The organism is Shinella sp. BE166, from assembly GCF_051201095.1.
In the GTDB taxonomy this organism is placed as follows: Bacteria; Pseudomonadota; Alphaproteobacteria; order Rhizobiales; family Rhizobiaceae; genus Shinella; species Shinella lacus.
In genome coordinates this window covers 1-113,672 of the sequence record NZ_JBPEHL010000010.1, presented here as the reverse complement: position 1 = coordinate 113,672, position 113,672 = coordinate 1, and the positions used below count along the sequence as shown (strand labels likewise).

The window sequence follows — 113,672 nt, the reverse complement described above, 5'->3', positions numbered from 1 at the left end:
CCTCATGGTGCTCTCGGTGCTCATCTCGCCGATCATCGATATTTTCGCAAAGCTCGCTGTCACCTCCGTGCCGGCGACCGAGATCACCTTCGTGCGTCTGCTCTTCCAGATGACGGTGCTGGGGCCGATCTGTCTGATGCGCGGCACGCTGTTCGACGTGACCTGGAGGAAGACCGGGCTGCACGCCGCGCGCGGCCTCCTGATGGCCATCACCATGATCACCTTCGTCACGCCGCTCGCCGTGATGGAAGTGGCGGATGCAATCGCCATCTTCTTTGTCGAGCCGATCATCCTGACCATCCTCGGCTCGATCGTGCTGAAGGAGACCATCGGCTGGCGGCGCTACACGGCCTGCGGCGTCGGCTTTTTCGGCTCGCTGCTGGTCATCCAGCCGAGCCTGCAGGAGGTCGGCCCGATCGCGCTGCTGCCGGTCGTCTCGGCCTTTTCGCTGGCGCTGTTCTTCCTGCTGACGCGGCTCGTCTCGCAGAAGGAAGATCCCTGGTCGATGCAGTTCTATGCGGGGCTCTGGGGCGGGCTGTTCTCGGGCCTGCTGCTCGTCTTCGGCAGCGCCACCGGCATCGCCTTCCTGAGGCCCGTCCTGCCGGACATGGCGAACACGCTCTATATTGCCGCGGCCGCCGTCGCGGCGACCATTGCCGGCGTGCTCGGTGTCTATGCCTATCGTTCGGCCCCCGCCTCCACGCTGGCGCCGCTACAATATCTGGAGATCGTGTCGGCCACGATTCTCGGCTGGTGGGTGTTCGGCGACCTGCCGGATGCCGTCAAATGGCTCGGCATCGCCATCATCATAGCGTCCGGGCTCTATGTCATCTGGCGCGAACGCAAGCTCAACAAGACGGCGACGATCCCGACGGTTTCCACGCCCATCTGACCGAGCCGCGCGCGAAAAACATCATGTCAGTCTCAGCCGTCATGATGTCCCGCCGGCCCGCGGCTATCGTGCCTGCCGGCTTTTTGTTATCCAGAGCAAAACGGGCGAAAAGCCCGGCGGTCGGCCGTATCGCGGCCGTCGAAGAGGGAGTGCACGATGGAGAAGTCGAACCTGCCGCTTTCCGGCATCCGGGTCATCGAGCTGGCGCGGGTTCTCGCCGGTCCCTGGGCCGGGCAGATGCTGGCCGATCTCGGCGCGGACGTCATCAAGATCGAAAATCCGGACGGCGGCGACGACACGCGCGCCTGGGGGCCGCCCTTCGTGACGGGCAAGGACGGCGAAAACCTGTCGGCCGCCTATTACCACTCCACCAACAGGGGAAAACGCTCCATCTCCGTCGATCTGAGGACCGAAAAAGGCCGGGAGACCGTGCACCGGCTGATCGCGACCGCGGACGTGGTGATCGAGAATTTCAAGGTCGGCGGCCTCGTGAAGTATGGGCTCGACTACCGGAGCCTCGCCGAAAAACATCCGAAACTCGTCTATTGCTCGATCACCGGCTTCGGCCAGGATGGTCCCTATGCCGCGCGTGCCGGCTACGATTATATCGTGCAGGGCATGTCCGGCTTCATGTCGGTGACGGGTGCGCCGGATGGCGAGCCGATGAAGGCGGGCGTGGCGATCGCGGATATCTTCACCGGCATCTATGCCGTGACCGCCATCCAGGCGGCGCTCATCCATGTCATGAAGACCGGCCATGGCCAGCATGTCGACATGGCGCTGCTCGACGTGCAGTCCGCCGTCATGGCGAACCAGAACATGAACTTTCTGGCCTCCGGGACGGCGCCCAAGCGGCTCGGCAATGCGCATCCCAACATCTCGCCCTACGAGGTCGTGCCGACGTCCGACGGATACATCATTCTCGCCGTCGGCAATGACGGGCAGTTCCGCAAGCTCTGCGGGCTCCTGAAGCTCGATGGCGTGGCCGATGACGAGCGCTTCGCCACCAACCGCGCCCGCGTCGCCAACCGCGACGAGGTTCGCCGCCTCGTTACGGGCGCGACCGCCAATGTCACCAAGGCCGAACTGCTCGATGCCTGCGAGCGCGAGGGCGTGCCGGCCGGGCCGATCAATTCCATTGCCGAGACCTTCGACGACCCGCAGGTCAAGGCGCGCGGCCTGCGCGTCGACCTGCCGGATGCCGACGGCAACCTCATTCCGGGCGTGCGCACCCCTATCGTCTTTTCCGGGACGCCGCTTGTCTACGACCGGCCAAGCCCGCGGCTTGGCGAACATACCGATGCCGTGATGGCGGAACTGCAATCCCTCGAAGCAGGAAAGAAAAGCGCATGAAGACCGGTGGCCAGTTGATCGTCGACGCTCTCGTTGCCAACGGCGTCAAGCGCGTCGCCTGCGTGCCGGGCGAAAGCTATCTCGCGGTGCTCGATGCGCTGCACGATACGGATATCGACGTGCTCGTCTGCCGCCAGGAAGGCGGCGCGGCGATGATGGCGGATTGCTGGGGCCGGCTCACCGGCCAACCCGGCATCTGCATGGTCACCCGCGGCCCCGGCGCCACCAATGCTTCGGCCGGCCTGCACATCGCGCGGCAGGATTCGATCCCGATGATCCTGTTCATCGGCCAGGTGCAGCGCGATGCGCGCGAGCGCGAGGCCTTCCAGGAAGTGGAATACCGCCGTGCCTTCACCGAAGTCGCCAAGTGGGTGGCTGATATCGACGATGCGCGGCGCATCCCGGAATTCATCACCCGCGCCTTCGCTGTCGCCACGTCGGGACGGCCCGGCCCGGTCGTGCTGGCGCTGCCGGAGGATATGCTGACGGACATGGTCGAAGCTGTAGAGCCAAAGCCCTACATGCCCGTTGAGGCCCATCCGGGCCGCAAACAGGTCGAAGAATTGGCCAGGCTTCTGGAAGCGGCCGAACGCCCGCTCGTCATCCTTGGCGGCACGCGCTGGTCCGAGGCCAGCGTTTCGGCCTTCACGGCCTTTGCCGAGCGCTGGTCGCTGCCGGTCGCCTGTTCGTTCCGCCGGCAGATGCTGTTCGATCACCTGCACCCGAATTATGCCGGCGATTCCGGCATCGGCATCAACCCGGCGCTGGGCAAGGAAATCCGCAAGGCGGATCTCGTCGTGCTGCTCGGCGGGCGCTATTCCGAAATGCCGTCCTCCACCTACAGCCTGATCCAGAGCCCCTACCCGCAGCAGAAGCTGGTGCACGTCTATCCCGATCCCTCCGAGCTCGGCCGCGTCTACCGCCCGGACCTCGCGATCTCCGCCGCGCCCGAGGATTTCGTCGCAGCGCTCGAAGATCTCGCGCCAAAAACCGCACCCCGCTGGGCGGCGCGCACGGCCGCCATGCACCAGGCCTATCTCGCCTGGTCAACACCGCCGCAAAGCGGCCCCGGCGATGTGCAGATGGGACCGATCGTCGCCTGGTTGGAAGAGAACACGCCGGAAGACACGATCTTCACCAATGGCGCCGGCAACTATGCCACCTGGGTGCACCGCTTCCACCGGTTCCGCCGGTTTGCGACGCAGGCCGCCCCCACCTCCGGCTCGATGGGCTATGGCCTGCCGGCCGCCGTCGCGGCGAAACGCCTGTTTCCCGAGCGCGAGGTCATCTGCTTTGCCGGCGACGGCTGCTTCCTCATGCACGGCCAGGAATTCGCGACCGCCGTGCGCTACAACCTCCCGATCATCACGGTGGTCGTCAACAACGGCATCTACGGCACGATCCGCATGCACCAGGAGCGGGATTATCCCGGCCGCGTCAGCGCCACGGACCTCACCAATCCGGATTTTGCAGCGCTGGCCGTCGCCTATGGCGGGCATGGCGAGACGGTTGAGAAGACGGAAGAGTTCGCAACCGCCTTCCTGCGGGCACGCGCCAGCGGCAAGCCGGCGATCATCGAGGTGAAGCTCGATCCGGAGGCGATCACGCCGACGCGCACGCTGTCGGATATTCGTGGCGGGAAATAACGCTGTATGAGGGGCGTGGACCGCCCCTCACCATCTCAGCCGCGAATGTGCTGCGTCTGCTCGTAAATCTTCGTGGAACGCGCGCCGGAGCGGCAATAGCCGAGCATCGGGCGCGGCAATTCGTCGAGCGCGTCGACCATGCCGTGCACGGCTTCGGCCGTCACACCCATCGAGCCGACCGGCACATGCGCCACCTCGATGCCGAGTTCCTTCGCGCGCGCGGCGATGGCGGAGAACTCCGGCTGGTCCGGCTGCTCGTGGTCGGGGCGGTGGCAGACGATGGATTTGAACCCCAGGTTGGCGATCGCGTCGAGGTCTTCGACTTCGATCTGGCCGGAGACGGAATATTCGTCGTTGATCGCGCGGATATCCATGGGTGGTTCCTTTTCGAAAATGGGGCGCTCACCGTTTACGCCCGCGGCGCGGGAGCGTCAATCATGCGAAACCTAGCGTGCCGGCGACAGGGGCGCGAAGCGCTTTTGTGTCCGCAATCGCATGGAAACAAAAAGCGTTTTCGCTTTTCGGGCAAATGAAGAAACGCTCTACCGGACCTCGAAGGCCAGCCCGTAACCGACGCTTTCACCGGGCGCGAAATCCGGCGCATCGCCGGCGGCTATCAGTTCTTCGCGCGCGGCAAGGCGATGCGATACCGGCTCGATGCCGAGCACGGCACAGCCCGGCGACTGGTTCCGCCAGACCTGGAGATAGGGCAAGGTATCGGTGCGGAAGCGGATATGCACGCTGCGTCCGCCAAGCGCTTTAATCGGGCCGACCACGATCTCCGCCCAGCCGTGTTTCGCCGTCTCCGCCGCCGGCACGCAGAAGATCTTCATGTCGCCTTCGTCGAACCGCCACGGCAGGCTGCCGCCGGGCAGCATCGTGCCGGTCAGCCGCGTGTTCTCGTCGAAGAGGCCGGTGCCGAAATTGATATGGTACATGCCGAAGGGCGGCCAGGAGGTCTCGCCGCTGTTGGTGACGACGTCCTCCAGCGTGATATGGCCGGTGCCCCGGTCGACGCGCCAGCGGCGGGCGAGATCGGCCGCACCGCCATGCGCAAGCGCGACGGCGACCCGCCCCTCGCACACCAGTTCGCCCTCGTCCTCCTCGATCAGGATGTCGCGCGCCGGGCTGGACGACAGCGAGCCGTGCAGCGGATAACGCCGACCGTCGGCAGCGCCCTCGATCGGCACCGGATGGCGGATATGATCCGGCCCGCAGGTGAACATGAAACCCGGCAGCGCCTTGTCGATGCGCGGATCGCCATCCGAGGGAACCGTGGAGCCCGGCGCGAGTTCAACCCCATGAAAGACCGCGCTGCCGACATCGAGCGCCGATTGCGGCGTCAGCGCGAGGCGGAACGACTGTTCTGGCGTGTCGGCGGTCAGGGCAAAGGTCATCCGGGGCTCCGGTGAAAGGGACAATGAAAGCGGGCATGCTAGGATCAAAGGCGTCGCGAGGCTATGGGGCGCACGATCTTTCCGCGGGAACCATCGCGGCGGATCACAAGTTTTTGCCATGCGCGTTGACCTTACGTTCACCATCGATTCAGATTTTCCATATTAAGGTCTGAATTGAAGTGTTCCGTCCGCGCGTTATGTGCAAGCTGGCAGGTCTAGAGTCGTGAATTCTATTTTTAAAACAAGCGTTTCGCTTCTTACTGCGGCATCCGTGCTCGGATTCGCGCTGGCCCCTGCCTATGCGCAGACCTATCTCTCGAACGATACGGTGCTGGTTTCGCCGGAAGGCGACCTGCTCGACTACATTCCCGACGATGCGCGCGTGATGCGCGACAATCGCGGACGCACCGTCTATGTCGACGGCTGGGGCAACATCATCGCCACGGCCCAGTCCGCCGACCGCTATTTCGCCCGCGGCGATTCCCGCCCGCGGCGCGATCGCTACCGCGCGGTGCAGGGCTATCCGGAAACCAACCCCGACTATTTTCCGCCGGCACCCGAATCCGAGTTCGGCGACGAGCTGACAACCAGTTCCGTGCCGGAGATGCGCGAAGCGTTGCCGGGCGATATCGAGCGCCAGGAACTGCCGGATGCCGATTTCGGCGGCTCGCAGCCCCTGCCTGATTTCGACGGCAACGGCGACAATGCGGCCCTGCCGGAAAACGGCGTCGATCCCAATGCGGAATTCGTGCCCGGCCCGAAATTCGAGCCGGCCATCGCCATCGGCAAGATGTCCTCGGCCGAGATCACAGCCCTTCAGGTCTTTCTCGACCGCGAGGGTTTCTCGCCGGGCGTGATCGACGGCAAGAAAGGCTCCAACGTTACCAAGGCGATCGAGGCCTGGCAGAGCGTGTCGGGCGAGACGCTCGACCCGAACAATGCCGACGACATCCTGGAGCGCTTGCGCCTGTCCGGCGGCATGGCGTTCACGACCTACGAGATCACCGCCGCCGATGCCGCCGGCCCCTATGTCGCCGCCATCCCGGAAGACTACGCCCAGAAGGCTGCCCTGCCGCACCTCTCCTTCACCTCGACGACGGAGATGCTGGCGGAAAAGTTCCACATGGACGAGGCCTATCTCAAGGAGATCAATCCGGGCGTCGACTTCACCATCCCCGGCACGATCGTCAAGGTCATCGACACCGGCGTGGCGAAGACCGGCAAGGTGGCGAAGATCCTCGCCGACAAGGGCCGCAAGCAGATACTCGCCTATGCTGCGGACGGCACGCTGATCGCGGCCTATCCGGCCAGCATCGGTTCCGCCGACACGCCCTCGCCTTCCGGCCTGGTCACGGTCGAGCGCATCGCGCTCAATCCGGGCTACACCTACAATCCGAAGATCAACTTCCAGCAGGGCGAAAACAACAAGGTTCTGACCCTGCAACCCGGCCCGAACGGCCCGGTCGGCACTGTGTGGATTGCGCTTTCTAAGCCGACCTACGGCATCCATGGCACGCCGGAACCCTCGAAGATCGGCAAGACGCAGAGCCACGGCTGCATCCGCATGACCAACTGGGATGCGACCGAGCTCGCCAAGATGACGAGCGCCGGCGTCACGGTCGAATTCGTCGACTGACACGCTCCGCGGCATGATCCAAAGCCGGCCTCCTGGGCCGGCTTTTGTTTGCGTATTGGAAAGGCGCGGTTCCGCCACGAAGCGAACCGGAAAATGCCCATTTTTACGGCGAAGCATCCGGCCGTCCTCCGGCTCCCTGACGGGCCGCATTCACGCATTCGGTGTCCCATGCTCGCAAAATTCCGCCCCGCCCTCCTCTGCCTCGCGCTGGCCTGCACGCCGGCTTCCGCCGCCGATCTCATGACCTTCTGGGGCAGCCCGCAAAAGGGCGGCAACAGTTTTAATGCCGGCGAGCCGGATGCCGCCTATTTCGAGGCGCTGGCGGCGACGGGCGCCTCCTGGGTGCGCCTCACCTTCAGCAAATGGAAGGGCGAAGGCCGCGATTTCCTTATCGGCGATGCCGATCACTATGAGAGTCTTCCACCGAAGGATCTGGAAAAGCTGCGGGCGGCGCTCGACGCCGCGCATGCCGCCGGCCTCAAGGTCGTGGTGACGCCGCTCAGCCTGCCCGGCGCCCGCTGGAAGCAGCAGAACGGCGGCAAATTCGACGACCGGCTGTGGTCCGATCCGGCCTTTGCCGACCAGGCCGTCAAATTCTGGGGCGATCTCGCCGGCGCGCTGAAAGACCACCCTGCCGTCGCCGCCTATAACCTGCTCAACGAGCCTGCTCCGGAAAAGACCACCGGGCTTGCGGAAAACGGCGCCATGGCGGACATCCAGGCCTGGCAGCAGAAAAATGCCGGCGGCACCCGCGACCTGCCGCAGCTCTATGCGCGCATGATCGAGGCGATCCGCGCCGTCGATCCGGTGACGCCGGTCATGGTGGATGGCGGCTACTATGCCAATCCGCGCGCGCTTGCCGCCTGGCCGAAGCGGCTTGCCGACGACAAGGTGCTCTACGGCTTCCACATGTACGAACCCTATGAGGCGACCAGCGCGCCGAACATGAAGCGCGAAACACCGCTCTCCTATCCCGGCATCATGACGGACTATGCCGGCGGCAAGACGACGTGGGACCGCAAGGCCGTCGCGCAGCATATCGGCACGGCCTTCGACTGGGCGAAAGCGCAGGGCCTGCCGCCGACGCGCGTGGTCGCCGCCGAATTCGGCTGCATGCGGCTCTGGGCCGATTGTGGCACCTATCTCACCGACGTGATGGATGCGGTGGAGGAAAAAGGCGGCCACTGGGCCTTTTATTCCTTCCGTGAGGACGAATGGGAAGGCATGGACTACGAGCTGTCGGCAAAGGTGAAGCCCGGCCAGTTCTACTGGCTGAAGGACCAGGGCAAGGCGGGCAAGCTGCCGCGCGACGGCAAGCTGATGGACCTGCTGAAGGCGCGCATGCAGAAGTAGAGCGGCGCATCACGCCGCTCTGATGCCGATGGTTCAAGCAGCGCGCGTGTAGCCGGAGCCGTGGGCCGGCTGGACGGTGCCGCCGGTGCGGAAGGCGCTGAGCTGGGCGGCGATGGACGCCGCCTCCTGCGTCAACGCCTGGCTGGCGGCGTTCGCTTCCTCGACCATGGCGGCATTCTGCTGGGTGATCTGGTCCATGGCGTTGACCGCCTGGTTCACCGCCTGAAGGCCCGTCGCCTGCTCTGCCGTGCTGGAGCGGATGGTGTTGAAGACGGCGCTGACATCCACCACCTGCGACACGATCTGGCGCAGCGACTGGGCGACCTCGTTGACCGAGCGCACGCCATCCTCGACCTGGCCATGCGACTTGACGATGAGGTTCTGGATGTCCTTGGCGGCATCCGCACAGCGCTGGGCAAGGGCACGCACTTCCGAGGCGACGACCGCAAAGCCGCGCCCCGCCTCGCCCGCCCGCGCGGCCTCGATGCCGGCATTGAGCGCCAGCAGGTTGGTCTGGAAGGCGATCTCGTCGATCACCTCGACGATGTTGGCGATGGCCGAGGAGGAGGCCTGGATCTCGCCCATGGCGACAATCGCATGTTCCACCACCTCGCCGCCACGCTGCGCATTGTCACGCGCCGCCATGACGAGCGCATTCGCCTCGTTGGCGCTCTGTGCGGTCTGGCGCACCGTGGTCGTCACCTGTTCGACGGCGGCCGCCGTCTCCTCAAGGTTCGCCGCCTGTCGCTCCGTGCGCTTGGCGAGATCGTCGGACGCGGCCGCGATCTCCTGGGCGCTGAGATGGATCGAGCCGGCACCGACGCCGATATTGCCGATCGCCTGCGCCAGCGTGGACATGGCGTGGTTGAAGTCGTCGCGCAGCGCCTCATAGGCCTGCGGCAGCGGGCCGGTGATGCGCGCCGTCAGGTCGCCGTCGGAGATGCGCTTCAGCGCCGCGCCAAAACTGTCGCCGACGATCTTGCGCTCCTCGGCGACGACCTGCGCCTGCACCGCCTGCTGCTTGGTGACGTCGGACGTGTCCATATAGACCGAGATCGAAAGGTCCATGTCGAGGAACATCGCCTTGAGCAGGCTGGAGAACTTTGCGGCAAATTCCTCCGGCGTGATCTCCTGGCGGCTGAAGAGGCCCGGCTTCGGCCAGAGCGACTTCACGGCCTCGGCGAGGAGATGTTCGACGATCAGCGCATAACCGCCGATATACCAGCGCGGCTCCAGCCCGATGCGTGCATGGACATGGCCGATCGTCTGCACCTTGGCGGCATAATCGCCGGTGAAATCGCCGGCCGCGATGTTCGCCCAATGGCCGATCTGCGCTTTCTTGGCGCGGTCGATATGGGCGTCGGAGGAAAACAGGTGGTTGACCTCCGGGCTCTTGCGCACGATCGCGTAGAACTTGTCGAGCGCCGGGCCGAGCTCCTTCTCGATGAAGGGTTTGAGGCGGCGCAGCCGCTTCAGGGCCGGCTCGTCGAGGCCGAGATAATCCAGACGGCGCGCGATGTCGTGGTTCTGGCTGGCGGTCGCATGGGTCGGCTTCATTCTTGCGGGTATCCTGACGGCTATGGAAATGGAAAAACAATATCCATCGGGACGGCAATGCCGGTCCCGCGACCCGTCATGGGTCCTGCCGGAGGCGCCGGGCCTCCGCGGATCAAGCTTTCTGTTGCGATATCACTAGGTTAGCCGTGGTAAATTGTTCATTACCAGCGGGCGTGCAATCTTGGGAAACGGCTGCGCAATTGGTCGCAGCCGTTCTTGTCTTTCGTCAAATCCGGGGATCAGGCCGCGCGCGGGATCGTGCGGAAGAAGCCGCGCTCCGTCGATGTGCGCTTGCGCACCGGCATGAGGCGCAGCACTTCTTCGGCGAAAAGCCGCGCGTTTTCGCGGGCCTTGTCGAGGTTGCTCACCTTGGCCGGGTCCATCGAATAGAGCGTGCCGCCACAGTCGAAAATGTCGCGGAAGGCGGTGCGCTCGCCGATCGGCGTATCGAGCACGGTGACGCCGCGGGCCGACAGCAGCGCCTTGATGGTGGTCATGGCGCGGGTCGTCACCATGGCGTTCATGCGGGTGAGCACGACCGAATGGTTGATGCGGATGCCCGCCTTCTCGTCGAGCTGCTTCAGCAGTTCAAGGATCTGCGCGGCGCCGCGCGCATCCATCGCACAGCCCTGCACCGGGATCATCACATGGTCCGACAGGCCGATGGCGGTGGCGACGAGCGCATCACGCGCACCGGCAAGGTCGATGATGAAATAGTCGGTCGCATCACGGTTCTCGCGGATATGGCACTGGATGGAGGCCATCGAGACTTCGGAGATCACGGCAATATTGCGCTGGCGGCCGGAAATCTCGTGCCAGTGGCTGATCCAGCGCTGCGGGTCGGCGTCGAGAATGGTGACGCGATGGCCCTGGCTTGCAAGCTCCGTTGCAAGGATGAGGGCAGCGGTGGTCTTGCCCGCGCCGCCCTTGGCATTGGCAAATGTGATGACTGGCATGTCGTACCTCAAAAAATGCTGCGAGCTTGGTCATCGCTCTCGTCAGGCGACCCCGTGCAAATGGCGCCCGCTTCCTCAAATCTTTCAAAACATGGTTAACGAAGTGGAAATTTCCGCATCGCGAAGATTAATGAGATGACGGCGCGAATTTGCGGCCTGACAGGAAAAAGCCCGGAAAACCTGTGGTTTCCGGGCTTTTGTCAATAATTAACGGTAAGAATTGAGGGGTGCCTACCAAGCAGCCGCCGGCTGTCCATCCTGCGGGGCGGTGCGAATCTCTGCCCTCGCCCGCGGCTTCCAGCTTTCTTCCGCGCCGACGAGCCGCAGCACGTCGCCGGCGAAGGCCTGCATGTTGGCGACGGCCTTGTCGAGATTGCTGATCCGGCCGCCCTGCATCGAATGAAGCGTACCGCCGGTCTCGAACATGTCGCGAAACGCGCTGCGCTCGATGATCGGCGTCGAGACCACCGGGATCTTCGCCGCATCGAGCACGGATTTCACATTGCGCAGCGCGCGCGTGGTGACCAGCGGATTGACGCGCGACAGCACGACGGCCCGGTTGATCGGCTTGTGTGCATTGGCGCTGACGAGATCGATGAGTTCGAGCACATGGGCAGCACCCCGGCTATCCATGGCACAGCCCTGCACGGGCACCAGAACCAGATCGGAAAGCCCGACGGCCAGCGCCACCAGCGCATCGCGCGCGCCGGATAGATCGATGATGACGTGATGGTGGCTGCTGCGCATGGCCCTGAGCGGGCTTGCGAGATTAGAGGCGGCGACGCTTTCGACGAGCGTCAGGCCTTCGCCGAGCCTTGCGGCCCGCGCCCAGGTCGCAGCCAGTTTCAGATCATCACAATCGAGAAGGCAGATGCGTGCGCCACGCTCAACGAGTTCACTCGCCAGCAGCACCGCCGCTGTAGTCTTGCCCGAACCGCCCTTGGCGTTCGCTATGGATATGACCGCCATCACTTTACCGCCGCGTCAGACCGTCACGCCGCGCCGGAAAAAGCGGCTCGCAAATCATGACAGTAGAATGACATTTTGATGACAACCGATGCGCGATGCAATCCGTAATATTGAGGGAGTAGAAATCGGGGCGGCGATCCTGCGACCGCCGCCCTTCTTGATTGTCAGATGCACTCGACGAAGAGGCGCTTCGCGGCGTCCAGCGTCAGTTCCACCGGATTGCCGCCGGCCGTCGGGTCGACGATCGCCATGGCCGACATCTCGTCGATGCGGTCCGTGCCGACGCCGAGCGCCGACAGCTTGTCCGGCACGCCGAGTTCTTCGCGCAGGCGCAGCACATAGTCGAAGAAGCCGTCGAAGCCGCCGGCAATGCCGAGATAGGCGGCAGCGCTGGCGATCTTCGCTTCGATCGCCGGACGGTTGAAGGTCAGCACCGGCGGCATCACGACGGCGTTCGTCATGCCGTGATGCGTGTTGTAGATCGCGCCGACCGGGTGCGACAGCGAGTGGATCGCGCCGAGGCCCTTCTGGAAGGCGACGGCGCCCATGGCGGCGGCCGACATCATGTTGGCGCGGGCCTCGATGTCCGTGCCGTCCTTGTAGGCGCGCGGCAGGTATTCCTTGACGAGGCGCAGGCCTTCAAGCGCGATGCCCTGGCTCATCGGGTGGTAGAAGGGCGAGCAATAGGCTTCGAGGCAATGGGCAAACGCGTCCATGCCGGTGCCGGCCGTGATCACCTTCGGCATGCCGACCGTCAGTTCCGGGTCGCAGATCGTCACCGAAGGCAGGAACTTCGGGTGGAAGATCACCTTCTTGGTGTGCGTTTCGGAATTGGTGACGACGGAAGCGCGGCCGACTTCCGAGCCGGTGCCGGCCGTCGTCGGCACGGCTACGATCGGCGCGATGCCGTCGGAATTGGCGCGCGTCCACCAGTCGCCGATATCCTCGAAATCCCAGACCGGGCGCGTCTGGCCCGACATGAAGGCGACCGCCTTGCCGAGGTCGAGGCCCGAGCCGCCGCCGAAGGCGACGACGCCGTCATGGCCGCCGTCCTTGAAGGCCTTGACGCCGGCATCGAGATTCTTGTCGTTCGGGTTCGGATCGACATCGGCGAACATCGCGCGGCCGAGGCCGGCGGCGTCAAGAATGTCGAGTGCGTTCTGCGTGATCGGCATCGTGGACAGGCCGCGATCGGTGACGAGCAGCGGCTTCTTCATGCCGACCGCCTTGCAATGATCGGCCAGTTCCTTGATGCGCCCTGCCCCGAACTTGATGGCGGTCGGGTAGCTCCAGTTGGCGGTGATGGTCATGCTCTTCAAGCTTTCCTGAAGTGATAGGATTTCGGTCGGGTGAGGTTGTGGAAGCCGATGACGGAGAGCGAGCCGCCGCGGCCCGTTTCCTTGACGCCGGTCCAGCAGAGCGCCGGGTCGAGATAGTCGGCGCGGTTCTGGAAAACGGTGCCGGTCTCCAGATCGCGGGCGATGCGGGCCGCGCGGTCGGAGTCCTTCGTCCACAGCGAGACGGTAAGGCCGTACTTGCAATCGTTCATCAGCGCGAGCGCCTCTTCGTCGCTCTTTACCTTCATGATGCCGACCGCCGGGCCGAAGGTCTCTTCCGTCATGAACTCCATCGAATGGTCGACATCGACGAGCACCTGCGGGGCGACATAGGCGCCGCCGTCATCGGCCGGGAACAGCTTGGGATCGACCAGCGCCTTCGCGCCATTCGAAACCGCGTCGGCGATCTGCGACCGCACGGTCGCGGCAAAACGCTTGTGCGCCATCGGGCCGAGCGTCGTTTCCGGATCGAGCGGGTTGCCGAGCTTGTAGTTGGAGACCCAGGCGACCGACTTCTCGACGAAGGCGTCGTAGAGCTTCTCGTTGACGTAGGCGCGCTCGATGCCGCAGCAGCACTGGCCGGAATTGTAGGTCGCGCCGTCCATCAGCGTGTCGACGGCGGCGTCCAGGTCCGCGTCTTCCATGACGTAGCCCGGGTCCTTGCCGCCGAGTTCGAGGCCGACCGGCGTGAAGGTGCCGGCAGCAGCGCGCTCGATGGAGCGGCCGCCTTCGACCGAGCCGGTGAAGTTGATGAAATCGAACGCATTACCGGCGATCAGCGCCGAGGTCGTGTCATGGTCGAGGAAGACGTTCTGGAAGACGTCTTCCGGCACGCCGGCCTCGTTGAAGGCGCGCACCAGCCGCTCGCCGACGAGCAGCGTCTGTGCGGCATGCTTGATGATGACCGTGTTGCCGGCCATCAGCGCCGGGGCGATCGTGTTGATCGCGGTCATGTAGGGATAGTTCCACGGCGCGATGACGAAGACGACGCCATGCGGCTCACGCTCGATGCGGCGCTCGAAGCGCTCGCTGTTCTCGATGACGATCGGCGCCAGCGACGAGCCGGCGATCTCGGCGACATAGTTGGAACGCTCGTTGAAGCCCTTGAACTCGCCGCCGTAGCGGACCGGGCGGCCCATCTGCCAGGCGATTTCCGGCACGATCTCGTCGGCCATCTCGTTGACGCGGGCGACACCCTTCAGGACGAGCTGGATACGGTCTTCCAGCGGGCGCTTCGCCCAGGATTTCTGCGCCTTCTTCGCGCGGGCGACGACGTCCTGCGCCGCCGCCAGCGGCAGCGACTCACGCTCGGCGTAAACCGAGCCATCCACGGGGGATATGCATTTGATCACAGTCATGATCGACTTCCTGTTGGTTCTTTCGGAATTCTGGTTTTGACGGCGGCCGCCGCGCCTGAACGCCTGCGGAATGATCTCCCGCAGGCGTCGAGGGGCAGACCCGCGCCGTTCTTACGCTCTCTCGAAGCCCCGCGCCACCTCCCAGTCGGTGATGCGGCGATCGTACTCTTCCTGCTCCCATTCGGCCGCGCGGACATAGTGCTCGATGACATCGTCGCCGAAAGCATCGCGCAGCATCTTGGAGTCCTTCAGCGCCGCGGTGGCGCCGCGCAGGGTCTTCGGGATTTCGCGGGCATCCTTGCCGCCATAGGCATCGCCGACGAAGGGTGCTTCCAGCTCCAGCTTCTCCTCGATGCCCGCAATGCCGGCGGCAAGCAGCGCGGCCATGGCGAGATAGGGATTGAGGTCCGAGCCGCCGACGCGGCATTCGATGCGGATGCCCTTGGTGCCCTCGCCGCACAGGCGGTAGCCGGCGGTGCGGTTGTCCTTGCTCCAGATCGCCTTGGTCGGCGCAAAAGTGCCGGCGACGAAGCGCTTGTAGGAATTGATGTAGGGCGCGAGGAAATAGGTGATTTCGCTGGCATGCGCCAAGAGGCCGGCCACGTAGTTCCGCATCAGCTCCGACATGCCGTACTTGGCTTCCTTGTCGAAGAACTTCGCTTCCTTGCCGTCCACGCTCCAAAGCGACTGGTGGATATGCGACGAGGAGCCTGCGGAATTGTAATTCCACTTGGCAAGGAAGGTGACGGACTTGCCGCGCTGCCAGGCGATCTCCTTGGTGGCGTTCTTGATGATCGAATGCCGGTCGGCCATCGTGACGGCTTCCGCATACCGCACGTTGATCTCTTCCTGGCCGGGCGAGGCCTCGCCCTTGGAATTCTCCACCGGAATGCCGGCGCCCTGCAGGCCATTGCGCAGCGCCCGCATCACGTCCTCTTCCTTGGTGGTCTGGAAGATGTGGTAGTCCTCGTTATAGCCTGAGGCGGGGCGCAGGTCGCGGTAGCCGCTCTCGCGCGCGTCGTCGAAGGTCTGGTCGAAGAGGAAGAATTCCAGCTCGCTCGCCATGAAGGGCTTCAGGCCCATGGCCTCCAGCCGCTTCACCTGCTTCTTGAGGATGGCGCGCGGTGAATGCGGCACTTCCTCATGGGTGTGGTGGTCGAGCACGTCGCAGAGAACGAGCGCCGTGCCTTCGAGCCAGGGCAGCTTGCGCAGCGTCGAGAGGTCCGGCTTCATCGTATAGTCGCCATAGCCCGCTTCCCAGCTCGTCGACTTGTAGCCGGCAACGGTCTCCATCTCGATGTCGGTGGCGAGCAGGTAGTTGCAGCTATGCGTCTCCTCGAAGGCGCTTTCCACGAAATAGACCGCGTGAAAACGCTTGCCCATGAGACGGCCCTGCATGTCGACGAGGCAGGCGAGAACGGTGTCGATGCGGCCGTCGGCAACATCCTTCTTCAGATCATTAAAGCTATAGGTCATGGTCATGCGGCGGTCCTGGGGGTTATGGCGTCGTGCCGGACCGGGCCGTCAAGGCCCGGTCCGAGGAGTTTGGCGGGATCAGCCGTTGACGTAGGGCGGTCCGGCCTTGTTGATGACGGCGTTGTAATCCTCGAAGATCTTGACGACCTTGGCGGCCACTTCGCCTTGCTCCGCGATCTCTTTCCAGAATACCTTTGCGGCATCCTCGACCGGCTTCCATTCGGCAGCCGGAATGCTGGTGAGTTTCAGCTTCGTACCCTCGGCGCGCAGCTTCGCCTCGCCGCCCCAGTACCACTGGTCGCGGTAGTTGTTGCCGGCCTCGATCGCCGTCATGACAAGCTTCTTCAGATGGTCCGGCAGTTCCGCCCACTTCTTCTCGTTGACGAAGAACGAGCCGATCCAGGCGCCCGAAATGTTGTTGGTCAGGAAGTGCTCGGTGACGTCGGCCCAGCCGACCGTGTAGTCTTCGGTGATGCCCGACCAGGCCATGCCGTCGAGTTCGCCCGTCTGGACAGCCACCTGCGCATCCTCGTAGGGGATCGTCACCGGCACGACGCCGAACTGGCTCAGGAACCGGCCGGCCGTTGGGAAGGTGTAGAGACGCAGGCCCTGGAGGTCGGCAAGGGTGTTGATGGGCTTCTTGGTGTTAAAGTGGCACGGATCCTGGCCCGAGGACGACAGCCAGACAACGCCGCCGACTTTCTCGTAGGCCGTCCTCCAGATATCGGCGAGGCCGTATTGCTTGAACAGCACCGGCACGTCGAGGATCTGCTTGGTGGCGAGCGGGAAATAGCCGCCGAAGGTCGCGACTTCCGCAGGTGAGGCCATTGAATCGTCGTCCGAATGAACGGCGTCGATCGTGCCGGCCTGGAGCGCGCGGAACAGTTCGCCGGTCGGCACGATCTGGTCGGCGTAGAAGAGTTCGATTTCGAGCTCGCCCTTGGCGGTAGCATTGATCGCATCGATGATCGGCTTGGTGACATGCTCGCCAAGTGCAGCACCAGCATAGGTCTGGAAGCGCCACTTGATGGCCGTTTGCGCCTTGACGACTGCAGGCGTTGCAAGCGTTACGGCACCGGCAGCACCGATCGTCGCGGCACCGGCCCTGGTAAGAAACTGCCTTCTGTTGGTCATATCTATATCCCTCTGGTTATCGTTTGGTTTTCTGCCGGGAACGGCCGTTTGCCCCGGTCTGTCAATGGTCTTTTCTTCTGTCCGGCCTCATTGCTCCGTGGAAACCGGCGGCCGTGGCCGCCGGGCATAATTGGTCATTTTGCGTAGAAATTCTCCGGCAGCCACGTCGCGATCTCGGGGAAGCAGCCGATGATGATCAGGCTTGCGACCATGATCCCGACGAAAGGCCAGATCGATTTGTAGATGTCGGACATGCCGATGCCGGGCGGCGCCATGGCACGCATCATGAACAGGTTGTAGCCGAAGGGTGGCGTGATGTAGGCGATCTGGCAGGTAATCGTGTAGAGCACGCCGTACCAGACGAGATCGAAGCCGAGTTTCTGGACGAGCGGAATGTAGAGCGGCGCCACGATGACGAGCATCGCCGTGTCGTCGAGGAACATCCCCATGATCAGGAACGACAGTTGCATCAGCACCAGCACCTGCCACGGCTCAAGGCCGAGGTCGCCGAGGAAGAAACGCTCGATCGACTTGACCGCGCCGAGGCCGTCGAAAACGGCACCGAAGCAGAGCGAGGCGATCAGAATCCACATGAACATGCAGGTGATGCCAAGCGTCTTCTGCAGCACGTCGTTCCACAGCCGGCCGGTGAGCCGGCCGCGCCACCAGGCGACCAGCGCCGAGGAAATCGCGCCGATGGCGGAGCTTTCCACCAGGCTGGTAATACCGCTCAGGAACAGCGACATCATCAGAGCGAAGATGCCGAGCGGCAGAATACCCGCTGTGAGCAGCTTCAGCTTTTCGCCCAGGGGCACGTTGCGTTCTTCCATCGGCAGCGCCGGTCCAAGCGACGGATTGATCCGGCAGCGCACATAGACGTAGATCGCCATCAGCGTCGCCATCAGAAGGCCCGGAAGCAGGCCAGCGAGCCAGAGTTGGCCGACCGGCACGCGGGCGATCATGCCGTAAAGCACGAGCACGATGCTCGGCGGGATGAGGATGCCGAGCGTCGAGCCGCCCTGCACGACGCCCGTCGTCATTACCTTGTCGTACCCGCGGCGCAACAGCTCCGGCAGTGCGATCGTAGCACCGATCGCCATGCCGGCAACAGAAAGCCCGTTCATGGCGGATATGATCACCATCAGGCCGATCGTGCCGAGCGCCAGCCCGCCGTTGATCGGCCCCATCCAGACGTGGAATGCCTTGTAGAGGTCTTCGGCGATGCCCGATTCCGACAGCATGTAGCCCATGAACACGAACATCGGCACCGTCAGCATCGGATACCATTTGACGAGCTTCATGGCCGATGCGAAGCCCATTTCCGAACCGCCCTCGCCCCACAGCAGATAGGCGGCGACGACGCCGACGAAACCGATGACGGCAAAGACCCGCTGCCCCGTGAGCAGCAGCACCATCATGGCCGCAAACATCGTGATTGCAATGAATTCATAACTCATGCGATGGGCCTTCCCCGCAATTCAGCGATATCCTTGAACAGCGAGGAAAATGCCTGAGCAAGCATCATCACGACGCCGAAGGTCATGACGATCTTGATCGGCGCCATATAAGGCGCCCATGCGCTAAAACTCTTTTCCTTAAACTGGATGGCATAGGTGGTGCTGGCGATACCGCCGTAAAGCATGAAACCGAGGAAGATGATCAGCGCGATGACGGTGATCGTGTCGAACGCGGCCCGCTTGCGCACCGACCAGTCGCTGTAGAAAAGGTCCATGCGCACATGGTCGCTGGTCTGCATGGCAAAGGCACCGCCGAGCATATAGTAGGCGGCCATGGTGAACTGCGCGGATTCCAGCGTCCAGTTCGCCGGCAGGTGGAATGCCTTCGAGACGGATGAATAGAGTAGGATCGCGAACATCGCAAAAATCAAATACATGGCAAGAATGCCGACGCGCCGGTTGAACGTGTCGACGACGCGCACATAGCGCTTGATGAAATCAGGCATGACCCCTGCCTTTGCTGGCAGTGACGGCATTTTCAGCCCGGCCGGCCCTCCGATACGACAACATAAGCATCCGCTTGGCCTCTCCAGTTCGTGTTCATTTCCGTCTCCACGGACGCTTGTTCCCCGGGTCGGTTCTTATTGTATTTTGGGCAGGCTCTCGAGGAGCAGTCCCGTCAGATAGTCGGCCACGACCCCTTGACCGGCTTCGTCTTTTATGAGGTCGTTGCGGACCTCGATCATCACATTGGGCAGGCCGTTTGCCAGGCCGTGCTCTTTCAAAGTATGCGTCACGCCGTCTTCCGGCCCGTAGGGCTCGTTGCGACGAGTGTCGTAAAGGCTTTTTTCGCCGGCCGCGGCCAGCATGGCATCGGCAAGGCGTGTATCGGCATCGTGCAGGATGCCGATCTCGACGGCGCGCGGCTTGCCGAAATAGACGGGCGTAAAACTGTGCATGGTCACGATGACCGGCGGCCGCCCCTCGGCGATCCGGTTTTCGACAAGGCGGCCGAGCCCCTTGCGGAACGGCAGGTAGAGCGCCTCGGTGCGGGCGTCGCGCGCCGCCTGGTCGAGGCCGGCATTACCCGGCACCTCGAAGACCTCGCTCTTTTCCGGCATGGCGGCCGGTGATTCGGGCGGGCGGTTGCAATCGTAGACGAGGCGCGAGAAACGCTGGAAAACCAGCGTCGCATCGAGGCTCCTGGCCATGAGGCGCGACACGGCGAGCGCGCCGGGATCCCAGGCGATATGGCTTGCGAGCGCTTCCTCCGTAAGGCCCAGCGTACCGAGCGCCTTCGGAAGCAAGCGGGAGGCATGCTCGCAGACGAGGATCACCCGGCCACGCGCAGCACTGTTTTCAAGGGCGACCGGGTCGCCCTCCTCTCCAGTCAGAATTCCCATCAGGCCTGATCCCCTCGACCGGCTCTTGTCATTTCTGAAGAGAATTCTTCACAGTTTTGTCCATGTCAACGGTCCAATGAAAAAATCTCTTCAAAAAAACATTTGACTTGAATTGTGACAGTGCGTTTTATCTTCAAAAGCCCGGCGAAAGACCGGGCCGCAGGGGAAGAATTTGACGCTTAACCAAGCATCCATGACGGTGTCGGATGTGATCCATGCTCATTTCGCCACGTTGACCCGTGCCGAAAAACAGCTGGCCGCATCGCTGCTCGACAATTATCCCGTCTCCGGCCTCGGTTCCATCACGACGGTCGCGGAAAACGCCGGCGTGTCGACCCCGACGGTCGCCCGCATGGTGCAGAAGCTCGGGTTCCGCGGCTTTCCGGATTTCCAGGCCCGCCTGCACCATGAACTGGAAGCCACACTTTCCAGCCCGATCAGCAAACACGACCGCTGGGCCGCCAATGCGCCGGGCACGCATATCCTCAACCGCTTCGCCGACGCGATCATGAATAACCTGCGCCAGACGCTGTCGCAGGTCGAGACCGCCGAGTTCAACGGGGCGAGCGCCCTCCTCGCCGATCGCCAGCGCAGCATCTACATCATCGGCGGGCGCATCACGAAGGCGCTTGCCGACTACCTCTTCACCCATTTGCAGGTCATCCGCCCGCACGTCACCCAGATCGCCTCCAATCCGAGTTCATGGCCGCATTACGTGTTGAACATGAAGGCGGGCGACGTGCTCGTCATCTTCGACATCCGCCGCTACGAGCAGGAAATGGAGACACTCGGCCGGATCGCCCGCGAGCGCGGCGTCGAAATCGTGCTCTTCACCGACCAGTGGGCCTCGCCCGTCGCCAAGGTCGCCGCGAAGGTTTTTCGCGTCCATATCGAGGCGCCGTCGGCCTGGGATTCGTCCGTCGTGACGCTTTTTATCGTCGAGGCGCTCATCGAAGCGGTGCAGAGTTCGGGCTGGGAAGAGACCAGCGATCGCATGAAGACGCTGGAGGGCCTCTTAGAGGCCAGCCGGCTTTTTCGAAAACCCCGGCCGGAGGTCTCTGGCAAATCCTGACAGGCATACGAAAAAACCGAAACAAAACTGTCACATAAGCTTCATCTGTCGCCAGTATCAGCTTCGCCGAAGTTGACTGACTCACAACAAGGAGAACACCCGTGATGTCACATACGAGACGCCTGCTTTCGCTCTCCACCGCAATGGTGGTTGCGTCCTCCTCGTTTGCCTTTGCCGAGCCGAGTGCCGAGCTCGTCGCTGCCGCCAAGGCCGAAGGCAAGCTGACGACCATCGCGCTTCCGCATTCCTGGTGCGGCTACGGCGACATCATTGCCGGCTTCAAGGCCAAGTACCCGGAAATCACGGTCAACGAACTGAACCCGGACGCCGGCTCGGGCGACGAAATCGAAGCCATCAAGGCCAACAAGGGCAACACCGGCGACCAGGCTCCGGACGTCATCGACGTCGGCCTGTCCTTCGGCCCGTCGTCCAAGGCCGAAGGCCTGATCCAGCCCTACAAGGTCGAAACCTGGGATTCGATCCCGGACAGCGCCAAGGATGCTGACGGCCACTGGTACGGCGACTATTACGGCGTTCTCTCGTTCGTCGTGAACACCGACATCGTCAAGGAAGTTCCGAAGGACTGGAAGGACCTGACCAAGGCCGACTACGCCAACGCCGTAGCACTCGCCGGCGACCCGCGCACGTCGAACCAGGCCGTTCAGGCCGCCTACGCCGCCGGTCTCGCCACCGGTGAAAAGGACGCTGCGAAGATCGGTGAAGCCGGTCTGGCGCTGTTTGCCGAAGTCAACAAGGCCGGCAACTTCGTTCCGGTCATCGGCAAGTCCGCTTCGCTCGCCCAGGGCTCGACCCCGATCGTCATCGCCTGGGACTATAACGGCCTGTCCTGGCGCGACACGCTCGGCGGCAACCCGCCGCTCGAAGTCGTCGTCCCGGCAACCGGCGTGGTCGCCGGCGTCTACGTCCAGGCGATCTCGGCCTTCGCACCGCACCCGAACGCTGCCAAGCTCTGGATGGAATACCTCTATTCCGACGAAGGCCAGCTCGGCTACCTGAAGGGTTATTGCCACCCGATCCGCTTCAACGATCTCGCCAAGAACGGCAAGATCCCGCAGGAAATGCTCGACAAGCTGCCGCCGGCTGAAGCCTATGAAAAGGCTGTCTTCCCGACGCTCGAAGAGCAGGAAGCCGGCAAGGGCGTGATCACCACGAAGTGGGACAGCGTCGTCGGCGCCAACGTCCAGTAACATCGTGCAGATACCCCTTCCCGCCGTCCGCGGCGGGAAGGGCCTGGCATTCCCGGCTGGTGTGCGTCACGATTGCGCGCCAGCCGTTTCCGTCTGAAATTCTTTTCTCTAAAATTCTTTCCTCGCCTCGCACCCGGGACCCGCCGCCCCTATGAGCACCGCAACCCTGATAGACCGTCGCAAGGTCATCGATTGGCTCGGTATCGCGCCCTTCATGATCTTTGCGCTGATGTTCCTCATCCTGCCGACGCTCTACCTGGTGGCCGGCGCCTTCTTCAACCCGCAGGGCGAATTCACCTTCCAGAACATCAAGGACCTGACGCATCCGACGATCCTCAGCGCCTACTGGATCTCGATCAAGGTCTCCGTCGCCTCCTCGCTCGGCGGCGCGCTCATCGGTTTCTTCCTCGCCTGGGCCATCGTGCTCGGCGGGCTGCCGAGCTGGATCCGCTCCGGCATGCTGACCTTCTCCGGCGTCGCCTCCAACTTCGCCGGCGTGCCGCTCGCCTTCGCCTTCATCGCCACGCTCGGCCGCACCGGCCTCGTGACGGTGTTCCTCAACGAGTGGTTCGGCTTCAACCTCTATTCGACCGGCTTCAACCTCCTCTCCTTCTTCGGCCTCACCATCACCTACATGTTCTTCCAGATCCCGCTGATGGTGCTGATCCTGACGCCGGCGCTGGACGGCCTGAAGAAGGAATGGCGCGAAGCCTCGGAAATCCTCGGTGCCTCGAACTGGCAATATTGGCGCCTGGTGGCGCTGCCGATCCTCTGGCCAAGCCTGATGGGCACGACGCTTTTGCTCTTCGCCAACGCCTTCGGCGCCATCGCCACGGCCTATGCGCTGACCGGTTCCTCGCTCAACATCGTGCCGATCCTGCTCTACGCGCAGATCCGCGGCGACGTGCTGCACAACCCCAACCTCGGCTATGCGCTGGCGCTCGGCATGATCGTCATCACCGGTGCCTCCAATATCCTCTACATCTGGCTGCGCTCGCGCGCTGAACGGTGGCAGAAATGAAGTCGTCCCGCCTCCTCGCCTGGATCGCCATCGCCATAGGCGTCATCTATTTCATCGTGCCGCTCATCGGCACCTTCGAATTTTCGTTGCGCATGCGGCGCGGCGAATACACGTTCGACGCCTACCAGTCGGTGTTCTCCGACCTGCAGTTCCGCGCCACCTTCGGCTATTCCATGCTGATGGCGCTGCTGACGATCGTCTTCGGCATGCTGCTCGTGGTGCCGACCGCCTACTGGGTGCGCCTGCGCCTGCCGCAGATCCGCCCGGTGATCGAGTTCATCACGCTGTTGCCGCTCGTCATCCCGGCCATCGTCATCGTGTTCGGCTACCTGCGCCTCTACAATTCGTCATCCTGGCTGCCGCTCACCAACACGACGAGCGGCACCAACGTGCTTTTGATGTTCTCCTACATGACGCTGTCGCTGCCCTACATGTACCGGGCGGTCGATACGGCGATGCGCGCCATCGATGTGGCGACGCTGACGGAGGCCGCCGAAAGCCTCGGCGCCAAGTGGCCGACCATCATGTTCCGCTGCATCTTCCCGAATGTCATGAGCGGCGTGCTCTCCGGCGCCTTCATCACCTTCGCCATCGTCATGGGCGAGTTCACCATGGCCGCCCTGCTGAACCGGCCGGCTTTCGGTCCCTATCTCCAGCTCGTCGGCGCCAACAAGGCCTATGAGCCCTCCGCGCTCGCCATCATCGCCTTCGCAATAACGTGGCTGAGCATGGGCTTCCTGCAACTCGTCTCCCGCTTCCAGAAAACCGCGCCGCTCAAGGCCTGAGGATCTCCATGTCGTTTCTCAATCTCAGCAACATCCAGAAGGCCTTCGGCCCGGTGCAGGTCGTCAAGGATTTCAACATGGCCATCGAGAAGGGCGAGTTCGTCTCCTTTCTCGGCCCGTCGGGCTGCGGCAAGACGACGGTTCTGCGCATGATCGCCGGCTTCGAGACGCCGACCGGCGGCTCGATCACCGTCAACGGCAAGAGCCAGGCGAACCTGAAGCCCAACCAGCGTAATATCGGCATGGTGTTCCAGGCCTATGCCCTATTCCCGAACATGAACGTCGCCGAAAACGTCGCCTTCGGCCTTAAGATCGCCGGCAAGCCGAAAGCCGAGATCGACGCCCGCGTCAAGGAAATGCTCGGCCTCATCAAGCTCGACCACCTCGCCGAACGCTACCCCTACCAGATGTCCGGCGGCCAGCAGCAGCGCGTGGCCCTCGCCCGCGCGCTGGCGCCAAAGCCGCAGGTCCTGCTGCTCGACGAGCCGCTCTCGGCCCTCGACGCCAAGATCCGCGTGTCGCTGCGCGAAGAAATCCGCATGATCCAGCAGCAGCTCGGCATCACCACGGTCTTCGTCACGCATGACCAGGAAGAGGCGCTGTCGATTTCCGACCGCATCGTCGTGATGAACGCCGGCAAGGCCGACCAGATCGGCAAGCCGGCCGAGATCTACAACCGTCCCGCCACCCGCTTCGTCGCCAACTTCGTCGGCACGCTGAACCTGATCGAGGCGAAGGTCGTCGACCCGGCCGCCAACCGCATCACGATCGGCGACCAGGGCGTGACGCTGCGCGAACCGCTCGGCAATGTGAAGGTCGGCGACACGGTCTCCCTGGCGCTGCGCCCGGAAGCGGGCTCCACGGCACCGGATGCCAAGGGCGACACGGCGCTGACCGGCGAGGTCATCTCCTCCAACTTCCTCGGCTCGGTCATCCGCACCCGCATGAAGGTCGGCCCCGCCGTCATCTCCTTCGACATGTTCAACAGCCCCGGCCTCGTGCCGCCGGCCGTCGGCGAGACCGCCACGCTGCGATTCACCGCCGGCGATCTTCTGATCATCCGCGACTGAGCGAGAGCATTTCCAGCCGAAGCGGCATCGCGTCGGCGTCGGATAATGCGGCGAGAACAAAAACCTGGAGCGTTTCCGGTGAACCGGAGTTCACCGGGAAAGCTCCAGTCATTCTATTTTTCCGCCGCGGCGTGGAAAAATCTGTCGTGATTTGCGTGTTTTCCGTCGCCTCGGGATTTGATCTCCAGGCGGCGGCCGGCTAATCTTCCATCGTTCTCAGGGCGGGGTGAAACTCCCCACCGGCGGTATCTGGAGCAATCCAGGAGCCCGCGAGCGCCTTCCGCCCCAAACGGAAGGGTCAGCAGATCCGGTGCGATGCCGGAGCCGACGGTCATAGTCCGGATGGAAGAGGGCAAGCAGGAGGCACCCGGTTTCGGTCGGGTTTCAAACCTCGTGCGTGTTCGCCCAAGGGGATCATTGAAAAATGGCTCAACCCTTGAAAGGCCTAGACATGAATGCGAATGCAACCCCCGTCTCCCGGATCGCCGTCATCCGTGCCCGCTGGCACGCCGGCATCGTCGATCAGGCAGTCGATTCTTTTGTTGCCGAATGGGCAGCACTCGGCGGCCGCGCGGAAGACGTCGACATCATCGACGTGCCCGGCGCGTTGGAAATCCCGCTGCACGCCCAGCTCCTCGCCCGCACCGGCCGCTATTCGGCCATCCTCGGCGTAGCGCTCGTCGTCGACGGCGGCATCTACCGCCACGATTTCGTCGCCGGCACCGTGGTCGACGCCATCGTCCGCGTCGGCCTCGACACCAACGTGCCGTTGCTCTCCGCCGTGCTGACGCCGCACAATTTCCAGGAATCCGAAGCCCACATCGCCTTCTTCCGCGACCACTTCGTCCTCAAGGGCAAAGAAGCCGCCAACGCGGCGCGCCAGATCATCGACGCACGGGCGCAGGTGGCGCTGGCCACCGTTTCCTGAATCGACGTCTCAAGGACCGGATTCACTCCGGCAACTTGAGACGACAAGCCATTGAATTGTTTATAGAGCCCGGCAGCGATGCCGGGCTTTTTGTTGACAAGCCCCCACCCCACCCTCGTCATGGTCGGGCTTGACCCGACCATCCACGCGGCACCCGCAGCCTGGATCCTCGGGTCAAGCCCGAGGATGACAGAGAGTGTGGCAGCGCTTTCCCCCCTAAGACTGAAGGTTCTTCAAATAGATCGACAGCAACTGGATCTGCGACGAAATCCCGAGCTTGCGGTAGACGTTGCGGCGGTGGACCTTCACGGTGCCGGTGGAAATGTCGAGTTTCAGCCCGATCGATTCCGACGAATGCCCCTGCAACACCAGCTCGATGATCGAGGCCTCGCGGTCCGTGAGGTTCAGCTTGCGCCACACCCGGTCCGCCTCGCTCACCGGCTCGGCGCGCCGCCCCCGCCCCGGCCCGGCAAAGCGGCCGGCAAGATCGCCCCAGGCACGGCGCACGAAGGCGGCGACGAAGGGTTCGGCGTCGTTAAGCAAGGCAAGCTCCGGGGCCGGGAAGACGCCGGTCTTTTCCCGGCGCATCAGCGACACGACCACTGTCACGCCATCCGCGGTCGGCACGAAGAAGCCGAGTTCCTCGGCAAGACGGGTCTGCGAATAGTAGGTGCGAAAATATTCGCTTGAGAAGAACCGGTCCGGCGCCAGTTCCCGCATGCGGAAGACGCCGGCCTTCTCTGCGCGGGTCGTGTGGTAGAACGGATCGAGCAGGTAGGGGCCGGCCTGGTAGAGCGTGACGTAGATGTGGTGGTCATCCGCATCGAAAGTGCTGAACAGGTCGATCGGCCGGGCCTTGTCGCGATAGGCGAAGATGACGATATCGTCGAAGCGCACCAGGGCGCGCATCATGGCGAGCAGGGTTTCGCCGGTCTGCCGGTCGGAAACCTCCGTCTCGCCGGCCCAGCCTGCAAGCGCGCGGAAAAGGCCCGTGAAATCGACTCGCATGGCGCCGACGCTCCTCCGATTCCCCAATGGCGGCTGTTTTTCGCCGCTCGTGAGATATACTCCTCCCACAGCCGATTTACGGATAAAATACCTCTCTCGGGGTATATACCGCCCACCAGTGGCTGACTAGCATTCCTCCCGACGGTGGCCAAAGCGGCAGAGATCGCTGAGAGACCAAACAACCGCAGGGAACAGACGTGACATCCGCCCCAACGAACGACATCGAGTTCCGTTCGGTGACCAAGCGCTATGGCGCGGTGACCGCGGTCTCCGACATCAATCTCGCCGTGCCCAAGGGCGCCTTCGTAGCCCTTCTCGGGCCGTCCGGCTGCGGCAAGACGACATGCCTGCGCATGATCGGCGGCTTCGAGCAGCCGACGGAGGGCGAGGTGCTGATCGCCGGCAATGTGGCCAATGGCGTGCCGGCCTATCGCCGCCCGGTCAACATGGTCTTCCAGCAATATGCCCTCTTCCCGCATTTCGACGTCGAGCAGAACGTCGCCTACGGGCTGAAGCAGCTACGGCCGAGACTGCCGGCGGCGGAGATTTCCCGCCGCGTCGGCGAGGCGCTGGAAATGGTCCGCCTTTCCGGTTTTTCGAAGCGCCGCATCCATGAAATGTCCGGCGGCCAGCAGCAGCGCGTGGCGCTCGCCCGCGCGCTCGTCAACAAGCCCTCCGTGCTGCTGCTCGACGAGCCGCTCGCCGCCCTCGACAAAAAGCTGCGCACTGCCATGCAGATCGAGCTGCAAACGCTGCAACGCGACCTCGGCATCACCTTCGTGCTCGTCACCCACGACCAGGAGGAAGCGCTGTCGATGAGCGACCTCGTCTGCGTGATGAGCGCCGGCAGCATCCGCCAGCTCGCCACCCCGCAGGAAGTCTATGATCGCCCTGCCGATCTCTTCGTTGCCGATTTCGTCGGCAAGACCAATCGCTTCGAGGGCACGATGGAAGCCGGCGGCATGGTGCGTCTCGGCAATGGGTCGGCGCTCGCCTCCGGGCGAACGGACCTGGCCCCCGGCGCCGTCACCGTGGCGCTTCGGCCCGAGGCGATCCGGCTCTCCCGCAATGCGGGCGCCACCACGCTGGAAGGCACCGTCACGCACCGCATCTTCCTCGGCTCGGCCGCCGAATATTCCGTCGCCGTCGATGGCCTCGGCGACTTCCTCATCACGGCCGAGCGCCAGAGCCAATCAGAAAACGACCTCGTCGCACCGGGCGAGCGGGTCGCAATAAGCTTCGATCCCGGTACAGCGCATATCTTTCCGGCCTGAGGGAAACAGGCCCGTCACGACAACAAGGGAACAGTGTGATGTCCAAATGGTTCAGAGAGAATGCCCCGATCAGTGCCCGTGAACTGACGGAAGAATTCATGCGCCTGAAGCGCGGCTCGGTCACCCGCCGCCACTTCCTCGGCGTCACCGGCCTCGGCCTTGCCGCCGCCGTGCTGGCCCGCCAGCCCGGCCTCTTCTCGTCGGAAGCCTATGCGGCGGAAGACCTCGGCTCCGCCATGTCGCTCGCCACCTGGCCGAACTACCACGACCCGGCGACCTTCGAGGCCTTCACCGCCGCGACCGGCGTTGCCGTCGAGGTCAATGTCTTCGGCTCGAACGAGGAAATGCTCGCAAAGCTCCAGGCCGGCGGCACCGGCTGGGACCTGTTCGTGCCCACCAACTACACGATCTCCACCTATGTGAGCCTCGGCCTGATCGACCCGATCGACCTCGCCAAGGTGCCGAATTTCGACCCGAAGACCCAAAATACCCGCTTCACCAACGAAGGCACCGTCGACGGCAAGGTTTTCGCCCTGCCGAAGAACTGGGGCACGACGGGAATCGCCTTCAACTCCGACAAGGTGAAATCGCCGGTCACCAGCTGGAAGGAATTCTTCGAGGTCGCGATGACCGAGGCCGATGGCCGCGCCATGGTGCACGACTACCAGCTCACCACCATCGGCAACGCCCTCGTCTCGCTTGGCTTCTCGTTCAACTCCGTGAAGCCGGAAGAGCTTGCCAAGGCCGAGGAGCTGCTGATCAAGGTCAAGCCGCATCTCTACGCCATCAACAGCGACTACCAGCCCTCCATGCGCGCCTCGGACGCCTGGATGACCATGTGCTGGACGAACGACGGCGCGCAGCTCAACCGCGACATTCCGGAAATCCAGTTCGTGCTGGGCACGGATGGCGGCGAGATCTGGTCGGATTTCTACGCGATCCCGACGAGTGCGGCCAACAAGCCGGCCGGCTATGCGCTGCTCAACTTCCTGATGGACCCGCAAAACGCCGTGAAGGAACACGTCGCCAACGGCGCGCCCACCACCGACAGCCGCGTGCTCTCGCTGCTGCCGGCCGAGATCACCGGCAACAAAATCGTCTATCCGGACGAGGCCGCGCTGACCCCGCTGGAATTCGGCGCAGCTGTGACGCTGACCGATCCGGCACGCGCGGAGCTGATGGCGCGGTTCAAGTCGGCGTAGCGGGAAGCCCCTCATCCGGCTGCCGCCACCTTCTCCCCACAAGCGGGGCGAAGGGATCAGCGGCGCCGTATCCTTCCTTTCGAGAGGGAACGGGACGCAGCCACACATTTCCTTCTCCCCGCCTGCGGGGAGAAGGTGGCCGGCAGGCCGGATGAGGGGCGACCCTCCCAATGCGCAACAGGACCAAAAACAATGCCCCTGACGATGACGACAAAGAGACGGCTGGTGACGACGGCGCTGCTGGCGCCGGCGTCCGTCTGGCTGTTCGTCTTCCTCGTGCTGCCCTTCATCGCCATGATGGTGTTTTCCGTCGGCGAGCGCGGACCGGCGGGCGGTTACCAGGCGGCATTCACCTTCGCGCAATATGCCAACCTGCCGGCCCGGTCCGCCGCCTACTGGAACACGCTGATGCTGGCGCCGGTCGGCGCCCTCGTCTGCCTCATCGTCGCCTATCCGACCGCCTATTACCTCGCCGTCAAGGCGAATCCGCGCTACCGGCTGCTGCTGGTCTCACTGGTCGTCGTCCCCTTCTGGACGAGCCTGCTGGTGCGCACCTATGCCTGGATGTATATCCTCGGCTCGCGCGGCATTCCCAATCTGCTGGACATGATCGGCATCGAAGACGTGCGCCTGCTCAACACGCCCGGCGCCGTGCTGCTCGGCATCGTCTACGGCTACCTGCCGCTGATGATCATGCCGATCTATGTCAGCCTCGAAAAGCTCGACCGGCGCCTGCTGGAAGCCTCGGCCGATCTCGGCGCCAAACCTATCTCGACCTTCTTCTCCGTCACCCTGCCGCTGTCGCTGCCGGGCGTCATGACCGGGGTAGCGCTCGTCACCATCCTGCTGCTCGGCGAATACCTGATCCCGCAGCTGCTTGGCGGCGGCAAGGTATTCTTCATCGGCAATGCGCTGGTCGATCTCTTCCTGCAATCGCGCAACTGGCCCTTCGGCTCGGCCATCGCCGTCACGCTGGTCGCCATCGTCGTCGTGGTGCTGATGGTCGCCATGCGCATTGCCTGGCGCATTTCCGGCACGAGACAGGTGGATCTCGTCTGATGCGCGCGCTAATCACCTCCGTCTATCTCTTCCTCTACGCGCCGATCGCGCTCGTCGTGCTGTTCTCCTTCAATGCGGGGCGCAATGCGAGCGAGTTCACCGGCTTCTCCACCGAGTGGTACGGCAAGGCGCTCGCCAACCCGTTCCTCGTCACAGCCCTCCAGAACAGCCTGATCATCGCCGTCATCAGCGCCACGCTTGCCGCGGTCTTCGGCACCATGGCGGCGCTGGGCCTCGAACGGCTCGGAAGCCGCGCCCGCGCCGTCTTCGATGGCCTGCTCGCCGCCGCCATCGTCGTGCCGGGCGTCGTCATCGGCATCGCGACGCTGGTCGCCCTCGTTGCCGTCTTCGGCGCGATCAACCCGGCCATCGTGGCGATCTGGCCCGGCGAGAAACCGCCGCAGCTCGGCCTCGGCTACGGCTCGATCATCGCCGCGCACGGCCTTTTTACCATGGCGCTCGTCACCATGATCGTGAAGGCGCGCATCGCCACGCTCGGCCGCGATATCGTCGAAGCCTCGGCCGATCTCTACGCCACGCCGCTCACCACGTTTCGCCAGATCGTGCTGCCGCAGATCCTGCCGTCGGTGCTCGCCGGCTTCCTGCTTGCGTTCACCTTCTCCTTCGACGATTTTATCGTGGCCTTCTTCGTCGCGGGCTCGAAGACGACGCTGCCGATCTACGTCTTCGCCTCGATCCGTCGCGGCGTGACGCCGGAGGTTAACGCGATCGCCACCATGGTGCTGGTCGCCTCGCTCATGCTTATCCTGATCGCCCGCCTGTTGATGCGGGAGAAAACCAGAAAATCGCCTGCCGGGGAGTGAGACCGATGATCCTGAAGAACCGTGTCGCCATCGTCACCGGAGCAGGCTCCGGCATCGGCCGGGCCGGCGCGCGCATCATGGCGCGCGAAGGTGCCACCGTCTGCGTCGCCGATCTCGACGAGACGCGCGCCGGCGAAACCGTCGATTTCATCAAGGCGGAGGGCGGCAAGGCGGAGGCGGTCATCGTCGACGTCACCGACGACGTGGAGCTCAAGATGGCGGTCGCCGCCGTGCTCTCGCGCCATGGCCGCATCGATATCCTGCACAATCATGCCGGCGCGCAGGTGGCCGGCGACCTCGAAAGCGTGCCGCTCGACGGGCTGGACCTCTCGTGGAACCTCAATGTACGCGCCCATCTGATGGCCGCCCGCCTCGTCATGCCGGCCATGAAGGCGCAGGGCAAGGGCGTCATCCTCAACACCGCCTCCTCCTCCGGCGTGCTCTACGACCGCGAGATGATCGCCTACACCACGACGAAACACGCCGTCATCGCCATGACCAAGCAGATGGCCGGCGACTATGCGCGCCACGGCGTGCGCGTCAACGCGCTCTGCCCTGGCTGGGTCGATACGCCCTTCAATCGGCCGTTCATCAGCCAGATGGGCGGGCGCGAGGCGATCGAGGCCTATATCAAGGAGAAGGTGCCGATGGGCCGCTGGGCCGATGTGGAGGAGATCGCCGAACCGATCCTCTTCCTCGTCTCCGACCGGTCAAGCTACATGACCGGCCAGATTCTTGTGGTCGACGGCGGCGAGACCGTGACTTAGGCACACTCTTAACGCAATTCCGGACGCAAAACCGCTGCACACTTTTGCTGGAATTGCTTAGACCGCCGCGCCCATCGCCCCCTGGTGCACGACGATGCGGGCGTGGTAGCCCACACGTTTGTAGAGGTCGAGCACATCCTGGTTGATCAGCCGCACGCAGCCCGACGACGTCGCCTTGCCGATCGACGCCCATTCGGGCGAACCGTGCAGGCGGTAGAGCGTGTCCTGACCGTTCTGGAAGATGTAGAGCGCGCGCGCGCCGAGCGGGTTCTTGATGCCCGGCTCCATGCCGCCGTTTTCCACGGAGTATTTCGCGAGGCTCGGCGTGCGGGCGATCATGTCGGCCGGCACCTTCCAGCGCGGCCAGGGCTGGCGCCAGTGGATGATGCCCTCGCCTTCCCAGGCAAAACCGTCGCGGCCGATGCCGACACCATAGCGCATCGCCGTGCCGCCCGGCTCCACCACATAGAGGAAGCGGCCGGGCGTATCGACGACGACCGTGCCGGCCGGCTCGCCGGTCGGGTCCTTGACGCGCTGGCGGTAATATTTCGGGTCGATCTGCGTGTAGGGAATGGCCGGAATGACGTGCCCGCCGTCTTCCACTGCGGCGTAGCGCGCCTCCAGTTCCTCCACCGTTGCCGGCACGATGGGATAGCTGACCGTCTTGGGAACCGGTGCGACCTTCACCGATGTCGACGTGGTCGCGCAGCCCGCAAGCGTCGCGGCGGCGCCCAGGACAAACGCGCGGCGCGACAATGAGCAAACCGTAGGCATTCTCGATATGAACTCCAATGGGGGAAACGGGTTAGCACCGATGGCTAGCCAAAGCAGGAGCAGGCTGGCAAGAAGCGGAGGCATCACATCTTCGGCATACCCCATCATTGAGGACCGGCAGATGCAAAGCAGCCACGCCGGACGGCAGATCAGGGGAAAACGAGATGGCGCCTGTGGAAATCAATCCCGCTCATGTCCGGGAATTTCCAGACCCTGAAAGCTTCTACCGCTGGCTCACCGAAAACCACGATACGGCGCCGGAAGTGTGGATCAAGATCCACAAGCGCGGCTCGGGCCTGCCCTCCATCACGGCGGAAGAGGCGATCGAGGTGGTGCTCTGCTGGGGCTGGATCGACGCCATCCGCAAGGGCCTGGACGAAAAGAGCTTTTTCCAGCGCTACTGCCCGCGCGGCCGCAAGAGTGTGTGGAGCAAGAAGAATGTCGACACGGTCGGCCGCCTGGTCGAAGAGGCCCGCATGACGGAACACGGGCTAAAGCACGTCGCGGCGGCGAAGGCGGATGGCCGCTGGGACAAGGCCTATGGCAGCGGCAAAGACCTGAAAATCCCGCCGGACCTGCAAGCCGCAATCGACGCGGACCCTGCCGCCAAGGACATGCTTGGCAGGCTCACCGAGCAGAACCGCTTCGCGCTGGCCTTCCGCATGCACAACATCAAGACGGACGCCGCCCGAAAGCGGAACATCGAGGCCTTCGTGGACATGCTCAAGCGCGGCGAGACGATCTACCCGCAGAAGCAGAAATAGATCGTCCCGATTATCCCCGGGATCTCATCGGCAATCAGTCGCGGCTCGCCGTTTTTGTACCCGACTGACCGTTCAGCCAGTTGTGCCAATCGCTCTCGCTGCCGGCAAAGACGTTGAGGTCGATCTTCCCCGTTACGCCGTGCGACAGGCCCGAGCCCGAATATTGCCAGAACATCCAGCGGCGGTTCGGGTAGCGCTTCGACGGGTGCGCGGCGACCGAGCGCAGCCAGAACGGATGGTTCTTGAGTTCACCCGACAGGTTGTCCTCGTAGAAATCCGGCGCCGTATAGATGATCGGCCGCTTGCCGTAATGGCGCTCCAGCATGTCGGAGAAGACCTGGATCTTCTCGACATATTGCGCGCGGGTGAGACGCCGCTTGCAGCTCGATTCGCCGTTATATTCGGCATCGATCACCGGCGGCAGCGCATCCGGATCCTTCGGAACGTTGCGGATGAACCATTCGGCCTGCGAGCTCGCGACGCGGCACCAGTAGAAGAAGTGATACGCACCGCGCCGGATGCCGGCTTCCTTGGCGCGCCGCCAGTTCTTCTGGAACATCGGGTCGAGATGGTCGCCACCGTCGGTCGCCTTGATGAAGGCGAAGTTGGCGCCCTGCGTGCGCAGCTTCATCCAGTCGATATCGCCCTGCCAGCGCGACACGTCGACGCCGTGAACCTGGTAATGCCGCGGCGCGCGCTTGCCGAAATTGATCGGATGCGCATCGCGAAACTGCTGGCTGTAGATGCGCGACCGCTTCTTCGAGCGGCCTTCGGAGGGCGTCTCGACGGCGGTCAGCGCCTCTTCCGGCCGTTCGGAGGGAATTGCCGATTGTTTGGTGACGCTCTCGAAAACGTGGGAATCCGCACCCGGCCCTGCCCAGGCGAGCATTTCGGCACCTTCCGCCGTCACCTTGCTTTCGCCGACCGCGACTTCCGGAACAGGGTTGCTGGCCTTGGAAACGGAACTCGTGATTTCCGCCGACGGCTTGATCGACAGCGCCGCCGTGGGATTCGAGCTCGACGCACAGCCGGCCATGGAGGCGCAGCCGAGGAGGATCGCTGAAAGGATCGAAAGACGCATTGGCACTCGCACGCAAAACTAACCGAAGGCCCGCCCTTTCGACACAGGGACGGAATTACTAACGGAAGATTACCGCGAAATGTTAAATGCGAGGTTTACGGAGGACTCGACATTTCAGGTACTTAGCCCCGGGAGCTGTCACGATCCTTGACGACGCCCTTCACAAAAGCGTGTCCGCGCGGCGAAAGCCGATAGCCGACGGCAAGGCTCTCCGTCAGTCCCAACTCCTTGAGCTGACGTATCTTTCGCTTGAGCGCCAGTTTCTCCATGCCGAGCCGCTCCGCCATCTCCGCCGCCGTCTGGCCGTCCTTTTCCGCGATCATGGAGAGCACCGAACCGGTCCATGGCGCGGCGCGGTCGAGCCTTTCCAGCTGGGCTTTCAGTGCCGCGATGTCGGCGCCATCGAGCGTATCGTTTTCGCGCAGGTTTTCCCGCGGGTCCTCACCCGCGATATGGAAGGCGATGCGGTAGAGATCGCCCGCCGGCCGAAGGTCGCCCTCAAGCGCCTCCCGCGAGGCATAGCCCGCCGCACGGATATCGGCCTCGGAAAGCGCCGCCAATTCCACCGGCTCGACGCTGTCGATGGCGAGCACACCGGCCGCGGTGCGCAGCGTGCCGCCGGCCCTGACCGTCGGCTTCGTCCAGCGGCGAAAGGCGAGTGTCACCTCGCCCCGCCCGATCCTCTCCAGCACCGCCGCCTTGAACAGCATCGCACCCTTCCGGGTTTACCCAACCCTGACGTAGCCGATGCCCTTCTTCTCTATCTCGTCGAGCGACTCGTCGTAGCCGGCATCGGCGTAGCGGATCACACCGAGCGAGGTGTCGTTCGTCAAGGCATGGTCCAACCGTTCCGCGCCCGCTTCCGTGCCATCGGCAACCAGCGTCACGCCGCAGCTCGTCATGTAGCCCGCATAACCGCCGCCGCCGGAATGGATGACGACGAGGTCGGCCATCGAGGAGGTGAGCAGCATGGCATCGAGCAGCGGCCAGTCGGCAATGGCATCCGACCCGTCCTTCATGCGCTCCGTCATGATGTTCGGATGCGCCATGGCCCCGGCATCGAGATGGTCGCGCGAAAAGGCGATCGGCCCCTTGAGTTCGCCGGCCGCAACCAGCTTGTTGACCGCCAGCGCCAGCTCCGTGCGCTCGCCATGGCCGAGCCAGGCAATGCGTGCCGGCAACCCCTCGAAGGGCACGTTTTCGCGGGCAAGCCGGATCCAGTTGGTAACGATCCGGTTGTCCGGAAACATCTCCAAGACAAGATCGTCGATGCGCGCGATATCGCTCTCCTCGCCGGACAGCGCCATCCAGCGGAACGGCCCGATGGCGCGCGCAAAGAGCGGCCGGAGATAGGCTTCGGTGAAAATCGGAATGTCGAAGGCGTTGGCCACGCCCCCTTCCCGCGCCTGCGTGCGGATGAGGTTGCCGTTGTCGAAGACTTCCGAGCCTTGCTTCTGGAACTCCAGCATCGCCGAGACATGCTCGACGATCGAAGCCCGGCTCGCCGCCATCAACTGCCCCTGCCCGTCGTCGCGCAACCCCTTCACCTGGTCGATGCTCATGCCCTTCGGCACATAGCCGTAGACGAGGTCATGCGCCGACGTCTGGTCGGTGACGATATCCGGCACGATGCCGCGCCGCGCAATCTCCGGATAGATTTCCGCCGCGTTACCGACGAGGCCAATCGAGGTCGCGCGCTTGTCCTTCACCGCCTCATCGATCATCGCCAGCGCCGTAACGAGATCCGGCGCCACATGTTCGAGATAGCCAACCGCCTTGCGCGCCGCCGCGCGCGCCGGATCGATATCGACGCAGAGGATGGCCGCCCCCGCCATGCGGCCGGCGAGCGGCTGCGCGCCGCCCATGCCGCCCAGACCGGCGGTCAGGATGAAGCGGCCGGCAAGGCTTCCGCCAAACCGCTTTTCCGCGATGCGCATGAAGATTTCATAGGTGCCCTGGATGACGCCCTGGCTGCCGATATATTGCCAGGCGCCCGCCGTCAGCCCGCCCCAGCAGATCAGCCCCTTGCGCTGAAGCTCGTAAAACACCTCCGCCTTCGCCCATTGTCCGACGATGTTGCAATTCGCCATGATGACGAGCGGCGCCTTGGCATGGGTCTTCAGCAAGCCTACCGGCTTGCCGGACTGGATGACCAGCGTCTGGTCCTCGTCCATGTCAGTCAGCGCCTTGACGATCGCCCGATGCGCCGCCCAATTGCGCGCCGCCTTGCCGAGTGCCGCATAGACGATGAGATTGTCCGGGTCCTCTCCAACCGACAGCACGTTTTCAAGCAGCCGCAACAACCCCTCCTGCCGCCAGCCCTTGGCGCGCAGCACATCGCCGCTGGGGATCGGATAGTTCGGATGGCGCGGATTGGGTTTGGGCATGGTCGTCTCCTCAAGTCTCTTCAGGCCAGCGCGTAGCTCACCAGATCGATCCCCATCGCCTTCTCCACCGACGGATACACCGTCGGATCGAGCACGCTGGAGGCGAGCGGGATGATGGTCTTGGGCACATGCAGCACGAAGAGCTTCATGCCGACTTCGAGCTGGCCGACGCTGAGCGGCTCGCCTTCCGGCGAAAGCGTGGTGATGACATCCGGGAAGGTGGCAAGGCGTTTGCCCGCGGCCGACTCCACTGCCATGTACTCGTTCATCACATGCAGCACCGTCGCGTCGTCACCCTTGCCCAGCGTCACCGTGCCGATGTCGAAGGCTTCCTTGGTATAGACCACCGACTTGTCGGTAATCGTGCCTTCGGAGAGGATGGCGCCGCCCGTCGTCCTGACGATCGCGTCGATGATCGCCGAGCCGCCCTTGCCTTCCGCCGCGAGGATCGCCTCGCCGAGGGTCAGCGCCAGCGAAATGCCGCCGAGCGCCGCGTTCTTGCGCACATAGGAGGCGCGCAGCGGGTTGCGGCAGGAGGCGATGAAGCCGCCGGACATGTCGGAGGCGGTGCGCAGGATCGGCGAGACCTTTGCCGTCGCGCCGCGCACGACGAGCTCGATATAGCGGTTCTCGTCGCGGTTACCGCCGACGGCCGTCTGGATCATCTGCTCCGGGGAGCCGGCCATGCCGATCGAGCCCATGTCGCCGGTCGGGTGCGCGCGCATGTCGCCGACGGCGTCCAGCACCTTGGTGCCGAGGATGGCCGAGGGCAGCCAGCCGTTCAGCGTCGAGGACTTGCCGTTCTGCCCGACCATCAGCGCCGCGACCTTCTCGCCAAGCGCCTCCTGCAGAAGCTCGATGGCCTTCACGTAATCGACGCCGCGCATCTCCCAGGGCGTGGTCGAGGCCGGGGCGCCGATGGCGGCCGCCGTCGCCACCCAGTCGTCATCGGAGAGTTCTTCGATGGAAACCAGTTCCGGCTTGCCGATCGACACCGCCGCATAGCCGAGCATGCGGCCATGATCCGCCCAGCCGCCGCCGCCGGCGGCATAGACCGAACCGCCCTTGACTGCCGCCTCGACGTCTTTTTCCTTTAGAATCCGGCCCATCAGACGTCCTCCTGACTCAAGATCTTATCCAGCTGAATCACTGCGTTAAAAAGCACTGCCGCACCGAGCGCGATGTCGTCCGTCTCGGCGAACTCCTCCGGCGCATGGCTGCGCCCGCCAAGGCAAGGCACGAAGATCATCGCCGAGCGCGTCACCCGCGCCATCCAGGCCGTGTCGTGCCCGGCACCGGATGCCATGCGGCGATGGCTGGCGCCCGCGACCTCGCAAGCGGCATCCAGCACGTCGAGCAGCAGCGGATCGCCGGGTGTCGGCGGGTTGTCGGAGATGCGGCGCGGTGCCTCGATGATGGTGCCCGTCTCACGCGCCAACTGCTCGGCCATCATGTCCACCGATGCCGCGAAGAGGTCCATCGCGGCGCGATCCTCCGCCCGCGCATCGATCAGCAGGCGCGCGCGGGAAGGAACGACATTGGCGGCATTCGGCTCGATGGAGAATTCGCCGACAGTCGCCGTGAAATGGCTCGGACCGTCGGAAAGCGATTTCGCCAGCGCCTCGATGCCCGTCACCAGCCGCGCGGCCGCCGCGAGCGCATCGGCACGATTGCCCATCGGCGTCGTGCCGGCATGGTCCGCCCGGCCCTGCACGATGATCTCGATACGCGTGATGCCGGCAATCGCCGTGACCACACCGATATCGCGCTTTTCGGTTTCCAACACCGGGCCTTGCTCTATATGCAGTTCGAGAAAGGCCGCGATATCCTTGCGCGCTTCGGCGGCAATGCGCGCCGGATCGCCGCCGGCATCGCGAATGCCTTGCTCCAGCGTCAACCCATTGCTCTCGCGCGAAAACCAATCCTCCGGCAGCACGCCGGCCATGCCGCGGCTGCCGATGCAGGAGACGCCGAAGATCGAGACCTCCTCGGCGAGGAAATCGACGACCTCCAGGTCGTGGTCGAGCGCGATGCCCTGGTCGGTCAGCGCCCGGGCCACTTCCAGCGCGACTGCCACGCCGGCAATGCCGTCATAACGCCCGCCATCCGGCACCGTGTCGGAATGGGAGCCGAGCATGATCGTGCCGAGGCCGGGCTTTCTGCCCGGTCGCCGAGCGATGAGATTGCCCGCGGCATCCACGCGTGTCTCAAGCCCCGCGGCCTGAAATTTTTCGAGAAGAAAATCCCGCCCCGCCGGGAACAGAGCGGTAAAGGCACGCCGCGTATACGGCCGGCCGGGCTCGGTGAGCCGGGCAAGGCCGTCGATCACATCCTGTATGCGGGCGGGATCGACCGGCAGATTGGTTTTTGGCGCGGCCATCAGGCGCGGCCCGAAACGAGCGTCGGCAGGGGGCGCACGAAGGCGCCGGTGCCGGGCTCGGCCAGCACCTTGGCGCCGTCGAAGGCGAGCTTGCCGCGCAGGTAGGTGGCGGAAATGCGCCACGGCAGGCGAATGCCATTATAGGGCGACCAGCCGACGACGTTGTGGCCGCTGGCGGCAGCGTCATAGGTGTAGGGCTCCGGCGTCAGCACGGTGATGTCGGCATCTTTACCGGCTTCCAGTGCGCCCTTCACATGATCGAGCCGGAAATGGCGGGCCGGGTTCAGCGTCATCAGCTCGGCGGCGCGCGTCAGCGGAATACCGCGCTCCAGCGCACCCTTGACGAAGAGCGGCACCATGACCTCCAGCCCCGGCACCCCGGAGGCATTCGCCAGCATGTCCGGATTGGTCTTGCGGTCCTCCGACCAGCTCACATGGTCGGTGGAAACCAGTGTGACATTGCCCTCGGCGACATGGCGCCACAGCTTTTCCACCTCGGCGCGCGGGCGGATCGGCGGGTTGATCTTCGCCTTGCCGCCGAGACGGGCGACGTCGTTCTCCTCGTCGAGCGTCAGGTAGTGGATGCAGCACTCGATGGTGGCGCGGTGCCCTTGCGCGCGGTAGGCGGCGGCGATCTCGTAGCCGCGGCCGAGCGAGCAATGCACCACATGCGCCGGGCAGCCGGTTTCGGCGCCGGTTTCGTAGATCTGGTGGGAGGCGAGCAGCTCCGTGAGCGGCGGGCGCGACAGGCCGTGGGCGCGGTAGTCGGTGATGCCCAGGGCTTTGACCTTGGCGATCGCCGCGCGCACCGCCTCGTCGTCCTCGTTGTGCACGCCGGCCGTCAACCCGGTGGGTGCGATGGCGCGGAAGCAGTCTTCCAACAGCGCGGCGGGGATGCGCGGAAACCGCTTCGGATCGGTGCCGAAGGTCGAGAACTTGAAGGCAGCGACGCCGGCCTCGACCATCTCGCCGATGCGCGCCGGCCCCTCTTCCGGATCGACTGTGCCATAGAGCGCAAAATCGACGCGGGCCTTGGGCGAGGCATGGTCGACCTTGATTTTCAAGGCCGCGGCCGAGCAGACGAGATTGCCCTCGTCATAGGGCATATCGACGATGGTCGTGACGCCGCCGGCCGCCGCCGAACGCGTCGACCAGAGGAAATCCTCCTGGTTCTTCTGCGACAGCGAATGCACCTGGGCGTCGATGGCGCCGGGCAGGATCAGCGCGCCGGAAAGGTCGTGCCTTTCCTTGGCCGCCGGCATCGCGCCCTGCCCGACATGCACCACCTTGCCATCACGGATGGCGACATGGCCGCCCTCGATGATGCGGTCGGCGAGCACCACGGTGCCTTTCAGAACGAGATCGAAATCGGCCATCTGGTTCTCCCGTCAGAGTTTTAGGGCGAAGAACGTGTCGATGCCCGCCATCGGCGCGGCCTCGACGAAGGCGGCCAGCGCCTCGGGGCTTGCAAGATCGCGGTCGAGCGCCTCGATCTCGGCGGAAAGCGGCCGGTCCTTGCGGTAGAACGGGCTCACCGCCCGCGTGCGCGCATAGGCAACGGCAACGACGCCCTCGACATTATCGCCGGCAAGGTCGATCGCCTGCGCGGACAGCATGGCTTCGAGGGCGGCAAGCTGGCGGAGGTCGCGCACCTGGCTTTCCATGCGCTCGACGATGAGCGGGAGGAAGGTCGCCTCCTCTTCCAGGCCGCCGGCAACCACGATCGACTGCGCCGAGATCGGCACGGCCAGCGACTGTATGCGCATGTAAAGTTCGACGGCGAGTTTCAACAGCGGGCCGAACCCCGTCGCCGCCTCGCCGGGCGCCACGAGATTGACCGGCAGGTTGCGACGAACACCGTTTGCCAGCAGCACGCAGCGGTTCAGCACGTTGCGGGCGAGATGGGCAAAGCCCGTCTGCGCGGCCTCGACATAGAGCGTGGTCGAGAGCGGCAGCGAACCGCCGGAGGCCATGACATGGTTGTCCATCACCACCGGATTGTCGTCCGACTGCGCGGTCGCTTCCACGATGCGCTCGGCGGCCAGCAGCAGCGTATCGAGGCAGGCGCCGAACACCTGGGCGGTCATGCGCAGGCTGAGGGGATCGTGGATGGCGGACGGTTTCGGCCAATGGCCGGAGGAGGCCTGCGCCTCGAACCAGCAGCCGGCCAGCGCCTCGCCATGGGCGGAGAGCCGTGCGGCCACCCGCCACGGATCGGCCGAGGCGCCGAGCGCCAGCGACGAGAGCAGGCCCGTCACCATGAGATTGCGGATGGCCTTGGCCGCCTCGCGCACCACATTGGCGGCAGCAGCATGCGAGATGGCATTGACGCTGAGCGCCGCCAGCGCATCGCGCGGCTGCATGCGATAGGGCGTGAGGCCCGCGCGCTTCAGCGCGTCCGCGGCCGGCAGGCGCTCGCCGCCATACCAGGCCTCGCCGTCGCCGGTTATCACCGATGCGATCTGCCCCATCAGGCCGATATCGGCGCAGCCCATCGAGCCATGCCGGCGCACGACGGGCACGACGTCCTTTTCGAGCAGCGCGAGGAAAGCGTCGATCAGCTCCGGGCTGCAGCCGGAATAACCGCCGAGCGCGGTGTTGACGCGGATCGCCATCGCCTTGCGCACGATCGGCAGGGTGAACGGCTCGCCGGTGCCGAAATGGTGGGCCTTCACCAGGTTGTTGTTGAACTCCACCAGGTCGTCGGCCGTCCAGAGTTTGTCCTTCATCGAGCCGACACCGGTATTGGCGCCGTAGATCGGCAGGCCCGTGGCAAGCCGATCCGTGATGACGAGGCGAGACGCACCGACGCGGCCCATGCCGATCTCGCAGGCGACCGGCCGTCGCGTGGCGGCGCCGATCGCCTCCAGCGTTGCGAAGTCGAGCGGTTGACCGGTGAGATAGAGCGTATCGGCGGAAGCGAGCATGTTTGGAAGCCTGTTTTTCCCTAAGCAATTCCAGGAAAAGTGTGAAGCGGTTTTCCGTCCGGAATTGCGTAGAAACTAGAGATGGATGTTATGCGTATCGTGGCGCAAACAGATATCCCAAAATCCGTACAGTCCATGTTATGAGCCGAACGGAAGACGGCAGCGCGAAGGACCGCCCCCTTGGATCTCTCCACCCTCTGCCTTGTGCACAGTATTCTCGAAGAACGCGGCATCCGCAGGGCAGCCGCCGTGATGGGCCGCCCGGCCTCCAGCGCCAGTGCAGCGCTGCGGCGCGTCGAGGCCAGCCTGTCGGTGCCGCTGGTGCGCCGCGATGGCCAGGCGCTGGTGCCGACACTGGGGGCCGAAACACGCCTGCCGCGCTTTGCAGAGATCGCCGGAGCCGCCGCCGCCCTTGCCGCGCTCGGCGAAGGATCACGAGACGCCATCTCGCTCTCCGCCCTCGCCCGCTTCGCCACCGTTGCCAGAACCGGCAGCATCAACGGCGCCGCCAAAAGCCTCGGCCTCGGCCAGCCGCAACTCACCCGCCAGCTCAGCCATCTGGAAAAGGCCCTCGGCTGCAAATTGCTGGAGCGGTCGGCGACGGGCATCAGCTGCACGCCGGCCGGCCTCGAAGCGCTGGCGCTTGCCGAGCGCATCGGCGCGGCCTGGGAGGCGCTGTCGGCCGCCTCGGCCGAACGCTTCCGCCGCAGCGCCGCCACCTGGCGGCTCGGCACGATCATCCCCTTCGGCCATGAAAGCGAGATCGCCGCCATGCTTGCCCGCCTGACGGTCGAGTGGCGAGCCGCACGGCCGCGCCAGCCGCTCTTCCTCTCCTCCACCACGGCGGATGATCTCATTTCGGGCCTGAAGAACCGCCGCTTCGACCTGATCCTGCTCGACACCGACCATTACCCGGCCGAATTCGAGGGCAGCCTGATCGGCCGCTCGCAACTGGCGCTCGCAGGCCCCCGCTCCCTGGACGAGGCGGAACGGCAGGATTTCGCGGCCCTGCTGCGACGCTATCCCATCGCCGTGCCGAGCCCGCGGAGCGGCCTGCGCCAGATGACGGACCGCTTCCTCGAAGCGACGCTGACACCAGCGGAACGCTCCCGGCTGACGCTGGTCGAGGTCGATTCCATCCCCGTCATCATCAACCTCGTGCTCCGCCACGGCCACCTTTCCGTGCTGCCGGAACATTCCGTCGCCAACATCAATCCGCCGCCGACGCTGCTGCCGCTCTATCCGGCCTACCAGCAATCGCTGAGCCTCGTCTGGCCGCGCGATGCGCTCTCCCGGCAGGCGGCCGAGACGATGCTGCCTTTGCTCGCGAAGAGCTAACCCTTCGCCCCGGCCCGGAGCCGTCGCCGGGTCTCCGTCGGGCTTTCGTGGTAGTGCGCCCGGTAGCTGCGCGAGAAGGCGGAGGAGGAGTTGAAGCCGGTCAGCGCGGCGATGTCGGCGAATTCAGATTTCGTCTCGATCACTTTGCGCCGCGCTGCGTTGAGCCTGAGTGCCAGATAATGCTGGTGCGGCGCCACGCCCATCGATTCCTGGAACAGGTCCTGCAAATGCCGCGCGCTGATACCGACGCGCTTTGCGAGCCGCGTCAGCGTCAGCGGCGCGTCCACCGTCTCCTCCATCAGCCGCACCGCCTGGCTGACCCGCTGGTCGGCGACGCGCATATTACCGAGCGCCGGCACCTGGAGCAGGCCGCCGGTGCGCTCGTGCTCATAGATGAAGAGTCGCGACACTTCGAGCGCCAGCGAATAGCCCTGCCGGCGGCGGATGATCTCTAGCATCAGGTCGAGCGTCGGCAATGAGCCGCCGGTCGTGATGCGCTTGCCGTCGATGACATAGCGCTCGCGCACCACGCCGATCTGCGGAAAGGCGGAGGCGAATTCCTCCATGTCCTCCCAGTGGATCGTCACAGAATGGCCGTCGAGCAGGCTCGCCTGCGCAAGCAGCCAGCTGCCCGATTCGATGCCGGCCATCATGCTGCGATAACGCGCCGTCTGCGAAAGCTGGCGCCGCAACAGAGGCGTCGCACTCATCTGCCATTGATAGGAGGAAAGCACGAAAAGCGGCTGGGTCTCCTTCTCCGGCCGGAACAGGCCATCGACCGGCACGGGAATGCGGCTGCGCGTCTCGATCGGCTGGCCATCCGGCGAGAAGATGCGCCAGCAGTAAAGGTCCTGTCCGGAGATGCGGTTTGCCGCGCGCAAGGGCTCGATGACCGAGGCGACGAGGATGAGGTTCGTCTCGGGCAGGACGAGGATATCGATGTCGAGTGTCTCGGAGGATGGATCCAGCATGGCGAAAGCATGCGTGTTCACCTCTCGAATTGTCAAGGATAGATCCGAAAAGTGAAAGCACTGCGCCTCCTCTTGGCTCGTAATGTCCCCCATAAGAATTCTGGGAGAGACCACATGCCCTTAGCCATGAACCGTGATGTCTTCATCACCTGCGCCGTCACCGGCTCCGGCGACACCGCCGGCAAATCGCCCCACGTGCCGCGCTCGCCCAAGCAGATCGCCGAATCGGCGATCGACGCCGCCAAGGCCGGCGCCGCTGTCGTGCACTGCCACGTCCGCGATCCGGAAACCGGCGCGCCGAGCCGCCGCAACGATCTCTACCGCGAAGTGACAGAACGCATCCGCGACGCCGAGGTGGACGTGGTGCTGAACCTCACCGCCGGCATGGGCGGCGACATGATTTTCGGCAACACCGAACAGCCGCTGCCGCTGAACCCGAACGGCACCGACATGGTCGGCGCCACCGAGCGCGTTTCCCACGTCGCCGAATGCTTGCCGGAAATCTGTACGCTCGATTGCGGCACGATGAACTTTTCGCTCGGCGACTACGTGATGACCAACACGCCGTCCATGCTGCGTGCCATGGGCAAGATGATGACGGACCTCGGCGTCCGCCCGGAAATCGAGGCCTTCGACACCGGCCATCTCTGGTTCGCCAAGCAGCTCGTTGAGGAGGGTGTCATCGAGGACCCGGTCCTCATCCAGCTCTGCATGGGCATTCCGTGGGGCGCGCCGGACGACCTCAACACCTTCATGGCGATGGTCAACAACGTGCCCTCCTCCTGGACCTTCTCCGCCTTCTCGATCGGCCGCAACGCCATGGCCTATCCGGCTGCGGCCGTGCTTGCCGGCGGCAATGTCCGCGTCGGGCTTGAAGACAACCTCTATGTCGGCAAGGGCCAGCTAGCCACCAATGCGCAGCTCGTCGAAAAGGCCGTCAACGTCGTCGAAAGCATGGGCGCACGTATCATCGGCCCGGCCGAAGTGCGCGAAAAGCTGAAACTCCAGAAGCGGGCACCGAAATGAGCACGATCAACAAGGCGGCCTGCGTCGGCGGCGGTGTCATCGGCGGGGCCTGGGTCGCGCGTTTCGCGCTCGCCGGCATCGACGTTAATATCTTCGATCCGCATCCGGAAGCCGAGCGTATCATCGGCGAAGTGATGGCCAATGCCGAGCGCGCCTATGGCATGCTCACCATGGCGCCGCTGCCGCCGAAGGGCAAAATCACCTTCTGCAAAAGCTTGGAAGAAGCCGTTCAAGACGCTGACTGGATTCAGGAAAGCGTGCCCGAGCGGCTGGAAATGAAGCGCGGCGTCCTCACCCAGATCGACGCGGCCGCAAAGCCCGATGCCCTGATCGGCTCCTCCACCTCCGGCCTCATGCCGACCGATCTCCAGCGCGACATGAAACACCCCGAACGCCTGTTCGTGGCGCATCCCTACAACCCCGTCTACCTGCTGCCGCTGGCCGAGCTCGTCGGTGGCGAAAAGACGAGCAAGGCAACGCTCGAAGACGCCAAGGCCAAGCTCGCCCCCATCGGCATGAAGGGCGTGATCATCAAGAAAGAGATCGAGGCCTTCGTCGGCGATCGCCTGCTCGAAGCCGTCTGGCGCGAGGGCCTCTGGCTCATCAAGGACGACATCTGCGACACCGAGACGCTCGACGACGTGATCCGCTATTCCTTCGGCATCCGCTGGGCGCAGATGGGCATGTTCGAGACCTACCGCATCGCCGGCGGTGAAGCCGGCATGCGCCACTTCCTCGCCCAGTTCGGCCCCTGCCTCTCCTGGCCCTGGACGAAGCTCACCGACGTCGTCGATCTCAACGACGAGCTGGTGGAAAAGATCGCCCAGCAGTCGGACGACCAGTCCGGTGCGCGCGGCATCCGCGATCTGGAGCGTATCCGCGACCAGAACCTCGTCGGCATCATGCATGCGCTGAAGGCCGGCGATGACGGCAAAGGCTGGGGTGCCGGCAAGCTGCTCGCCGAGTTCGAGGAACATCTCTGGTCGAAGGCTGGCAAGGCGAAAGTCGAGGTCTCGGCCGCCGAGCCGCTGCGCCTCGTCGACACCAAGGTCAACGCCGCCTGGGTCGATTACAACGGCCACATGACCGAGCACCGCTATCTCCAGCTCTTCGGCGATACGATGGATGCGCTGCTCCGGCTGATCGGCGTCGACTTCGCCTATGTCGAGGCCGGCCACAGCTACTACACGGTGGAAACCCACATCCGCCATCTCGGCGAAGGCAAGCTCGGCCAGGCGCTCTACACGACGCTCCAGCTTCTCTCCTCCGACAACAAGCGGCTGCACTTCTTCACCCGCATCCACGACGCGGCGACCGGCGATGTCATCGCGACGGCCGAGCAGATGGCGCTGCACGTCGACAGCAAGGCCGGCAAGAGCGTCGATGCGCCTGCGGACGTGCTGGCGAAGGTTGCGGAGATTGCGGAAGCCCATGCCAAGCTGCCGACGCCGGATGGTGTCGGGCGGCATGTCGGGCAGAAGCATAAGTGACGGCGTAAGCCGCCACCCCCCTCTGCCCTGCCGGGCATCTCCCCCACAAGGGGGGAGATCGGCTTGAGGCAAAGCGGTGCCACAATCAATCTCCCCCCTTGAGGGGGAGATGCCCGGCAGGGCAGAGGGGGGTAGACGCAACGCGCGCCTCCCGTGACAAGAATACGGGGAGGACTTTTCCATGAATTTCGCATTGACCGACGAACAGCAGATGATCGTGGACACGGTCCGCTCCTTCGTCGAAACGGAAATCTATCCGCATGAAAACGAGGTCGAGCGCACCGGCCATGTGCCGCCGGAACTCGGCAAGGAAATCGCCCGCAAGTGCAAGGAAATCGGCTTCTTCGGCTGCAACATGCCGGAAGAGGTCGGCGGTGCCGGCCTCGATCATGCCTCCTTCACCCTCGTCGAGCGTGAACTCGGCCGCGGCTCGATGGCGCTCACCGTCTTCTTCGGCCGCCCCTCCGGCATCCTGATGGCCTGCAACGATGAGCAGCGCGAACGCTATCTGCTGCCCGCCGTCAGCGGCGAGAAGTTCGACGCGCTCGCCATGACCGAGCCGGATGCCGGCTCCGACGTGCGCGGCATGAAGTGTTTCGCCCGAAAGGACGGCGACGACTGGATCGTCAACGGCACCAAGCACTTCATCAGCCACGCCAACATCGCCGATTTCGTCATCGTCTTCATCGCCACCGGCGAGGAAGACACGCCGCGCGGCAAGAAGAAGCTCATCACCTGCTTCCTCGTCGACCGCGGCACGCCCGGCTTCGAAATCCGCGACGGCTACGAGTCGGTCTCGCACCGCGGCTACAAGAACTGCATCCTGAACTTCGACGATTGCCGCCTGCCCTCCGCCCAGATCCTCGGCGAGGTGCACAAGGGTTTCGACATCGCCAACGACTGGCTCTATGCGACCCGCCTTACCGTCGCCGCAACCTCGGTCGGCCGGGCGCGGCGCGCCTTCGACTACGCGCTCAACTATGCCGCTGAGCGTAAGCAGTTCGGCAAGCCGATCGGCGCCAACCAGGGCGTCTCCTTCAAGCTCGCCGACATGATCACCGAGATCGACGCCGCCGACCTCCTGACGCTGTCGGCCGCCTGGCGCCTCGACCAGGGCCTGCCGTCGAACCGCGAGATCGCATCCGCAAAGGTCTACGCGACCGAAATGCTTGCCCGCGTCACCGACGAGGCGATCCAGATCTATGGCGGTATGGGCCTGATGGACGACCTGCCGCTCGCCCGCTTCTGGCGCGATGCCCGCGTCGAGCGCATCTGGGACGGCACGTCGGAAATCCAGCGGCACATCATCAGCCGTGATCTGCTCAGGCCGCTCGGAGCGTAATGTCGACATGACACGATCCCTCGACCGTCTGATCCGGCCCCGCTCCATCGCCGTCTTCGGCGGCAAGGAAGCGCGCCGCGTCATCTTCCAGTGCGACAAGATGGGCTTTTCCGGCGAGATCTGGCCGGTGCATCCGCGCGAGCAGGAAATCCTCGGGCGCAAATGCTACCGCTCCGTCGCCGACCTGCCGGGCGCGCCCGACGCCTCCTTCGTCGGCGTCAACCGGGAGCTGACCATCAGCATCATCCGTGACCTGTCGGCCCGTGGTGCCGGCGGCGCGGTCTGCTACGCCTCGGGTTTCCGCGAGGCCGTCAGCGAGCTTGCCGATGGCGACGATCTGCAGAAGGCGCTGGTGGAAGCGGCCGGCGACATGCCGATCCTCGGGCCGAACTGCTACGGCTTCATCAACATGCTGGACGGCGCCCTGCTCTGGCCCGACCAGCACGGCATGCTGCGCATCGACAAGGGCGTCGCCGTCCTCACGCAATCCTCCAACATCGCCTGCAACATTTCCATGCAGCAGCGCGGCCTGCCGCTCGCCTATATCCTGACCGCCGGCAACCAGGCCCAGACCGGCCTCGCCGACCTCGCCTGCGCCGTGCTGGAAGACCCGCGTGTGACAGCCGTCGGCCTGCATATCGAAGGGTTCGATAGCCTCGAATCGCTGGAGCGTCTTGCCCTGCGGTCCCGCGAACTGAAGAAGCCGGTCGTCACCCTGAAGGTCGGCAAGTCCGAGCAGGCACAGCTCGCCACTGTCTCGCACACCGCCTCGCTCGCCGGAAACGATGCGGTCTCCTCCGCGCTGCTGTCGCGCCTCGGCATCGGCCGCGTCGAGACGCTACCCGAACTGCTCGAAACGCTGAAGCTGCTGCATGTCGCCGGCCCGCTTACAAATTACGACATCTCGTCGATGAGCTGCTCCGGCGGCGAAGCCTCGCTGATGGCGGATGCCGGGGTGAAGCGGAAGGTCAATTACCGCGAGCTCAAACAGGAGCAGCGCCAGCCGCTGCGCGAAACGCTGGGCCAGATGGTGACCATCTCCAACCCGCTCGACTACCACACCTTCGTCTGGGGCAACCGCGAGAAGCAGACCGCCGCCTTCACGACCATGATGCAGGGCGGCTATGCGCTGAACCTCGTCGTGCTCGATTTCCCCCGCCTCGACCGCTGCGACGCCGCCGACTGGATCACCACCTGCCACGCCGTCATCGACGCCTCCAAGGCGACCGGGGCAAATGCCGGCATCGTCGCCAGCATGGGCGAAAACATGCCGGAAGCGACGGCCGAAATGCTGATGCAGAACGGCGTCGTGCCCTTCTACGGTATCGAGGAGGCGCTCGCCGCCGCTGAAGCCGCCGCCGGCATCGGCGAAATCTGGGCAAAACCCCTGCCCGTGCCGCTGCTGAAAACCGCGGCTAGCGAAGGCGAAGCCGTCACCCTCACCGAACACGAGGCCAAGCAGGCGCTCGCCGCGCACGGCCTGCCCGTGCCGAAGGGCCTTACCGCCGAGACCGCGGAAGCGGCGGCCGATACCGCGCAAGATCTCGGCTTTCCGGTGGTGCTCAAGGGCCTTGGCGTCGCGCACAAGACCGAGGCGGGCGCGGTCAAGCTCAACCTCGCCAGCCGCGAGGCCGTGCTCGATGCGGCCAAGGCCATGGCGGGCGTCGCATCCGGCTTCCTCGTCGAAAAGATGGTGGGCAAACCCGTTGCCGAGCTCATCGTCGGCGCGATGCGCGATCCCGTCGCCGGTCCGGTCCTGACCATCGGCGCTGGCGGCGTCCTCGTCGAACTGCTCGAAGATTCCGCTGTCCTGACGCTACCGACGGATGAAAAAACCATCCGCGAGGCCATCGCCGGATTGAAGATTTCGAAGCTTCTCGACGGTTATCGCGGCGCTGCGAAGGGCGATATCGACGCTCTTGTCGCCGCCGTCGCATCAGCGGCATCCTATGTCGTTTCAAACGCTTCAATAATCGAAGAACTGGACGTTAATCCCGTAATGGTGCTGCCAGCTGGCGACGGTGTCGTCGCGGCCGACGCGCTGATCCGTCTAAGGAAAAACCCATGACCGGACCGATCCTGCAACGCCGCGAAGGCGGCATCCTGGAAATCACGATCGATCGCCCGAAGGCCAATGCCATCGACCTCGTGACGAGCCGCCTCATGGGCAAGATCTTTGCCGATTTCCGCGACGACGACAGCCTGCGCGTCGCCATCATCACAGGTGCGGGGGAAAAATTCTTCTGTCCAGGATGGGACCTGAAAGCGGCGGCCGCGGGCGATGCGGTCGACGGCGATTACGGTGTCGGCGGCTTCGGCGGCATGCAGGAACTGCGTGATCTCAACAAGCCGATCATCGCGGCCATCAACGGCATCTGCTGCGGCGGCGGGCTCGAAATCGCGCTCTCCACCGACCTTATCCTCGCCGCCGAACACGCGACCTTCGCGCTGCCGGAAATCCGCTCCGGAACGGTGGCGGATGCCGCCTCTATCAAGCTGCCGAAGCGCATACCCTACCACATCGCCATGGACATGCTTTTGACCGGCCGCTGGCTGGACGTTCAGGAGGCGCATCGCTGGGGTTTCGTCAACGAGATCCTGCCCGCCGACAAGCTGCTCGACCGGGCCTGGGAACTTGCCCGCCTGCTCGAAAGCGGCCCGCCGCTCGTCTATGCCGCCATCAAGGAAGTGGTGCGCGCCGCCGAGGGCGACACCTTCCAGGCGACCATGAACAAGATCACCCGCCGCCAGTTCAAGACGGTGGATATTCTCTATTCCAGCGAGGATCAGCTCGAAGGCGCACGCGCCTTCGCCGAAAAACGCGATCCCGTCTGGAAGGGACGATAGCGACCGCGCCCCTGCATCGGGCGCGGGTCTGCATCCTTCCATAAGCCAGGCTTTTGGAAGACCAAGATAAATTAGGGCGTTACAGACGCCCTGCATTTGAATAGCTTTATGGAACAGGGCCGCTGCTCGGCAGGAAGAGGAGGCTTTCGGAAGACGAGGACATGCACCGCCACCGTCACAAATCTCGGACGGGAGGTTGCCATGGAGGCCAAAAACAGAAATTCTGCCAATCACAATAACAATTGCCCACTTCAGGGCCAGCAAAAGGGAACAGGGGAATGACTGATTACACCAAATACCTCACCAGCCAGGTCACGCTCGGCCAGATGAACCGCCGCGAATTCATGGGCCGTGCCGCTGCATTGGGCATCACCCTCGCCGTCGCCGGCACCATGTTCGACACCGCCGCCAAGGCGCAGGAGCCGAAGCGCGGCGGAGCCCTCAAGCTCGGCCTCGAAGGCGCTGCCGCGACCGACTCGAAGGACCCCGCAAAGGCGCTTTCGCAGTTCATGTTCGTCGTCGGCCGCAACTGGGGCGACATGCTCGTGGAATCCGAGCCGCTGACCGGCAAGCCGGTTCCAGCACTTGCCGAATCCTGGGAGCCGTCCGCCGACGCCTCGACCTGGACCTTCGCCATCCGCAAGGGCGTGAAATTCCACGACGGCAAGGAACTGACGGTCGATGACGTCATCAAGACGCTGCAGCGCCACACCGACGAGAAGTCGGAATCCGGCGCGCTCGGCGTCATGAAGTCGATCAAGGAAATCAAGGCCGACGGCGACAAGCTCGTGCTCGTGCTGACGGAAGGCAATGCCGACCTGCCGCTGCTTCTGACCGACTACCACCTCGTCATCCAGCCGAACGGCGGCCTCGACGATCCGAACGCCATGATCGGCACCGGCCCCTACAAGGTCACGAGCTTCGAGGCCGGCGTGCGCGCCACCTTCGAGCGCAATGCGGATGACTGGCGCCAGGACCGCGGCTTCGTCGACTCGATCGAAATGATCGCGATGAACGACGCGACGGCCCGTATCGCGGCCCTGTCCTCCGGCCAAGTGCACTATATCAACCGCGTCGACCCGAAGACCGTCGACCTCCTGAAGCGCGCGCCGACCGTGGACATCCTCTCCACCTCCGGCCGCGGCCACTACGTGTTCATCATGCATTGCAACACGGCGCCGTTCGACAACAACGACCTGCGTCTGGCGCTGAAATATGCGATGGACCGCGAGACGATGCTGGAAAAGGTGCTCGGCGGCTACGGCAAGATCGGCAACGACTTCCCGATCAACGAGACCTATGCCCTCTTCCCGGAAGGCATCGAGCAGCGCGCCTATGACCCGGACAAGGCGGCCTTCCACTACAAGAAGTCGGGCCACAGCGGCTCGGTCCTGCTGCGCACGTCGGACGTCGCCTTCCCGGGTGCCGTCGACGCCGCCGTTCTCTACCAGGAGAGCGCCAAGAAGGCCGGCATCGAGATCGAAGTGAAGCGCGAGCCCGGCGACGGCTACTGGTCGAACGTCTGGAACGTGCAGCCCTTCTCGACCTCCTACTGGGGCGGCCGCCCGACCCAGGACCAGATGTACTCGACCGCCTATCTCTCGAAGGCCGACTGGAACGACACGCGCTTCCTGCGCGAAGACTTCGACAAGATGGTTCTCGAAGCCCGCTCGGAACTCGACGAGGCCAAGCGCAAGGAAATGTACCGCACCATGGCCATGATGGTGCGTGACGAAGGCGGCCTGATCCTGCCGATGTTCAACGACTTCGTGAACGCCTGCGGCAAGAACGTGAAGGGCTACGTGCACGATATCGGCAACGACATGTCGAACGGCTATGTCGCAACCCGCGTGTGGCTCGACGCCTGATGACCGGCCGCGGACCGGCGCACGGTCCGGAGCTGACAGCAACGACGACTGCGGGCGAAGCCCCGCAGTCTGTCGGCGTTGCCGGGTCGGTTGCGTCCACTGGAGCCCCCTTCAACGAAGGTTCGCCCTCGTTCTGGGCGAAACTCAGCAAGAGCAGCCCCCTCGCTGCGCTCATCCTGCAACGCCTCGCGCTCAGCGTGGCCTTGCTCTTCGCCGTGTCCCTGATGATCTTCGGGGGCGTGGAAGCCCTGCCCGGCGACTTCGCCACAACCTATCTCGGCCAGTCCGCAACGCCGCAGGCCATCGAGAACATCCGCAAGGATCTCGGCCTCGACCAGCCGGCCACCACCCGCTACTTCAAATGGCTCGGCGGCGCCGTCCAGGGTGATTTCGGCAATTCCTGGGCGTCGAAAAACTCGGTCAGCGAGCAGATCGGCAAGCGCCTCGGCAATTCGCTGTTCCTCGCCTTCTTCGCGGCCATCATCTCCGTGCCGCTCGCCGTCGGCCTCGGCATGCTCGCGGTGCAATATCGAAACCGCCTGCCCGACAAGATCATCAACGTCATCTCGCTTGCGGCGATCTCGCTTCCAGAGTTCTTCGTCGGCTACCTGCTGATCCTGTTCTTCGCCGTGCAGATGGGCGTCGCGACCTTCCCCGCGACGGTCTATGAATCGATGACCATCGGCCAGCGCCTCTCCGCCATCGCACTGCCGACGGCAACATTGGTGCTCGTCGTGCTCGCCCACATGATGCGCATGACGCGGGCCGCGATCCTCAATGTCATGTCGTCGGCTTATGTGGAGACCGCCGAACTCAAGGGTCTCGGCAGCCTTCGCGTCATCGCGAAACATGCCGCACCCAACGCGCTGGCGCCGGTCATCAACGTCATTGCGCTCAACCTCGCCTATCTCGTGGTCGGCGTCGTCGTCGTGGAGGTGGTCTTCGTCTATCCCGGCATGGGCCAGTACATGGTCGACGCCGTGACGGTGCGCGACATGCCGGTGGTGCAGGCCTGCGGCCTGATCTTCGCCGCCTTCTACATCTTCCTCAACATGTTCGCCGATATCCTTGCGATTATCGCGAACCCCAGATTGAGGCATCCGCGATGAGACTTTCCTCCATTCCCGTCAGCGCCTGGGTCGGCATTCTGGGCATCGCGCTCTCGATCTTCTGTGCCGTCTTTGCCCCCCTCATCGCCCCCTATGGCGAAAGCCAGATCGTCGGCTCCGTCTGGGAGCCGATGGGTGGCGCCTATCTTCTCGGCACCGACAATCTCGGCCGCGACCTCTTCTCGCGGCTGATCTTCGGCGCCCGCACCACGATCTTCGTGGCGCTGGCGGCAACCGTGCTTTCCTTCTCGCTGGGCATGCTGCTCTCCTTCATCGCGGCGGTGACGGGCGGGTTGATCGACCAGATCTTCTCGCGCTTCAACGACCTGATGATGGCGATCCCGACGCTGATCTTTGCGCTCGTCGTGCTCGCCGTGCTGCCGCAGCAGCTCTGGATCCTCATCCTCGTGATGGCGGTCCTCGACAGTACCCGCGTCTACCGCATCGGACGCGCCGTGGCACTCGACGTGGCCGTCATGGAGTTCGTGGAAGCGGCGCGTCTGCGCGGCGAAGGCACGGGCTGGATCATCTTCCGGGAAATCCTGCCCAACACGCTCTCGCCTCTCTTGGCCGAATTCGGCCTGCGCTTCGCCTTCTCCATCCTGTTCCTCTCCACGCTCTCCTTCCTCGGCCTCGGCATCCAGCCGCCGGCAGCGGACTGGGGCGGCATGGTGAAGGACAACAAGGACGGCATCATCTTCGGCATTTCGGCCGCCCTCATTCCGGGCGGTGCGATTGCGGGGCTGGCCATCTGCGTCAACCTCGTCGTCGACTGGCTGATGAAACGCACCTCGAGCCTCAAGGGAGGGCGCGGCGATGCCTGATCTGCTGTCTGTCAAGAACCTCAAGATCGAGGCGACAAGCTACCCGCCGGGCGAGCCGCCGCGCACCGTCACCCTCGTCGAGGGCGTGTCCTTCGACGTCGAAAAGGGCAAGGTGCTCGGCCTCATCGGCGAATCCGGCGCCGGCAAGTCGACGATCGGCCTCACCGCACTCGCCTATGGGCGCGGCGGGGTGAGGATCACTGGCGGCGAGGTCCTGCTCAACGGGCAGGACCTGCTGAAGCTCGGCCCCAACGGCATCCGCAAGGTGCGCGGCGCAAAGGTCTGCTACGTCGCGCAGTCGGCGGCCGCCGCCTTCAACCCCGCCCACCGGCTCGGCGAACAGGTGATCGAGGCCTCGCTGAAACACGGCATCATGAGCCGTGCGGACGCGGAAAAGCGCGCGCTCTACCTGTTCAAGGTGCTCGGCCTGCCGAACCCCGAAACCTTCGGGCAGCGCTACCCGCACCAGGTCTCCGGCGGCCAGCTTCAGCGCGCCATGACCGCCATGGCGCTCTGCCCCAACCCGGAACTCATCGTCTTCGACGAGCCGACCACCGCGCTCGACGTGACGACGCAGATCGACGTGCTTGCCGCGATCAAGCACGCGATCGAGGAAACCAATACGGCCGCGCTCTACATCACCCACGACCTCGCCGTCGTGGCGCAGATCACGGACGACATCCTCGTGCTCCGGCACGGCAAGATGGTGGAATACGGCTCGGTGAAGCAGATCATCGAGGCGCCGACGCAGGACTATACCCGCGCGCTGGTCAACGTGCGCGGCACCAAGCGCGAGGAGGCGCCCGACCAGTCGGATACGCTTCTGAAGGTGGAGAACATCACCGCCGGTTATTCCAACGGTTTCAAGGTGTTGCAGAACGTTTCCCTGCACCTGCCGAAGGGCCAGACGCTGGCGGTGGTGGGTGAATCGGGCTCGGGGAAATCCACCCTCGCCCGCGTCATCACCGGCCTGCTGCCGCCGCAGGAGGGCACGATCAGCTTCGACGGCAAGCCCTTGCCGAAGGCGCTGAAGGGCCGGTCGAACGACGAGCTGCGCCGCGTCCAGATGATCTACCAGATGGCCGACACCGCGATGAACCCGCGCCAGACGGTGCGCGACATCGTCGGCCGCCCGCTCACCTTCTACTATGGCATGCGCGGTGCCAAGAAGACCGAACGGGTAAAGGAACTGCTGGAGCAGATCGAAATGGGCGGCCGCTTCGCCGACCGTTATCCGGCAGAACTGTCCGGCGGCCAGAAACAGCGCGTGGCGATCGCAAGGGCACTTGCGGCCCAGCCGGAACTCATCCTCTGCGACGAGCCCACCTCCGCCCTCGACCCGCTGGTGGCCGAAGGCATCCTGAAGCTTCTCCTGAAACTGCAGGACGAGACCCACGTCTCCTACATGTTCATCACCCACGACATCGCCATCGTGCGCGCCATCGCCGACTCGGTGGCCGTGATGCACCGCGGAAAACTCGTCCGCTTCGGCCCGAAGTCAAAGGTGCTGTCACCGCCCTTCGACGATTATACGGACCTGCTGCTGAAGTCGGTCCCCGAGATGGAAATCGGCTGGCTGGAGAAGGTGCTGACGACAAGGCGCATGGAAAGCGCCGGCAACTGAACAAAGCGGGCGGCCTCGGCCGCCCGTTTCTTTGTGGTACGGCAGTATAGCCCCTCATCCGGCCTGCCGGCCACCTTCTCCCTGCAAGCGGGGCGAAGGAGATATGCTGCACCGTTTTCGCCATCCAAAGCGTGGCGTGTGGCAAGTCCCCTCTCCCCGCTTGCGGGGAGAGGGTTAGGGTGAGGGGCTACGCCGCATCCGAAGATCGAATGCTTTCACCGCCCATTCAATTCTGCGTGCAAGTCACATCACCAAGCCGGCTGGCAGACCCGCCTTCGACGCTCACCGTCTCATCCCCCCGCGCCGTGCAATTTCCCTTCTCGCCGACGCCCGAGCGGAATTTCACCATGGGCTGGCCTTCGATCATGATGCTCGGCACGATCTCGTAAAGCTCCGGCGGGCAATTCACCACGTCGGAGAGGCGCAGCGCCGGGGCGCCGCCGATGAAGACGCTTTTCGAGCCGGACAGGGCGCAAGCCGGGATGGGCACGGCCGCATCCTCGGCAAAGGCCAGCGACGGCACCGCCGCAAACATACCGAACGCCAGGGCGACACCGGCAAACCGCAGAACCTTCATCATGCTTCTCCCTTTTCACGCGCCGCGCGGGACAAGGCCCGCAACGTTTCGAGCGCCCGCTCGGCATCCCGCTCCGGCACGAATATATGGTCGTGATGGTAGCCGGCAACCACGTTGGCGCTGATGCCGTCCGCCGTCAACGCCGTGGCGAAGGCCGCCGTCAGGCCGACGGCCTCCAGCGAGGAATGCACGGTGAGCGTGATCATCCGCATCGGCGGGCTGGCAGCAAGGCCATCCGCAGCGTCGGCGGGCAGGATCAGCGTGATGCCCTCCTCCTCCCGAAAAAGCCCGATCGGCCCGCGCGACAGATGCGCCGCAAGCTCGCCCGCCGGCACGCTGGCATAGACGAAGCTGCCCTCCACCAGCGCCGGCTCCATAGTCGCGAGCAGCACGTCGAGGTCGGTGACGCCGCTCATGGCCTTGCCATCCGGCGGACCGCATCGCACAGCGCCGCAAAGCCGGCCTTCGCGCCTTCGCTCATGAAGCGCGCCCGAAGCCAGGCATGGATCATCTGCTTCTCCTCGCGAAATTCCACCGGCACGCCGGCCAGCGCCAGCCGCGCCGCATAGGCCCGCGCATCATCACGCAACGGATCGAAAAAAGCGCCGGTGATGAAGGCGGGCGGCAGGCTGGCCAGGTTTTCCGCTCGTAGCGGAAAGGCATGCGGGTCATCCTTCGGCGCTTTGTAGATCTCGCGGTAATAGCTGGTATCGGCGGTCGAAAGCCCCGGCGCCTCAGCCATCTCCTCATAGGAGCCCGACACCAGATCGCCGCCGAGGCCCGGATAGATCAGCGCCTGCCCGACAATGCCCTTCAGCCCCTCATCGCGCGCCCGCAACACGATGCCGGCCGCAAGATTGCCGCCCGCGCTGTCGCCGATCACGACGATGGGATGCGGCTCCAGCAGCAGATCGATCAGCACCGCCCAGCAATCGTCGAAGGCCGCGGGCCAGACGTGCTCCGGCGAAAGCCGGTAGTCGACGGAAACGAGTTCGGCCCCCGCCGCCTCGGAAATCTCGGCGCAGATCGCATCATGGCTGTCGAGCGACCCGACGACGAACCCACCGCCATGGATGTAGAACAGCCGCGTCTCGGTCGACACCGTGGCCGGCCGGTAGCGGCGGACCGGGATGCGCTCCGCGACAAGCCCGTCGACCTTGACCATGCCCGCCGGCGCGGGCACATCGAAGACGGCGCAGAGTGCGTTGTACCAGGCGCGCTGCTGCACGATATCCGCGTCGACGGCATCGGCGGGATAAAAATCCTCGCAGCGTTGGTGGAAGGCGAGAATGCCCGCTTCGCTGGGCATGGGACGTCCGGTCATGGCAACTCCTCGTCGATTGCCGGCATCATAACCATGCTATGCAACAAGACCTGTCCCGTAAGCGGCTTTCCCAAGGAATTTTCGCCGCTTGCCTCGCCGGGCCCGGCCATATTAACTGCCGCCATGGCATTCACCTTCCGGCAATTGCAATATTTCGTCGCCGTCGCGGAGCAGGGTTCGGTGACGCGCGCCGCGCAAAACCTCTCCATCTCGCAATCCTCGATCACCGAGGCGATCAAGGAGCTCGAATCCGATCTTGGCGTCGAGCTGTTCGACCGCCATCCCCGCGGCCTGACCACGACGCACAACGGCCACCAGTTCCTGCGCCACGCGACAAAGATTCTCGCCGACGTCTCGGATGCACGGCGTTCCTTCTCCGACAACCGGACGGCCGAAAAGGGCCAGCTCAATCTCGGCGTCACCTCGCTCGTCGCCGGCTATGTGCTTTCGGACCTGCTCTCCCGCTATCGCCGCGCCTTCCCAGGCATCGATGTCAGCGCCATTGAGGACAACGGCTCCTATCTCGAACACCTGCTGGTCGGCGGCGAGCTCGACGTCGCGGTCATGGTCATCTCGAACCTGCGTGACCGCATGGCGCTCCAGGCGGAAATCATCGAGACCTCGCCCTATCGGCTCTGGCTGCCGATCGGCCATCCCCTCGTCTCCGCCGATATCATCTCCGTCAGCGATATCGCCAAGGAGCCGCTGATCATGCTGACCGTCGACGAAATCGAGGAGAACACCGGCAAACTGCTCTCGGCGCTGGGCGCCCGCCCCCATGTCGCCTTCCGCACGCGCTCGGTGGAAGCCGTGCGCAGCCTGGTCGCCACCGGCGCCGGCATCGCGCTGCTGCCAGACCTCGTCTACCGCCCCTGGTCGCTGGAAGGCGACCGCATCGAAAGCCGCGACGTTTCCGGCGCGCTGCCGGTCGTGCAGGTCGGCATGGTCTGGCGCAAGGGCTCCAGCCTGCCGCAGGCGGCACGGGATTTCGTCGGGTTGGCGGAGGCGTTGCGCAGCGGGCGCGGGCGATAACCACCTTCGGTTTCGGAATTTCCGATAGCGGCATTCTGATTAATGAATTTGCGAAAGCGGCGAAATCGCGGCACCTTTTCTTCCGGGAACAATACCGCACCAAGCGGATCACACCGGGAGACTGACATGAAGCGACTTCTGCATTCCTGCACCGCGCTCACCCTTTCGCTCGCCTTCACCGCATCCGCCCTCGCCCAGGAGCCGCTGAAGGAGCTTGGCGCCGGCGAAGGCGAAGTGTCCATCGTCGCCTGGGCCGGCTATATCGAGCGCGGCGAGACGGACAAGAACTACGACTGGGTCACCGAATTCGAGAAGAAGACGAGCTGCAAGGTCACCGTGAAGACCGCAGCGACGTCGGACGAAATGGTCGCCCTGATGAACGAAGGCGGCTTCGACCTCGTCACCGCCTCGGGTGACGCGTCGCTCCGCCTTGTCGCCGGCAAGCGCGTGCAGCCGATCAACACCGACCTCATCCCGAGCTGGAAGACCGTCGACGAGCGCCTGCAGAACGCACCCTGGCATACGGTGAACGGCGTGCACTACGGCACCCCCTATCTCTGGGGCCCGAACGTGCTGATGTACAATACCGATGCCTTCAAGGACGAGGCGCCGAAGAGCTGGAACGTCGTCTTCGAAGAGATGACGCTGCCGGACGGCAAGTCGAACAAGGGCCGCGTGCAGGCCTATGACGGCCCGATCCACATCGCCGACGCCGCGCAGTACCTGATGGCGCACAAGCCGGATCTCGGCATCAAGGATCCCTACGAGCTCAACGAAGACCAGTACAAGGCCGCCCTCGACCTGCTGCGCGTCCAGCGCACGCTCGTCGGCCGCTACTGGCACGATGCGATGATCCAGATCGACGACTTCAAGAACGAAGGCGTCGTGGCGTCCGGCTCCTGGCCGTTCCAGGTGAACCTGATGCAGGCGGAAAAGCAGAAGATCGCCTCGACCTTCCCGGAAGAAGGCGTGACGGGCTGGTCGGACACGACCATGCTGCATGCCGAAAGCCAGCATCCGAACTGCGCCTATATGTGGATGGAACATTCGCTGTCGGCCAAGGTGCAGGGTGACGCAGCCGCCTGGTTCGGCGCGGTTCCCTCCGTTCCGGCCGCCTGCAAGGGCAATGCGCTGCTCACCGACGAAGGCTGCAAGACCAATGGTTTCGAGAACTTCGAAAAGATCCACTTCTGGCGCACGCCGGTCGCCAAGTGCGAAAGCCAGAGCGAATGCGTGCCCTACCACCGCTGGGTCTCCGACTATATCGGTGTGATCGGCGGACGTTGATTTAAAACGGCGCGGCATACACCAACCAATCTCCCCCCTTGTGGGGGAGATGTCACCGAAGGTGACAGAGGGGGGTGGCCGCGAAGCGGCAAAATCTTACGGAGCGGGTGGGTTACCCCCCTCTGCCCTGCCGGGCATCTCCCCCACAAGGGGGGAGATTGACCAGCCGTGCCGTCTTCCTGCCCATGATGACGATTTGCGATGGGCACACCATGCCCCTCGCCCAAGACAACACCCGGAGCCCCCATGACCGCCGTCCTGTTCCAGCAAGTCTCCCGCCATTTCGGTGCCGTGCGCGCCGTCGATAGCGTGGATCTCGCGATTGCCGAGGGCGAGTTCTTCGCCATGCTGGGGCCGTCGGGGTCCGGCAAGACGACCTGCCTGCGCCTGATGGCGGGCTTCGAGCAGCCAACGTCCGGCCATATCGAGATTTTCGGCGAGACGGCGGAAGGCGTGCCGCCCTACCGGCGCAACGTCAACACGGTGTTCCAGGACTATGCGCTCTTCCCGCACCTCTCGATCCTCGAAAACGTCGCCTATGGCCTGATGGTCAAGGGCGTCGGCAAGGCGGAACGGCTGAAAGCGGCGGAAGAGGCGCTCGCCATGGTGAAGCTGCCCGGCTACGGCGCGCGCCGGCCCGGCCAGCTTTCCGGCGGCCAGCGCCAGCGCGTGGCGCTCGCAAGAGCCCTCGTCAACCGCCCCCGCGTGCTGCTGCTCGACGAGCCGCTCGGCGCGCTCGACCTCAAACTGCGCGAGCAGATGCAGGAAGAGCTGAAATCGCTGCAGAAATCGCTCGGCATCACCTTCGTCTTCGTCACGCACGACCAGGGCGAGGCGCTCTCCATGGCCGACCGCATCGCCGTGTTCAACGACGGCAAGATCCAGCAGCTCGGCACGCCGGAAGAGGTCTACAAGCGGCCGAAGACGCGCTTCGTCGCGGATTTCGTCGGTTCGTCCAACGTTCTGCCGCCGGATTTTGTCGCCGGTCTCGGCTTCGGCAAGGGTTATGCGAGCCTGCGCCCGGAGGCGATCGCGCTTGGCGAGAGCGGACCGGGCCGCAAACATTTCACCGGCCGCGTCGTCGCCGCGAGCTTTTTGGGTGCCGCAAACCGCGTGACGGTTGAGGCGGCGGGCGCCCGGGTCGCGGCCATGGTGCCGGCCTCGCTTGCGGTGCCGGCTGAGGGCGAGACCGTCACCTTCTCCTTCCTGGCCGACGACCTGCACCAGATGGACGGCGCCCAATGACGATCGCCGCCGACACCTCCATCCTCGCGCGCCGCGAAAACACCTCCGGGCGGCTTTCGGATTTCTTCTGGCGCAACCCGAAGATCCTGTTGCTCCTGATGCTGACGCCGCCGCTGCTCTGGCTCGGCGTCATCTATCTCGGCTCGCTGTTCGCGCTGCTGTTGCAGAGCTTCTTCTCGATCGACGATTTCTCCGGGCTGATCAATTACGAGTTCACGCTCGCAACCTATCGCCAGCTGCTCATCCCGTCGAATTTCGACATCATCCTGCGCACCGTCATCATGGCCGTGCTGGTGACGCTGGCCTCCGCCGTCATCGCCTTCCCGATCGCCTATTATGCTGCGCGTTATGCCAAGGGAAAGTGGAAGGTCATCTTCTATCTCGGCGTCATGCTGCCGCTCTGGTCGAGCTATCTGGTGAAGGTCTATGCCTGGAAGCTGATCCTTGCCAAGGAGGGCATCGTCACCTGGGCGCTCGCCAAGCTCAACCTGCTGTGGGTGCTGGACGCCTGGCTATCGCTTCCGGTCGTCGGCGGCACGTCGCTGTCGATCAGCTATACCGGCACCTTCATCGTCTTCATCTATGTCTGGATGCCCTTCATGATCCTGCCGATCCAGGCAGCGCTGGAGCGCGTGCCCGGCAACCTGATCGAGGCCTCCGCCGATCTCGGCGGCCACCCGGCGCAGACCTTCCGCTACGTGCTCTTCCCGCTCGCCCTGCCCGGCATCATCGCCGGCTCGATCTTCACCTTCTCGCTGACCTTGGGCGACTACATCATCCCGCAGATCATTGGCTCGTCGCGGCTGTTCATCGGCCAGGCGGTTTATGCCCAGCAGGGCACGGCCGGCAACATCCCGCTTGCCGCGGCCTTCACCGTCGTGCCGATCGTCATCATGGGCCTCTATCTCTGGATGGCCAAGCGACAGGGAGCCTTCGATGCGCTCTGATAGAAACACCTCCGCGCCGCTGGGCCTGAAGATTGCCGCAGGTCTCGGCCTCGCCTTCCTGCACCTGCCGATCCTGCTGATCTTCCTCTATGCCTTCACCACGGAGGAGAAGAGCTACCAGTTCCCGCCGCCGGGCTATACGCTGCAATGGTTCGCCGTCACCTGGAACCGGCCGGACGTCTGGGCCGCGATGGGTCTTTCGGTGCGCGTCGCCGCCATCTCGACGGCCATCGCGCTCGTGCTCGGCACGCTCTGCGCCGCCGCCGTCAGCCAGACGAAATTCTTCGGCCGCGAAACGATCTCGCTGCTCGTCATCCTGCCGATCGCGCTGCCCGGCATCATCACCGGCATCGCGCTGCGCTCGGCCTTCTCGTTTGCGGAAATCCCCTTCTCGTTCTGGACCATCGTGCTCGGCCACGCGACCTTCTGCGTCGTGGTCGTCTACAACAATGCGGTCGCCCGCTTCCGCCGCGTCTCGGGCTCGCTGATCGAAGCCTCGATGGACCTCGGCGCCGATGGCTTCCAGACCTTCCGCTACATCATCCTGCCGAATATCGGCACGGCCCTGCTTGCCGGCGGCATGCTCGCCTTCGCGCTCTCCTTCGACGAGGTGATCGTGACGACATTCACCGCCGGCCAGCAATCGACCCTGCCGATCTGGATGCTGGAGGAACTCGTGCGCCCGCGCCAGCGGCCGGTGACGAACGTCGTCGCCATGGTCGTCGTGCTGCTGACCTTCCTGCCGATCCTCGGCGCCTACTACCTCACCCGCGACGGCGACCAGGTCGCCGGCGGCGGCAAATGACGACACAAGGGAGAACATCGATGGACACCCAAATGCTGATCGGCGCGCGCTTCGAGGCCGGCACGGAAGTCGAGGAGCACATCCTGAACCCGAAGACCGGCGCCAAGATCGTCGACCTGCCGGAAGCCTCCTACGCGCAGATCGACGCCGCGGTGGATGCCGCCGAAAAGGCTTTCGTCTCCTGGGCCACCACCACGCCCGCCGAACGCTCCGGCTATCTCTTGAGGATCGCCGACGCGATCGAAAAGGACGCCGACGCCTTCGCGGCACTGGAATCGCTGAATTGCGGCAAGCCGATCAACGCGGCGCGCAATGACGAACTGCCGGCCATCGTCGATTGCTGGCGCTTTTTCGCCGGGGCCATCCGCTCGCTCAATGCCCCCGTCGCCGCCGAATACCTGCCCGGCTTCACATCCATGGTGCGCCGCGACCCGATCGGCATCGTCGGCTCGATTGCGCCGTGGAACTATCCGCTGATGATGATGGCCTGGAAGCTGGCGCCCGCCATTGCCGGCGGCAACACGGTGGTCTTCAAGCCCTCCGAGCAGACGCCGCTGACGGCTCTGAAGATGGCCAAGCTGCTTGCCGATGTCCTGCCGGAGGGCGTGGTCAACATCGTGCTCGGCCGCGGCGAGACGGTCGGCAATGCGCTGATCAACCATCCGAAGATTAACATGGTCTCGATCACCGGCGATGTCGCGACCGGCAAGAAGGTGCTGGCGGCGGCGGCGAAAACCGTCAAGCGCACCCATCTGGAACTCGGCGGCAAGGCCCCCGTCGTCGTCTTCGACGATGCGGACCTGGAGGCCGTCGTCGCGGGCATTCGCGCCTTCGGCTATTACAATGCCGGCCAGGATTGCACGGCAGCCTGCCGCATCTACGCGCAGGACGGCATCTACGAAAAGCTCGTCGCCGACCTCTCCGCCGCCGTCTCGACCATCAAATACAACGACCCGGACGACTCGCTGAACGAGATCGGCCCGCTGATCTCGAAACGCCAGCGCGACCGCGTGGCGAGTTTCGTCGAGCGCGCTTCCGAACTGAAACATGTCGAGATCACCACGGGCGGCCGCGCGGGCAGCGACGAGGGCTATTTCTTCCAGCCGACCGTGGTGGCCGGCGCCACGCAGGACGACGAGATCGTGCGCCGCGAGGTCTTCGGCCCCGTCGTCTCCATCACGCGCTTTTCCGAGGCCGACCAGGCGGTCGCCTGGGCAAACGACAGCGACTACGGCCTCGCCTCCTCCGTCTGGACCAGGGATATCGGCAAGGCGATGAAAGCCGCTGCCCGCCTGCAATATGGCTGCACCTGGATCAACACGCATTTCATGCTGACGACCGAAATGCCACATGGCGGCGTCAAGCAGTCGGGCTACGGCAAGGACATGTCGATCTACGCGCTGGAAGACTACACGGCCGTGCGCCACGTCATGATCAGCCACGGCTGACGGAAACTTTTGGCCGCTCCGGCGGTTCCGCTCCCGGGATGCGATGTCCCGGGAGAACGGCATGAGGATTTTGTCCCGCACCGCGACTGCAACCGCCGCCCTGATCGGCGCGCTGACCTTCTCGCAGGCGCCGGAATTCGCGCAGCAATACCAGCAGCGCCTCGGCGGCGCGCTCGATGAACTGCGCATCATCGTCGCCGATTTCGACCGCGACGCCACGCTTGCCGGCATCGACCGCACACAGGCGCTCGCGATCTATGACGGCGCCGGCGAACCCTTCCTGCGCAATCGCGGCCAGTCGATGCGCCGCACCCTCACCCGCTTCGAGACGATCGCCCGCCAATCCGCCAGCATGGCCCGGACGTCGCCCTTCGCAAAACCCTTCGCGCTCCTGCGCAATGCCGACGACATGATCCTCACCAATGCGTGGCGGGATTTCCAGCCGGCCGTTCCCGTGACACCGGCCGGCCTCCTCTGGGCCGCGACAGGCGCGTGCCTCGGCTGGGGGCTGGTGGGCACGACAAGAATGCTGCGCCGCTTCCGCCGCCATCGCCCAGTCCCGGCTGATCAACTCACCTAGACGGGAACTTTTTTTGCCCTCGCGCGTCCTTCTGTCCATATATCTGGAGACAACGCCATGCTGAAATGGGCACTGATTTTTCTCGTCATCTCGCTGATCGCCGGCTTCCTCGGCTTCTCCGGCGTCTCGGCGGCAACGGCGACGATCGCCAAGATCCTGTTTGCGGTCGCCATTGTCATCTTCTTGATTTTCCTCGTGCTTGCACTGATGGCCGGCAGCCTCGCCTTCTGAGTGCAATTCATCCCCAACCTGTGTTGCGCGCCGGCAACACAGGTTGAATCATGACTGTTCCAGTCATATAATTTGTTGCAGCGATCTGAATCCTGATAAAAACGGTCATCTTATCGATCCGCTTCGTCAGAAAGACCCCGCATGCACAAGCCTTCCCGCACGATGTTCCGCCTGGCGCTCGCCGGCACGTCCCTCCTCACGCTCGCCACGGTCGCCCTTGCGCAGGACCAGGCAGCGACGGCACAGGACGGCGCGACCGTTCTAGAAGACATCGTCGTGGATGGCGGCAGCGGCGGCGTCATCACCGCGGACGGTTATGTCGGCAAGAGCAGTGCCACGGGCGCCAAGATCGATACGCCCTTCATCCAGACCCCGCAGTCGATCTCCTCGGTCACGCAGCAGCAGCTCGAAGACCGCAACCCGCAGACCCTGCTCGACACGCTCGCCTACACGCCCGGCACCCGCGTCGGCGGCTACGGTTTTGACCCGCGCTTCGACAGTTTCACGGTGCGCGGCTTCGACGTGACCTATACCGGCGTCTTCCGCGACAACCTGCGCCAGCCGGGCGCCGGTTCCTCGCTGTTCAAGACGGAGCCCTACGGCCTCGAAGGCGTGTCGATCCTGCGCGGCCCCTCTTCGGCACTCTACGGTGCCTCCGGTGCCGGCGGCCTCTACAACCTCATCAGCAAGCGCCCGACGGAAGAGGCGCTGCGCGAGGTGCAGGTGCAATACGGCAGCCACGACCGCTACCAGGGCCAGTTCGACCTTTCCGGCCCGATCAACGACGAAGACCCCTTCTACTACCGCCTGACTGGCCTCATGCGCAGCGCCGACACCGAACAGGTCGGCGTTCCGGACGACCGCGCCTATATCGCGCCGGCCTTCACCTGGAAGCCGGACGAGGACACGCGCCTGACCATCCTTGGCGAATATTCGCGCACCAAGACGGGCGGCACGGCGGCCTATTATTATGACCCGGCCACCGGCAAGGTCAGCGATTTCTTCGCCGGCAACCCGGCCTATAACGATTCCATCCAGAACCAGGGCCGCATCGGCTACGAATTCGAGCGCCGCCTGAACGAGACCTTCACCTTCCGCCAGAACGCGCGTGCCTCCTGGCTGAACGTCGACGCCGACTGGGCCTTCGCCTACCAGCCGAACGCCGCCGACCCGACGCTGCTCGACAGCAGCGCCGGCACGTTCGAGGAGTGGCTGAACACCTACACGATCGACAACCAGCTCGAAGCCAAGTTCGAGACCGGCGCGCTGGAGCACACGCTGCTCACCGGCGTCGATTTCACCAAGGTCTACTGGAAGTCGCTGAACGGCTACGGCGTCTCGCCGCCGCTCGACATCAACGACCCGACGCGCGGCCGCCCGGTCGATCCGATCGCCTTCCAGACGAAGAGCGTGCAGGACCAGCTGATCACCGGCCTCTACATGCAGGACCAGATCCGCTACGACGCGCTGACCTTCACGCTCGGCGGCCGCTACGACTGGGTCTCCACCGACACCGACAACACGGACCTCGCCTCCGGCGCCCTCGACACGATCAGCCAGGACGACCGCGCCTTCACCTGGCGCGCCGGCGTGACCTATGAGACCGAATGGGGCATCACGCCCTATGCCAGCTACTCGACCGCGTTTTCGCCCAATGCCGGCGTGAACATGGCGACCGGCAACCCGTTCAAGCCGACCGAGAGCGAACAGCAGGAAGTGGGCGTGAAATATCTGCTGCCGGACAGCAACACGCTCATCACCGCCGCGCTCTTCAACATCGACCAGACGAACGGCCTCTATTACGAAGTCGTCGACCTGCCGACTGGCCCGGCCAACATCCAGGTGCAGCGCGGCAAGCTGCGCTCGCGCGGCCTGGAGCTTGAAGCCTCCACGAGCCTCGACAACGGCCTGTCGCTGATCGCCTCCTACACCTATACGCAGGCGAAGATCATCGACGGTCCGGCCGGCACCGTCGGCAACGACGTCTCCTCCATCCCGCGCCACATGGCCTCGCTCTGGGCGCATTACGACATGCCGGAAGACGGCGCGCTTGCCGGCCTCGGTTTTGGCGCGGGCGTGCGCTTTACCGGCTCCAGCTACGGCAGCGACGAAAATGTCTCGAAGAACGCCTCGCGCGCCTTCGTCGATGCGTCGATCGACTACGATTTCGCCGCGATCAACAAGGAGTTCGAGGGCCTGAAGCTGCAGGTCAACGCCACCAACCTGTTCGATCGTCAGGATGCCGTGTGCTCGGCCGGCTTCTGCTACCGCGACCAGGGCCGCACGGTCATCGGCAGCCTGAAGTATTCGTGGTAAGCCCTTGACGAACCTTTCCTCCCAGGACGGCGAAACCGCTTTCAGGCCCCAGGGCCTGAAGGCGGTCTTTACCGGCGAGCACGCCTGGTGCGGCGAGAAGATGATGCTCTCGTCGGACCTCGACGGCGCCGTGCCGCTCGGCGATTTCCTGGCGGGGGACGGGTTTTCGCAAACGCTCGACCGCTATGCCGAAGTCCACGGCAGCGCGGACCGGCGCGCCGTCGCCTCCTTCTGGTCGCTCTACTATTTTTCCGCGCTGACCATCCCCTATGTCGTCGCGCGCCGGGCGGAGATAACGCCGCCCATCGCGCTCGACGAGATGACCATCGCCATCGGCGAAGACGGCCTGCCGCGCGCCTTCGGCCTGCCGCACGAGGGCGACTGGAGCGAAAGCAAGGGCCTCGTCGATGTCATCACGCCGCTGGTCGATTGCCACCTCGCCCGCGTCGTCGCGCTGTTCAAGGAAAAGACCGGCATCGCGCCGAAACTCGCCTGGAACAATGCCGCCGTCTATATCGACTATGCCTTCAACGCGACGGACCGGTCGCCCGCCGAAGGCGACGACCATTGGCCGTCGCGCCAACTCTTCGATTGCCCGCAACTGGCAAATGGCAGCCGCAACCCCTTCCACGGCTGCCTGCGCCATGAGATGGAAGAAGGCGCGGTCCACTGTCGCCGGAAAGTCTGCTGCCTGCGCTACATGCTGCCCGGCATTCCCGGCTGCGGCGAACTCTGCGCCCTGCCGGAACTGAGAAAACAATGACCATGCGCTTCCTCGTCCTCGCCGTCTTCCTGATCCTCGCCGTGCTGCCGGCCCGCGCCGAGGTGCAGTACCCGCTGACCGTCACGGACGCGCTCGGCCGCGAGGTCACCATTCCGGCCGAGCCCAAGGCCGTGCTGCTTGGCAGCGGCTTCAACCTGGTGGCGCTGTCGCTCGTGCATCCCGATCCGGTGAGCATCCTTGCCGGCTGGGCGAGCGACATGAAGGGCGACAACCCGGAAATCTATGCGCGCTTCAAGGACAAGTTCCCGAAGATCGAGGACGTGCCGATCATCGGCGACGGCATTACCGTGTCCTTCGAGGCGGCGCTGTCGCTCAAGGCCGACCTCGCCATCCTCGCCAACTGGCAGGCCGATACCGAGCTTGGCAAGCAGGCGATCGGCTATCTGGAACAGACCGGCGTGCCCGTCGTCATCGTCGATTTCAACAGCGACGCGCTGAACAACACCGCCGGCAACATGCGCCTGCTCGGCCAGGTGATGAACCGCGAGGAGCAGGCGAACGCGTTTGCCGACTTCTACGAGGCGCGCGTCAAGCGCATCCGTGACCGCGTGGCCGAACACACGGAACCTGGCCCGACCGTGCTGATGGACGCCTTCCCCAACCCGGAAAAGTGCTGCTATGCCTATGGCACCGGCGGGCTCGGCGCCTTCATCGCCATCACCGGCAGCCGCAACATCGCGGAAAGCCTGCCGGCGCAGGGCGGCATCATCAGCTCGGAATTCCTCGTCGCGGCCAATCCGGACGTCTATATCGCGACCGCGTCACCGGGCGGCACCTACAGCGCCTTCTCCATCGGCCCCGGCGTCGATCCGAACGAGGCGCGCGAGACGCTGGCGCGCGCCGTTTCCAGTCCCTTCCTCGCCAATCTGAAGGCGGTGAAAGATGAACGCGTCCATGGCCTGTGGAATTTCTTCAACGCCGTGCCCCTCAACATCCTCGCCGCCGAGGCCTTCGCGCACTGGCTGCGCCCGGAGATTTTCGGCGATATCGATCCCGACCAGACGATGAAGGAAATCAACGATCGCTTCGCCGCCGTGCCCTTCGATGGCGCCTATTGGATCAGCCTCAAGTCAAAGTGACGGGCGCGGCCTTTCGACGGGCCGCCGCGCACGCTATATGATGCCCAGGAGGACCTGAATGATCTGGGCATTCGCAGTCGCAGCGGCGGCAATTCTTTATCTCGCACTGCGCTTCCGGCGCTTTCAGAGCTGGGTCGAACCCGCACTCACCATCGTGGTGGCAATCGGCCTTGCCGCCGCATTGCTTATCTGGTTCGTGGAAGAGCGCGCCCCCTCCGGCGAGGTCGTGGTGCAGGATACGGCGGCACCAGCGCTTTCGGCGGACAATGTCGAGCTCTCCGAAACGGAGGCCATTGTCGGCCAGACGAAGACGAGTTTTCGCGTAACGGGCCGCATCACCAACAAGGGCACGGTGCCCATGCAGTCCTTCCGCCTCGACGTCGTGCTCTCCGATTGCCCGAACGGCACCTGCCGGGAGGTCGGCCGCGACGACGCGCTGATCGTGCTGCGCGTGCTGCCGGGCGAAAGCCAGGCCTTCAGCACCTTCGCCGTCTTCCCCGGCAGCGACATCACCCCCGTGACCGCGCCCGAATGGGATTTTGGCGTGCGCGACGTGCGGGCCTACGGGCGCTAGGCCCCGTCGGCGCCTTCGGCGAGCATCGCGTTCACCCGGTCGCCGGATATCGCAGCAGACAATTTCGCGAAACTGCCATCCTTGACGATGGCCTCCATCTGCTCGGCGATCGCCGCATGGGTGACGCGGGCGATAGTCGAGCCGAGCGAGATGCGGCGCACGCCCATCTCCGCGAATTGCGGCACGGTGAGCTGGCGCAGCGGGCCGGCGGCGAGCGCATTGACCGGCTTCGAAACCGACTGAACGACGCGACGCAATTCCTCCGCACCCGGCGGCACCGGCACATAAACGAGATCGGCGCCGGCCTTCTCGAAGGCCTGGATGCGCCGGATCGCCTCGTCCAGATCGTAGACGCCGTTCATCACGCCATCGGCGCGCGCGCAGAGAATGAACGGCTGGCCGAGCGACCGGGCGGCATCGGCCGCCGCGCGGATGCGCTCCACGGCGAGGTCGAAAGCATAGGCCGGGTTGCCCTCGACCATCTGCGTGTCCTCGATCGAGCAGCCGGAAAGGCCGACCTCGGCGGCAAGCCGGATGGTCTCGGCAACCTCGTCGGGCGCATCGGCAAAACCGTTCTCGAAATCGCCCGAGACCGGCAGCGGCGTGGCGCGCACGAGGTCCTCGGCATGTTTCAGCGGCTCCTCACGGGTGACGCGGCCCATGTCCGGCCGGCCAAGCGTGAAGGCGAAGCCGGCGGAGGTGGTGGCAAGCGCCACGGCGCCGGCAGCCGCCATCATGCGGGCGGAGCCGATATCCCAGGGGTTCGGGATGACGAAGCAGCCCGACTGGTGCAGCGCGTGGAAACGTTCGTGGCGTTCGGCAAGCGTCGTCATGCCCTGACCCTTTCCGACTTTGGATCGTACATCGGAACAAGCGAGGCTTCCGCCTTCACCCGCACGCCGGCGATCTCGATCTCGTAGCGGGAGGCGAGCACATCCGCCTCGCTCTCGCCGACGCAGGGAACATAACCCATGCCGATCGCACCGCCGAGATGGTGGCCGTAATTTCCGGAGGTAATAGTGGAGACGATCTTCCCATCGCGCACGAGCGCCTCGTTGTGGAAGAGCAGCGGCTGCGGATCGGTCAGCCGAAACTGCACCATGCGGCGCTTCAGCCCCTCCTCTTCCTTGCGGAGAACGGCATCGCGGCCGAGGAAGTCGCCCTTCTTCGTGCGTACCGCAAAGCCGAGGCCGGCTTCGAGCACATGGTCCTCGTCGGTGATGTCATGACCGAAATGGCGGAAGGCCTTTTCGATGCGGCACGAATCGAGCGTGTGCAGGCCGCACAATTTCAGGCCCACATCGGCGCCGGCTTCCTCCAGCGCCTCGAAGACATGCGCCGTCTGGTCGGTGGAGACGTAAAGCTCCCAGCCGAGTTCGCCGACATAGGTGACGCGGTGGGCGCGGGCGAGGCCCATGCCGACCTCGATTTGCCGGGCGGAGGCGAAGGGATGCGCCGCATTGGAAAAATCGTTCGGGCTCACCTTCTGCATGAGGTCGCGCGCCTTCGGACCCATGACGCAGAGCACGCTTTCGGCCGCCGTGACATCGGTGATGACGACGAACTCGTCGCCAAGATGCTTGCGCAGCCAGGCGAGATCGCGCTGGAGCGTGGCGCCCGGCACGACGAGGAAGAAGGCGGTTTCCGACAGCCGTGTCACCGTCAGGTCGCTCTCGATGCCGCCGCGCGCGTTCAGCATCTGGGTATAGACGATCTTGCCGGGGGCGACGTCCATCTGGTTGGCGCAGAGCCGTTGCAGGAAGGCCAGCGCATCGCGCCCTTCGACGCGGATCTTGCCGAAGGAGGTCATGTCGAAGAGGCCGACGCCGTTGCGAACCGCGAGGTGCTCTTCCTTCTGGTTCTCGAACCAGTTCTGCCGCTTCCACGAATAGCGGTATTCCCGCTCCTGCCCCTCTTTGGCAAACCAGTTCGCACGCTCCCAGCCGGCCACCTCACCGAAGACGGCACCGCGGGCCTTCAGGTGCTCATGCAGCGGCGAGCGCCGCACGCCGCGGGCCGTCGCCATCTGGCGGTAGGGGAAATGGTCGGCATAGAGCAGGCCGAGCGTTTCGGAGACACGGTCCTTGAGATAGGCGCGGTTCTTTTGGAACGGTTGGGCGCGGCGGATATCGACCTCCCAGAGATCGAACGGCGCCTCGCCGTCGTTCATCCACTGCGCCAGCGCCATGCCGGCACCGCCGGAGGAGACGATGCCGATGGAATTGTAGCCGGCGGCAACCCAGTAGCCCTTCAGTTCCGGCGCCTCGCCGAGATAGTAGCGGTCGTCCGGCGTAAAGCTTTCCGGGCCGTTGAAGAAGGTATGGATGCCGGCAGTTTCCAGCATCGGCATGCGGTTGATGGCGTTTTCGAGGATCGGCTGGAAGTGATCGAAATCCTCCGGCAGCTGGTCGAAGCAGAAATCTTCCGAGATGCCGTCCATGCCCCAGGGCTTGGCTTTCAGCTCGAAAGCGCCGATCAGCATCTTGCCGGCGTCCTCCTTGTAGTAGGTGCATTCGTCCGGCACGCGCAAAACTGGCAGCCGTTGCAGGTTCGGGATCGGCTCGGTGACGATATAAAAGTGCTCGCAGGCATGCAGCGGCAGCGTGACGCCCGACATATCGGCGAGCGTGCGCCCCCACATGCCGGCGGCATTGACGACGTTGTCCGTCTCGATGGTGAAGGTCTCGCCATTCTGCTCGCAGGTGACACCCGTGACGCGGCCATCCTTGGTGACGACCGACGTCACCTTGACACCCTCGATGACCGTCGCGCCGTTCTGCCGCGCGCCCTTGGCCAAGGCCATGGCGATGTTCGCCGGGTCGCACTGACCGTCGAGCGGCAGATGCACGGCGGCCTTAACATCCGCCGTGTTGAGGTGCGGATACATTGCCTTCACCTCGTCGACAGTGATTTCGCGCACATCGATGTCGAAGGCGCGGGCGAGCGAGGCCTGACGGTAGATTTCTTCCTTGCGCTCCTCGGTGAGCGCCACCGTCATCGAGCCGCACTGGCGCATGCCCGTGCCGATGCCGGTCTCGGCTTCGAGCTTGGTGTAGAGGTCGGCCGAATATTTCGCGAGCCGCGTCATGTTCTGCGAGGCGCGCAACTGGCCGATCAAACCCGCCGCATGCCAGGTGGTGCCGGAGGTGAGCTGCTTGCGCTCCAGCAGCACCACATCCGTCCAGCCGAGTTTTGCCAGGTGATAGGCGACCGAACAGCCGGAGACTCCGCCGCCGATGATGACGGCTCTCGCCTTCGAAGGGATGGGCTTGCTCATGCACGCAGTCTTTCATTGTTGGGGTCGAAGAGCGGGCCGTCCGACTGGACCACCGCCTTGAAACGGTCGCCATAGATCTCGACCTCGATTTCCGTGCCGGGAACGGTGAGATCGGCCCTGAGCATGCCGAGCGCGATGGACTTGCCGGTGCGATAGCCCCAGTTGCCCGAGGTGGTCTCACCGACCACTTTCCCGCTGTGCCACAGCGTCGACATGTAGGGCGCGTCGCACTCGCCGGCCTCCACCGTCAGCGTCACGAAGCGTTTTGTCACGCCCTGCTGCTTCTCCCGCTCCAGCGCCGCCTTGCCCTTGAAGTCAGGCTTGGTCCAGTCGACGAAGCGGTCGAGGCCGCCCTGCAGGATGGTGTAGTCCGTCGAAAGGTCGCCCTTCCAGGCGCGATAGCTCTTCTCGATGCGCAGCGAATCCAGCGCCTCCATGCCGAAAGGCTTGAGCCCGTGCTTCTGCCCCGCCTCCCAGACGGCATCGAAGATCATTGCCGTGTCTTCCACCTTGGTGTGGATTTCCCAGCCGAGTTCCCCGGCGAACGAGACGCGCACGAGCTGGCACCAGCGGCCGGCGATCTGGCAGCTCTGGTGGGTGAGCCAGCCCTTCTGGAGATCCGCATCCGTCACTTCGGCGAGGATGGCGCGGGAATTCGGGCCGGAAAGGATCTGGCAGGAGAAGCTTTCCGTCACGTCGTCGATGGTGAAGGCGGCGTCCTTCGGAAGGTGCTTTTGCAGCCATTCGAAATCATGCCACTGGGCGGTCGCGGCCGTGATCAGGAAGAAGAAATCCTGGTCCAGCATCATCACCGACATTTCCGTGACGATGCGGCCCTTGTCGTCGGAGAAATAGGCAAGGCCGATGCGACCGGGTTTCGGCAGCTTGCCGGTGGTGAGCGTCGAAAGCCACGCCGTCGCGCCCTCGCCCTTCACGCGGAAGCGCGAGAAACCGGGAAGGTCGAGAATGCCGGCGGCCTCGGTGACGGCACGGCATTCCGCCTCGATGCGCGCCCGCCAGGGGCCTTCGCGGTTCCAGGTCTGGGTGGATTCTTCCGAAAGATCATCGCCGGGCTCGGCGTACCAATTGGCGCGTTCCCAGCCGTTATAGGGCTTGAACTGTGCCCCCAGCGCCTCGATGCGATCGTGGATCGGCGAGAGTTTCCGGTTGCGCCCAGCCGGCCAGGCGTGTTTCGGGAAATGCATGGCATATTCGTGGCCGTAGATTTCCATGCCCTTGGCGACGCAATAATCCTTGTCGGCGGCGAAACTCGTATAGCGGCGCGGATCGCAGGACCACATGTCCCATTCCGTCTCGCCCTCCGTCACCCATTCCGCCAGCACCTTACCGGCCCCACCCGCCTGGCAGATGCCGAAGGTGAAGACGCAGGCCTCGTAGGCGTTCGGCACGCCGGGCATCGGCCCCAGCAGCGGGTTGCCGTCCGGCGCATAGGGGATCGGCCCGTTGATCATGCGCGACAGGCCGGCCGTGCCGAGGATCGGCACGCGCTCGACGGCGTCGTTCAGATACCATTCGAGGCGGTCGAGATCGTCCGGAAAGAGCTGGAACGAAAAATCGTCCGGCATCGGATCGTCCGGCGTGATCCAATGCGCCTTGCAATTGCGCTCGTAGGGGCCGAGATTCATGCCGGTCTTTTCCTGGCGCAGGTAATAGGAACTATCCACATCACGCAGCAGCGGCAGCTTGTGGCCGGCCTCGCGCGACCAGGCGGCGAGTTCGGGAATTTCCTCGAACAACATGTATTGATGGCTCATCACCATCATCGGCACCTCGCGGCCGAACCATTTGCCGACCTCGCGCGCATAATAGCCGGCGGCGTTGACGACCTTTTCGCAGCGGATTTCACCTTGCGGCGTCGAAATCACCCATTCATCTCCCTCCCGGCGCGCGCCGGTGGCGGGACAGAAGCGAAAGATTTTCGCGCCCATGTCGCGCGCGCCCTTCGCCAGCGCCTGGGTGAGCTGCGCCGGGTCGATATCGCCGTCATAGGGGTCGTAGAGCGCGCCAGTGAGATCATGCGTCTCGAGGAAGGGATATTTTCCGCGCATCTCGTCGGGCGAGAGGATGTCGAGGTCCATGCCCTGGTAGCGGCCCATGCCGACGACGCGCTTGAACTCCTGCAACCGCTCCTTCGAGTGGCCGAGGCGGATCGAGCCGGTGACGTGGTAGTTCATCGGATAATCGACCAGCGCGCCCAGCTCCCGGTAGAGCGAGGCCGAATAGCGCTGCATGTTCATGATCGACCAGGAGGACGAAAAGGTCGGCACGTTGCCGGCGGCGTGCCAGGTGGAGCCGGCGGTCAGCTCGTTCTTTTCCAGCAGCACGCAATCCGTCCAGCCGGCCTTGGCCAGATGATAGAGCGCCGAGGCGCCCACGGCGCCTCCACCGATGATGACGACACGGGCATGGCTTGGCAGTGCGGACATTCTCGTTCCCCTTCTTTGCGCCCCGAATTTGTGTCAACCAAAGTGCTGCGCAGCAAGCCGCGGAATTCCCTTTATTAATCGATACCTTCGATTACACTTGCGCGAAACACTGGGAAAAAATGGCGCATCCATGCAGATTATCCTGATCGAGACATTCCTGGACCTCATGGAAACCCGGAATTTCAACCGCACGGCGGAGCGCCTGAACATCACGCAATCGACCGTCACCCACCGCATCAATGCGCTGGAAGCCACGTTCGCGCGAAAACTCTTCGCGCGCAACAAGGGCGGCACGCAGCCGACCGCCGCGGGCCTGCGCTTCCTCGACCATGCCAAGGCGCTGCAGCACCAGTGGCACGAGGCGGCGCGCGCGGTGGAAACGGCCGGCGCCTATGAACGCTCCATGCGCATCGGCCTGCAACACGACCTCGCCGCCCACTATGCCGGCGACTGGCTTTCGGCGGTGCGCAAGGAGCTACCGGGTACGTCGATCTATCTGGAGGTCGACTATTCCAACCAGATGAACCGCGACCTCGACGCGGGCGACCTCGATCTCGCCATCCTCTTCACCCCGCACTACCTGCCGGACCTGCACTATGAGCGCATCGGCGACGTGATCTACGAGATGGTGAGCAACCGGGTGGGTGACATCGCGGAGGTGAAGCCGGAGGACTATATCCAGGCCGTCTATTCGCCGGCCTTCGACCGGCTGCACCGCCAGGCCCACCCGGGGCTCTCCACCGCGCCCATCGCCAGCGGCGAGACGACCGCCATCCTGGCGCTGATGCAGAAGCTCGGCGGCTCCGCCTTCGTGCCGGCCGCGGATGCCCGGCGGCTCATCGGCACCGGCGCGGCAAGCCGGGTCGTGGGCGCCGAGCCGATCGCGCAGGCCGTCTATGCCGCCGTCAACGTGCGCACGCGCCACGCCCACCAGCACCGGCGCATCATCGCCATTCTTCAGGCGCTGCTTGCGCCGTGAACCATTGAAACCACCGGGCGCCATGCCTATTAACGGCAGACCAGCATCCAACAAAGGAGTCGTCCATGGCCGCCCGTGACCGCTACTCGCGCAAGCTCGAATGCGCCATGTGCGGCAATTCCGGCTATGCCGAAGTCTCCGAGGACGACATGCCAAGCCGGAAGAACCCGGACTTCGCCGTCGATTCGCTGCCGCGCGGCTTCCTCACGGAACGCCCGTCGAAATATCCGGACAAACACATGATCCGCTGCCGCTGCGGCCACGTCTTCAAGTTCCAGCAAAAGACCGTCTACGCCGAAGGCGGCGAGCCGCGGCGGCGGTAAAGGCACCCCCCCTCTGGCCTGCCGGCCATCTCCCCCTCAAGGGGGGAGATTGGATGGAGCAACGTCTCGCTCAACACAAACGTTGCAATTCAAGCAATGTGTCTTCGTCTTGCCGATCTCCCCCCTTGAGGGGGAGATGCCCGGCAGGGCAGAGGGGGGTCCCCGCCCTACCCCCGCCCGACGAAGGGCATCGCCGTCGCCATCACCGTCATCGTCAGCACATTGGCGTCGAGCGGCAGGCTGGCCATGTAGATCACGGCGTCGGCGACGTGTTTGACAGACATGGTCGGTTCGCTGGCGATCTCGCCGTTGGCCTGGAGCACGCCGGCGTTCATCCGCGCCGTCATGTCGGTCGCCGCGTTGCCGATATCGATCTGGCCGCAGGCGATGTCGTACTTGCGGCCGTCGAGCGCGGTCGACTTGGTGAGGCCGGTGATGGCGTGTTTCGTCGCAGTGTAGGGCGCGGAATTCGGCCGCGGCGCGGTGGCGGAAATCGAGCCGTTGTTGATGATGCGCCCACCGCGCGGGGTTTGGTCCTTCATGAGCTTGAAGGCCTGTTGCGTGCAGAGGAAGGCGCCCGTCAGGTTCGCCGCAAGGATATTGTTCCACTCCGTAAAGGGAATGTCTTCCAAGAGCGCCGGCGAGACGTTGGAACCGGCATTGTTGACCAGCACGTCGAGCCGGCCGAACGCCTGCTTCACCTGTTCGAAGGCCGCCGCGACCTGCTCCGGATCGCCGACGTCGCAGGTGATGGCGCGCACCGGATTGCCCGTTTCAGCGGATATCTCCGCCGCCGCCGTCTCCAGCACCGCGGCCCGACGGCCTGTGATGATGACGGCATAACCATCAGCGCTGAGGCCGCGCGCGACCGCAAGCCCGATGCCCGTGCCGCCGCCCGTGACGAGTGCGATCCTGTCCTTGCCGGTCCTGCCCCATTCGGTCATGCCATCCTCCTCGTGTCTGCAAGCCCTTTCCGTTTGGTCGAAATGCACGAAGGCCGCAAGGGGCAAAAAGAAAGCCCCCGGCGCGGACCGGGGGCTTCGAAGCGTTCCTTGAAGGCTCTTAGAACAGCGCGGCGGTGTTCTTGACCGTCACCCAGATGCCCCAGATGAGCGGGATGCCGACAACGGCCCAGGCGAGCGCCGCCTTGCCGTCGAAGCCCCCCTTGCCGATGCCGAAGGAGCCGGTCGGGCCGGCATTCGCCGCAGCCGTCTTCGCCTGCAACGACGCGACCTCTTCGTCCGACATGAACCATTTCTCCGCAAGCGGCCGCACCAGCGAGTTGGCGACGAGCCCCACCGCCAGCATGCCGGCGAGGATATACATCGTGCCGGTATAGAGCGACGGCCCCGGCTCGACGCCGGCGGCGATCTGCGCCTCGCGGATATAGTTGACCACGACCGGGCCGACGATACCGGCGGTCGCCCAGGCCGTCAGCAGGCGGCCATGGATCGCGCCCACGAACTGCGTGCCGAAGATGTCGGCAAGATAGGCCGGGATGGTGGCAAAGCCGCCGCCATACATCGAGAGAATGATGCCGAAGGCGAGCACGAAGAGCGCCTTGTTGCCCATGTCGGCCAAGGTGGGTGCGGCGGCATAGAGCACGATGCCGAGCACGAAGAACGTGTAATAGGTGTTCTTGCGGCCGATCTTGTCGGAGAGCGAGGCCCAGAAGAACCGCCCGCCGATGTTGAACAGCGACAGGAGGCCGGTGAAGCCCGCCGCGATCGCTGCGATGGCCGCCTTCTGGTCGGTGCCGAGCTGGCTGAAGGTCAGTTCCGGCTGGCCGATAAGGCGACCGCCGAAGATTTCCTGCAGCATGGGCGAGGCCATGCCGATCACGCCGATGCCGGCCGAGACGTTGAGGCACAGAACCAGCCAGATCAGCCAGAACTGCGTGGTCTTGTGTGCATCACGCAGGTGCACGTGCTTGGTGGTGATCATCGTCGACTTGGAGGCCGGCGGCGTCCAGCCTTCCGGACGCCAGCCGGCCGGCGGGATGCGATAGCCGAAGGCGCCGCCCATCATGAAGCAGAAATAGATCGCCGCCATGACGAGGAAGGTCTGCCACACGCCGGCGGTAACGTCCGTCTTGAAGGCGTTCATCAGCAGGTTGGCGAGCGGCGCACCAATCATCGCGCCGCCGCCAAAACCCATGATCGCCATGCCGGTCGCCATGCCGCGCCGGTCGGGGAACCACTTGATCAGCGTGGAAACGGGGGAGATGTAGCCGAGGCCGAGGCCGACGCCGCCGATGACGCCGGCACCGAGCCACATCAGCCACAATTGATGGCTCATGACGCCGAGTGCTGCGACGACGATGCCGCCGCACCAGCAGCAGGCCGAGACGAAGCCCGCCTTGCGCGGGCCGACGCGCTCCAGCCAGCCGCCCCATATGGCGGCGGAGCAGCCGAGGAGCACGAAGAACAGCGTGTAGATCCAGCCGAGATCGGCGACGCGCCAGTTGCAGCTCGTGGTGAAGAGTGCGGAGATGAGGTTCAGATCGGCGCAGGCCGGGTCCGTTACCGGAATGGCTTTGGACAGCGGCAGCCAGAACACGCTGAAGCCATAGGCCATGCCGATACAGAGATGGATGGCAAGGGCTGCCGGCGGAACGAGCCAGCGGTTGAAGCCGGGTTTCGCGATAATGCGCTCCCGGTCGAGGATGCTGCCGGAATATCCGCCGGCATAGGTCTCGGTCGATGCAGTCATTGGGTCTCCTCCGCGACGCACCCCTCGGTGCGAAGATTTTCGTGATGGGGAGCCGGGCGAAAACCGCCCCTTCGGCACCGCCCGTCCGCATCCTCCGTGCGAACGCCAGCCACCGAACCTCCCGCGCGAAACCTTGCAAGGCCCGTGCCAAAGCGGATTTCATGGAAAATCAAGTGCTTGAAGGAAAGAGCGGAATCAGAATGGACAGTTTGTCCGGATGCGATGGACAAACTGTCCGGTCAGTCGGCCTCGGGCAGCCAGACCGTGAAGGTCGCGCCCTCGCCCGGACGGCTGGCGACCGCGATGGCGCCGCCCTGCCGCGTCACCAGCGTCTGGCTGATGGAAAGGCCAAGGCCGGTCCCCTCCTGCCGCTTGGTGGTGAAGAACGGGTCGAAGACCTTGGCAACGAGGTCCGGGTCCATGCCGACGCCCGTATCGCTGACGACAAGCTCGACGCCCGGCCGCCCTTCGCGGTCGCGATCCCGGGTCGCGATCGTCAGCCGCCCGCCATCCGGCATGGCGTGGATGGCATTGACCACGAGATTGACCACGACCTGTTGCAGTTCGGTGCGGTTCATCAGCACCAGTCGCTCCGCGGTGTTTTCCAGCCGCACCTCGATGGCCGCCTTCGCCAGCAAGTGCTGGACGAGCGGCATGCAATCCGCCACCGCCAGGCCGGGCGCATGGCGGTCGACGAAGCCGGCGAACTCTTCGGGCTTCGCGAATTGCAGGAGTTTCGTGACGATCTGGCTGATGCGCTGGATCTGCTCGTCGAGAAGCTGGAACTCCACCTTCGCCAGTTCCGCCCGGTCGCCCACCACGGCGCGCACGACCTCCAGATTGCCCTGCATGACGGCGATCGGGTTGTTGATCTCATGCGCGACGCCGGCGGTGATCTCGCCGATGGCCGCGAGTTTTTCCGAGAGGATGAGCTGCTTGGTCGTCGCTTCGAGCTGGCGGTTGGCGAGTTGCAGCTCGCGGGTGCGCTCGTCGACGCGCGCGTTCAACTCCTCGTTCCAGCGCCGCAATTCCTGGTCGCTTCGTTCGAGCTGGTTCAAGAGGTCGTCGAGATGCACGGCGACGCGGCCGATCTCGTCCTGGCTATCGACCGGGCCGGTGCGCGCGCCGAGATCGCCGCTCTCCACCCGCGCGATCGTGGCATCGACCCGCTCCAAAGGCTCGAAGATGCCGCGCGCCCAGCGCAGGAAAATCGGCACGCTTGCCGCGGTGATGGCGAAGAAGGCAGCGACGATGGTGAGCACGGTCTGGTATTTCGCCGCCGTGAAGGGCGCTTCGAGGAAGCCGACATAGAGCATGCCGACGCGTTTTCCGTGGCTGTCCGTGATCGGCTCGTAGGCGGAAATGTACCAGTCGTTGACGACGAAGGCGCTGTCGAGCCAGGTGCGCCCCTCGCCGAGCACCGCCGAGCGCACGGCGGCGGAAACGCGCGTGCCCAGAGCGCGCCGCCCCTCGAACAGCCGAACATTGGTGCTGATGCGCACGTCGTCGAGGAACAGCGTCGCCGTGCCCTGGCTGCCTTCCGGCAGGCTCGCCTCCCGGTAGACGAGGTCGTTGATCGTGTCGATGAAGACGAGATTCTGGTTGAGCAGGATGCCGCCGACGAGCACGGCCTGGCGCCCCTCGCCGAGCGTGACGGGGCTGGCGCTCTGCACCACCATGCCGCGCGCCTCCTCCTTGCGCTCTGTCGGCACCGCATTCGGCGTCGAGACGAGCGGCAGCTTGGCGCGGGCGGCGAGATCGGGCGAGAGCTTTTCGAGGTCGGCATTCTCGAAGATATCGACCCCCGTCGAGGGTTTTCCCGCGAGCGCATCGCGAATGACCGGCCAGTCGGTGCGAAGCGCGCCCGCGGTCTCCTCGGTCACCGAGGCGACGAGCCCACCATCCGGCGCGATCACGTAGAGGAAATCGAGTTCGAGCCGCGCCCGGGCGTCGTTCAAAAGGGTCTTCAGCGCCGCGCCGTCATTCGCGACATCGCGGAACGGCGCCGAGGCGCCGAGCGCGGTGACGTGCTCGCCGGTATTGTCGAGGATATGCGCGAGATACTGGTGCGCGATCGTCAGGTCGCCATTGACCTTGGAGATCAGCGTCGCATCGAATTTCTCATTCCAGCGATAGACCGTGACGCCGAGCAAGAGCGGCAGGATCACCAACATGGGCAGGAGGGCGATGGCGAGCAGCCGGTAGCGCACCGAGCGCGCCGGCCGGATGGCGTGCCTGCCGTCAGCCATCCCAGGCAGCCAGTTTTCTGTCGATCGTCTTGCGCGAAATGCCGAGCTGGCGCGCCGCCTCGTCGCGCTGGCCGTTGCAGGCGGAAAGCACCGCCAGGATGTGGCGCCGCTCGACATCGGCAAGCGACCCGCCCGCCTCGCCGGCCGGTGCCGGCGCGCCGGAGCCGAACCCTTCGGGGAAACGGCCGAGGATCAGCGTACGCTCGATGAGGTTGCGCAATTCGCGCACATTGCCCGGCCAGTCATAGGCCGAAAGCGCCCGGCGCACCGTGGCGTCGATCGGCACGGCCGGCATGGCGAGCTGGGCCGAAAGCTTCTTCATGAAGAGCGTCGCAAGCTCCACCGCGTCGCCATCCCGCTCCTTCAGCGGCGGAAGATGGATCTGCATGACATTGATGCGGAAGAACAGGTCGGCGCGGAACCGCCCGGCCTGCACCTCCTTCTCCAGTTCCGCATTGGTGGCGAAGACGAAACGCAGGTCCACCGGCACCTCGCGCTCGGAGCCGACGGGGCGCACCTTGCGGTCCTCCAGCACGCGCAGCAGCTTGCTCTGCGTCGCCGGCGGCATTTCGCTGATCTCGTCGAGGAACAGCGTGCCGCCCTGCGCATGCAGGAACAGGCCCTCGCGCGCCCGTTCCGCGCCGGTGAAGGCGCCCTTGAGATGCCCGAACAGCTCGCTTTCGATCATGTCCGGCGGGATCGCCCCGCAATTGACCGGCACGAAGGGTTTGGCCTCCCGGTCGGAGAGCGTGTGCAGCGAGCGCGCCGCCACCTCCTTGCCGGTGCCGGACTGTCCGGTGAGCAGCACCGTCGTCGGCAGCGGCGCGACGCGGGCGATGGTATCGCGCACCCGGGCGATGGCGGAGGATTCGCCGATCAGCCGGTCGCGCAGCAGGATATGGTCGGAGGTCGCCTTCAGCTCGTAGCGCAGCACGTAGTTTTCGCGTTGCAGGCGGATGCGGTCGAGGCAGCGCGCCACGGCATTGAGCAGCTGGTTGGAACGGAAGGGTTTCAGCACGAAATCGACCGCGCCGGCGCGCAGCGCTTGGATGGCGGTTTCGAGATCGGCATAGGCCGTCATCAGGATGGCGTCGGCGAAGAAGCCGATGGCGCGCTGTTCGGCAAGCCATTCGACGCCGTTCTTGCGCGGCATGATGTTGTCGAGGATCACCACGTCGAAATGGTGCTGGTCGAGCTTGCGCGAGGCCTCGTCCGTATCGGCAGCCAGCTCCAGCCGCTTGCAGCGCGGCGAAAGCGTTCGCATCAGGAAGTTGCGCATGCCCGGCTCGTCGTCGACGACGAGGATCGAGGCCTGCGCCAGCCACGGCCCGAATTCCGGGTCGGCGGACGTATCGCGCACCACGCGCGCGGCTTCAGTCGGCACCTCGTCTCCTCCCGATGGTCAGGCGCGTTTGACGTATCGCGCAATTCCGAACGCAAAACAGCTCAACACGTTTGCTGGAATTGCTAGCACCTACCATAAAAAGCCGCCGCCGCGAGCACAAGCACACACGGCGGCGTAGACTGGAGAGACGTCAGGAATGTAGATGTATGCGTTCGCGGCGTTCAAGCATTGCCGCATGTTCCTGATCTATTTGAATTTTCCGGGCATCTTCCATCGCCGCGGCGATGGTTTCGCTAATCACCCGCACACTGTCTTCAGAGATGAGGGGCGATGCCCCACGGCATTCGGCTGCATGCAACTTGCAAAGCGCGCTGGCGAGCAGCCGCGCGTAGTCTTCCGGTTTGCGACCCATGTTCCCCACCTTTTCTTGATTATGACCACAGAAAACCACAGAATAAGTCAGAAAGCCACATATTTCTCACATGCTAATGGAAAAAATTGTGAGTATCCGCCTGCCCCTGCGGAAGGCGGGAATGCTGGAAAACGAGACTGTTCGGAAATGGCGCAGATGGTGCCGCAATGATGCGGTCAGCGGGCGTCCGGAAACATGACGTCTGCCTGGAATCCATCAACACGCCCGGGAATGGGCGAGGTCAGGACAAGGCTTGCGCGCATCTGCGCAAGCAGCCGGTCGGCGATGGACAGGCCGAGCCCGGAACCGGCAGCAAGCGTCTTGCCGCGGGAGAACCGTTTGCGCACGGTGGACAGCTCCGCATCGGACAAACGGGCCGCCCCGTTTAGGATCCGTACGTTGCCTTCCCCCGTCAGGAGGATCTCGACCGGCTCGTCTACACGCCCGTGCAGCAGGGCGTTTTCGACGAGGTTGCGCAGCACGATGGCAAAGGCATCGGCGGTGCCTTCGCGTTGTCCCTGCCCGGCGAAATCGTTGCGGAAGCGGATGCGGCCCGCATCTTCCGATGCGCGCTGGAAATCCGTCACCACGACGCCGACCACATCGGCAACGTCGAATGTGGTTTCGCTGACGCCGATACCGGCCTCGGCGCGGGCGAGCTGGAGCAGCTTTTCGGTGAGTTTTGTGAGTTTCTGCAGCGATGCCTCGATCTGCTGGGCGCGGGCGCGCACTGGCGCGTCCTTCAGCTCCGAGAGGAGAAGCTGCGTCTGCGCCAGCGCGCCGGCAATGGGCGTGCGCAGCTCGTGCGCGCTGTTCGAGGTGAATTCCCGCTCGGCGGCGAGCACCGAACGCAGGCGCGCCAGCAGCAGATTGACCGAACGCAGGATCGGTTGCAGTTCCTGCGGCAGGCTGACGGCCTCGATTGCCGCAAGATTGCCGCCGTCCTTCTCGCCGATCGCCGCCCGGAGCGTCTCGACCGGCGACAACACGCGCCGCACGACGAACCAGACGGCGAGGACCGTCACGGGCACGATGAGCAGCACCGGCAGCAGCAGCGCGAGCGTGCCCTCGAACATCGCCTCCTGCCGTTCCGCGGCAGAATCCTTCACCTGCACGAAGATGGAACCGTCCGGCGTCGAGGCCGTATAAAACCGCCCCGTCTCCCCATCGCGGAAACCGACCTTCAACGGTGCCTCGAAGGGCTGTTCGGACGCCGTGTGGGAATGCAGCAGCACCTGGCCATTCGCGTCGCGCACCTGGTAGGTCAGGTATTCCTCACCCGGCTGCGACGGCGAGCGCTCGATGCGGCGCGGCTCGTTGATGTCGTTGCGCCGGCGCAGGTCGTCCACCACCAGCGGTACCAGCCGCTCCGCCGTTTCCTGCAGCGAGCTGTCGAAGATCTCGCCGAACTCGTCATGCATGACCAGCGCGCCAAAACCCACGGCGACAAGCCAGAGCACCGTGACGCTCGCGGTGATCCACAGCATGAGCTGGCCGGCCAGGCTCTTCGGCGGGAAGGCGAAGGGCTTCCTCATCGGCCGAGCCTGTAGCCGATGCCGCGCAGCGTCTCGACGCAATCCTTGCCGAGCTTCTTGCGCAGCCGGCTGACATAGACTTCCACCGTGTTGCTCTCGATCTCCGAGCCGAAGGCGTAAAGCGCCTCCTCGATCTGCCCCTTGGAAACGATGGCGTCGGGCCGTGCGGCGAGCCGCGCCAGCACCGCCCATTCGCGGCTGGAGAGATCGACCGGCGTGCCTTCGCGCAGCACGCGGCGGTCGGCCAGCTGGATGGTCAGCGGCCCCGCCTCAAGAACAGGAACGGCGGCACCGGCATAACGCCGCGCGACGGCGAGCATGCGCGCGCCGAGTTCACCGAGATTGAACGGCTTGACGAGATAGTCGTCCGCCCCGCTGTTCAGCCCCTCGATTCGGTCGGAAATCTGGTCATGCGCGGTGAGGATGATGACGGGCGTGACAGCGCCTGCGCGGCGCAGGTCCTTGAGCAGGCTCAGCCCGCTGCCGTCCGGCAGGCGCAGGTCGAGCAGCACGAGGTCGTAATCGACCGTGCCGGAGGCCGTGCGGCCATCGTCGAGCGTCTGCATCCAGTCGACGGCATGGCCGAGCCCGGCGACATAGTCACGCACCGCCTCGCCCAGCACGGCATCGTCCTCGATCAGCAGAATTCTCAAATGCCCGTCTCTCCGCATCGCTGCGACGGTTTTCGCAGGCGCCCCTCGGCGCCGATCACCGTCCGAAGCGGGAGAATACACGGGACAGCTCCCGTTGCCAGCACCCTTGCCGATCAGGAGAGCGCCCCCGAGCGGCAAGGGGAAACCAGATCGAGCGCCGGGTCGCGCACTTTCGTCTCCACCCGCATCAGGCCGAGCACGGTGTGGAAGAGGTTGTCGTGCGATTGCGGCTTCGTGGTCTCGGCATCGAGGCAGGCGGCCGAATAGGCGGCCTTGGCATCCTTGCCGAGCCACAGCACGAAGGGCACATGGGTCTGCTGGCTCGGCGCGATCATATAGGGCGCGCCATGCAGGTAGAGGCCGAACTCGCCGAGCGATTCGCCGTGGTCGGACATATAGAGCATGGAGACGTCGAGCCGGCCCTGCTCCTTCTCCAGCCGGTCGATCACGCCGGCAAGAATGTGGTCCGTATAGAGGATCGTGTTGTCATAGGCGTTGACGATTTCCTCGCGCGTGCAGTCGGAAAACTCGGCGGTGCGGCAATCGGGCGTGAAGCGGCGGAATTCCTGCGGGTAACGCTCGAAATAGGCCGGGCCGTGGCTGCCGATCTGGTGCAGCACGAGCACGGTGTCCTTCTGGACGGAGCCAATCCAGCCGTCGAGATTGTCGAGCAGCACCTGGTCCCGGCACTCGCCGCCCGAACAATAACGCGGGTCGCCGCCTTCGATCAGCGAGCGTTCCTTAACGCGTGCGGCGATCTTCTTGCTGCCGGTATTGTTGTCCCACCACTCGACGTCCACGCCCGCATGGGAGAGCACGTCGAGCAGGTTCTGCGTCGCCAGCCCCTTGTCATGCGAATAGGCGCTGCGGGTGTAGACGGAGAACATGCAGGGCAGCGAGACGGCCGTCGCCGTGCCGCAGCTCGTCGTGTCGGAAAAATAGCGAATGTCCTTCGCCTTCAGTTCCGGATTGGTCTCGCGACCGTAACCGCCAAGCGAGAAATTGTCGGCCCGCGCGGTCTCGCCGGCAACGACGATCATCAGCCGCGGCTTGCGCACTCCAAGCGGTGCGTCGCCGATCCGGGCATCCTCGCCGATGGGCGCGGCGACCACATTGCGGTCCGCCGTCTGGCGGACCGCGAAGCGGGCGGCGGTGACGAGCGGGATGACGGGGTTCAGCGTCTGGAACCAGTCGCGATGCGTGCGCGCAGTGGCCGTGTAGACCCGTGCATGGGAGAAGCCGGCCACCAGCGCGATGACCAGCGCCGGCACGATGACGACGAGATTGGCCCGCAGTTTCCAGAAGAACGTGTAATGCTGAACGTTCACCCAAACGAGAAGCGCCGAGGGCAGCACGCCGAAGACCAGCATGTGGAAGAGAAAGCCCGGCGTGATCAGGTGTCCGGCCTCGGCACTGTTCGTCTCGGCCGCGTTGCGCAGCATCTCCATGTCGATGATCGCCCCGTAGCTGTCCATGAACCAGGCGCCGGACGCGCTCGTCAGGATCAGCAGGATGAAGATCGGCTTCATCACATATTTCACCGATACGGTGACGCAGAGCGCGATGTAGAGGCAGGCGATGCCGATGACGATGGAGGCGAAGGTCGTCGCCCGGCCATCGAGATAGAGCCAGCCCTTTTCCCAGAAGCTCCGGTTGGTCAAGGCCAGCAGATAGATCGCCGTCAGGATGCTGACCGCAATGCTGCCGAGTTGCGGCCGCCAGAAAACGGCTCTGCCGGCCGGGCCGGTTCTTTCGCGCATCGGATGTCCTTTCACGTCTTGTGTCCGGCGCTTCCTGGCGGAGCAAACTGACAGCCGGCTGAACGCGACGTTCAGCGCGGCGTCAGGTTCGACGTGAATAGATCGGCCATTCGAGTATGAGGTGACGCGTGAAATCGAGACTGCTGCATCCGGGAATGCTGTTCGTGACCGCCCTGGTCTTCCTGGTCCTGGCTATCCCGGTCGCCCAGATGCAATTTTCCCGTCCGCATGGCGAGAGCCTGAGGCAGGTGCTGCTGCTGCGCGCTGGCTGACATCAAAATCCGATTGCAATTTGCAATCAGATTTGCGACAACCGTTCCGCAGACGCGGAGGTTGCCATGAAACCCGTTCTCTACGCCCATCCCTTCTCGAGCTACTGCCAGAAGGCGCTGATCGCGCTTTATGAAAACGGCACCGATTTCGAATACCGCATGCTTGACCACAACGATCCCGACACGCTTGCCGATTTCGAGGCGCGCTGGCCGATCAAGCGCTTCCCGATCCTCGTCGATGGCGAGCGCACCGTCATGGAGGCGAGCGTGGTCATCGAATATCTCGGGCTCTATTATCCGGGACCGGTCAAACTCGTTCCCGACGATCCGAAGGTGGCACTCGACGTGCGCATGCTGGACCGCTTCTTCGACAACTACGTTTCGACGCCGCAGCAGCGCATCGTGTTCAACGCCATCCGGCAGGAAAAGGACCGAGATCCCCTCGGCGATGCCGAGGCGCGAAAGATGCTGGAATGCGCCTATGCCTGGCTCGACCGGCACATGGAGGGCAGGCTCTGGGCCTGCGGCGATGCCTTCACGCTCGCCGACTGCGCCGCCGCACCCTTCCTGTTCTACGCGGACTGGACGCATGCCATCGACCCGGCCTTCGAGCGCGTGCACGCCTACCGCCGGCGCCTGCTCGCCCGCCCCTCCTTCGCCCGCGCCGTGGATGAAGGGCGTCCGTACCGCGCGTATTTCCCGCTCGGTGCGCCCGACCGCGATTAACCGGCGCGGCAGTGCCGCCGCTCGGCGGCCGTGGATTCGCGCGCGATACCGGTGATGACGAGGACCGGCAGGCTCCGGCGCTTGCCGGCAATGTCCTGCTCGCGGTCTTCCGTGTGCCCGCTCAGCGCGAGCCTGCCGTAATAGAGCGCATCCGTTTGGCGGATACGTTGCTGATCGGCTTCCGCAAGACCGGTGATATCGGGAGCTACGCCCCTGAATTCCTCGCCGGTTTCGAGATTGCGCATCGTGGAGGACGGGCATGGCGCCTTCACGCAGCGAAGGCCGTTGTCGCAGACGACATAGAGGTTTTCCGCCGCGGCGACCGGCGAGACAAGCAGCGCGAAGATAAGAAACCCGAGACGCATGACCCACATCCTCCCCGGCGATTGCGGCCAAATCGCGTTACTGCCGCCCGTCCCGTTCCCGGCGCATCTCGGCAAGCGCGCGGATGGCGTCCTGGCGGCCGGTCTCGCTGAGCGCCTCGAAGAGCCGTTGTGCATCGATGCGCATGCCGAGGTTCTTGTAGGCATAGGCGCGCAGCACCATCAGGTCCGTCGGCTCGGCGCGGAACTGCGCCCGCTGGTCGAGATAGACCAGGGTCTCGCGAAACCGTTTCGCCCGGAAACTGCTGACTGCGCGGTCGGAGAGGATGGCAGTCTGCAATTCGGCGCCGCGGCTCTGGTCGAGCGTCGCCTTGGTGGCCGCCACGGCGGCGTCGCTCGTCAGGCCGGCGCGCAGATAGGCGAGGCTCTGGCCATAGGCGGCGTCGCTGCGCGTGCGGCCCTCGCCCGAAAGCGCCGCCTCGAAGGCCTGCGCGGCCTCGAGCGGCCGGTTGATTTCCATCAGGCACCAGCCGAGCGACAGTGCACTCGCGGGAGACAGGCTGCGCGGATCGCGCGTGCTGCGGCAATCGACGGCGCCTTCCGCCCGGCGCGCCGTGCGCACGATGCGCTGCGGCTTCAGCGCGACCTCCTCGACCGCCGTTTCGCGCGCCGGCAGACGCCGCTGGGTGCGGGCGACGAGCGCCTCGCGCCCGCGCCGCACGGGGGCTGCATCGTCGCTGGTGTCGCGCTCGCCGAGCAGCGCGATACGTTCCGAGCGCTCGCCCCAGGCCTGCTTGACCGCGGCAAGGCCTGCAAGGTCCTCCAGCCGCAGCCGCGCAACGCCGAGGCCATAGGCGGCGGGCTCATAATCGGCCTTCCACTTCAGCACCTGGGCAAACCATTCCTCGGCCGTTGCCGGCTGGTCCATGGCAAGCGCATACCAGCCGAACTGCTCGCCCGTCTCCGGGTGCTTTTCTTCAAGCGTCACCTGCGCGATGCGGTTCAGCACCTTGGCATCGAGTTTCGGCGGCGGATCGAGCGCGAGCAGGTTGGCGGTGGCGGCGAGATAGGTCGCCATCGCCTGGTCGGAGGTGGTGCGCCAGGCATACATCACGTCCTCCGCCTCGATCGGCATCTTGCGGGCGAGCAGGATGAGCGCCAGGCCCTGCGAGGCCGAGGCTGAATCCTCGACGGCACGCGCCTTGCGGAAGAAAGGTTCGGCGGCGGCGTTCTGCTCGCGGCGCAGGTGATACCAGCCGAGCAGCAGCGCATCGGAGGCAAGCCCCTCGTCCGCCACCAGCTTTTCGACGATCTTCAGATAGGCCGGCGCCACTGTGATCGCGGCATCCTCGTCGCCCTCGCCGACGAAGCGTCGGGCAAGGTCGCCGCGGATCGTCTCGAATTCCTTCACGCCGTCCGTGCCGGTGCGCTCGCGGGCGATGAGGTCCTGCATGTCGCCGTATTTCAGCAGAGTCGAAGCCTTCTGCAAGGTCGCGATGCGCACCGGCCCGTCCGTGCAATTGTCGAGCATGTAGCCATAGGCATCCTTGCCGCGCTGCATGCGGTCGGTCTTCACGAAGGCCTCGGCGACGCGCCAGAGCACGTCCGCATCGCTGCAGGTGAGCAGGCTCGGCGTCTCCGCGCCGAGGCGCACGACATCCTCGCTCTTGCCGGCATTGGAGGCGGCGACGAGGGCCGCGCGCTTCTCCGCCACGTCGAGGCGATCGACGAGGTCGGCGGGCGGCGTCCATTGCGGGTCTTCCTGCTGGCGCTTGGCGATCGCCGCGCGCACGTCGGCATAACGCGACTGGCTGTAGAGCGCCCACATCTCCTCAAGCTGCTTGTCTTCGTTGACCGGCACGGCGAGCGGATTTTCTGGCGGTATCCAGGTGGGGTAGAGCGTGCGCAGCCGGGCGATCTCGGCGTTCAGCCGGGCGGTATCGCCGCGGGCCGCGAAATAGCGTAGCGCGCTTTCGTCGACGACGGGCTTGTTCGCGGTGACCGCCGTGACCGGCGTCTGCTCCGTGCCCGTCGCTTGCGCCGTTTGCTCAGCCTGCGCGATTTCCACGCGGGCCTGCTTGGCGAGGCGGGGAAGGCTTTCCTGCGTGCTGCTGGTGGCGAAATCGTCCGTTCCCGCGCCGAGCCGCGGCAAGCCCTTCATCAGGTCGTCAGGCACACCGAAGGATACGCCTGCGACGCTTGCCACGCCGGCGGAGACGAGGACGAACGCAAGAAGGATCGACTTCATCCCGAATATCCTTCGGTACATCACTAACACCAAGCTCCGGCTTGAACCGCGACGACACCATGCGCCATGAACGTGGAACGCGTCGCCGCGTCCCCCAAGAAGAGCCAACCAGTTGTGATAAAACCCTGTTACGGTTAACCGCCGGTAAACGGCCCGCTCAGCCGCCCCGCCCGAAGCGGCGAAGAAGACCCGAGGTCGCGATGCCGAGCAGGATCGCCAGCGCGCAGAACAGCACGGCATAGGCGAGAATATTCGAGGACAGCCAGTTCGCCGCGACGAGCCGCATGTTGGCAAAGGTCCAGGGCTGCGTGGAGACGAAGCGAGTGCGGCTCACCGCGCGTGTATCGAGCGCCTGCGTGCCCTTGCTGTCGAGGCTGACATAACCGTCGAGCTGCTGCCAGCGGTCGTCCTGCGCCATCGCCGCCATGCCGGCCCTGAGATCGACCCCGGTGGGCGCGGAAAGCACGGTCCAGGTCGCGGTCTCCTCCGGGCTGTTGCCCTGCGCGACGAGAAAGCGCGCGGTGTCGTCCGGCACGACGAGTTCTTCTTCGCCGGGAAGCAGGCGCAGCGAAGAGAGCGAAATGTCGAATGTTTCCTGCAACCAGGTTTCGAGCGCCGAAATCTGCCCGCGCCAGGAGCCGCCGCGCACGCGCGACTGCCATTCGTCGAAGGCTTCCTGCGTGGCGCCGCGTTCGCCGCCGCCATCGGCCGGGCCGCCCCAGGAGGAGGCGCTTTCGGCGGCAATATGCGTCTGGCCGAGGACGAGCGGCGGAAGCTGCGAGATGGTGCCGACGAGGATGGCATTGCGCTCGCCGATCGCCAGCGCCGAGGATTCCGGCCGCACCAGCAGCGCCCGCCCGCTCGAAACCGCCATCTTGCCGAGGAAGGTCGCGCTCGTCGAAAGCGTGTCCGCGTCGAGACGATCGAGGTAGAGCGCGGTCGGATCGACCTGGCCGTTATAGGGAAAACCCGTGCCGGAAAGGGCCGACAGGTTCGGCAAGCGTGCGACGCGGGCAAAGCGCGGCATGCGGAATTCCGACGAATCGAACAGCGCGAACCGCGGCTCCTCGCTGGCGCTGGCGCCCGGCGCGCAGATCTTGTCCGCCTCCGTCATCAGCACGGTCTCGATGTCGACGCGGTTCGGCCCCGGCCGGAAATGCCGCATGGTCACGCGGATCGGCAGATGGCGGAAAATGCCGCCGTTGCGGCTGGTGATCGGCACGGTGGTGGCGATGTTGCCGTTGACATAGATGTCGATATGGCTGCCCGGCAGCACTTCCGGCGAATAGGCCGCATCGAGCAGCAGCCTCGCCTCGCCGTAAGCATCCGCGTAGAAATCCGACGGGATGCCGATGTCGAAGCCGGTGCGGTAGCGCCGCCCGGTGAACTCGCCGGTGCGCACGCCGAGCGAGGCGAAGGACAGCGACATTTCGCCGGAGACCAGCGGCATTTCGGTGGCATTGCGCTGGCGCACGCTGAGCGCCTCGCGCGTCACGCCGAGCGGCCGGTCGATGGGCGCCAGCATGCCCTCCACCGCCCCCTCGATCGAGGGCCAGTCCGGCCCGCTGACGACGAAGATCTTGCGGTTGCCCGCCGGCGCATCGACGAAGGTGGCGACCGCGGAGGACCGCGCCGTTACCGGCAGGCTCGGCAGCATCGCCGCCAGGTCGTCGGCGGTGCCGACCAGCACCGTCATCTCGCCGGCACCCGCCGTCGCCGGCAACGCGTCAACGACGTCGAACGTCTGGTTCGGCATCTTCGCCATCAGGGCGAGGCCCTGGCTCAGCCGCATCAGCGCATTGGTGGCGACCGGCTGGCCCATGTCCGGCGCCACCATGACGAATTTCGTCTGCCCGGTCGGCCCGAGCCCGATGGCGGCGATGTCGTCGGTGGTCAGAAGCCGGCCGCTGGTATCGGCCGGCACCGTCAGGAAGGTGCGCGCCGGATCGACCGCGGTCCACAGGTCGTAGGTCGAGCGGACCGTACAGTCGGTGCGGTGCCGGTGCACGGCGTTGAAGGTGACGCGGTTGAGGCCCGGCCGCAAGAGGCCCTTCGGCAGGTCGAACCGCATGTCCTTGGTGCCCTCGGCCGACTGCACCGGCAGTTCGCCGACCGAAACGTCGTTGACGACGACGGTGAGCCGCGAGGATTCCGGCGCCACCACGACGGCGTTGGAATAGCCGAGATTGATCGACGTCGCGCTCTCGGCCTGCTGCGGGGTGAGGAAGACCGGGAAGGACTGGCTTGCCGCCTCCCCTTCGAGAAGCAGCGAGGTCGCGGGAACGATATAGCGCCGGGTCAGCGGATCGGGCGTCGCGACCTTCTTTTCCGGCTCCTTCGTTTCGGTCGTCGTCACCGGCGTGCCGCCCTCGACGACCGGCTTCTGCTCCGTGCCCGGCGCGCGTTCGCCGGACATGTCGAAGGGCACGGTCGAATCCTGCCCGAACGCGACGGAGGCGGTGAGCGCGAAAACGAGGCCGATGAGCGCGGTCCTTGCAGGCAGGAGCATCACGGTGCAGCCTCCCGCTTGCCGCCGCCGAAGCTGCGCGCGAAATAGACGAGCCCGCGGCTCGTCTGGTAGAGGGCCACGCCCAGGAACCACAGCGAGCCGCGGAACAGGCCCGGATTGTAGCGCCGCGACACCTGGAAATCGCTCCACTGGTTGGAATTGGCGAAGATCAGGTCGGCGACGAGCGAATGATGCCGCGCCTCCTCTGGCAGGAAACGGCAACCGACGGCGACCACGCTGCCCTGGTTTTCCACATTGCGCACATCGACCGGCAGGGCCTCCTCATGATCGGAGCCATAGGGCGTGAAACGCAGCTCGCCGCGCACACCCGTCGCAAGCTCCGCCTCCAGGCCGAAGACCTGCACGCGGGCGCCATGCGCCGAGACGTTTTCCAGCGTCGCCGGATGGTGTAGGCCGCCGGCGACGAAGGTGCAGCGACGCTTGACGGTCACGCGCCGGCTCGCCGCCCGCTCGCTGCGCTCCGAAACGACGCCGAGTGCACAGCCGGCGATGAGGAGGTTCAAGAGGTTCCAGGCGCCGACGACGAGTGTCACGTCCGCCTTGTAGGGCTCGGAATAGAAGCGGTAGATGCTCATCAGGAAGGCGATGAACAGCACGGCGAAGATGACGAAGAACGGCCGGCTGATTTCCGACAGGCGCGCCACCGCGATCGATTCGTCCTTCGCCGTCACCTTGAAGGTCGGCTTGGTCGGGTTCAGCATCACCGAGACGACGGCCGGCAGCAGGTGCACGCTCTGCACATATTCGTAGAGCTCGGAAATCCACGGCCAGCGGAACGAGCCGTAGAGATAGTTCTGCATCATCAGGTTCACGAGCATGTAGGCGAGCGTATAGCCGAGGAACTCGCCGCCCGATGCCGTGAAGATTTCGAGGTCGAAGAACAGGTAGAACAGCGGCGCGAAGAGAAAGATCGTGCGCGGGAACGGAAACAGCCAGAACAGCATCGACGACATGTAGCAAAGGCGCTGCGGCACGGTGAGCCCGCGCTTGAACAGCGGAAAGCGGAAGCGCAGGATCTGCATCATGCCCTGCGCCCAGCGGCTGCGCTGGCCGATGAAGCTGGCGAACGTGGCGGGCTGCAGGCCGGCGATCAGCGGCTTGTCGACATAGACGCTGTTCCAGCCGCGCGAATGCAGCGCGAGCGCCGTCTCGCAGTCCTCGGTGATCGAAAGGCCGGAGAAGCCGCCGGCCTCGTTGAGCGCCGTGCGCCGGAGCACCGCCGCCGAGCCGCAGAAGAACGAGGCGTTCCACTTGTCGAGGCCGCGCTGGATGATGCCGTAGAACATCTCGTTTTCGCTCGGCATCGTCTCGAAGGTGCGCAGGTTGCGCTCCAGCGGGTCGGGGTTCAGGAAGAAGTGCGGCGTCTGAACGAGGAAAAGTTTCTGGTCGTCCGCGAAATAACCCACCGTCTCGCGCAAAAAATCGCGCGCCGGCGCATGGTCCGCATCGAAGATGGCTATGAGTTCGCCCGTCGAATGCTGCATGCCGTTGTTCATGTTGCCGGCCTTGGCATGTTCGTTGCGGGCGCGGGTCAGGTAGTTGACGTTGAGATCGCGGCAGAGCGCCTGGAGCTCGCGGTGGCGGGCTTCCGCCATCTGCGCCTCGATGACGGCGGCTGCATTGCGCTTCTGCTCCGTGCCGCCATCGTCGAGCAGCCAGACCGTCAGCTTTTCCGGCGGATAATCCATCGCCTTGGCGGCGGCGAGCGTGTTGGCGAGAAGGCCGATATCCTCGTTGTAGCTCGGCACGAACACGTCGACGGAAGGCAGCTTGCCCACCTCCGCGACGCGGCTCTTGCGCGGCGGCAGCGGCATGGCGACGACGAAGAGGCTGAGCGCCAGCATCATCACGCTGTACATTTCGGCGAGGTAGAGCAGGAAGCCGGGAATGAAGTTTTCCAGCTGGTTCAGCGGCGGCAGCGTGCTGGTCGAGCGCCAGTAGACGTAGCGCAGCACGACGGCCGTGCCGAAGGCGAGCGCGATCAGCCGCCAGATTCCCTCGGCGCGCAGCACCTTGATCACCGCCATGAAGGTGACGACCGCGATGCTGGCAACAAGCTGGGTCTGGAGGTTGATGGGCAGCGTGATCACGAGGATCACCACGGCGGAAATCATCGCCCACAGGATGACCGTGCCAATATGTCTCATTCGCCGTCCTTCGCCGTCATAGCGCGTTTGGGCGAACCTTACGCACCATTATGTTAACGAAAAATGAGGTTGGCGGCCCCTAAATCAATTACAGGTTGTCGATCCGGTAGTCGATGTAACGCAGACGGGCGACGGCACCACGACGGCCTCGCCTTCGGTTTCCGTGCTCGCGCCGCCCGAAGGCGACGGCACGATGACGGCGTCGCCCGTGTCGAGAAGCGTAGGCTTCTTCTCCGGCAGGCGGCGGGTCGCGGGCACGCGCGCTTCCGTATCCACGCGAACGGTCGTCACCGGCACCTTGCGCTCCTCGACCGCTACGCGCAGCGGTTGGCCGCCGCCGATCTGGCTGTCGACGGAGGCCGGCGTGCCGTATGGGTTCCAGGTCGTGCCGGAAAAGCCGCCGACGATGGTGTAACCATACATCATCTCGACCAGCTCCTTTTCGCTGGCCCCCGTCTGGCAGACGCGCAGGCGGATCTGGAGCATGCCGGGGCTGTTCAGGTGGTTGCGATCGGCCTCGTCCGAGCGGATCTGCTGCCAGCCGTAAAGGCAGCCGTCATCGCCGGCACCCCGTCCATAGGCATAGCCGAAGGGGCCATAGTTGTTGCGCACGAAATTCGCCGAGATCGCGAGCGAGCGCCCCGGCAGGTAGGTGCGCATCTCGCTGCGGATCGCGCCGTGCTGCACCGGCTTGAAGGCGAGCGCGCCGGCCGGCAGCGCCACCGTTTCCGCCGGCCCGAAGGCCTGGATGCTGATGAAATTCTGGCCGGAAGTGGCGGCCGACGTGGAAAGAGCGATCTGCTGCTCGATCGCATTGGTATATTGCCGCTGGACCACGCTGATGATGGACAGGGAGCCCGGCGCGGGCAAAACTAGCGCGCTCGACGTCGGCACGGTGGTGGAAAGCGTCGCAATGCCGACGCCCGGCCGCGATGCACAGCCGGCGACAGTCGCTGCCGCCGCAAAGGTTGCGAGCAGGGAGACCGTCCGGAACGCCCTGCCGCAACGATCGGAAAATCGAATCGCTGCCGAATCATCCATGATTCACTCATATTTCGCCCGGCCGCGAATAGGAATCCCAGAAATGACGCTGGCGACCGTCGTCACCAGCTTGATGCAAGGCACACAGACGCGAAAAGCCCCGATGTCCGCACGACACCGGGGCTTTTTCTCAAGCAAATGAATTACTTCAGCTTGGCGCTGACCGCTTCGATGCCGGCGCGGGCGCATTCGTCGTCGATGTCGCCGCTCGGAGCGCCGCCGACGCCGATGGCGCCGATCGTCTCTTCGCCGGCCTTCACCGGCACGCCGCCGGCAAGCACGAGCAGGTTTTCGATCGAGACGAGCTGGGCAGCGGCCGGGTTCTTGCCGACATTTTCTGCGATCTTTTGGGTCGGGGTGCGGAAGGACGCGGCGGTGTAGGCCTTGCGGACGGCGCTGTCGAGCGTGTGCGGGCCGGCGCGGTCGGCGCGCAGCACGACGCGGGTCACGCCAGCGCGGTCGACGACGGCAACCGTCACGTTGAACTTCTTGGCCGCGCAGGCCTTGACCGCGGCATCGGCAGCTTCGACGGCGATATCGAGCGGCATGTTGCGCTCGGTGAGGATTTCAGCCTGGGCGGCGCCGGCAAGCGTGAGGGCGGCAAAGGCAGCGGCTACGAACGTCTTCATGTGGATCTCCATCTGGGCCGCCCGGGTCTCGTTGGCGGCGACGGCCCTCTTTTCGGAGATTTCCGCGCCTAGTGGTATCGGTGGACGGACGGAGCGGGGTCCGTAGGACTACGGAGCCTGCCCGATCAGCGCCAGGCGCGCAAACTCGGCGACCGATGTCGTGCCGAGTTTCTGGGCGATGTTCGCCCGATGCGTATCGACCGTGCGGGGCGATAGTTGCAAGGCCTCCGCGATCTCCCGCGTCGACCAGCCGCGGCCGACCATGTCCAGCACCTCGCGCTCGCGATCGGTCAGTTGCGCCACGAGCTTCGCCGCCTCCGCCCGCTCGGCATGCACATCCAGCGCGCCGGATGCCTGTTGCAGGGCCTCGATCAGCACCTGCTCGTCGACCGGCTTCGTCAGGAAATCGACGACGCCGGCCTTGAAGGCGCGGCGGCAGGCATGCACATCGCCATGGCCGGTGCAGATGATGGTCGGCCAGTCGCAGCCGATGGCCGCGAGTTTTTCGTGCAGCTGCAGGCCGGTGATCGCCGGCATGCGCAGGTCGAGCAGCAGCACGCCGGGCTTCAGCTTTGGCGCCCGGGCCAGGAAGGCGGTGGGGTCGCCAAAGGTCTCGATGCGGATGCCGTAGGTGCCAAGCAGCAGCGACAGGGCGCTGCGCACCCCCTCGTCGTCATCGACCAGATAGACCGGCGCCATCGTCATTCCGCTGCTTCCTCTTGTGTCTGCGTCTCGTGCGCGGCGGGCAGGCGCACGGTGAAGACCGCCCCGCCCCCTGCCCCGTTTGCCGCCGCGATGCTGCCGTCGAAACGCTCGACGATGCTTTCGCACAGGCTGAGCCCAAGCCCCATGCCGTCCGGCTTGCTGGAGAAGAACGGCTCGAACAGCCGTGGCAGTACATCGTCGGCAATGCCCGTGCCATTATCCGAGACGGTGATTTCGTAGCTCTGCCCCGCAGCCCGCAAGGAGACAGAGACCCGTCCATCCGCCCGGCCCGCCTGGTCCACCGCATCGGCGGCATTGCGGACGAGGTTGTGGATGACCTGCTCGATCTCCACCGGATCGATCCGCGCCAGTGCCGGCGCATCCGGCAAGTCGAGATCGAGCGCGATGCCGCGCCGGTCGAGGTCGATGCGCGACAGCGCTACGATATCGGCGACATGGCGGCAGAGGTCGTGCACGCCCGGCGCCTCGGCGCTCTTGCCGACATAGGCGCGCAGCCGCACCAGAATATCCGCGGCGCGCTTGGCCTGGAGCACGTTGGCGGCGAGCACGGTGTCGATCGGCGTGTCCTGCAAGCCGTTCGCCGCCGCGATGCGCCGTCCGGCCTGGCTTTGGCTGAGAAGCGCCGTCAGCGGCTGGGTCAGCTCATGGGCAATGCCCGACGCCATCTCGCCCATGCTGTTGATGCGCAGCGCATGAGCAAGCTTCGTCTCATGCTGCCGCAGCGCCTCGCGCCGCGATGCCGCCTCCGCGGCCGCCCGCGCCGTGGCCGCGTCCTGCCGGTGACGGAGCAGCGAGCGCACGAGCACCAGCCCGGCCAGCAAGACCGCCGCAAAGAGCGCGAGCGGCTGCACGGGCAAAAGCTCGGCGAGCGTGACATGCCGTTGCAGCGAGAGCCGCAGCGGCTGCGTGGCGCTGGCGATCGGCGCGTCGAAGCGGATGGTGCGCGCGAGGAAGGAGGATGCGGCAGGCTGTTTCGCGCCGCTTTCGATGAGCGGCCCGTCGGCGGTCGCCAGCGTCAGCGCGGCCCAGCGCGGCAGTTCCTCGCCCTCGATAAGCTTGGCGCCGTCGATATCGAGGCTGACGGCCAGGGTGTCGTTCATGCGCTTCATCAGGCGATAATGGCCGGACCGGGTATCCGCGCCATAGACGGCCTTGCCGGAGGCGAGGCCCTCGACCGCCTTTGCGACCTGCGCGGGGTCGACCGTCGCACCATCGGCGGATCTGGCGGAGCTCACCACCTCGCCCGCCGGTAGTCGAATGAGATCGATGGCGACGACGCGCGGATAGAAGCGCAGGATCGATCTGGCGACGAGGTCGAAATCCGCCGAGGGCTGCGCCTGCGCGAGGCCGAGCGCGCTGAGGCTCGTCAGATGGGCATCATGCTGGGCGACGCGCTGCGAGATGGCGCGCTGCAACGAGCGCCCGCTTTCCGACACGTCCTGCTCCAGCGCCTGCCGGTGGCCTGTCGCCGAATAGAGGCCGAAAGCGGCAAGCATTAGCAGCCAGCCGCCGGCAAGGGCGGCCGCGGAATGGAGAAAAGTCAGGCGTCGGGGCATGGTGGGCGAAGCTGCGTCAGGGGATCGGGAGAAGCATCATAGGGCCTCCCCCGCGCCTTGGCGATCCGCAGCATCACGGATGTGGCAAGACCGGAAGCGACAGCGGCGCCAGTTCGGAAGCGGAGCGCCCGCGCGGATCGTTCGCCTGCAAACGACACACGGCAAAATCCTGCACCGCCTGCAATTCCTGAAGCGCACCGTCATAATCGACCATCGTCGGCCGGTCGTTCTCCATCACGCAGGCGCCGTCGACATAGACCGCGGCCACCGCGCGCTCGGCGGCGCAATGCAGCAGGTTGCGCAATGGGTCATAGACCGGCTGCATGCCGGGATGCTTGAGGTCGATCAGTGAAAAATCCGCCTTGGCGCCCGGGGCGATGCGGCCGATATCGCTGCGTCCGAGAGCCTTGGCGCCGGCCAACGTCGCCGCTTCGAAGACATCAGCCGTCGAAACGTCGAACACCGATCCGCCGGCGATGCGGGCGCAGATCATCGCCATGCGCATCTCTTCCAGCATGTTGAACGGGTAGCTGTCCGTGCCGATCGCCACGTTGACACCGTTTGTCCGGTAACGCCCGAGCGACTGCAAAACCATGCCGCTGCGCGAAAACGTGACCGGGCAATGGGCGACGCTCGTGCCGCTCTTCGCCAGCCGTTCGAGGTCGAGCGCCGTGCGCTGGCGCGTCCAGCTGTGGCTGTCGATGAAGATACAATGGCCGAGGATGAGGTCCGGGCCGAGGATGCCGAGCTTTTCAAGATAGTGAACGGCGGTGAGGCCATGGCGGCGCAGCAGTTCCTCGTGTTCGGCCATGGTCTGCGCGGCATGGATGGTGATCGGCACGCCACGCGAGCGCGCCGCCTCCGCCGCTTCCTGCAACAGCTCCGGCGAGCAGGTTTCGACCTGCGCCGGCGCGACCACGCCGCCGAGCCGGCCGGAGGGATGGGCCTCGGCGGCATCGACCGTTTCCAGCGCCCGGGCAAAGGCCTCTCGGCCGCGCGGCTCGTTCCAGCGGAAATCGAGCCGGTGGCTGTCCTCCACATGCCAGGCCGCCTCGCGGAAACCGGGGGCGACATAGGCACGCGCGCCGCTTTGCGCCAGCGTCGGAAGCCAGCAATCGTGCGGGCCGGCAATGTCGACAAACGTGGTGACGCCGCTGCGCAGCAGGTCGCCGAGCATGACGGTCAGCGCTGCCTGCACCGCATCGTCGCCGATCTCGATCAGCGTCGAATATTCGTACATCGCCTGGCCCCAGAGCGCCGCAGTGCCGGCATCCTCAAACAGGCTCTTGGAAATCGGCTCCTCGCCGGAATGGCAATGTACGTTGACGAAGCCCGGCAGGACCATGCGGTCGCGCCCGGAGATTTCGCGCTCGAACGGCCCGTCGTATCGGCTGCCGACCTCGACGAAACCGTTCGCGTCGAAGACGACGTCCGCATCGTGGATATAGGCATGGCCGCTGCGGGCCGTGTCATAGGCGACGATCGTGTGGGCGTTGCGGATGACGGTTCTAGGCATGGGTCGTCCTGAAATGCTGTTCGAGGAAGCGGCTATAGGCTCCCATCAGGGCGCTGAAGGTGAAGTAAACGGCGGCGGCGACGAGGTAGCCTTCGAGCACGGCAATGCCTTGCCACTCCGGATCGCGGATGGCGGAACGCACCGTATCGAGGAAATCGACGAGGCCGACGATGGTAACGAGCGTCGTATCCTGGAAGAAGCCGATGAACAGGCCGACCATCGGCGGGATGACCTTCTTCAACGCCTGCGGCAGCACGATCTTGCGCATGACCTGCCAGTAATGCAGCCCGAGCGACTTGCCGGCCTCGAACTGGCCAACGGGCACGTCCTGCAAGCCGCCGCGCACGATCTCGGCAATATAGGCCGAGGCGAAGAGGATGATCGCCACCTGCGCACGCACCAGTTTGTCGATGGTCACGCCATCCGGCATGAACAGCGGCAGCATGACGGTCGCCATGAAGAGGATGCTGATCAGCGGCACGCCGCGCACGATCTCGATGAAACCGACGGCGAGCACCCGGATCGCCGGCAGGTTGGAGGCGCGCGCCAAGGCGAGCACGATGCCGAGCGGCATGGCGAGCGTCAGCCCGATGAAGGAGAGCAGGAAGGACAGCGGCAGGCCGCCCCAGCTCGTCGTCGCCACCGGCGTCAGCCCGAAGAGACCGCCCGCCATCAGGATATAGAGCACCGGCAGGATGACGACGATCCAGGCGAGGAGAAGATTGCGGCTCCAGAAGCGCGGGATCATCGAGACGCCGCAGGCACCGAACAGCAGGAGAAGCGCCGAGAGCGGTCGCCATTGCTCCTCGTAAGGGTAGAAGCCGAACAGCATGTAGCGCAGTTTTTGCGCGACGAACGGCCAGCAGGCGCCGCCCGATGCCTTGCAGGTTTCGCCATTGCCGGAAAACACCGCATCGACGACCAGCCAGCCGAAGGCGAGCTTGATGACGAACAGGATGATGGCGATCGATGCCACGCTGATGACCGTATTGCCCGGCGTGCCGAAATAGGCGGAGAGCTTGCCGAGGCGTTGGGTGGTGGGTGCCGGCTGCGGCGGGGCAAGTGCCAGCATTTGAACATCGGCCATGTCAGCGCTCCTTCAGCGCGACATGCGCATTGTACCAGTTCATGATCAGCGAGATGGTGATCGACAGCGCGAGATAAACGCCCATGAAGATCGCGATGGTCTCGATAGCCTGGCCGGTCTGGTTCATCACGGTGTTGGAGACCATGACGAGGTCCGGATAGCCGATGGCAATCGCCAGCGAACTGTTCTTGAAGACGGTGAGATAGGTATTGGTGAGCGGCGGGATGATGATGCGCAGCGCCTGCGGCAGCACGACGAGCCGCATGGTTTTCCCACGCGAAAGCCCAAGCGCCGCGGATGCCTCCCACTGCCCCTTGCCGACCGCCTGGATGCCGGCGCGCACGATTTCCGCGACATTGGCCGAGGCGCTGAGCGCCAGCCCGAAGAGCAGCGCCACGAATTCCGGCCGCACATGCAGCCCGCCCGTCAGGCGGAATTTTCCGGCCGTCGGGAAATCCCAATCGACGCTGAACCCGCCGGCAAGCCAGAGAAGGAGGACGGGTGCGAGGAAAGCGGCGATCGCAATGAGGCCGCCCTTGTTCGGCTGGCCGGTCGCAATGCGCCTGCGCGTCGCCACCGTGCGGATGAAAAACGCCGCCGCCGCGCCGCCGACGAGGCAGGCGAGAAGCGCCAGGCCACCGCTTTGCAAAAGGGCCGCCGGCACGACGAGGCCGCTGTTGGAGAGATAGACGCCGGGCAGAAAGTTCAGCGCCTGCTTGACCGGCGGCAGGACGAGGATGATCAGCGAATACCAAAGGAAGAGATAGAGCAGCAGCGGCACGTTGCGCAAAAGCTCGACATAGGTGAGCGCGAGGCGCGCCAGCAGTGGATTGTGCGACATGCGCGCGATGCCGACGCCAAGGCCGAGAAGCGTACCGAAGATGGCGGCGAGAAGCGACACCTTCACCGTATTGGCGATGCCGACGAGGATCGCCCGGCCGACCGTATCCGTCGCCTCGAAGGCGATGGCGGCCTCGGTGATGACGAAACCCGCCGGCCGCGTCAGGAAGTCGAAGCCGGTCGCGATATTCTGCTTGGCGAGGTTGTCGCTCGCCGTCGAAAACATCGTCCAGCCGGCGAGCACCACGAAGCCGATTGCGACGACCTGATAAAAATAGGCGCGAAAGCGCATGTCATGCAGGAAAGCCATGAAACCTCGCCGCCGGATATAGGAAAGGGGACGCGCGCGAAAAAGGCGCGCGTCCGGCTATGGCGCGATCAGCGGATCGGCGGCGAGTAGATCAGGCCGCCGGCATTCCACAGCGCGTTCGGGCCGCGGGTCAGGCCGAGCTTGGTGCTTTCGCCGAGGTTGCGCTCGAAGACTTCGCCGTAATTGCCGACGCTCTTGATGACGTTGTAGCCCCACTTGTTATCGAGGCCGAGCATCTTGCCGAGCTCTTCGGTGGCACCCAGCATGCGCTGCACGTCCGGATCCTCGCTCTTCAGCTTCTCGTCGACATTCGCCTGGGTGATGCCCTTCTCTTCCGCCGCCATCAGCAGCCAGACCGACCAGGAAACGATGTCGCCCCAGTTGGAGTCGTTCTGGCGGAAGGCCGGCGCCAGCGGCTCCTTGGAGATGGTCTCCGGCAGGACGATATAGTCGTCCGGATTGTTGGCGACGGCGCGGATCGAGGCGAGGTCGGAGCGGTCCGAGGTGATCGCCTCGCAGCGGCCGGAATAGAAGGCGGCGCGGTTCTCGTCCGGGCTTTCGAAGACGACGAGTTCGAACTTGCCGTTTATGGCGCGGAAGAAGTCGGAAATGTTCTGCGCGGTCGTGGTGCCCGGCAGGGTGCAGATCGCCGCTTCCGTCAGTTCCTTGGCGCTGGTCACGCCGAGCGACTTGGCGACCATCAGGCCCTGGCCGTCGTAAAACACCGTCGGGCCGAAATCGAGACCGAGCGAGACGTCGCGCGAGAAGGTGTGGGTGGTCTGCCGCGACAGCACGTCAATCTCGCCGGACTGGAGCGCCTGGAAGCGCGTGTTGATGTTGGTCGGGACGAAATCGACCTTGTCGCCATCGCCGAACACCGCAGCCGCAATCGAGCGGCAGATATCGGCATCGAAGCCCTGCATGCGGCCCTTGTCATCCGGCGCCGCAAAGCCTGGCGTTGCCAGCGATACGCCGCAGACGAGCTTGCCGCGCGCCTTGACGGTTTCAAGCGTGCCCGCCGCCGATGCGGCCCCGGCAACCGAAAGCCCGAGCGCTGCCGCGCAGATCGTCAGAAGTGCCTGTTTCATGCTTCCCCTCCCAATCGGGTGTTGTTGGGTGCAGCCGGCGGCACCGCCCTCCAGCAGCCCCGCCCCCACACCGCGACCATTTGGATCGCAATTATTGTGTACGATGCAAAAAGATTATCATCAACACTTTCAGACATGAAATGTCGACAATCCGCGCGGACTTCCCATGTACAATGATCATCAAGCTATGTACGCCCGACATGAACAGGTTGGAGGCGCCGTATAAAAAGCCATTTCGCCATATGAAAAGGCTTGCCGGCGAGCTGAAACAACGACAAAATACAATCAACCGGGTCTCATGGTATGCAATTTACGTGTGACGAATTTTAGATGCGCGCGCCGGTAGCAGGCTCCTGAAAAGTTTCTCCCGGACGGCGGGGTCGGATCTGGAATGGTCCGGCCCCGTCTCTGTTTCGCCCGGTGCGCGCGCGCAGTTTTCCCACCAGACCTCGCGTTATGCAGCACGGCACGGGCGGCCGGCGCTCCGCCCGAATTTTTCCCCTCACCCATCGGAACAATCGCCCGCCTTTCCGGTTGAAGGACAGTCGAAGACCATTAGGCGTGATCGCATATGCCGGACCAATCCAAGCTCTTTCCCGACCATCGAAGGCTCTCGGGAGAACGCTACACGGTGGAAACCTTTCGCGCGGCCTATGACCTGCCCGCGCAGGAGGCCAGGCGCCTGTTCGAGAAGTTCGGTCCCTCCAAGCGGGAACTGGACCTCCTCATGCGCGCCCGCCGTGACCCCGAACAGTTCCTGAACTTTTGAGGAGACGCACCATGACGAACCCGAAAAATCCTTCTCCCGAGAAACGCAAGCCCGAGGACGGCGCTCCCGTCGAGGGCAGCGAGATGGAAACGGAAGAAGAGAAGATCAAGCGCGAGCAGGCTACCAAGCCCGCTTTGATGCCGATCGGCGATCCCGCCGGCGCGGCGTGACAACGACGATCCCGAACAAAACCCGCCGTCCTCCGACGGCGGGTTTTTCGTGCGTGGCGATCAAGCCGTTGCAAACGCTTCCCGCGCCTTCGGCACCGGCTTGAAGGTCATGGCGATCAGGAAGGCGCCGATGCCGATGCCCCAGGAGCCGACATATAGCCAGGTGTAGCTGGCGAAGGTATCGTAGATCAGCCCCCCGGCGACCGGCCCCAGCGCCATGCCGAGGCTGCCGGCCATCGCCGTACCGCCGATGACCGTGCCCATCATGCGCAGCGGAAAGTTTTCCCGCGCGATCACCGCATAGAGCGGCATGACGCCCGCGTAGATGAAGCCGAACAGGCCGGCGACGATGTAGAACGAGGCAAGCCCGCCGGTGAAAACGTAAGCCAGTGCGCCAAAAGCCTGCGCGAGCAGCCCGAGCACGAGGATGTGCTTGGCGCCGAACCGGTCACCCAGGATGCCGAAGGCGACGCGGCCGCCGAGGCCGGCGAGCCCCTCGATGCTGTAGATCGAGACGGCCGCGATCATCGGGATGCCGCAGGTGATGGCATAGCTCACCGTGTGGAAGATCGGCCCCGAATGGGTGGCGCAGCAGAAGAAGTTCGTCAGGCAGAGGATGACGAATTGCGGCGATTTCAGCACGTCGCGCGTGCTCATGCCGCCCTGTGGCTCGTCCGCCTCCACCAGGTCGGCGCCGCCCGCCTCCAGCGCCGGCGCACGCCGCACCAGAAACGAGACCGGGATCATCACCACCGCGACGACGACGGCGATGATCTGCATGGAGGTGCGCCAGTCGTAGCCGGAGACCAGCCAGGCGGCGAAGGGCGACATGGTCATCGGCGCCATGCCCATGCCCGCCGAAACGAGCGAGACGGCAAGGCTGCGATGCGTGTCGAACCAGCCCGTCACGCAGGCCATCATCGGCGCGAAGACCGCTGCGGCGGCCACGCCCACGAGCAGGCCGAAGACGAACTGGAAGGCGACGAGCGACGTCGCGATGCTGGCAAGCCCCAGGCTTGCTGCGAGCAGCACCGAGCCGATGAGCACCACCGGCCGCGGCCCCCAGCGGTCCGACAGGCCGCCCCAGACCATGCTGGCGAACGCCATGGCGAGGAAACCGATGGTCATGGCGGTGGAAACGCCCGTCACCGACCAGCCCGTGTCCTTGGATATGGGCAGCAGGAAGACCGGCAGCGAGAACATGGCGCCGATGGCGATGCAGCCGAGCAGGCCGCCCGCGGCGACGATCACCCAGCGATAATGCGTATGGATCATTGTCATCTCCTTCGCGGCCGGCCGGATTTTTGGCCGGGGCCGCCCCAAAATCAATACTCATCGTGCCGCTTCACCCATTCCATCGGATAGCGCAGGCCGCCTTCGTCGCGGCCCTTCGGCACGAGGTCGAGGAAGTGATAGGCACCGTTCAGCATCTCGACCCCGCGCGCGTAGCAGGAATAGGTGTGATACACCTCGCCCGGCCCGCTCCTGTAAAAGACGCTGACGCCGACCATTTCCGACACCGTGACCGGACGAATCGCAAAATTGTAGACGGCGCGGCCCGACGCGAGCTCTTCAGGCGTCGCCGACGCCTGGTAATCGAAGTTGAAATCGCTGCCGCCGGACGACACCCAGGGGAAATGCCAGCCCATGCGCTGCCGATAGGCCTCGATCTGCGGCAGCGGCGCGCGCGAGATCGCCGTGAAGGTCACGTCGCGCTGCGCCAGGTGGACCGGGATGCCGTCGAAATTGTCGGCCCAGAAGGAGCAGTGCTTGCAGCCCTCCTGCCAGTCCGGCCCGAGCATGAAATGATAGACGAGGAGCTGCGAACGGCCATCGAAAAGATCCTCCAACGTGGCCACGCCCTTCGGTCCTTCGAAACGATAGGATTTCTCCACGCGTTCCCATGGCATGGCCATGCGGCGGCGCGTCAGCGCCTCGCGCTGGCGGGAAAATTCCTTCTCGGCGGCAAGCAATTCCAGGCGGGCCGCCAACCAGTCCTCGTGCGAAACGACTTGATTGCGCATCGGGAAACTCCATTCTCCTGTTTCGGTGCGCCCAAAATAGGCGGGCAACACCGGAGCGCGGGAGTTACAAGTGTGACGGGAAAACCATGGACTCGATGATCACAGCCGCCGCCCGGGCCCTTGCCACCGGCGATCCACTCGGCGCGCTGAACCGCGTGGCGCTGCGCGACGACGCGCCGGCGCTGGCGCTGCGCGGCATCGCCATGGCGCAGCTCGGCGACCTCGACCGCGCGAAAACCCTGCTGAAAAGTGCCGCCCGCGCCTTCAGCCCACGCGAGGCCGTGGCGCGGGCGCGCTGCGTCGTCGCCGAGGCGGAAATCGCCCTCGTCTCGCGCGATCTCACCTGGCCGGTGAAGGCGCTCGCCGCGGCCGGCACAACGCTCGCAGCCCACGGCGACCGCCTGAACGCCGCCCATGCCAGAACGCTGGCAATCCGCCGCCTGCTGCTGATCGGCCGGCTGGACGATGCCGCAGCCCTGCTCGCCGAGGTCGATCCGGCAACGCTTCCCCCGCCGCTGCGCGCCGCGCACGAACTGGCCGCCGCCGGCATCGCGATCCGCCGGCTGCACACGACGATCGCCCGCGAAGCCTTCGCCCGTGCCGCCGACGCCGCCCGGCAGGCCCGCATCCCCGCCTTGATGGCCGAGGTGGAGGACGCCGCCGCCATCCTGCAACAACCGGCAGCCCGCCTGATAACCCGCGGCGAAGAGCGCCCGCTGCTTCCCGACGCCGTGGAAGCGCTGCTGGCGACGCCAACCCTCGTCGTCGACGCCTGCCGCCACGTCGTCCGTTGCGGGGAGCGATCGATTTCGCTCGCCACCCGGCCGATCCTGTTTTCCCTGCTCAGGACGCTGGCCGAGGCCTGGCCCGATGATGCCGGCCGGAAAACGCTGCTCTTCAACGCCTTCCGCGCCAGGCATGCCGACGAATCCCACCGCGCCCGGCTGCGCGTGGAAATGGGCCGGCTGCGCGCGGAACTGGAGCCGCTGGCGGACATCACCGCCACCAAGGATGGTTTCCTGCTGGCGCCGCGCGAGGGCCGCCCGGTCGCCGTGCTCGCCCCGCCGCTGGACGAACCGCATGCCGAGGTGCTGGCGCTCTTCGCCGATGGTGAGGCCTGGTCGAGTTCCGCGCTTTCGATCGCGCTTGGCACCAGCGCGCGCACGGTGCAGCGCGCGCTCGAACAGCTTTCGGCCGCCGGAAAGGTGCAGGCGATCGGCGGCGGGCGCACCCGCCGCTGGCTCACGCCCACGGCCGGCGCTTTCTCGACACTCTTGTTACTCCCGGGTCCGCTGCCGGGCGACTAGGATCGCATCATTCAACGATCCAAAGGAGACAGACGATGACCACTTCCCAGGCAGATATCATCCGCGAATACGGCCCCTTCCCCGGCGTGGAGCAGGTCCACGGCGTCACCTATGACGGCAAGAACGTCTGGTTCGCCTCCGGCGACAAGGTCAATGCAGTGGACCCGGACGAGGGCACCGTGCTGCGCTCGATCGACGTCGCCGCCCATGCCGGCACCGCCTATGACGGACGCCACCTCTTCCAGATCGCCGAAGACCGCATCCGCAAGATCGATCCCGCCTCCGGCGCGGTGCTCGCCACCATCCCCGCCCCCGGCGAGGGCGGCGATTCCGGCCTCACCTGGGCGGAGGGCTCGCTCTGGGTCGGGCAATATCGCAGCAAGCAGATCCACCAGATCGATCCCGAGACCGGCGCCGTCATCCGCGTCATCCACAGCAACCGCATGGTGACGGGCGTCACCTGGGTGGACGGCGAATTGTGGCACGGCACCTGGGAGGGCGAGGAAAGCGACCTGCGCCGCCTGGACCCGAAGACGGGCGCCGTGCTCGACACCATCGTCATGCCCGAGGGAACCGGCGTATCCGGCCTCGAATCCGATGGCGGCGACCGCTTCTTCTGCGGCGGCGGCCGAAGCGGAAAGATCCGCGCCGTCCGCCGGCCGCGCTGACGCTTAAAGCCCGTGGGTGCCGTCGTAGCCGTTCACGGCCGGCGGCGCCCAGCCCTCCGGCAGGCCGGCGGGCTTGTAGATCTCGACGACCATCGGATAACATTTCGCCGTATCGGAGGAGTGCTGCGCCGAGCAATCCCCGCCCGGGCAGGCCGACATGCAGCCAAGCAGGTCGATCTCCGCAAAGAACTCCAGATAATCCCCCGGCCGCACCGGGCTCGCCTTCATGAAATACTGTCCCGTATCGCGCGTGAAACCCGTGCACATGAAGACGTTCAGCACGTCGTGCACATAGCTCTCCGCCTCGCGCAGTGCCATGCCCGTCTTCGCCGCGAAGGCGCGCGTCAGGTTCGAGTGGCAGCAATGATGATACTGCCCGCCATGGCTCAGGAGATTGTGCGTATAGGGGTCGCAGCGCGTGCCGATGACATCATGCACCGCCCCGCCGAATTCGTCGAAACCGTACCAGTCCAGCGTGTCATGCGTGATGGTGGCGATCGGCCGAAGATAGGGGAAATTCGAGAAGAGCTGGTCCCCAAGCCCGACATGCGTGCCGTTCAGCGCCCGCGTCTTGCCCGTATAAAGCCGCTCCTTCAGATCCTTCGCATTGAACAGGTTGAGATCCCCCACCTGCGCCCCCTCGCTGCAGACGATCCGGCAAAAATACCCCGCCGGCACCGACCACGTTGCAGCCTCCCGCGGCGGCACGACGACGGTCTCGACCAGCGTCAGCCCATCCCTCAGCGCCCGATAGCTCGCAAGATCGGGCCGCGGCAACGTCTCGACCGGATAACAAACCACCGGAGCGATTGCCTTGCGCGCCACGGCATCGGCGGGCTGCGCGGTTATCGGATTAGGCTTCATGAAACTCTCTCCCCTTCACGGCGGCAAAACAATACCGGTCGCGATCTTGTTGAATAACATTACTACGATTGTTCAACAGAATGCAATATGAGCCTGCACGCCATCTTGCTGCGCCGGAGAGCGGCAGCACCGTTATCGCATGGCGCCGAAATCGGCTTTTAACGGCTGGATATCATTGGTGATTATCCGATTTTCTATTGACCCAAATTTGGCTGGATTCGCCCGAAGGTTTTCGCCACCAACTGATTGCCAAAGCACCGGAAGAACCCGAAGACGGAGGTTCACGGACGATAACGCCGCTAAAAGAGACCGCGCCTTGGCGGCAACGAAGGGAGACGGGCAGTTGGCTAAGCATGAAATAGCGCAGGTGATCAGGGGCATGGTCGATACCAAGACACGCCGGTCCAACCTTTTCCATTACTCAACGACAGCATATTCCGCCAATGAAACGGGCTTTTACCTGCTTGTCGAAGAATATCGCAAAACGGGAAGCAAAGGACAGGCGAGCTTCCTCCGTGACACCTACCTCAAAGGCGTTGTTGTGAAAGGCCTGGAAAAGGTCACCGGGCAGATAAACCTTGACCGCCGCGACAAGACCGATGACCTCATAAACAAGATATCGTCCCAAGTGGATGGCGTCGGCCTATCGATGATGGACAAGATCAGGGACAACGGCCTCCTCAAAGCGATAGAACTTAAGATGGGCAATACTGCGATCGATACAACATTGTTCGACGACGCCCAGGAAGAGGCAGCGGCAAACATCTACAGAAGCCTTGAAAATTACAGCTTCCAACTGGACAAGAAATACCAGCCAAAGCCGGACTGCCAGGCGCAAGTCGCGAAATTTCGCCAAAAGCTCATTCTCCTGAAATTCGACATGTTCGCGCTGGGAATGTGGTAGTCGGCCGGCCCAGAAATATTCCTGCCGTCAAGCAGGTCGCTCGCCGTGAAACAGCGGCCGTAGCGCCTGGAATTCCTTTGCAAGGAATTCAGATAGAACCCTGATGCGCCTAGTGTGGCGCAGTTCGCTATGCGTCAGGAACCAAAGATCGCTCGAGAGTTCGTCAATAGGTTCGCCCACCCGGGTGAGCCTCGGGTCGAGGTCCGCCAGATAGCAGGGCAGGATGCCGGAGCCGATGCCGCTGGCGACGGCTTCGGTGAGCGTATAGAGGCTGTTGACCTGAAGTGCGGCGCCGGAATACCGGCCATTGTCCTTCAGCCATCGCGCCGAGGCCAGATGGGCGAGTTCGACGTTGGGGACAACCCAGGCATTGTCGTCGGCAATGCCATCGCCTTCTCTATTGCTGCGATAAACCGAAACGGCGATCCGGCAGAGCTTCCGACCGACAAGGCTTTCGGGCGGTTCTCCGCCGGCGCGTAGCGCAGCATCGACTTCCCGCTGGCGCAGATCCGACATGCTTACGCTTGAGCGCAAATCAAGCAGGATGGCAGGATGTTCCGACCCGAAGCGCCGGATCAAGGGCATCAAGGGGCCTGCCACAAGGGTATCCACGGTCGCCAACCGGACTGTCCCGGCCGCGTCGGAATTCTCGTTGCCGACACGCGCCTCAAGCGCACCGATATCCTCATCGATACGTTCGGCCAAGGCGGCAGCCTCTCTCCCGGCGGCAGTAAGAGACACACCGGTCGTGTCCCGATGAAAGACCAGGGTTCCCAGCCGCTCCTCCACCGCCCTGGCGTGGCGAAACACTGTGGGCGTGCTCACCCCGAGCCGCACGGCGGCACCCGCAAATGAGCCCGACCGCGCCACAGCCAGGATCAGGCTCAGATCATTCCATTGAAGTCGCTGCTGCACGAAATCCGGCATTTCATTTTTGCCACTACCCGAATTCCACTTTTAGCGGCAAATCTCCTTTCAATCAATGGAGACTGTCATGGCGACCAACAGCATCAAATGTGTTGGTTTCCACGCAGAACTGAGCCGGTTTTTCCACCGAGAAGTGAGCCACCTCTGAGTATGGTTTTCTGATCAGGACTTGGTCAAGGGGTTGG

At 64.7% G+C, this 113,672-nt stretch carries 100 protein-coding genes and 1 riboswitch (1 of these 101 running past the window's edge); of the genes, 48 read left to right on the top strand and 52 right to left on the bottom strand.

Going from position 1 to position 113,672, the window contains the following annotated elements; translation table 11 throughout:
• The 3 genes from J2Y63_RS22745 to J2Y63_RS22735 all read left to right on the top strand — a co-directional run.
• Window positions 1-892 carry the 3' portion of a DMT family transporter gene (locus J2Y63_RS22745; RefSeq protein ID WP_435267936.1) on the top strand. 53 nt of this gene lie to the left of the window's left edge, so 892 of the gene's 945 nt are visible here — the last part of the coding sequence; its start codon lies off the left edge, out of view; the stop codon is at window positions 890-892.
• A 156-nt stretch (window positions 893-1,048) separates the two neighbouring features.
• Window positions 1,049-2,245, top strand: coding sequence for a CaiB/BaiF CoA transferase family protein (locus J2Y63_RS22740; RefSeq protein WP_435267935.1), 1,197 nt, complete (start codon window positions 1,049-1,051; stop codon window positions 2,243-2,245).
• Window positions 2,242-3,891, top strand: a complete 1,650-nt coding sequence (locus J2Y63_RS22735; protein ID WP_435267934.1) for a thiamine pyrophosphate-binding protein — start codon at window positions 2,242-2,244, stop codon at window positions 3,889-3,891. Before J2Y63_RS22740 ends, J2Y63_RS22735 begins: the two co-directional genes overlap by 4 nt.
• A gap of 35 nt (window positions 3,892-3,926) precedes the next feature.
• Here the strand turns inward: J2Y63_RS22735 and J2Y63_RS22730 are convergent, their stop codons facing one another.
• Together J2Y63_RS22730 and J2Y63_RS22725 are read right to left on the bottom strand one after the other, a co-directional pair.
• Complete coding sequence (locus tag J2Y63_RS22730) at window positions 3,927-4,265, bottom strand: TIGR01244 family sulfur transferase (protein WP_256117202.1); 339 nt, start codon at window positions 4,263-4,265, stop codon at window positions 3,927-3,929.
• A 168-nt stretch (window positions 4,266-4,433) separates the two neighbouring features.
• A complete protein-coding gene (locus J2Y63_RS22725) occupies window positions 4,434-5,288 on the bottom strand; it encodes a DUF4432 family protein (RefSeq protein ID WP_435267933.1) in 855 nt (284 codons plus the stop codon).
• A 271-nt stretch (window positions 5,289-5,559) separates the two neighbouring features.
• Between J2Y63_RS22725 and J2Y63_RS22720 the strand changes: the two genes are divergently transcribed.
• Entirely contained in the window at window positions 5,560-6,924 is a 1,365-nt protein-coding gene (locus J2Y63_RS22720; RefSeq protein ID WP_435267932.1) for a L,D-transpeptidase family protein, read from the top strand.
• Window positions 6,925-7,092: 168 nt separating this feature from the next.
• Complete coding sequence (locus tag J2Y63_RS22715) at window positions 7,093-8,277, top strand: glycoside hydrolase family 5 protein (RefSeq protein WP_435267931.1); 1,185 nt, start codon at window positions 7,093-7,095, stop codon at window positions 8,275-8,277.
• A gap of 33 nt (window positions 8,278-8,310) precedes the next feature.
• On the opposite strand, the gene J2Y63_RS22710 is transcribed toward J2Y63_RS22715, so the two are convergent.
• The 10 genes from J2Y63_RS22710 to J2Y63_RS22665 form a co-directional block, all read right to left on the bottom strand.
• Window positions 8,311-9,834: a methyl-accepting chemotaxis protein gene (locus J2Y63_RS22710; RefSeq protein WP_435267930.1), complete on the bottom strand. Its 1,524-nt coding sequence runs from the start codon at window positions 9,832-9,834 to the stop codon at window positions 8,311-8,313.
• Window positions 9,835-10,073: 239 nt separating this feature from the next.
• Window positions 10,074-10,790, bottom strand: a complete 717-nt coding sequence (locus J2Y63_RS22705) for an AAA family ATPase (RefSeq protein ID WP_435267929.1) — start codon at window positions 10,788-10,790, stop codon at window positions 10,074-10,076.
• A gap of 231 nt (window positions 10,791-11,021) precedes the next feature.
• Window positions 11,022-11,759 carry an AAA family ATPase gene (locus J2Y63_RS22700; protein ID WP_435267928.1) on the bottom strand — a complete coding sequence of 246 codons (738 nt, stop codon included), beginning with the start codon at window positions 11,757-11,759 and terminating at the stop codon, window positions 11,022-11,024.
• Between the two features lie 164 nt (window positions 11,760-11,923).
• Window positions 11,924-13,069 (bottom strand): iron-containing alcohol dehydrogenase, encoded by a 1,146-nt coding sequence (locus tag J2Y63_RS22695; RefSeq protein ID WP_435267927.1) that lies wholly within the window; start codon window positions 13,067-13,069, stop codon window positions 11,924-11,926.
• Between the two features lie 5 nt (window positions 13,070-13,074).
• Complete coding sequence (locus J2Y63_RS22690; protein WP_435267926.1) at window positions 13,075-14,454, bottom strand: aldehyde dehydrogenase family protein; 1,380 nt, start codon at window positions 14,452-14,454, stop codon at window positions 13,075-13,077.
• A gap of 111 nt (window positions 14,455-14,565) precedes the next feature.
• Window positions 14,566-15,930, bottom strand: a complete 1,365-nt coding sequence (locus J2Y63_RS22685) for a glutamine synthetase family protein (protein ID WP_256117774.1) — start codon at window positions 15,928-15,930, stop codon at window positions 14,566-14,568.
• A gap of 78 nt (window positions 15,931-16,008) precedes the next feature.
• On the bottom strand, window positions 16,009-17,064 hold the full coding sequence (locus J2Y63_RS22680; RefSeq protein WP_435267925.1) for a TRAP transporter substrate-binding protein: 1,056 nt from the start codon (window positions 17,062-17,064) through the stop codon (window positions 16,009-16,011).
• A gap of 134 nt (window positions 17,065-17,198) precedes the next feature.
• Entirely contained in the window at window positions 17,199-18,521 is a 1,323-nt protein-coding gene (locus J2Y63_RS22675) for a TRAP transporter large permease (RefSeq protein ID WP_435267924.1), read from the bottom strand.
• Complete coding sequence (locus tag J2Y63_RS22670) at window positions 18,518-19,027, bottom strand: TRAP transporter small permease subunit (RefSeq protein WP_256117216.1); 510 nt, start codon at window positions 19,025-19,027, stop codon at window positions 18,518-18,520. Before J2Y63_RS22670 ends, J2Y63_RS22675 begins: the two co-directional genes overlap by 4 nt.
• 135 nt (window positions 19,028-19,162) lie before the next feature.
• Complete coding sequence (locus J2Y63_RS22665) at window positions 19,163-19,927, bottom strand: N-formylglutamate amidohydrolase (protein WP_435268024.1); 765 nt, start codon at window positions 19,925-19,927, stop codon at window positions 19,163-19,165.
• Between the two features lie 190 nt (window positions 19,928-20,117).
• On the opposite strand from J2Y63_RS22665, the gene J2Y63_RS22660 reads away from it, so the two are divergent.
• The 6 genes from J2Y63_RS22660 (at window position 20,118) to J2Y63_RS22635 (ending at window position 26,008) form a co-directional block, all read left to right on the top strand.
• Window positions 20,118-20,996, top strand: a complete 879-nt coding sequence (locus tag J2Y63_RS22660; protein WP_435268023.1) for a MurR/RpiR family transcriptional regulator — start codon at window positions 20,118-20,120, stop codon at window positions 20,994-20,996.
• A 104-nt stretch (window positions 20,997-21,100) separates the two neighbouring features.
• Window positions 21,101-22,204 carry an ABC transporter substrate-binding protein gene (locus J2Y63_RS22655; RefSeq protein WP_305111293.1) on the top strand — a complete coding sequence of 368 codons (1,104 nt, stop codon included), beginning with the start codon at window positions 21,101-21,103 and terminating at the stop codon, window positions 22,202-22,204.
• A gap of 151 nt (window positions 22,205-22,355) precedes the next feature.
• Window positions 22,356-23,225: an ABC transporter permease gene (locus J2Y63_RS22650; RefSeq protein WP_256117222.1), complete on the top strand. Its 870-nt coding sequence runs from the start codon at window positions 22,356-22,358 to the stop codon at window positions 23,223-23,225.
• Window positions 23,222-24,010, top strand: a complete 789-nt coding sequence (locus tag J2Y63_RS22645; RefSeq protein ID WP_256117224.1) for an ABC transporter permease — start codon at window positions 23,222-23,224, stop codon at window positions 24,008-24,010. Before J2Y63_RS22650 ends, J2Y63_RS22645 begins: the two co-directional genes overlap by 4 nt.
• An 8-nt stretch (window positions 24,011-24,018) precedes the next feature.
• Window positions 24,019-25,080: an ABC transporter ATP-binding protein gene (locus tag J2Y63_RS22640; protein WP_435267923.1), complete on the top strand. Its 1,062-nt coding sequence runs from the start codon at window positions 24,019-24,021 to the stop codon at window positions 25,078-25,080.
• 208 nt (window positions 25,081-25,288) lie between these two features.
• Window positions 25,289-25,438: riboswitch (FMN riboswitch) on the top strand.
• Between the two features lie 93 nt (window positions 25,439-25,531).
• A complete protein-coding gene (locus tag J2Y63_RS22635; RefSeq protein ID WP_435267922.1) occupies window positions 25,532-26,008 on the top strand; it encodes a 6,7-dimethyl-8-ribityllumazine synthase in 477 nt (158 codons plus the stop codon).
• Between the two features lie 216 nt (window positions 26,009-26,224).
• Here the strand turns inward: J2Y63_RS22635 and J2Y63_RS22630 are convergent, their stop codons facing one another.
• A complete protein-coding gene (locus tag J2Y63_RS22630; protein WP_256117228.1) occupies window positions 26,225-27,016 on the bottom strand; it encodes a helix-turn-helix transcriptional regulator in 792 nt (263 codons plus the stop codon).
• A 197-nt stretch (window positions 27,017-27,213) separates the two neighbouring features.
• Here J2Y63_RS22630 and J2Y63_RS22625 point away from each other — a divergent pair, with 197 nt between their 5' ends.
• The 5 genes from J2Y63_RS22625 (at window position 27,214) to J2Y63_RS22605 (ending at window position 32,142) form a co-directional block, all read left to right on the top strand.
• Window positions 27,214-28,290, top strand: a complete 1,077-nt coding sequence (locus J2Y63_RS22625; RefSeq protein WP_435267921.1) for an ABC transporter ATP-binding protein — start codon at window positions 27,214-27,216, stop codon at window positions 28,288-28,290.
• 38 nt (window positions 28,291-28,328) lie between these two features.
• Window positions 28,329-29,492: a polyamine ABC transporter substrate-binding protein gene (locus J2Y63_RS22620; RefSeq protein ID WP_435267920.1), complete on the top strand. Its 1,164-nt coding sequence runs from the start codon at window positions 28,329-28,331 to the stop codon at window positions 29,490-29,492.
• A 192-nt stretch (window positions 29,493-29,684) separates the two neighbouring features.
• Window positions 29,685-30,551 carry an ABC transporter permease gene (locus J2Y63_RS22615; RefSeq protein ID WP_435267919.1) on the top strand — a complete coding sequence of 289 codons (867 nt, stop codon included), beginning with the start codon at window positions 29,685-29,687 and terminating at the stop codon, window positions 30,549-30,551.
• A complete protein-coding gene (locus tag J2Y63_RS22610; RefSeq protein WP_435267918.1) occupies window positions 30,551-31,375 on the top strand; it encodes an ABC transporter permease in 825 nt (274 codons plus the stop codon). Before J2Y63_RS22615 ends, J2Y63_RS22610 begins: the two co-directional genes overlap by 1 nt.
• A 5-nt stretch (window positions 31,376-31,380) precedes the next feature.
• Complete coding sequence (locus J2Y63_RS22605; protein WP_256117233.1) at window positions 31,381-32,142, top strand: SDR family NAD(P)-dependent oxidoreductase; 762 nt, start codon at window positions 31,381-31,383, stop codon at window positions 32,140-32,142.
• 57 nt (window positions 32,143-32,199) lie between these two features.
• Here the strand turns inward: J2Y63_RS22605 and J2Y63_RS22600 are convergent, their stop codons facing one another.
• Complete coding sequence (locus J2Y63_RS22600) at window positions 32,200-32,916, bottom strand: L,D-transpeptidase (RefSeq protein WP_435267917.1); 717 nt, start codon at window positions 32,914-32,916, stop codon at window positions 32,200-32,202.
• A gap of 164 nt (window positions 32,917-33,080) precedes the next feature.
• On the opposite strand from J2Y63_RS22600, the gene J2Y63_RS22595 reads away from it, so the two are divergent.
• On the top strand, window positions 33,081-33,680 hold the full coding sequence (locus tag J2Y63_RS22595; RefSeq protein WP_435267916.1) for a YdeI/OmpD-associated family protein: 600 nt from the start codon (window positions 33,081-33,083) through the stop codon (window positions 33,678-33,680).
• 34 nt (window positions 33,681-33,714) lie between these two features.
• On the opposite strand, the gene J2Y63_RS22590 is transcribed toward J2Y63_RS22595, so the two are convergent.
• The 7 genes from J2Y63_RS22590 to J2Y63_RS22560 form a co-directional block, all read right to left on the bottom strand.
• Window positions 33,715-34,761, bottom strand: coding sequence for a glycoside hydrolase family 25 protein (locus J2Y63_RS22590; protein ID WP_435267915.1), 1,047 nt, complete (start codon window positions 34,759-34,761; stop codon window positions 33,715-33,717).
• Window positions 34,762-34,883: 122 nt separating this feature from the next.
• Entirely contained in the window at window positions 34,884-35,471 is a 588-nt protein-coding gene (locus tag J2Y63_RS22585; protein ID WP_435267914.1) for a hypothetical protein, read from the bottom strand.
• Window positions 35,472-35,486: 15 nt separating this feature from the next.
• Window positions 35,487-37,148, bottom strand: coding sequence for a urocanate hydratase (locus tag J2Y63_RS22580; RefSeq protein ID WP_435267913.1), 1,662 nt, complete (start codon window positions 37,146-37,148; stop codon window positions 35,487-35,489).
• A 20-nt stretch (window positions 37,149-37,168) separates the two neighbouring features.
• Window positions 37,169-38,257, bottom strand: coding sequence for a DUF917 domain-containing protein (locus tag J2Y63_RS22575; RefSeq protein ID WP_435267912.1), 1,089 nt, complete (start codon window positions 38,255-38,257; stop codon window positions 37,169-37,171).
• Window positions 38,257-39,528: a Zn-dependent hydrolase gene (locus J2Y63_RS22570; protein WP_435267911.1), complete on the bottom strand. Its 1,272-nt coding sequence runs from the start codon at window positions 39,526-39,528 to the stop codon at window positions 38,257-38,259. The genes J2Y63_RS22575 and J2Y63_RS22570 overlap by 1 nt, the downstream gene beginning before the upstream one ends.
• Complete coding sequence (locus J2Y63_RS22565; protein ID WP_435267910.1) at window positions 39,528-40,904, bottom strand: dihydroorotase; 1,377 nt, start codon at window positions 40,902-40,904, stop codon at window positions 39,528-39,530. The genes J2Y63_RS22570 and J2Y63_RS22565 overlap by 1 nt, the downstream gene beginning before the upstream one ends.
• A 12-nt stretch (window positions 40,905-40,916) precedes the next feature.
• On the bottom strand, window positions 40,917-42,455 hold the full coding sequence (locus J2Y63_RS22560; protein ID WP_435267909.1) for an aromatic amino acid lyase: 1,539 nt from the start codon (window positions 42,453-42,455) through the stop codon (window positions 40,917-40,919).
• 180 nt (window positions 42,456-42,635) lie between these two features.
• On the opposite strand from J2Y63_RS22560, the gene J2Y63_RS22555 reads away from it, so the two are divergent.
• Entirely contained in the window at window positions 42,636-43,793 is a 1,158-nt protein-coding gene (locus tag J2Y63_RS22555) for a LysR family transcriptional regulator (protein WP_435267908.1), read from the top strand.
• Here the strand turns inward: J2Y63_RS22555 and J2Y63_RS22550 are convergent.
• Window positions 43,790-44,764: a GlxA family transcriptional regulator gene (locus J2Y63_RS22550; RefSeq protein WP_435267907.1), complete on the bottom strand. Its 975-nt coding sequence runs from the start codon at window positions 44,762-44,764 to the stop codon at window positions 43,790-43,792. The genes J2Y63_RS22555 and J2Y63_RS22550 overlap by 4 nt on opposite strands.
• A gap of 114 nt (window positions 44,765-44,878) precedes the next feature.
• On the opposite strand from J2Y63_RS22550, the gene J2Y63_RS22545 reads away from it, so the two are divergent.
• The 9 genes from J2Y63_RS22545 to J2Y63_RS22505 all read left to right on the top strand — a co-directional run bounded on the left by J2Y63_RS22545 (window position 44,879) and on the right by J2Y63_RS22505 (window position 56,894).
• Entirely contained in the window at window positions 44,879-45,790 is a 912-nt protein-coding gene (locus J2Y63_RS22545) for a 3-keto-5-aminohexanoate cleavage protein (RefSeq protein WP_435267906.1), read from the top strand.
• Window positions 45,787-47,280, top strand: coding sequence for a carnitine 3-dehydrogenase (locus tag J2Y63_RS22540; RefSeq protein WP_435267905.1), 1,494 nt, complete (start codon window positions 45,787-45,789; stop codon window positions 47,278-47,280). Before J2Y63_RS22545 ends, J2Y63_RS22540 begins: the two co-directional genes overlap by 4 nt.
• Window positions 47,281-47,461: 181 nt before the next feature.
• Window positions 47,462-48,622, top strand: coding sequence for an acyl-CoA dehydrogenase family protein (locus tag J2Y63_RS22535; RefSeq protein WP_435267904.1), 1,161 nt, complete (start codon window positions 47,462-47,464; stop codon window positions 48,620-48,622).
• A 7-nt stretch (window positions 48,623-48,629) separates the two neighbouring features.
• Entirely contained in the window at window positions 48,630-50,690 is a 2,061-nt protein-coding gene (locus tag J2Y63_RS22530; protein ID WP_435267903.1) for an acetate--CoA ligase family protein, read from the top strand.
• Entirely contained in the window at window positions 50,687-51,469 is a 783-nt protein-coding gene (locus tag J2Y63_RS22525; RefSeq protein WP_435267902.1) for a carnitinyl-CoA dehydratase, read from the top strand. Before J2Y63_RS22530 ends, J2Y63_RS22525 begins: the two co-directional genes overlap by 4 nt.
• A gap of 278 nt (window positions 51,470-51,747) precedes the next feature.
• Window positions 51,748-53,337, top strand: coding sequence for an ABC transporter substrate-binding protein (locus J2Y63_RS22520; protein ID WP_435267901.1), 1,590 nt, complete (start codon window positions 51,748-51,750; stop codon window positions 53,335-53,337).
• Complete coding sequence (locus J2Y63_RS22515; RefSeq protein ID WP_305111306.1) at window positions 53,337-54,446, top strand: ABC transporter permease; 1,110 nt, start codon at window positions 53,337-53,339, stop codon at window positions 54,444-54,446. Before J2Y63_RS22520 ends, J2Y63_RS22515 begins: the two co-directional genes overlap by 1 nt.
• A complete protein-coding gene (locus J2Y63_RS22510) occupies window positions 54,443-55,270 on the top strand; it encodes an ABC transporter permease (RefSeq protein WP_435267900.1) in 828 nt (275 codons plus the stop codon). The genes J2Y63_RS22515 and J2Y63_RS22510 overlap by 4 nt, the downstream gene beginning before the upstream one ends.
• A complete protein-coding gene (locus tag J2Y63_RS22505; RefSeq protein WP_435267899.1) occupies window positions 55,263-56,894 on the top strand; it encodes an ABC transporter ATP-binding protein in 1,632 nt (543 codons plus the stop codon). Before J2Y63_RS22510 ends, J2Y63_RS22505 begins: the two co-directional genes overlap by 8 nt.
• A gap of 226 nt (window positions 56,895-57,120) precedes the next feature.
• On the opposite strand, the gene J2Y63_RS22500 is transcribed toward J2Y63_RS22505, so the two are convergent.
• Genes J2Y63_RS22500 through J2Y63_RS22490 form a run of 3 tightly spaced genes read right to left on the bottom strand, consistent with a single transcriptional unit; the run spans window position 57,121 to window position 58,795 of the window.
• Window positions 57,121-57,474 (bottom strand): hypothetical protein, encoded by a 354-nt coding sequence (locus J2Y63_RS22500; RefSeq protein ID WP_435267898.1) that lies wholly within the window; start codon window positions 57,472-57,474, stop codon window positions 57,121-57,123.
• Window positions 57,471-57,887: an ACT domain-containing protein gene (locus tag J2Y63_RS22495; protein ID WP_435267897.1), complete on the bottom strand. Its 417-nt coding sequence runs from the start codon at window positions 57,885-57,887 to the stop codon at window positions 57,471-57,473. Before J2Y63_RS22495 ends, J2Y63_RS22500 begins: the two co-directional genes overlap by 4 nt.
• Window positions 57,884-58,795 carry an alpha/beta hydrolase gene (locus tag J2Y63_RS22490; protein WP_435267896.1) on the bottom strand — a complete coding sequence of 304 codons (912 nt, stop codon included), beginning with the start codon at window positions 58,793-58,795 and terminating at the stop codon, window positions 57,884-57,886. The genes J2Y63_RS22495 and J2Y63_RS22490 overlap by 4 nt, the downstream gene beginning before the upstream one ends.
• A gap of 123 nt (window positions 58,796-58,918) precedes the next feature.
• Here J2Y63_RS22490 and J2Y63_RS22485 point away from each other — a divergent pair, with 123 nt between their 5' ends.
• From J2Y63_RS22485 to J2Y63_RS22430, 12 genes are all read left to right on the top strand, one after another.
• On the top strand, window positions 58,919-59,827 hold the full coding sequence (locus tag J2Y63_RS22485; protein WP_306031837.1) for a LysR family transcriptional regulator: 909 nt from the start codon (window positions 58,919-58,921) through the stop codon (window positions 59,825-59,827).
• 126 nt (window positions 59,828-59,953) lie between these two features.
• Window positions 59,954-61,114 carry an ABC transporter substrate-binding protein gene (locus J2Y63_RS22480; protein WP_256117266.1) on the top strand — a complete coding sequence of 387 codons (1,161 nt, stop codon included), beginning with the start codon at window positions 59,954-59,956 and terminating at the stop codon, window positions 61,112-61,114.
• Window positions 61,115-61,360: 246 nt separating this feature from the next.
• Entirely contained in the window at window positions 61,361-62,359 is a 999-nt protein-coding gene (locus tag J2Y63_RS22475; protein WP_435267895.1) for an ABC transporter ATP-binding protein, read from the top strand.
• Complete coding sequence (locus tag J2Y63_RS22470; RefSeq protein WP_435267894.1) at window positions 62,356-63,306, top strand: ABC transporter permease; 951 nt, start codon at window positions 62,356-62,358, stop codon at window positions 63,304-63,306. Before J2Y63_RS22475 ends, J2Y63_RS22470 begins: the two co-directional genes overlap by 4 nt.
• Window positions 63,296-64,111, top strand: a complete 816-nt coding sequence (locus J2Y63_RS22465) for an ABC transporter permease (RefSeq protein WP_435267893.1) — start codon at window positions 63,296-63,298, stop codon at window positions 64,109-64,111. Before J2Y63_RS22470 ends, J2Y63_RS22465 begins: the two co-directional genes overlap by 11 nt.
• Window positions 64,112-64,131: 20 nt before the next feature.
• Window positions 64,132-65,559, top strand: a complete 1,428-nt coding sequence (locus tag J2Y63_RS22460; protein WP_435267892.1) for a gamma-aminobutyraldehyde dehydrogenase — start codon at window positions 64,132-64,134, stop codon at window positions 65,557-65,559.
• A gap of 61 nt (window positions 65,560-65,620) precedes the next feature.
• Window positions 65,621-66,139, top strand: a complete 519-nt coding sequence (locus J2Y63_RS22455; protein ID WP_435267891.1) for a DUF2937 family protein — start codon at window positions 65,621-65,623, stop codon at window positions 66,137-66,139.
• A 57-nt stretch (window positions 66,140-66,196) separates the two neighbouring features.
• Window positions 66,197-66,370, top strand: coding sequence for a DUF1328 domain-containing protein (locus J2Y63_RS22450; protein WP_435267890.1), 174 nt, complete (start codon window positions 66,197-66,199; stop codon window positions 66,368-66,370).
• A 141-nt stretch (window positions 66,371-66,511) separates the two neighbouring features.
• The gene (locus J2Y63_RS22445; RefSeq protein ID WP_435267889.1) at window positions 66,512-68,686 is read left to right on the top strand and encodes a TonB-dependent siderophore receptor; all 2,175 of its coding nucleotides are present in this window, start codon (window positions 66,512-66,514) and stop codon (window positions 68,684-68,686) included.
• Between the two features lie 100 nt (window positions 68,687-68,786).
• A complete protein-coding gene (gene fhuF / locus J2Y63_RS22440; protein ID WP_435268022.1) occupies window positions 68,787-69,449 on the top strand; it encodes a siderophore-iron reductase FhuF in 663 nt (220 codons plus the stop codon).
• Window positions 69,446-70,549: an ABC transporter substrate-binding protein gene (locus J2Y63_RS22435; protein WP_435267888.1), complete on the top strand. Its 1,104-nt coding sequence runs from the start codon at window positions 69,446-69,448 to the stop codon at window positions 70,547-70,549. Before fhuF ends, J2Y63_RS22435 begins: the two co-directional genes overlap by 4 nt.
• A gap of 58 nt (window positions 70,550-70,607) precedes the next feature.
• Entirely contained in the window at window positions 70,608-71,123 is a 516-nt protein-coding gene (locus J2Y63_RS22430) for a hypothetical protein (protein ID WP_435267887.1), read from the top strand.
• Here J2Y63_RS22430 and J2Y63_RS22425 read toward each other — a convergent pair.
• From J2Y63_RS22425 to J2Y63_RS22415, 3 genes are read right to left on the bottom strand one after another with little or no spacing between them, the layout of a single operon-like run.
• A complete protein-coding gene (locus J2Y63_RS22425; protein ID WP_435267886.1) occupies window positions 71,120-71,956 on the bottom strand; it encodes an isocitrate lyase/PEP mutase family protein in 837 nt (278 codons plus the stop codon). The genes J2Y63_RS22430 and J2Y63_RS22425 overlap by 4 nt on opposite strands.
• Complete coding sequence (locus tag J2Y63_RS22420) at window positions 71,953-74,400, bottom strand: GcvT family protein (protein ID WP_435267885.1); 2,448 nt, start codon at window positions 74,398-74,400, stop codon at window positions 71,953-71,955. The genes J2Y63_RS22425 and J2Y63_RS22420 overlap by 4 nt, the downstream gene beginning before the upstream one ends.
• Complete coding sequence (locus tag J2Y63_RS22415; protein WP_435267884.1) at window positions 74,397-76,847, bottom strand: GcvT family protein; 2,451 nt, start codon at window positions 76,845-76,847, stop codon at window positions 74,397-74,399. Before J2Y63_RS22415 ends, J2Y63_RS22420 begins: the two co-directional genes overlap by 4 nt.
• A gap of 130 nt (window positions 76,848-76,977) precedes the next feature.
• Here J2Y63_RS22415 and J2Y63_RS22410 point away from each other — a divergent pair, with 130 nt between their 5' ends.
• Entirely contained in the window at window positions 76,978-77,826 is an 849-nt protein-coding gene (locus tag J2Y63_RS22410) for a LysR family transcriptional regulator (protein ID WP_435267883.1), read from the top strand.
• Between the two features lie 65 nt (window positions 77,827-77,891).
• On the top strand, window positions 77,892-78,149 hold the full coding sequence (locus J2Y63_RS22405) for a hypothetical protein (protein ID WP_256117283.1): 258 nt from the start codon (window positions 77,892-77,894) through the stop codon (window positions 78,147-78,149).
• Window positions 78,150-78,316: 167 nt separating this feature from the next.
• Here J2Y63_RS22405 and J2Y63_RS22400 read toward each other — a convergent pair whose 3' ends face one another.
• The 8 genes from J2Y63_RS22400 to J2Y63_RS22365 form a co-directional block, all read right to left on the bottom strand.
• Window positions 78,317-79,093: an SDR family oxidoreductase gene (locus J2Y63_RS22400; RefSeq protein WP_435267882.1), complete on the bottom strand. Its 777-nt coding sequence runs from the start codon at window positions 79,091-79,093 to the stop codon at window positions 78,317-78,319.
• 118 nt (window positions 79,094-79,211) lie between these two features.
• Window positions 79,212-80,861, bottom strand: coding sequence for an OFA family MFS transporter (locus J2Y63_RS22395; RefSeq protein ID WP_435267881.1), 1,650 nt, complete (start codon window positions 80,859-80,861; stop codon window positions 79,212-79,214).
• 239 nt (window positions 80,862-81,100) lie between these two features.
• Complete coding sequence (locus J2Y63_RS22390; RefSeq protein WP_435267880.1) at window positions 81,101-83,110, bottom strand: sensor histidine kinase; 2,010 nt, start codon at window positions 83,108-83,110, stop codon at window positions 81,101-81,103.
• Window positions 83,103-84,494, bottom strand: coding sequence for a sigma-54-dependent transcriptional regulator (locus J2Y63_RS22385; protein ID WP_435267879.1), 1,392 nt, complete (start codon window positions 84,492-84,494; stop codon window positions 83,103-83,105). The genes J2Y63_RS22390 and J2Y63_RS22385 overlap by 8 nt, the downstream gene beginning before the upstream one ends.
• Before the next feature lie 151 nt (window positions 84,495-84,645).
• Window positions 84,646-84,867, bottom strand: a complete 222-nt coding sequence (locus tag J2Y63_RS22380) for a hypothetical protein (RefSeq protein ID WP_435267878.1) — start codon at window positions 84,865-84,867, stop codon at window positions 84,646-84,648.
• A gap of 176 nt (window positions 84,868-85,043) precedes the next feature.
• Complete coding sequence (locus tag J2Y63_RS22375) at window positions 85,044-86,402, bottom strand: histidine kinase dimerization/phospho-acceptor domain-containing protein (RefSeq protein WP_435267877.1); 1,359 nt, start codon at window positions 86,400-86,402, stop codon at window positions 85,044-85,046.
• Entirely contained in the window at window positions 86,399-87,055 is a 657-nt protein-coding gene (locus tag J2Y63_RS22370) for a response regulator transcription factor (protein ID WP_256117293.1), read from the bottom strand. Before J2Y63_RS22370 ends, J2Y63_RS22375 begins: the two co-directional genes overlap by 4 nt.
• Before the next feature lie 113 nt (window positions 87,056-87,168).
• Window positions 87,169-88,815 (bottom strand): phosphoethanolamine transferase, encoded by a 1,647-nt coding sequence (locus tag J2Y63_RS22365; protein ID WP_435267876.1) that lies wholly within the window; start codon window positions 88,813-88,815, stop codon window positions 87,169-87,171.
• A 128-nt stretch (window positions 88,816-88,943) separates the two neighbouring features.
• Between J2Y63_RS22365 and J2Y63_RS22360 the strand changes: the two genes are divergently transcribed.
• The gene (locus J2Y63_RS22360; RefSeq protein ID WP_435267875.1) at window positions 88,944-89,087 is read left to right on the top strand and encodes a hypothetical protein; all 144 of its coding nucleotides are present in this window, start codon (window positions 88,944-88,946) and stop codon (window positions 89,085-89,087) included.
• Between the two features lie 66 nt (window positions 89,088-89,153).
• Window positions 89,154-89,813, top strand: coding sequence for a glutathione S-transferase family protein (locus tag J2Y63_RS22355; RefSeq protein ID WP_435267874.1), 660 nt, complete (start codon window positions 89,154-89,156; stop codon window positions 89,811-89,813).
• Here J2Y63_RS22355 and J2Y63_RS22350 read toward each other — a convergent pair.
• From J2Y63_RS22350 to J2Y63_RS22295, 12 genes are all read right to left on the bottom strand, one after another.
• Window positions 89,810-90,178: a hypothetical protein gene (locus J2Y63_RS22350; RefSeq protein WP_435267873.1), complete on the bottom strand. Its 369-nt coding sequence runs from the start codon at window positions 90,176-90,178 to the stop codon at window positions 89,810-89,812. The genes J2Y63_RS22355 and J2Y63_RS22350 overlap by 4 nt on opposite strands.
• 37 nt (window positions 90,179-90,215) lie before the next feature.
• On the bottom strand, window positions 90,216-92,384 hold the full coding sequence (locus J2Y63_RS22345) for a cellulose synthase (protein ID WP_435267872.1): 2,169 nt from the start codon (window positions 92,382-92,384) through the stop codon (window positions 90,216-90,218).
• A 157-nt stretch (window positions 92,385-92,541) separates the two neighbouring features.
• Window positions 92,542-94,893, bottom strand: coding sequence for a cellulose biosynthesis cyclic di-GMP-binding regulatory protein BcsB (locus J2Y63_RS22340; RefSeq protein ID WP_435268021.1), 2,352 nt, complete (start codon window positions 94,891-94,893; stop codon window positions 92,542-92,544).
• Window positions 94,893-97,061 carry a UDP-forming cellulose synthase catalytic subunit gene (bcsA, locus tag J2Y63_RS22335; protein WP_435267871.1) on the bottom strand — a complete coding sequence of 723 codons (2,169 nt, stop codon included), beginning with the start codon at window positions 97,059-97,061 and terminating at the stop codon, window positions 94,893-94,895. Before bcsA ends, J2Y63_RS22340 begins: the two co-directional genes overlap by 1 nt.
• 84 nt (window positions 97,062-97,145) lie before the next feature.
• Entirely contained in the window at window positions 97,146-98,102 is a 957-nt protein-coding gene (gene bcsN, locus J2Y63_RS22330; RefSeq protein ID WP_435267870.1) for a cellulose biosynthesis protein BcsN, read from the bottom strand.
• Window positions 98,103-98,245: 143 nt separating this feature from the next.
• The gene (locus J2Y63_RS22325) at window positions 98,246-98,731 is read right to left on the bottom strand and encodes a GlcG/HbpS family heme-binding protein (RefSeq protein WP_256117304.1); all 486 of its coding nucleotides are present in this window, start codon (window positions 98,729-98,731) and stop codon (window positions 98,246-98,248) included.
• Between the two features lie 108 nt (window positions 98,732-98,839).
• The gene (locus tag J2Y63_RS22320; RefSeq protein ID WP_435267869.1) at window positions 98,840-99,436 is read right to left on the bottom strand and encodes a response regulator transcription factor; all 597 of its coding nucleotides are present in this window, start codon (window positions 99,434-99,436) and stop codon (window positions 98,840-98,842) included.
• Window positions 99,433-101,013, bottom strand: a complete 1,581-nt coding sequence (locus J2Y63_RS22315) for a sensor histidine kinase (protein WP_435267868.1) — start codon at window positions 101,011-101,013, stop codon at window positions 99,433-99,435. The genes J2Y63_RS22320 and J2Y63_RS22315 overlap by 4 nt, the downstream gene beginning before the upstream one ends.
• 73 nt (window positions 101,014-101,086) lie before the next feature.
• Window positions 101,087-102,529: an amidohydrolase family protein gene (locus J2Y63_RS22310; protein WP_435267867.1), complete on the bottom strand. Its 1,443-nt coding sequence runs from the start codon at window positions 102,527-102,529 to the stop codon at window positions 101,087-101,089.
• The gene (locus J2Y63_RS22305) at window positions 102,522-103,616 is read right to left on the bottom strand and encodes an amino acid ABC transporter permease (protein ID WP_435267866.1); all 1,095 of its coding nucleotides are present in this window, start codon (window positions 103,614-103,616) and stop codon (window positions 102,522-102,524) included. The genes J2Y63_RS22310 and J2Y63_RS22305 overlap by 8 nt, the downstream gene beginning before the upstream one ends.
• A gap of 1 nt (window position 103,617) precedes the next feature.
• Window positions 103,618-104,766: an amino acid ABC transporter permease gene (locus J2Y63_RS22300; RefSeq protein ID WP_435267865.1), complete on the bottom strand. Its 1,149-nt coding sequence runs from the start codon at window positions 104,764-104,766 to the stop codon at window positions 103,618-103,620.
• Between the two features lie 68 nt (window positions 104,767-104,834).
• Window positions 104,835-105,854: an amino acid ABC transporter substrate-binding protein gene (locus J2Y63_RS22295; protein WP_435267864.1), complete on the bottom strand. Its 1,020-nt coding sequence runs from the start codon at window positions 105,852-105,854 to the stop codon at window positions 104,835-104,837.
• 571 nt (window positions 105,855-106,425) lie between these two features.
• Here J2Y63_RS22295 and J2Y63_RS22290 point away from each other — a divergent pair.
• Together J2Y63_RS22290 and J2Y63_RS22285 are read left to right on the top strand one after the other, a co-directional pair.
• Window positions 106,426-106,623: a hypothetical protein gene (locus tag J2Y63_RS22290; protein ID WP_256117311.1), complete on the top strand. Its 198-nt coding sequence runs from the start codon at window positions 106,426-106,428 to the stop codon at window positions 106,621-106,623.
• Between the two features lie 11 nt (window positions 106,624-106,634).
• Window positions 106,635-106,793, top strand: coding sequence for a hypothetical protein (locus J2Y63_RS22285; protein WP_435267863.1), 159 nt, complete (start codon window positions 106,635-106,637; stop codon window positions 106,791-106,793).
• 60 nt (window positions 106,794-106,853) lie between these two features.
• On the opposite strand, the gene J2Y63_RS22280 is transcribed toward J2Y63_RS22285, so the two are convergent.
• Both J2Y63_RS22280 and J2Y63_RS22275 read right to left on the bottom strand, forming a co-directional pair.
• Window positions 106,854-108,068 (bottom strand): MFS transporter, encoded by a 1,215-nt coding sequence (locus tag J2Y63_RS22280; RefSeq protein WP_435267862.1) that lies wholly within the window; start codon window positions 108,066-108,068, stop codon window positions 106,854-106,856.
• Window positions 108,069-108,118: 50 nt separating this feature from the next.
• On the bottom strand, window positions 108,119-108,817 hold the full coding sequence (locus tag J2Y63_RS22275; protein WP_435267861.1) for a DUF899 domain-containing protein: 699 nt from the start codon (window positions 108,815-108,817) through the stop codon (window positions 108,119-108,121).
• Window positions 108,818-108,903: 86 nt separating this feature from the next.
• Between J2Y63_RS22275 and J2Y63_RS22270 the strand changes: the two genes are divergently transcribed.
• The gene (locus tag J2Y63_RS22270) at window positions 108,904-110,124 is read left to right on the top strand and encodes a helix-turn-helix domain-containing protein (RefSeq protein WP_435267860.1); all 1,221 of its coding nucleotides are present in this window, start codon (window positions 108,904-108,906) and stop codon (window positions 110,122-110,124) included.
• 35 nt (window positions 110,125-110,159) lie between these two features.
• Complete coding sequence (locus J2Y63_RS22265) at window positions 110,160-110,792, top strand: Vgb family protein (protein ID WP_435267859.1); 633 nt, start codon at window positions 110,160-110,162, stop codon at window positions 110,790-110,792.
• A gap of 3 nt (window positions 110,793-110,795) precedes the next feature.
• Here J2Y63_RS22265 and J2Y63_RS22260 read toward each other — a convergent pair whose 3' ends face one another.
• Window positions 110,796-111,656: an urea carboxylase-associated family protein gene (locus tag J2Y63_RS22260; protein ID WP_435267858.1), complete on the bottom strand. Its 861-nt coding sequence runs from the start codon at window positions 111,654-111,656 to the stop codon at window positions 110,796-110,798.
• Between the two features lie 316 nt (window positions 111,657-111,972).
• Here J2Y63_RS22260 and J2Y63_RS22255 point away from each other — a divergent pair, with 316 nt between their 5' ends.
• Window positions 111,973-112,560, top strand: a complete 588-nt coding sequence (locus tag J2Y63_RS22255; protein WP_256117323.1) for a hypothetical protein — start codon at window positions 111,973-111,975, stop codon at window positions 112,558-112,560.
• A 27-nt stretch (window positions 112,561-112,587) separates the two neighbouring features.
• On the opposite strand, the gene J2Y63_RS22250 is transcribed toward J2Y63_RS22255, so the two are convergent.
• Window positions 112,588-113,487: a LysR family transcriptional regulator gene (locus tag J2Y63_RS22250; protein WP_435267857.1), complete on the bottom strand. Its 900-nt coding sequence runs from the start codon at window positions 113,485-113,487 to the stop codon at window positions 112,588-112,590.
• Window positions 113,488-113,672 lie beyond the last annotated feature (185 nt).

Excerpts from the sequence above, each read along its gene's own strand:
- J2Y63_RS22285 (WP_435267863.1), top strand. The coding sequence starts at position 106,635 with ATGACGAACCCGAAAAATCCTTCTCCCGAGAAACGCAAGCCCGAGGAC.
- J2Y63_RS22620 (WP_435267920.1), top strand. The coding sequence starts at position 28,329 with ATGTCCAAATGGTTCAGAGAGAATGCCCCGATCAGTGCCCGTGAACTG.
- J2Y63_RS22435 (WP_435267888.1), top strand. The coding sequence starts at position 69,446 with ATGACCATGCGCTTCCTCGTCCTCGCCGTCTTCCTGATCCTCGCCGTG.
- J2Y63_RS22295 (WP_435267864.1), bottom strand. The coding sequence starts at position 105,854 with ATGAAACAGGCACTTCTGACGATCTGCGCGGCAGCGCTCGGGCTTTCG.
- J2Y63_RS22410 (WP_435267883.1), top strand. The coding sequence starts at position 76,978 with ATGCAGATTATCCTGATCGAGACATTCCTGGACCTCATGGAAACCCGG.
- J2Y63_RS22650 (WP_256117222.1), top strand. The coding sequence starts at position 22,356 with ATGAGCACCGCAACCCTGATAGACCGTCGCAAGGTCATCGATTGGCTC.
- J2Y63_RS22725 (WP_435267933.1), bottom strand. The coding sequence starts at position 5,288 with ATGACCTTTGCCCTGACCGCCGACACGCCAGAACAGTCGTTCCGCCTC.
- bcsA (WP_435267871.1), bottom strand. The coding sequence starts at position 97,061 with ATGAGACATATTGGCACGGTCATCCTGTGGGCGATGATTTCCGCCGTG.
- J2Y63_RS22445 (WP_435267889.1), top strand. The coding sequence starts at position 66,512 with ATGCACAAGCCTTCCCGCACGATGTTCCGCCTGGCGCTCGCCGGCACG.
- J2Y63_RS22310 (WP_435267867.1), bottom strand. The coding sequence starts at position 102,529 with ATGCCTAGAACCGTCATCCGCAACGCCCACACGATCGTCGCCTATGAC.
- J2Y63_RS22605 (WP_256117233.1), top strand. The coding sequence starts at position 31,381 with ATGATCCTGAAGAACCGTGTCGCCATCGTCACCGGAGCAGGCTCCGGC.
- J2Y63_RS22560 (WP_435267909.1), bottom strand. The coding sequence starts at position 42,455 with ATGCTCGCTTCCGCCGATACGCTCTATCTCACCGGTCAACCGCTCGAC.
- J2Y63_RS22265 (WP_435267859.1), top strand. The coding sequence starts at position 110,160 with ATGACCACTTCCCAGGCAGATATCATCCGCGAATACGGCCCCTTCCCC.
- J2Y63_RS22365 (WP_435267876.1), bottom strand. The coding sequence starts at position 88,815 with ATGCGCGAAAGAACCGGCCCGGCCGGCAGAGCCGTTTTCTGGCGGCCG.
- J2Y63_RS22585 (WP_435267914.1), bottom strand. The coding sequence starts at position 35,471 with ATGCTGTTCAAGGCGGCGGTGCTGGAGAGGATCGGGCGGGGCGAGGTG.
- J2Y63_RS22710 (WP_435267930.1), bottom strand. The coding sequence starts at position 9,834 with ATGAAGCCGACCCATGCGACCGCCAGCCAGAACCACGACATCGCGCGC.
- J2Y63_RS22580 (WP_435267913.1), bottom strand. The coding sequence starts at position 37,148 with ATGCCCAAACCCAATCCGCGCCATCCGAACTATCCGATCCCCAGCGGC.
- J2Y63_RS22305 (WP_435267866.1), bottom strand. The coding sequence starts at position 103,616 with ATGGCCGATGTTCAAATGCTGGCACTTGCCCCGCCGCAGCCGGCACCC.
- J2Y63_RS22570 (WP_435267911.1), bottom strand. The coding sequence starts at position 39,528 with ATGGCCGCGCCAAAAACCAATCTGCCGGTCGATCCCGCCCGCATACAG.
- J2Y63_RS22530 (WP_435267903.1), top strand. The coding sequence starts at position 48,630 with ATGACACGATCCCTCGACCGTCTGATCCGGCCCCGCTCCATCGCCGTC.
- J2Y63_RS22280 (WP_435267862.1), bottom strand. The coding sequence starts at position 108,068 with ATGATCCATACGCATTATCGCTGGGTGATCGTCGCCGCGGGCGGCCTG.
- J2Y63_RS22615 (WP_435267919.1), top strand. The coding sequence starts at position 29,685 with ATGCCCCTGACGATGACGACAAAGAGACGGCTGGTGACGACGGCGCTG.
- J2Y63_RS22505 (WP_435267899.1), top strand. The coding sequence starts at position 55,263 with ATGCCTGATCTGCTGTCTGTCAAGAACCTCAAGATCGAGGCGACAAGC.
- J2Y63_RS22510 (WP_435267900.1), top strand. The coding sequence starts at position 54,443 with ATGAGACTTTCCTCCATTCCCGTCAGCGCCTGGGTCGGCATTCTGGGC.
- J2Y63_RS22390 (WP_435267880.1), bottom strand. The coding sequence starts at position 83,110 with ATGGCTGACGGCAGGCACGCCATCCGGCCGGCGCGCTCGGTGCGCTAC.
- J2Y63_RS22730 (WP_256117202.1), bottom strand. The coding sequence starts at position 4,265 with ATGGATATCCGCGCGATCAACGACGAATATTCCGTCTCCGGCCAGATC.
- J2Y63_RS22490 (WP_435267896.1), bottom strand. The coding sequence starts at position 58,795 with ATGACCGGACGTCCCATGCCCAGCGAAGCGGGCATTCTCGCCTTCCAC.
- J2Y63_RS22275 (WP_435267861.1), bottom strand. The coding sequence starts at position 108,817 with ATGCGCAATCAAGTCGTTTCGCACGAGGACTGGTTGGCGGCCCGCCTG.
- J2Y63_RS22695 (WP_435267927.1), bottom strand. The coding sequence starts at position 13,069 with ATGACCATCACCGCCAACTGGAGCTACCCGACCGCCATCAAGTTCGGG.
- J2Y63_RS22535 (WP_435267904.1), top strand. The coding sequence starts at position 47,462 with ATGAATTTCGCATTGACCGACGAACAGCAGATGATCGTGGACACGGTC.
- J2Y63_RS22300 (WP_435267865.1), bottom strand. The coding sequence starts at position 104,766 with ATGGCTTTCCTGCATGACATGCGCTTTCGCGCCTATTTTTATCAGGTC.
- J2Y63_RS22655 (WP_305111293.1), top strand. The coding sequence starts at position 21,101 with ATGTCACATACGAGACGCCTGCTTTCGCTCTCCACCGCAATGGTGGTT.
- J2Y63_RS22595 (WP_435267916.1), top strand. The coding sequence starts at position 33,081 with ATGGCGCCTGTGGAAATCAATCCCGCTCATGTCCGGGAATTTCCAGAC.
- J2Y63_RS22380 (WP_435267878.1), bottom strand. The coding sequence starts at position 84,867 with ATGGGTCGCAAACCGGAAGACTACGCGCGGCTGCTCGCCAGCGCGCTT.
- J2Y63_RS22485 (WP_306031837.1), top strand. The coding sequence starts at position 58,919 with ATGGCATTCACCTTCCGGCAATTGCAATATTTCGTCGCCGTCGCGGAG.
- J2Y63_RS22645 (WP_256117224.1), top strand. The coding sequence starts at position 23,222 with ATGAAGTCGTCCCGCCTCCTCGCCTGGATCGCCATCGCCATAGGCGTC.
- J2Y63_RS22470 (WP_435267894.1), top strand. The coding sequence starts at position 62,356 with ATGACGATCGCCGCCGACACCTCCATCCTCGCGCGCCGCGAAAACACC.
- J2Y63_RS22270 (WP_435267860.1), top strand. The coding sequence starts at position 108,904 with ATGGACTCGATGATCACAGCCGCCGCCCGGGCCCTTGCCACCGGCGAT.
- J2Y63_RS22700 (WP_435267928.1), bottom strand. The coding sequence starts at position 11,759 with ATGGCGGTCATATCCATAGCGAACGCCAAGGGCGGTTCGGGCAAGACT.
- J2Y63_RS22635 (WP_435267922.1), top strand. The coding sequence starts at position 25,532 with ATGAATGCGAATGCAACCCCCGTCTCCCGGATCGCCGTCATCCGTGCC.
- J2Y63_RS22685 (WP_256117774.1), bottom strand. The coding sequence starts at position 15,930 with ATGACCTATAGCTTTAATGATCTGAAGAAGGATGTTGCCGACGGCCGC.
- J2Y63_RS22740 (WP_435267935.1), top strand. The coding sequence starts at position 1,049 with ATGGAGAAGTCGAACCTGCCGCTTTCCGGCATCCGGGTCATCGAGCTG.
- J2Y63_RS22415 (WP_435267884.1), bottom strand. The coding sequence starts at position 76,847 with ATGTCCGCACTGCCAAGCCATGCCCGTGTCGTCATCATCGGTGGAGGC.
- J2Y63_RS22515 (WP_305111306.1), top strand. The coding sequence starts at position 53,337 with ATGACCGGCCGCGGACCGGCGCACGGTCCGGAGCTGACAGCAACGACG.
- J2Y63_RS22325 (WP_256117304.1), bottom strand. The coding sequence starts at position 98,731 with ATGAAGACGTTCGTAGCCGCTGCCTTTGCCGCCCTCACGCTTGCCGGC.
- J2Y63_RS22430 (WP_435267887.1), top strand. The coding sequence starts at position 70,608 with ATGATCTGGGCATTCGCAGTCGCAGCGGCGGCAATTCTTTATCTCGCA.
- J2Y63_RS22600 (WP_435267917.1), bottom strand. The coding sequence starts at position 32,916 with ATGCCTACGGTTTGCTCATTGTCGCGCCGCGCGTTTGTCCTGGGCGCC.
- J2Y63_RS22395 (WP_435267881.1), bottom strand. The coding sequence starts at position 80,861 with ATGACTGCATCGACCGAGACCTATGCCGGCGGATATTCCGGCAGCATC.
- J2Y63_RS22565 (WP_435267910.1), bottom strand. The coding sequence starts at position 40,904 with ATGGCCGATTTCGATCTCGTTCTGAAAGGCACCGTGGTGCTCGCCGAC.
- J2Y63_RS22450 (WP_435267890.1), top strand. The coding sequence starts at position 66,197 with ATGCTGAAATGGGCACTGATTTTTCTCGTCATCTCGCTGATCGCCGGC.
- J2Y63_RS22320 (WP_435267869.1), bottom strand. The coding sequence starts at position 99,436 with ATGACGATGGCGCCGGTCTATCTGGTCGATGACGACGAGGGGGTGCGC.
- J2Y63_RS22355 (WP_435267874.1), top strand. The coding sequence starts at position 89,154 with ATGAAACCCGTTCTCTACGCCCATCCCTTCTCGAGCTACTGCCAGAAG.
- J2Y63_RS22670 (WP_256117216.1), bottom strand. The coding sequence starts at position 19,027 with ATGCCTGATTTCATCAAGCGCTATGTGCGCGTCGTCGACACGTTCAAC.
- J2Y63_RS22550 (WP_435267907.1), bottom strand. The coding sequence starts at position 44,764 with ATGCTGGATCCATCCTCCGAGACACTCGACATCGATATCCTCGTCCTG.
- J2Y63_RS22350 (WP_435267873.1), bottom strand. The coding sequence starts at position 90,178 with ATGCGTCTCGGGTTTCTTATCTTCGCGCTGCTTGTCTCGCCGGTCGCC.
- J2Y63_RS22500 (WP_435267898.1), bottom strand. The coding sequence starts at position 57,474 with ATGATGAAGGTTCTGCGGTTTGCCGGTGTCGCCCTGGCGTTCGGTATG.
- J2Y63_RS22575 (WP_435267912.1), bottom strand. The coding sequence starts at position 38,257 with ATGGGCCGGATTCTAAAGGAAAAAGACGTCGAGGCGGCAGTCAAGGGC.
- J2Y63_RS22420 (WP_435267885.1), bottom strand. The coding sequence starts at position 74,400 with ATGAGCAAGCCCATCCCTTCGAAGGCGAGAGCCGTCATCATCGGCGGC.
- J2Y63_RS22590 (WP_435267915.1), bottom strand. The coding sequence starts at position 34,761 with ATGCGTCTTTCGATCCTTTCAGCGATCCTCCTCGGCTGCGCCTCCATG.
- J2Y63_RS22735 (WP_435267934.1), top strand. The coding sequence starts at position 2,242 with ATGAAGACCGGTGGCCAGTTGATCGTCGACGCTCTCGTTGCCAACGGC.
- J2Y63_RS22495 (WP_435267897.1), bottom strand. The coding sequence starts at position 57,887 with ATGAGCGGCGTCACCGACCTCGACGTGCTGCTCGCGACTATGGAGCCG.
- fhuF (WP_435268022.1), top strand. The coding sequence starts at position 68,787 with ATGATGCTCTCGTCGGACCTCGACGGCGCCGTGCCGCTCGGCGATTTC.
- J2Y63_RS22250 (WP_435267857.1), bottom strand. The coding sequence starts at position 113,487 with ATGCCGGATTTCGTGCAGCAGCGACTTCAATGGAATGATCTGAGCCTG.
- J2Y63_RS22480 (WP_256117266.1), top strand. The coding sequence starts at position 59,954 with ATGAAGCGACTTCTGCATTCCTGCACCGCGCTCACCCTTTCGCTCGCC.
- J2Y63_RS22610 (WP_435267918.1), top strand. The coding sequence starts at position 30,551 with ATGCGCGCGCTAATCACCTCCGTCTATCTCTTCCTCTACGCGCCGATC.
- J2Y63_RS22660 (WP_435268023.1), top strand. The coding sequence starts at position 20,118 with ATGACGGTGTCGGATGTGATCCATGCTCATTTCGCCACGTTGACCCGT.
- J2Y63_RS22405 (WP_256117283.1), top strand. The coding sequence starts at position 77,892 with ATGGCCGCCCGTGACCGCTACTCGCGCAAGCTCGAATGCGCCATGTGC.
- J2Y63_RS22315 (WP_435267868.1), bottom strand. The coding sequence starts at position 101,013 with ATGCCCCGACGCCTGACTTTTCTCCATTCCGCGGCCGCCCTTGCCGGC.
- bcsN (WP_435267870.1), bottom strand. The coding sequence starts at position 98,102 with ATGGATGATTCGGCAGCGATTCGATTTTCCGATCGTTGCGGCAGGGCG.
- J2Y63_RS22340 (WP_435268021.1), bottom strand. The coding sequence starts at position 94,893 with ATGCTCCTGCCTGCAAGGACCGCGCTCATCGGCCTCGTTTTCGCGCTC.
- J2Y63_RS22715 (WP_435267931.1), top strand. The coding sequence starts at position 7,093 with ATGCTCGCAAAATTCCGCCCCGCCCTCCTCTGCCTCGCGCTGGCCTGC.
- J2Y63_RS22465 (WP_435267893.1), top strand. The coding sequence starts at position 63,296 with ATGCGCTCTGATAGAAACACCTCCGCGCCGCTGGGCCTGAAGATTGCC.
- J2Y63_RS22640 (WP_435267923.1), top strand. The coding sequence starts at position 24,019 with ATGTCGTTTCTCAATCTCAGCAACATCCAGAAGGCCTTCGGCCCGGTG.
- J2Y63_RS22290 (WP_256117311.1), top strand. The coding sequence starts at position 106,426 with ATGCCGGACCAATCCAAGCTCTTTCCCGACCATCGAAGGCTCTCGGGA.
- J2Y63_RS22375 (WP_435267877.1), bottom strand. The coding sequence starts at position 86,402 with ATGAGGAAGCCCTTCGCCTTCCCGCCGAAGAGCCTGGCCGGCCAGCTC.
- J2Y63_RS22425 (WP_435267886.1), bottom strand. The coding sequence starts at position 71,956 with ATGACGACGCTTGCCGAACGCCACGAACGTTTCCACGCGCTGCACCAG.
- J2Y63_RS22520 (WP_435267901.1), top strand. The coding sequence starts at position 51,748 with ATGACTGATTACACCAAATACCTCACCAGCCAGGTCACGCTCGGCCAG.
- J2Y63_RS22545 (WP_435267906.1), top strand. The coding sequence starts at position 44,879 with ATGCCCTTAGCCATGAACCGTGATGTCTTCATCACCTGCGCCGTCACC.
- J2Y63_RS22400 (WP_435267882.1), bottom strand. The coding sequence starts at position 79,093 with ATGACCGAATGGGGCAGGACCGGCAAGGACAGGATCGCACTCGTCACG.
- J2Y63_RS22705 (WP_435267929.1), bottom strand. The coding sequence starts at position 10,790 with ATGCCAGTCATCACATTTGCCAATGCCAAGGGCGGCGCGGGCAAGACC.
- J2Y63_RS22675 (WP_435267924.1), bottom strand. The coding sequence starts at position 18,521 with ATGAGTTATGAATTCATTGCAATCACGATGTTTGCGGCCATGATGGTG.
- J2Y63_RS22455 (WP_435267891.1), top strand. The coding sequence starts at position 65,621 with ATGAGGATTTTGTCCCGCACCGCGACTGCAACCGCCGCCCTGATCGGC.
- J2Y63_RS22345 (WP_435267872.1), bottom strand. The coding sequence starts at position 92,384 with ATGAAGTCGATCCTTCTTGCGTTCGTCCTCGTCTCCGCCGGCGTGGCA.
- J2Y63_RS22690 (WP_435267926.1), bottom strand. The coding sequence starts at position 14,454 with ATGACTGTGATCAAATGCATATCCCCCGTGGATGGCTCGGTTTACGCC.
- J2Y63_RS22630 (WP_256117228.1), bottom strand. The coding sequence starts at position 27,016 with ATGCGAGTCGATTTCACGGGCCTTTTCCGCGCGCTTGCAGGCTGGGCC.
- J2Y63_RS22460 (WP_435267892.1), top strand. The coding sequence starts at position 64,132 with ATGGACACCCAAATGCTGATCGGCGCGCGCTTCGAGGCCGGCACGGAA.
- J2Y63_RS22540 (WP_435267905.1), top strand. The coding sequence starts at position 45,787 with ATGAGCACGATCAACAAGGCGGCCTGCGTCGGCGGCGGTGTCATCGGC.
- J2Y63_RS22475 (WP_435267895.1), top strand. The coding sequence starts at position 61,361 with ATGACCGCCGTCCTGTTCCAGCAAGTCTCCCGCCATTTCGGTGCCGTG.
- J2Y63_RS22260 (WP_435267858.1), bottom strand. The coding sequence starts at position 111,656 with ATGAAGCCTAATCCGATAACCGCGCAGCCCGCCGATGCCGTGGCGCGC.
- J2Y63_RS22680 (WP_435267925.1), bottom strand. The coding sequence starts at position 17,064 with ATGACCAACAGAAGGCAGTTTCTTACCAGGGCCGGTGCCGCGACGATC.
- J2Y63_RS22525 (WP_435267902.1), top strand. The coding sequence starts at position 50,687 with ATGACCGGACCGATCCTGCAACGCCGCGAAGGCGGCATCCTGGAAATC.